Source organism: Reichenbachiella sp., assembly GCF_039941815.1.
Lineage (GTDB): Bacteria > Bacteroidota > Bacteroidia > Cytophagales > Cyclobacteriaceae > Reichenbachiella.
The window spans coordinates 346,029-461,371 of record NZ_JBDVDW010000065.1 but is presented as its reverse complement, the minus strand read 5'-3'; the positions used below and the strand labels follow the sequence as shown (position 1 = coordinate 461,371).

The 115,343-nt window shown below is 40.5% G+C and carries 80 protein-coding genes and 1 tRNA gene (2 of these 81 cut by a window edge); 41 read left to right on the top strand and 40 right to left on the bottom strand.

The window, feature by feature from the left end; translation table 11 throughout:
* The 4 genes from ABJF11_RS19040 to ABJF11_RS19025 form a co-directional block, all read right to left on the bottom strand.
* Positions 1–75, bottom strand: the 5' portion of a protein-coding gene (locus ABJF11_RS19040; RefSeq protein ID WP_348121782.1) for an RES family NAD+ phosphorylase. It extends 381 nt beyond the left edge of the window; 75 of the gene's 456 nt are visible here — the first part of the coding sequence; the start codon lies at positions 73–75; the stop codon falls past the left edge of the window.
* Positions 72–500, bottom strand: a complete 429-nt coding sequence (locus ABJF11_RS19035; RefSeq protein WP_348121780.1) for an antitoxin Xre/MbcA/ParS toxin-binding domain-containing protein — start codon at positions 498–500, stop codon at positions 72–74. Before ABJF11_RS19035 ends, ABJF11_RS19040 begins: the two co-directional genes overlap by 4 nt.
* A gap of 56 nt (positions 501–556) precedes the next feature.
* Complete coding sequence (locus ABJF11_RS19030; RefSeq protein WP_348121779.1) at positions 557–1,453, bottom strand: DUF6089 family protein; 897 nt, start codon at positions 1,451–1,453, stop codon at positions 557–559.
* Positions 1,454–1,542: 89 nt separating this feature from the next.
* Entirely contained in the window at positions 1,543–2,154 is a 612-nt protein-coding gene (locus ABJF11_RS19025) for a methyltransferase domain-containing protein (protein WP_348121778.1), read from the bottom strand.
* Positions 2,155–2,208: 54 nt separating this feature from the next.
* On the opposite strand from ABJF11_RS19025, the gene ABJF11_RS19020 reads away from it, so the two are divergent.
* On the top strand, positions 2,209–4,827 hold the full coding sequence (locus ABJF11_RS19020) for a WG repeat-containing protein (RefSeq protein WP_348121776.1): 2,619 nt from the start codon (positions 2,209–2,211) through the stop codon (positions 4,825–4,827).
* On the opposite strand, the gene ABJF11_RS19015 is transcribed toward ABJF11_RS19020, so the two are convergent.
* The gene (locus ABJF11_RS19015; RefSeq protein ID WP_348121775.1) at positions 4,824–6,167 is read right to left on the bottom strand and encodes a serine hydrolase; all 1,344 of its coding nucleotides are present in this window, start codon (positions 6,165–6,167) and stop codon (positions 4,824–4,826) included. The two genes, ABJF11_RS19020 and ABJF11_RS19015, sit on opposite strands and share 4 nt — an antisense overlap.
* 150 nt (positions 6,168–6,317) lie before the next feature.
* Here ABJF11_RS19015 and ABJF11_RS19010 point away from each other — a divergent pair, with 150 nt between their 5' ends.
* Both ABJF11_RS19010 and ABJF11_RS19005 read left to right on the top strand, forming a co-directional pair.
* Positions 6,318–7,031, top strand: a complete 714-nt coding sequence (locus tag ABJF11_RS19010; protein ID WP_348121774.1) for a sulfotransferase domain-containing protein — start codon at positions 6,318–6,320, stop codon at positions 7,029–7,031.
* A 44-nt stretch (positions 7,032–7,075) separates the two neighbouring features.
* Positions 7,076–7,966 carry an MBL fold metallo-hydrolase gene (locus tag ABJF11_RS19005; protein WP_348121773.1) on the top strand — a complete coding sequence of 297 codons (891 nt, stop codon included), beginning with the start codon at positions 7,076–7,078 and terminating at the stop codon, positions 7,964–7,966.
* Between the two features lie 12 nt (positions 7,967–7,978).
* Here ABJF11_RS19005 and ABJF11_RS19000 read toward each other — a convergent pair whose 3' ends face one another.
* The 3 genes from ABJF11_RS19000 to ABJF11_RS18990 all read right to left on the bottom strand — a co-directional run bounded on the left by ABJF11_RS19000 (position 7,979) and on the right by ABJF11_RS18990 (position 9,575).
* Positions 7,979–8,596, bottom strand: a complete 618-nt coding sequence (locus ABJF11_RS19000; RefSeq protein ID WP_348121771.1) for an ATP-binding cassette domain-containing protein — start codon at positions 8,594–8,596, stop codon at positions 7,979–7,981.
* A complete protein-coding gene (modB, locus tag ABJF11_RS18995; protein ID WP_348121769.1) occupies positions 8,590–9,267 on the bottom strand; it encodes a molybdate ABC transporter permease subunit in 678 nt (225 codons plus the stop codon). The genes ABJF11_RS19000 and modB overlap by 7 nt, the downstream gene beginning before the upstream one ends.
* 71 nt (positions 9,268–9,338) lie before the next feature.
* The gene (locus tag ABJF11_RS18990) at positions 9,339–9,575 is read right to left on the bottom strand and encodes a hypothetical protein (RefSeq protein WP_348121768.1); all 237 of its coding nucleotides are present in this window, start codon (positions 9,573–9,575) and stop codon (positions 9,339–9,341) included.
* A gap of 112 nt (positions 9,576–9,687) precedes the next feature.
* Here ABJF11_RS18990 and ABJF11_RS18985 point away from each other — a divergent pair, with 112 nt between their 5' ends.
* A complete protein-coding gene (locus ABJF11_RS18985) occupies positions 9,688–10,275 on the top strand; it encodes a beta-phosphoglucomutase family hydrolase (RefSeq protein ID WP_348121767.1) in 588 nt (195 codons plus the stop codon).
* Between the two features lie 15 nt (positions 10,276–10,290).
* On the opposite strand, the gene ABJF11_RS18980 is transcribed toward ABJF11_RS18985, so the two are convergent.
* Positions 10,291–10,530, bottom strand: a complete 240-nt coding sequence (locus ABJF11_RS18980; protein ID WP_348121766.1) for a hypothetical protein — start codon at positions 10,528–10,530, stop codon at positions 10,291–10,293.
* Positions 10,531–10,789: 259 nt separating this feature from the next.
* Between ABJF11_RS18980 and ABJF11_RS18975 the strand changes: the two genes are divergently transcribed.
* Entirely contained in the window at positions 10,790–12,439 is a 1,650-nt protein-coding gene (locus ABJF11_RS18975; RefSeq protein ID WP_348121765.1) for a Zn-dependent hydrolase, read from the top strand.
* 101 nt (positions 12,440–12,540) lie between these two features.
* Positions 12,541–13,425, top strand: coding sequence for an alpha/beta hydrolase (locus ABJF11_RS18970; RefSeq protein ID WP_348121764.1), 885 nt, complete (start codon positions 12,541–12,543; stop codon positions 13,423–13,425).
* A 20-nt stretch (positions 13,426–13,445) separates the two neighbouring features.
* Here the strand turns inward: ABJF11_RS18970 and ABJF11_RS18965 are convergent, their stop codons facing one another.
* The 3 genes from ABJF11_RS18965 to ABJF11_RS18955 are packed head-to-tail and all read right to left on the bottom strand — an operon-like array spanning position 13,446 to position 17,028.
* Positions 13,446–14,729, bottom strand: coding sequence for an MFS transporter (locus ABJF11_RS18965; RefSeq protein ID WP_348121763.1), 1,284 nt, complete (start codon positions 14,727–14,729; stop codon positions 13,446–13,448).
* A gap of 53 nt (positions 14,730–14,782) precedes the next feature.
* Positions 14,783–16,276, bottom strand: coding sequence for an XRE family transcriptional regulator (locus ABJF11_RS18960; protein ID WP_348121762.1), 1,494 nt, complete (start codon positions 16,274–16,276; stop codon positions 14,783–14,785).
* A 38-nt stretch (positions 16,277–16,314) separates the two neighbouring features.
* Positions 16,315–17,028 carry a hypothetical protein gene (locus tag ABJF11_RS18955; RefSeq protein WP_348121761.1) on the bottom strand — a complete coding sequence of 238 codons (714 nt, stop codon included), beginning with the start codon at positions 17,026–17,028 and terminating at the stop codon, positions 16,315–16,317.
* 92 nt (positions 17,029–17,120) lie between these two features.
* Between ABJF11_RS18955 and ABJF11_RS18950 the strand changes: the two genes are divergently transcribed.
* From ABJF11_RS18950 to ABJF11_RS18920, 7 genes are all read left to right on the top strand, one after another.
* The gene (locus ABJF11_RS18950) at positions 17,121–17,777 is read left to right on the top strand and encodes a CoA pyrophosphatase (protein ID WP_348121760.1); all 657 of its coding nucleotides are present in this window, start codon (positions 17,121–17,123) and stop codon (positions 17,775–17,777) included.
* Positions 17,774–19,024: a DUF819 family protein gene (locus ABJF11_RS18945; protein ID WP_348121759.1), complete on the top strand. Its 1,251-nt coding sequence runs from the start codon at positions 17,774–17,776 to the stop codon at positions 19,022–19,024. The genes ABJF11_RS18950 and ABJF11_RS18945 overlap by 4 nt, the downstream gene beginning before the upstream one ends.
* Positions 19,025–19,118: 94 nt before the next feature.
* The gene (locus ABJF11_RS18940) at positions 19,119–19,892 is read left to right on the top strand and encodes a hypothetical protein (RefSeq protein WP_348121758.1); all 774 of its coding nucleotides are present in this window, start codon (positions 19,119–19,121) and stop codon (positions 19,890–19,892) included.
* Complete coding sequence (locus ABJF11_RS18935) at positions 19,893–20,435, top strand: YceI family protein (protein ID WP_348121757.1); 543 nt, start codon at positions 19,893–19,895, stop codon at positions 20,433–20,435.
* A 5-nt stretch (positions 20,436–20,440) separates the two neighbouring features.
* Entirely contained in the window at positions 20,441–21,316 is an 876-nt protein-coding gene (locus tag ABJF11_RS18930) for a DUF5777 family beta-barrel protein (protein ID WP_348121756.1), read from the top strand.
* A 110-nt stretch (positions 21,317–21,426) separates the two neighbouring features.
* Positions 21,427–22,449: a zinc-binding dehydrogenase gene (locus ABJF11_RS18925; protein WP_348121755.1), complete on the top strand. Its 1,023-nt coding sequence runs from the start codon at positions 21,427–21,429 to the stop codon at positions 22,447–22,449.
* Positions 22,446–23,207: a type III pantothenate kinase gene (locus tag ABJF11_RS18920; RefSeq protein WP_348121754.1), complete on the top strand. Its 762-nt coding sequence runs from the start codon at positions 22,446–22,448 to the stop codon at positions 23,205–23,207. Before ABJF11_RS18925 ends, ABJF11_RS18920 begins: the two co-directional genes overlap by 4 nt.
* Here the strand turns inward: ABJF11_RS18920 and ABJF11_RS18915 are convergent.
* A complete protein-coding gene (locus tag ABJF11_RS18915) occupies positions 23,199–24,263 on the bottom strand; it encodes an AMP-binding protein (RefSeq protein WP_348121753.1) in 1,065 nt (354 codons plus the stop codon). The genes ABJF11_RS18920 and ABJF11_RS18915 overlap by 9 nt on opposite strands.
* Positions 24,264–24,412: 149 nt before the next feature.
* On the opposite strand from ABJF11_RS18915, the gene ABJF11_RS18910 reads away from it, so the two are divergent.
* The 4 genes from ABJF11_RS18910 to ABJF11_RS18895 all read left to right on the top strand — a co-directional run bounded on the left by ABJF11_RS18910 (position 24,413) and on the right by ABJF11_RS18895 (position 29,061).
* Positions 24,413–24,961 (top strand): RNA polymerase sigma-70 factor, encoded by a 549-nt coding sequence (locus tag ABJF11_RS18910; protein ID WP_348121752.1) that lies wholly within the window; start codon positions 24,413–24,415, stop codon positions 24,959–24,961.
* A gap of 18 nt (positions 24,962–24,979) precedes the next feature.
* Complete coding sequence (locus ABJF11_RS18905) at positions 24,980–26,410, top strand: carboxypeptidase-like regulatory domain-containing protein (RefSeq protein WP_348121750.1); 1,431 nt, start codon at positions 24,980–24,982, stop codon at positions 26,408–26,410.
* 75 nt (positions 26,411–26,485) lie between these two features.
* Positions 26,486–27,472, top strand: coding sequence for a FecR domain-containing protein (locus tag ABJF11_RS18900; RefSeq protein ID WP_348121749.1), 987 nt, complete (start codon positions 26,486–26,488; stop codon positions 27,470–27,472).
* A gap of 77 nt (positions 27,473–27,549) precedes the next feature.
* Entirely contained in the window at positions 27,550–29,061 is a 1,512-nt protein-coding gene (locus tag ABJF11_RS18895; RefSeq protein WP_348121747.1) for a nucleoside transporter C-terminal domain-containing protein, read from the top strand.
* 183 nt (positions 29,062–29,244) lie between these two features.
* On the opposite strand, the gene pckA is transcribed toward ABJF11_RS18895, so the two are convergent.
* Positions 29,245–30,864, bottom strand: a complete 1,620-nt coding sequence (pckA, locus tag ABJF11_RS18890; protein WP_348121745.1) for a phosphoenolpyruvate carboxykinase (ATP) — start codon at positions 30,862–30,864, stop codon at positions 29,245–29,247.
* Positions 30,865–31,283: 419 nt separating this feature from the next.
* On the opposite strand from pckA, the gene ABJF11_RS18885 reads away from it, so the two are divergent.
* From ABJF11_RS18885 to ABJF11_RS18860, 6 genes are all read left to right on the top strand, one after another.
* A complete protein-coding gene (locus ABJF11_RS18885; protein WP_348121744.1) occupies positions 31,284–34,535 on the top strand; it encodes a HEAT repeat domain-containing protein in 3,252 nt (1,083 codons plus the stop codon).
* A 25-nt stretch (positions 34,536–34,560) separates the two neighbouring features.
* The gene (locus ABJF11_RS18880) at positions 34,561–36,057 is read left to right on the top strand and encodes a hypothetical protein (RefSeq protein ID WP_348121742.1); all 1,497 of its coding nucleotides are present in this window, start codon (positions 34,561–34,563) and stop codon (positions 36,055–36,057) included.
* Positions 36,057–39,239: a High-affnity carbon uptake protein Hat/HatR gene (locus tag ABJF11_RS18875; protein ID WP_348121741.1), complete on the top strand. Its 3,183-nt coding sequence runs from the start codon at positions 36,057–36,059 to the stop codon at positions 39,237–39,239. Before ABJF11_RS18880 ends, ABJF11_RS18875 begins: the two co-directional genes overlap by 1 nt.
* Positions 39,240–39,346: 107 nt before the next feature.
* On the top strand, positions 39,347–40,384 hold the full coding sequence (locus ABJF11_RS18870; protein WP_348121740.1) for a porin family protein: 1,038 nt from the start codon (positions 39,347–39,349) through the stop codon (positions 40,382–40,384).
* Positions 40,377–41,720, top strand: a complete 1,344-nt coding sequence (locus ABJF11_RS18865) for a hypothetical protein (RefSeq protein WP_348121739.1) — start codon at positions 40,377–40,379, stop codon at positions 41,718–41,720. Before ABJF11_RS18870 ends, ABJF11_RS18865 begins: the two co-directional genes overlap by 8 nt.
* Positions 41,721–41,953: 233 nt before the next feature.
* The gene (locus tag ABJF11_RS18860) at positions 41,954–64,939 is read left to right on the top strand and encodes a LamG-like jellyroll fold domain-containing protein (protein ID WP_348121737.1); all 22,986 of its coding nucleotides are present in this window, start codon (positions 41,954–41,956) and stop codon (positions 64,937–64,939) included.
* 87 nt (positions 64,940–65,026) lie between these two features.
* Here the strand turns inward: ABJF11_RS18860 and ABJF11_RS18855 are convergent, their stop codons facing one another.
* Both ABJF11_RS18855 and ABJF11_RS18850 read right to left on the bottom strand, forming a co-directional pair.
* Positions 65,027–65,728 (bottom strand): LytTR family DNA-binding domain-containing protein, encoded by a 702-nt coding sequence (locus ABJF11_RS18855; RefSeq protein WP_348121735.1) that lies wholly within the window; start codon positions 65,726–65,728, stop codon positions 65,027–65,029.
* Between the two features lie 35 nt (positions 65,729–65,763).
* The gene (locus tag ABJF11_RS18850; RefSeq protein ID WP_348121734.1) at positions 65,764–66,351 is read right to left on the bottom strand and encodes a riboflavin synthase; all 588 of its coding nucleotides are present in this window, start codon (positions 66,349–66,351) and stop codon (positions 65,764–65,766) included.
* 134 nt (positions 66,352–66,485) lie between these two features.
* Here ABJF11_RS18850 and ABJF11_RS18845 point away from each other — a divergent pair, with 134 nt between their 5' ends.
* Genes ABJF11_RS18845 through ABJF11_RS18835 form a run of 3 tightly spaced genes read left to right on the top strand, consistent with a single transcriptional unit; the run spans position 66,486 to position 68,149 of the window.
* A complete protein-coding gene (locus ABJF11_RS18845) occupies positions 66,486–67,109 on the top strand; it encodes a protein-L-isoaspartate(D-aspartate) O-methyltransferase (RefSeq protein WP_348121732.1) in 624 nt (207 codons plus the stop codon).
* Positions 67,110–67,113: 4 nt separating this feature from the next.
* A complete protein-coding gene (locus ABJF11_RS18840) occupies positions 67,114–67,638 on the top strand; it encodes an acyl-CoA thioesterase (RefSeq protein ID WP_348121731.1) in 525 nt (174 codons plus the stop codon).
* Entirely contained in the window at positions 67,631–68,149 is a 519-nt protein-coding gene (locus tag ABJF11_RS18835) for a hypothetical protein (protein WP_348121730.1), read from the top strand. Before ABJF11_RS18840 ends, ABJF11_RS18835 begins: the two co-directional genes overlap by 8 nt.
* On the opposite strand, the gene ABJF11_RS18830 is transcribed toward ABJF11_RS18835, so the two are convergent.
* From ABJF11_RS18830 to alaS, 4 genes are all read right to left on the bottom strand, one after another.
* Positions 68,139–69,896 (bottom strand): tetratricopeptide repeat-containing sensor histidine kinase, encoded by a 1,758-nt coding sequence (locus ABJF11_RS18830; RefSeq protein WP_348121728.1) that lies wholly within the window; start codon positions 69,894–69,896, stop codon positions 68,139–68,141. The two genes, ABJF11_RS18835 and ABJF11_RS18830, sit on opposite strands and share 11 nt — an antisense overlap.
* 194 nt (positions 69,897–70,090) lie before the next feature.
* Entirely contained in the window at positions 70,091–71,194 is a 1,104-nt protein-coding gene (locus tag ABJF11_RS18825) for a TlpA disulfide reductase family protein (protein ID WP_348121727.1), read from the bottom strand.
* A 52-nt stretch (positions 71,195–71,246) separates the two neighbouring features.
* On the bottom strand, positions 71,247–72,698 hold the full coding sequence (gene gatB / locus ABJF11_RS18820) for an Asp-tRNA(Asn)/Glu-tRNA(Gln) amidotransferase subunit GatB (protein ID WP_348121725.1): 1,452 nt from the start codon (positions 72,696–72,698) through the stop codon (positions 71,247–71,249).
* Positions 72,699–72,704: 6 nt separating this feature from the next.
* Positions 72,705–75,341 (bottom strand): alanine--tRNA ligase, encoded by a 2,637-nt coding sequence (alaS, locus tag ABJF11_RS18815; protein WP_348121723.1) that lies wholly within the window; start codon positions 75,339–75,341, stop codon positions 72,705–72,707.
* 158 nt (positions 75,342–75,499) lie between these two features.
* Between alaS and ABJF11_RS18810 the strand changes: the two genes are divergently transcribed.
* The 4 genes from ABJF11_RS18810 to dprA all read left to right on the top strand — a co-directional run bounded on the left by ABJF11_RS18810 (position 75,500) and on the right by dprA (position 79,293).
* On the top strand, positions 75,500–76,483 hold the full coding sequence (locus tag ABJF11_RS18810) for a M23 family metallopeptidase (protein WP_348121722.1): 984 nt from the start codon (positions 75,500–75,502) through the stop codon (positions 76,481–76,483).
* Between the two features lie 130 nt (positions 76,484–76,613).
* Positions 76,614–77,801: a CapA family protein gene (locus ABJF11_RS18805; protein WP_348121721.1), complete on the top strand. Its 1,188-nt coding sequence runs from the start codon at positions 76,614–76,616 to the stop codon at positions 77,799–77,801.
* Positions 77,802–77,805: 4 nt separating this feature from the next.
* On the top strand, positions 77,806–78,150 hold the full coding sequence (locus ABJF11_RS18800; RefSeq protein WP_348121719.1) for a MerR family transcriptional regulator: 345 nt from the start codon (positions 77,806–77,808) through the stop codon (positions 78,148–78,150).
* Positions 78,151–78,186: 36 nt separating this feature from the next.
* On the top strand, positions 78,187–79,293 hold the full coding sequence (gene dprA / locus ABJF11_RS18795; RefSeq protein ID WP_348121718.1) for a DNA-processing protein DprA: 1,107 nt from the start codon (positions 78,187–78,189) through the stop codon (positions 79,291–79,293).
* A gap of 37 nt (positions 79,294–79,330) precedes the next feature.
* Here dprA and ABJF11_RS18790 read toward each other — a convergent pair whose 3' ends face one another.
* Complete coding sequence (locus ABJF11_RS18790) at positions 79,331–80,182, bottom strand: hydroxymethylglutaryl-CoA lyase (protein ID WP_348121717.1); 852 nt, start codon at positions 80,180–80,182, stop codon at positions 79,331–79,333.
* 261 nt (positions 80,183–80,443) lie between these two features.
* On the opposite strand from ABJF11_RS18790, the gene rpsA reads away from it, so the two are divergent.
* From rpsA to ABJF11_RS18770, 4 genes are all read left to right on the top strand, one after another.
* The gene (gene rpsA, locus ABJF11_RS18785) at positions 80,444–82,591 is read left to right on the top strand and encodes a 30S ribosomal protein S1 (RefSeq protein WP_348121716.1); all 2,148 of its coding nucleotides are present in this window, start codon (positions 80,444–80,446) and stop codon (positions 82,589–82,591) included.
* Between the two features lie 146 nt (positions 82,592–82,737).
* Positions 82,738–82,808: transfer RNA gene (locus ABJF11_RS18780), tRNA-Cys, on the top strand.
* A 498-nt stretch (positions 82,809–83,306) separates the two neighbouring features.
* A complete protein-coding gene (locus tag ABJF11_RS18775) occupies positions 83,307–84,059 on the top strand; it encodes a hypothetical protein (RefSeq protein WP_348121715.1) in 753 nt (250 codons plus the stop codon).
* Between the two features lie 25 nt (positions 84,060–84,084).
* On the top strand, positions 84,085–85,863 hold the full coding sequence (locus ABJF11_RS18770) for a CHASE domain-containing protein (RefSeq protein WP_348121714.1): 1,779 nt from the start codon (positions 84,085–84,087) through the stop codon (positions 85,861–85,863).
* Between the two features lie 12 nt (positions 85,864–85,875).
* On the opposite strand, the gene ABJF11_RS18765 is transcribed toward ABJF11_RS18770, so the two are convergent.
* From ABJF11_RS18765 to ABJF11_RS18715, 11 genes are all read right to left on the bottom strand, one after another.
* Positions 85,876–86,436: a hypothetical protein gene (locus ABJF11_RS18765; RefSeq protein WP_348121713.1), complete on the bottom strand. Its 561-nt coding sequence runs from the start codon at positions 86,434–86,436 to the stop codon at positions 85,876–85,878.
* 7 nt (positions 86,437–86,443) lie between these two features.
* Positions 86,444–86,881 (bottom strand): hypothetical protein, encoded by a 438-nt coding sequence (locus tag ABJF11_RS18760; protein ID WP_348121712.1) that lies wholly within the window; start codon positions 86,879–86,881, stop codon positions 86,444–86,446.
* Between the two features lie 157 nt (positions 86,882–87,038).
* Entirely contained in the window at positions 87,039–88,232 is a 1,194-nt protein-coding gene (locus ABJF11_RS18755) for a hypothetical protein (RefSeq protein WP_348121711.1), read from the bottom strand.
* Positions 88,233–88,352: 120 nt separating this feature from the next.
* Positions 88,353–89,552, bottom strand: coding sequence for a YaiO family outer membrane beta-barrel protein (locus ABJF11_RS18750; RefSeq protein ID WP_348121710.1), 1,200 nt, complete (start codon positions 89,550–89,552; stop codon positions 88,353–88,355).
* Positions 89,549–90,970, bottom strand: coding sequence for a glycosyltransferase (locus ABJF11_RS18745; protein WP_348121709.1), 1,422 nt, complete (start codon positions 90,968–90,970; stop codon positions 89,549–89,551). The genes ABJF11_RS18750 and ABJF11_RS18745 overlap by 4 nt, the downstream gene beginning before the upstream one ends.
* A 4-nt stretch (positions 90,971–90,974) precedes the next feature.
* Positions 90,975–92,081 (bottom strand): hypothetical protein, encoded by a 1,107-nt coding sequence (locus ABJF11_RS18740; RefSeq protein WP_348121708.1) that lies wholly within the window; start codon positions 92,079–92,081, stop codon positions 90,975–90,977.
* Positions 92,081–92,446: a response regulator transcription factor gene (locus ABJF11_RS18735; RefSeq protein WP_348121707.1), complete on the bottom strand. Its 366-nt coding sequence runs from the start codon at positions 92,444–92,446 to the stop codon at positions 92,081–92,083. The genes ABJF11_RS18740 and ABJF11_RS18735 overlap by 1 nt, the downstream gene beginning before the upstream one ends.
* Positions 92,443–93,168, bottom strand: a complete 726-nt coding sequence (locus ABJF11_RS18730) for a response regulator (RefSeq protein WP_348121706.1) — start codon at positions 93,166–93,168, stop codon at positions 92,443–92,445. The genes ABJF11_RS18735 and ABJF11_RS18730 overlap by 4 nt, the downstream gene beginning before the upstream one ends.
* 394 nt (positions 93,169–93,562) lie before the next feature.
* Positions 93,563–94,222, bottom strand: coding sequence for a response regulator transcription factor (locus ABJF11_RS18725; RefSeq protein ID WP_348121705.1), 660 nt, complete (start codon positions 94,220–94,222; stop codon positions 93,563–93,565).
* A complete protein-coding gene (locus ABJF11_RS18720; RefSeq protein ID WP_348121704.1) occupies positions 94,219–96,786 on the bottom strand; it encodes a PAS domain S-box protein in 2,568 nt (855 codons plus the stop codon). The genes ABJF11_RS18725 and ABJF11_RS18720 overlap by 4 nt, the downstream gene beginning before the upstream one ends.
* 56 nt (positions 96,787–96,842) lie before the next feature.
* On the bottom strand, positions 96,843–98,033 hold the full coding sequence (locus tag ABJF11_RS18715) for an ATP-binding protein (protein WP_348121703.1): 1,191 nt from the start codon (positions 98,031–98,033) through the stop codon (positions 96,843–96,845).
* A 707-nt stretch (positions 98,034–98,740) separates the two neighbouring features.
* Here ABJF11_RS18715 and ABJF11_RS18710 point away from each other — a divergent pair.
* The 5 genes from ABJF11_RS18710 (at position 98,741) to ABJF11_RS18690 (ending at position 104,011) form a co-directional block, all read left to right on the top strand.
* Complete coding sequence (locus tag ABJF11_RS18710; RefSeq protein WP_348121702.1) at positions 98,741–100,378, top strand: PAS domain S-box protein; 1,638 nt, start codon at positions 98,741–98,743, stop codon at positions 100,376–100,378.
* Between the two features lie 22 nt (positions 100,379–100,400).
* Entirely contained in the window at positions 100,401–100,817 is a 417-nt protein-coding gene (locus ABJF11_RS18705) for a response regulator (protein WP_348121701.1), read from the top strand.
* A gap of 38 nt (positions 100,818–100,855) precedes the next feature.
* A complete protein-coding gene (locus ABJF11_RS18700; protein ID WP_348121700.1) occupies positions 100,856–102,802 on the top strand; it encodes a response regulator in 1,947 nt (648 codons plus the stop codon).
* Between the two features lie 30 nt (positions 102,803–102,832).
* Complete coding sequence (locus tag ABJF11_RS18695; RefSeq protein WP_348121698.1) at positions 102,833–103,165, top strand: hypothetical protein; 333 nt, start codon at positions 102,833–102,835, stop codon at positions 103,163–103,165.
* A 300-nt stretch (positions 103,166–103,465) separates the two neighbouring features.
* Positions 103,466–104,011: a hypothetical protein gene (locus ABJF11_RS18690; protein ID WP_348121697.1), complete on the top strand. Its 546-nt coding sequence runs from the start codon at positions 103,466–103,468 to the stop codon at positions 104,009–104,011.
* Positions 104,012–104,104: 93 nt separating this feature from the next.
* Here ABJF11_RS18690 and ABJF11_RS18685 read toward each other — a convergent pair whose 3' ends face one another.
* The 7 genes from ABJF11_RS18685 to arfB form a co-directional block, all read right to left on the bottom strand.
* Entirely contained in the window at positions 104,105–104,518 is a 414-nt protein-coding gene (locus tag ABJF11_RS18685) for a response regulator (protein WP_348121695.1), read from the bottom strand.
* A 5-nt stretch (positions 104,519–104,523) separates the two neighbouring features.
* Complete coding sequence (locus ABJF11_RS18680; RefSeq protein WP_348121694.1) at positions 104,524–106,860, bottom strand: PAS domain-containing protein; 2,337 nt, start codon at positions 106,858–106,860, stop codon at positions 104,524–104,526.
* A 330-nt stretch (positions 106,861–107,190) separates the two neighbouring features.
* Positions 107,191–107,529 (bottom strand): hypothetical protein, encoded by a 339-nt coding sequence (locus ABJF11_RS18675; protein ID WP_348121692.1) that lies wholly within the window; start codon positions 107,527–107,529, stop codon positions 107,191–107,193.
* A gap of 310 nt (positions 107,530–107,839) precedes the next feature.
* Positions 107,840–108,304: a hypothetical protein gene (locus ABJF11_RS18670; protein ID WP_348121691.1), complete on the bottom strand. Its 465-nt coding sequence runs from the start codon at positions 108,302–108,304 to the stop codon at positions 107,840–107,842.
* Positions 108,305–108,369: 65 nt separating this feature from the next.
* Positions 108,370–109,995 (bottom strand): hypothetical protein, encoded by a 1,626-nt coding sequence (locus tag ABJF11_RS18665; RefSeq protein ID WP_348121690.1) that lies wholly within the window; start codon positions 109,993–109,995, stop codon positions 108,370–108,372.
* 145 nt (positions 109,996–110,140) lie between these two features.
* Positions 110,141–112,777 carry an ATP-binding protein gene (locus ABJF11_RS18660; RefSeq protein ID WP_348121689.1) on the bottom strand — a complete coding sequence of 879 codons (2,637 nt, stop codon included), beginning with the start codon at positions 112,775–112,777 and terminating at the stop codon, positions 110,141–110,143.
* A gap of 98 nt (positions 112,778–112,875) precedes the next feature.
* Positions 112,876–113,283, bottom strand: a complete 408-nt coding sequence (gene arfB, locus ABJF11_RS18655; RefSeq protein WP_348121688.1) for an alternative ribosome rescue aminoacyl-tRNA hydrolase ArfB — start codon at positions 113,281–113,283, stop codon at positions 112,876–112,878.
* A 287-nt stretch (positions 113,284–113,570) separates the two neighbouring features.
* On the opposite strand from arfB, the gene ABJF11_RS18650 reads away from it, so the two are divergent.
* Positions 113,571–114,119, top strand: a complete 549-nt coding sequence (locus ABJF11_RS18650; protein WP_348121687.1) for a hypothetical protein — start codon at positions 113,571–113,573, stop codon at positions 114,117–114,119.
* A gap of 125 nt (positions 114,120–114,244) precedes the next feature.
* Here ABJF11_RS18650 and ABJF11_RS18645 read toward each other — a convergent pair whose 3' ends face one another.
* The gene (locus ABJF11_RS18645) at positions 114,245–114,700 is read right to left on the bottom strand and encodes a hypothetical protein (protein ID WP_348121686.1); all 456 of its coding nucleotides are present in this window, start codon (positions 114,698–114,700) and stop codon (positions 114,245–114,247) included.
* Between the two features lie 349 nt (positions 114,701–115,049).
* On the opposite strand from ABJF11_RS18645, the gene ABJF11_RS18640 reads away from it, so the two are divergent.
* Positions 115,050–115,343: the 5' end (the start) of a hypothetical protein gene (locus ABJF11_RS18640; protein WP_348121685.1), read on the top strand. 2,166 nt of this gene lie beyond the right edge of the window; 294 of the gene's 2,460 nt are visible here — the first part of the coding sequence; its start codon is at positions 115,050–115,052; the stop codon falls past the right edge of the window.

Sequence of the window (115,343 nt, the reverse complement as noted above, 5' to 3'; positions counted from 1 at the left end):
ATTCCATCGATTGGGACGACCAGAGGAAGCCAGTTGCCCTGAAAATTCTTCTTTTGTGATTCTGTATACGATCATACATTGTCGCCATATTCTATGGCGCTGAGTCGGTAGTCTACGTGGAGAATACCACTAATAGTATTGAGAAAATTGATGGGTGCATCATTGTCAAAGTAGTAATTTACTTTGACAAGCCATTGATTGAAGGTCTCATTCGAACCAAACACTTTTATGCCGTGCTTATAGAGAGACAATAATGCAAATACATGCTCCTGTACATAGGGTTTGATCGGTGACGTAATCGACTTGTATGATCTAAGGGTCTTAGGGGTTATGTTCAGTGAAGATGATAGAATTTCATCTTTGAGTCCGGAAAGGGACTTGAGTAAGGAAATGTGATCCGAATTGATGTCTATTTGTCGGATTGCATAAAGTATATCCGGCTCGGACACGAAGGAGGGAATATCCTCAACCGTTTCGTACATTTTGATTTTCTTTCCCATACCCAAATGTACTTCTTTTCGGTATATTTACCTAATAATAAAGGTATTTTTACCTATCAATCGTAGGCCGATGGCTTGCCAAGAATCTTTTCTTTGCGTCGCTTGCCATTTTTGCCTCTAAAGAGGTCCTGTGGGAGATAAAGTTCAAGATTGAGATTGACCAGAAAGTATCCATCATTCTTTCCGTTTCCTCGCTGAGCGCCTGGAACAAATGCGTCATAGGCGGCTTCATTGATTTCGGGGACTTCGTTTTTTCTGTTACTGAGTGAGGCCTCAATCGATCCGTCTTCAAAAGGTCCAGCATATCGACCATGTACGTCGTCGAGATAGCCTGTGAAGGTGAATCGATAACCTACATCAAGAGAAAGGTTCAGAAATTCGTTTAGTGCAGCTTTTACTCCAAGGTTGACAGGAATAATCCAGGTGGATTTTCCATAGGATTCTGTTTCTGTACCGATAGATCTCAAATCATAAGTATCTGTTACATCATTGATATCTGTATACTCCGTTTTAGGGCTAAAGTAGGCTTTCCCAAACCCAGCTGCGATATAAGGTTCATATGTGCGTCGTTTATGGTACTTGCCTCGATATTTGAGAAAGTAATACACACCCTGCACTTGCCATTCATAGTTGGTAGAGTGAAAAGAAAGATTTCTTTGCCTATTAAACGAACTATCAGCAGCATTTTGATCCGAACCTTCCAGCTTAAAACGAGAAAATTGTATTCTTGCTGCAATCCGCGTATAGAGTCGTGCTTCTATACCTAAGTTGATATGTGACAAGCCATCCGAAAAAGGGCTGCCATTGGTGAGGTCTCCAACGTATCCGGTCCATCCAGTGCCCCCATATATCGAGAAGTATCTGTCATGCAGTTGCCAACCCAAAAAACTCTGAGCATGAACCAGACGGGTCCCAATCATAATAAGGAAAATTATAAATATTTTCTTACTCATACACCTATGTAATGACGTAAATTTAATGCAATCACTGAAAACATAACGGTCTCATTTCGTCATTATGCTAGGAATGTTGATTTTCAAGCTTATTTCTTTTTCAGTACAAGCGTAGTCATACTCCTTTGACCTTCTACAAGGACGGTTTTAACGGGTTCTATCCTTGAGTAACCAAACTCGTCAATGATACGCTGAATGGCTTCAGTGGTGAGCAAGAATCTTATGCTACCATCAGGAAGTCGCCATAGCTCTTTATCATGACGAACATGCCCTTTCAGGCCGATATCTGATGTCATTCTTACGAAGAGTGAACCACCAGGACTAAGCACTCGGTCAAGCGCTTCGAACATTTGCCAGAAGTGGGATGTAGACGAGGCAAAGTGCAATACTGCGGAGCAAATTATGTATCCGAAAGAATGATCTGGATATGGTAGTTGGGAGATTTCACCCTCTGTGAACGACGCTTTTGGGTAGTCGGAGTACCCAGATCCTATTATGAAATGCAGCATGCGTATGGCATCAGGGTTTTGATCAATCCCACTCACATCATAACCATTATTTAGAAAGTAAATTAGATTTCTGCCTTCACCACAACCAGCATCCAGAATTTTGATGTCTTTGGAAATGCGATTTTTCAGTATCTGATCGAGAAGGTAAAGATCTATATTTCCTAATTTCTTATTGAGTTGCTCGGGAGTCATCTAAGATTTTTGCTTATCATGTTAATCGTAGCGAATTTATTAATTTAGCCACATATGAAAAAGACACTTTTTTGTCTGGCAGTACTTTATTGGTTTGGTTCTCCATGGGTGACCTATGCTGAGAAAACCAAACAAGCCTTGCGTGCATTAGAGAAAGGTGACTATGAAAAAGTAGAGGAAATTTTGACCAAGTCAATGGAAAAAGACTCTATTAATCCAGCCACCGAATATGTATGGGCTCTTCTGTATTCTTATGAAGACTATCCTGGATATCACCTGGATACAGCACATTTGTTTATCCAAAATTCTTGTGAGCATTTAAAACTTCAAGACGAGGATCATCTGGATGAATTGGACGATGCGGATCTCTATGAATATGATATAAAAAATAAGAAAATGGCCATTGACAGCATGGCCTTTGCTCGCGCAACGAATTTGAACGAAATACTGGCCTACGAACATTTCATCAATAACTACACTGATGCCGCAGACTACGAACAGGCTGTTGTTTTACGAAATCAACTCGTCTTTTCTGATGTAGAAACGATTAACACCTGGGAGGCATATGCTGACTTCATTGCCAGCTACCCGCTGGCAACGCAAGTCGAAAAAGCTAAGATTCAGTACGACAAGCTTATATATGAGGAGAAGACGAGATCTGGAGAATTATCAGATTTTGAAAATTTCCTGCTTGAAGAACCAGGTACTCCGTACCGCCACTCCATTGAGAAAAAAATATTTGAGGCCTATGTAGGCGAATTGAAGTCTGATAAAATCATTAATTTTCTCCAAGTCTACAAAAATCCGGTACTTGCCAATAGAGCACTGAATATCCTGTACCATTTGGAAAAATTTGACTTTATCAATTTCTCTAAGGAGTATGAACTACCTCGAAATTTCAAAGATTCAGTCGTTCTTTTTGAAAAGCTAAATGCCGAACCACTGGCAATTTGCAAAAAAGATTCGAGCTATCAGTTCCTTGATTTAGAGGGACAAATATTTCTTAATCAATCTTTTGACGAAATCAACGAGGGATATCGATGTGGTAATGTGCTCAGCGACTTGCTGGAAGTGAGTGATGATGAAAACACAAAGCTTATCAATCGTAAAGGCGACATCATATTTGATGGGTATTCGGGAGAGGCCATTGACCTTGGAAATGGCCTTGTTGGGATAAAGGAAAACGGAAAATACGGTATAGTACACAAGTCGGGATTTAGACTGCTGTCCTCGGAGTATGATGAACTACAACTGCTTGATAATGCCTTGCTTGTATTCAAGAAAAATGATCGTTATGGAGTGATGCAAGTGACAGGTGAAATTTTGATTGAGCCTAATTATGATCAAATCGAACTTAGAGGGAAATTTTGGATTTTTGAAATGAATGAAAATATAGGAGTAACGAACCTGGAGTCTATCACTCAAAGTAAAAGTACAGCGTTTGAAATGGAACTGCCTTATGAAGAAGTAGAGCTTGTCAATGATCGCTACATCATAGGATTCAAAGGAGATACAGAGGAGCTAATAAGTCACAAACTGCAGGTCATAAGCCCGACTTCCACCAAAAGGATAAATACTCGCCATGAAACCTGGGTGCTTGAATTGGAAGAAGGTTATACTACGTTTGATCCAGACTTAGGCCAGCTGTCATCGAACGTATATCAGAGCGTCCTGCAAAACACGCAATGGCTGGGGCTCACGCGAAATGGTAAGTGGTTTGTATATAACAAAAATATCTACGATGAACCCATAATCGGGGTGGATTCGCTCAAATTGTTAGGAGAGGATCTGGCCATCGTTTTTAGAGGATCATCTGGAATGGCCATATTCCCAAATAAGAAGGTGGTGGAGATCGTAGAAGATCAATATTTAAAGTCTATTGGTCCTAAGATTCAAACAGAAACCCACTTTTTGGTCATTAAGAAGGACGGTGAAAATATTCTCTACAAGGATGGTGTAGAGCAATTTAGAATAGTATGTGATGAAATAGGTTATATATCGGATAGCGCATTTTATATTAAAAAGAACGGCTACTATGGTGCCGTGGGCTTGGGTGGCCAATTGATCATGAGAATTAGATATAACGCCATAAGTCAGGCTGAATCAGGAGTGGCACCGGTGCTATATCGAGGTAAATTTGGAGCTTATAATTTTCGAGATAAAGTGCTTTTAAGAATCGATTATCAAGAAAAACTCAAACACTACAATTCAGACCTTTTCATTGTCAACGAAAATGGAAACTACGGTATTCTTGATCGTTTCAATGAGTTGCGGGTTGAACCCATGTTTGAGCAAATTGAATATTGGTCCGATTCCGCCTTTTTGGGCCTTAGAAATGGTCTATGGGACATCGTAAATATCAATCAAGGTACAAGTTCCCTGCAAGGAGTTGAGTATTATGAATACATCAAAAATGAGGAAAAGGAGAAAATTCTCTTGGTAAGAAAGGATGAAGGATACGGCGTGTATCATAACAGTAAAGGCATGATAGTACCAGCTGTGTTTCATGATGTAATGAATCTGGGTAACAGTGAAAAGCAGCTTTATTTCACCGAGACCGCCGTACCTGAAGCGGATATCTATGTAGTTGTTTACTATGATTCAGCAGGTAAAAAGCTTTTTTCTGAAGCCTATCGCGAAGAAGACTATGAGGAGCTGGTCTGCGAAAACTAATTGCTCTCAATAGCCTTTATTATCTGAGCATACCACCCGTTGAAGTCGAAATCCCCACGTTTGTAGGTAATGCCAATTCGAACGATGACGAGCTCTTTTGAAGGTATGATCGTAATTCGCTGACCCTGAAATCCATTCAGACTGTAGGCATCTAAAGGCACATCTGGTAGATTCCCACTTTTGTTGATCCAGAAATGGCCTCCGTAAATCTGCTCAGATCCGGCTGCCGCCTCCTGTATAAATGAAATCCAGTCTTCAGAAAGGATTCTCTGCTCATTCCATAGACCATTTTGAAGGCAGAGTTGACCAATCTTAGACCAATCACGAGCTGTAGCCCAGGCGTAGGACGAACCCACAAATTCGCCGGATGCATCAGTTTCCATAAGCATGCTGTACATACCTATACGACCATAAAGGCTATCATATGGAAACCTCAGATACTCTTCCTTCGATTCGAAAAACCTACTCATCTGGCTTGAAATAATGTTGCTTGTACCAGAAGAATAGTACCAAACTTCTCCAGGAATAAATTCTGCCGGGACACCAGTTGCATATCTACCGATGGCATCACTGTCGAACAGCATAGTAACGGCATCGCTCAAATCGGCATAATCTTCTTTCCATCTGAGTCCACTATTCATCTGCAGCAGATTTCGCCAGGTGATTCTGGCCCTCTCGTCATTTTGCCATGCAGGTATATTAGTCATAGAATCTATGTTTACCTTATTTTGATCCACAAGCATCCCGAAAAGCAAGGAGGTGAGACTTTTGGTCATGGACCAACCCAGTAGAGGAGAATCCTTATTAATCTCAGGCGCGTATTGTTCACCCACAAGCATGCCTTTATGTAACACCACTACAGCTCGGGTGTTTATATTAGGAGATTCAGGATTTTCTTCAAGAAATGCATTGCTTATCACTGTAGCTAGAGCGGGAGGAGTAGGACTTCTTCTTGTTTCAAACCAGTTTTTCAGACTATCGTGTTTGATTTCATGCAATTTGAAATCGGCCCGATAGGCGTTTTCAGCTTCCAACTCCGAAAGTAACGCACAACCAAGTCCTTCGCGGAATACTGCAGTTTTTGGATAAAGACCAAATAGAGAAGCGGTGGCTGTTTTATTTTCGCGGTCAATCTTGAATTTAACCAGTTTGAGAGGGTTGAAATTTAGTTCCTTGCCGTAAATAATTTCTTCGTCAAGACCACCAATAAATGTACACGAACAGGCCATTTTAGCTGAATACCCTGACATTATCACCAACTTAGGATAGTAGGTGAGTACAGCAGCAGCGATCCCACAAAACACCGATGCCAACAAAATCCATCGAATATTTTTCATCATAATAATTAATTCTTAATTCTGATCGACCTAAAATTGTCAATGTCATTTCATGCTAACTTAGTACGAGTTGATGATATAATAAAACTGTAAGAAAGAATCATAGACAAAGGGTCAAATATCATTAGCAAGGCTTAAATTGATTTGAAACCAATGAATATTCTTAAGTACTGCAAAACACAATGGATTCTCAAGAAAAAATGGATATTGAGTCTTTGGCCAGTCAATCAATCCGATAATTTTCTGCGGTATGTCATTTTATGCCACCCCAGAACAGGGTCAACCTGGCTACATACGCTGCTAAACTCTAATGTGCATATACAATCCTATGGTGAGTTGCTGACCGAAAGAAGTGATACCCAACACCTCGAGAAAGAAATATGGACCAGTCATCATGAATCAATTCAAGCTGTCGGGTGCAAAATATTTTATGAGCAGCTGATACACCCAGACTTTGGAATGCTATTGAACGAGATAGCCTCAGATTCATCAGTACGTATTATTGACCTCACCCGAGAAAATTTCGTGGATAGAATGATTTCTTTAAAAACCGCTGAAGCTACTGGTCGATGGAGTTCGAACAAAACGACTTCACCTCGACCCAGTAATCTTACTATCGACAAGGAAGAGATCGACCTGACGGTTGATAAAAGTATTAATGATAGGAGGGCCGTTTTGAGTAGACTGAAAGATCATTCTATATTTCCGGTGACTTATGAGCAGATATGCTCAGAAACTGATTCTAGGCTCACCCAAATCCAAGAGTTTCTGCAAGTGCCACCTAAAAGGCTATTCTCATTGCTAAAAAAGCAGAGTGTCAATACTCAAATTGATGTTCAAGTAAAGGAGATGTCACACAAAAAATAAATTCGTAACTTATTCCATCATTTATCATAGTTATTTAATTCAGCATGTTAAGATCACTCATTTACTTGTCAGGCCTGTTTTCTGTTCTTAGTTCGACCTCATGCAATAAAACTGAAGCACCTGTCCAGTCCGTAGATACAACAGAAGACTGGTACACAATTTTCGAACTTGATGATCAAACATGGATTTTCGAAGAAGAAGCTAGTTCTCAGGCCAATGTAAGTTATTTGATTGCTGGCACAGAAAGAGCCGTAATGTTTGATAGCGGGACGGGTGAGAATAGAGGACAAGATGGTAGTAAAATTCGTTATAAGATCGAGGAAATCACGGATCTTGAAGTGACGCTTTTGCTCTCACACTTTCATTTTGATCACAATCAAAATGTAGCAGAATTCGATCAGGTTGCTTTTCCCGAATTAGATTTTTTAGTGAATGCTGTTGATGAGCAAAATATCTATCATTTTAAGGAGAAAGACTTATTTCTGGGCGCTATTCCCAATCAAGTAGAGGTGACCGAATGGCTGCCTCTGGAGACTGATATTGATCTTGGAGATAGAACTATTCAACTAATCAACCTGCCTGGACATACGGATGAATCTGTAGTCGTCCTGGATGCCGAAAACAGGCTGGTCTTCCTTGGTGATTTCCTCTATAATGGTGCGATTTTTATATTTGATGAGAGTGATATTGAGGTATATATCGAAAGCTTTGACAAACTCATTTCAATGATTGACGAAGACTATATTCTTTTTGGAGGTCATTCTACTCCGGGTGTTTCCTACAATCATTTGTTAAATTCGAGAGCACTACTAGACTGCATTCAAAATAGCGATTGCTATCAGGAGTCCTCCACAGTGGTTTTCGGTATGAGTGCTACCGTTTACCAATCACTTGATGAGTCTGCCACCGTATTACTAATCCCAACTGATGGCTAAGAATCCTAGAAGTTATTCAGCGTCTGAGAGAGTTACAATTCGCTGGCTGAAATACTCAAGGTCTTTCTTGTCATGACTTGCTATGATGGCTATTTTGTCAGTGTCCTGAATGTATTGTTTCAAAAATGACTTGATCACTCCTTTTATTTCGTCATCTAACGCAGCAAATGGCTCATCCATGAGAATTACCTTTGGATTGTATGCAATAGATCTACCTATTGCCACTCGCTGCTTTTGTCCACCAGATATGGTTTCGGGTTTTTTCTTAAGGATATCTTGAATTCCTAGCATTTCTATCAAGTGTGTCAGCTCTGAAGCCGGAATTTGTTGGGCATATTCGAGATTTTCGAGAACGGTAAGATTAGGAAACAGTGCAAAATCCTGAAAAACCATTCCCACAGACCTATGTTGAGGCAGTAAGAAGATGTGCTGTTCAGTATTGTTCCAATAGACATCATCCATGCATATATTAGCGTCCGCAGGCTTGTGCAATCCAGAAATCACTTTGAGCAGAGTAGACTTACCGATACCGGATTTGCCGTATAGGCCGATAGCCTCCCGCTCATTGATATCGAGCCTAACGGAAAGCTGGTAGCTCGTAAAATCAAGTTTGAGATCTAGTGCTAGCATATGATGGGCCGAGTTGGGTTTTTCTGAATCAACTGAACCAAGAGCAACACAAAAAACGAGAAGCCCAGCAGTACGGCAGCATATTGGTTGGCCATTTCATAATTCATACTTTCTAGTTCGTGAAAAATGGCGATAGAGGCCACTCGAGTTTCTCCGGGGATATTGCCACCGATCATTAAAATGACGCCGAACTCCCCAATCGTGTGAGCGAAGGTTAAAATGGCTGCAGAGATGATAGAAGGTCGGATATTGGGCAATAGCACTTTGACGAAAGTCTGCCATTTAGTTTTGCCAAGCGAATACGAGGCCTCTGACAGACTGGTGGGAAGGTTTTCTATGGCGGAGAGGATTGGATTGACCATAAAAGGAAAACTAAAAATCACGGATGCGATGAGAATGCCTTCAAAGCTAAATGCCAATCTGGTATCGAATAAAGTACTCCAAAATATGCCTAGAGTGCTGTTTGGCTGAAAAGCCAGGAGTAAATAAAAACCAAGAACTGAGGGTGGTAAAATTAAGGGAAGCGCGATAATTGCCTTTAAAATGCTCTTACCCAGAAACACCTTCATTGATAATCCGTAAACGATTGGAATAGCCAACCCAAAGAGTAAAAGGGTGGTGATTGATGCTAGTTTACTACTGAGCCACAGGGGAGTCCAGAATTCTTCCATACCAGACAGTGAAATTATTCAAACCAATATCAAGAGGAAACAAAAAGGGCACTTTTATTAACCCATAATGCTCAGACCTCCTGCCACTTATCGCACCTGCAATCATACCAATCATCCATAAAGGTCCTATACTCCTTTAAAAAGTCCTCGATTTCCCTGGTACCGACCATTTTTTTGCCGCCCTCATGAAGTTCTGGAACTTGCAAAGATTCATTCTGAATTACCTCATGTGCTACGCACCATTCTTTCAGTTGGTCTATCCAAAGAGTCTCCGCCGATAAGCGTGAAGTTATATGTAGACTAATCATATCTTTTAGTTTTATTCGGTAATGTTACTTTCCAATAACATGCATGAGTTGGTTATTGTTCAGGTAGAATCTAGGTTTGCCAAAAATAAATAGAAATCATAAACTGACATAAATGATCAAAATACCTATTCCCGTTGAGGCAAAAGGTTTGATATTTGATTTGGATGGAACCCTTATTGATTCAATGCCTATACATCACGCTGCGTACAACTATGTGCTAGAGTCCTATGGTATTCAGTATCCTAAAGAAACCTTTTATAGTCGGGGAGGAATACCTACACGCGATACTTTGATGATGATTGCCAAAGAAAATGGCATTGAAGGATTTAATCTGGAGCAGGCCTTAGAGGATAAGCGCACCTATGTGGAACGACATATGGATCAGGTAAAGCTGATTAGACCAGTATTTGATGTGGTTGAAAAATACCATGGAGTCCTACCTATGGCAATAGGCACTGGGAGCAACAGAAAAGTCGTAGAAGACGTTTTTGAGCGATTTGGACTTGATGACTATTTTACACATAGTGTATCTGCCACCGAAGTCCATCAGTACAAACCCCATCCAGAGACATTTTTGAAATGCGCCTCATTATTAGGTATTCAACCAAATGATTGTGTAGTGTTTGAAGATGGGAAACCTGGCATGCAAGCCGCAGTTGCGGCTGGAATGATGGTCATTGATGTTACTGAATATTTCTAATGCTAAATCGGGAATCTAATTAGACGTCTTCTTGCCTTTGTTTTTCCCGTCTATCCATTTGCCATTTTTGACCTGGCCTAGATAATTTACAATTTTACTTTTTTCGTATTGTCTGGTGGCGAATTCTATTTCTGCCATGCTATTTCTACGTAATTTGATCGCAGAACTCGAACCTTTAGTTCTTAATTCGATGTAATACCCTTCCTTTAGCGCTACCGGTTTGGTGGCCGGTCTTCCTTTTTGCTTTTGCTCCATCGCTTATTATTTCTAGTTTACACAACTAATCAACGTCAATTGTTGATTTTTAGTTTCTTTTGGAATATAACCCGATTTTTTTAAAAACCAGTGTTTTTCCAATCGATTTCCTTTTCCTAGCAATAAACGTACCTCAATGGTCATTCCTGTTGATTAATAATTAATTAAATTTCCAAATTAAATCACTTGTAAACACTGTAGTCTTCGGTACACTAAAGTGGGATGCAAAATTTCATTCTCTATTTAAACAAACCCCAAAATGAAAAAATTATTTACCTATTTAATTGCAAGCGCGATGATATGGTCGTGCACACCAAAAGAAACACAGTCGGAAGTAGAATCCGGACCTTCCCCTATGACAAACCGCGTAAATGAATACGCTGAATACATGCTTACCGCAGATTTGAGTCATCTATCTGACAATCAACGTCAGATGATTCCGCTACTAATTGAAGTTTCTAATATTATGGATGATCTTTTTTGGAAAGAAGCATATGGTGACAAAGAGGCGTTATTTAGCAGTCTTAGCGATGAGGCTACTAAAGAATTTGCACGAATCAATTATGGTCCATGGGACAGGTTGAAAGGGAATGAACCTTTTGTTGACGGCGTAGGAGAAAAGCCATTAGGAGCACAGTACTATCCAACCGATATGACCAAAGAAGAATTTGAAGCCTTTGATGACCCGGATAAATCTAGTCTGTATACACTAATCAAAAGAAATGAAGACGGAGAGTTGTTCTCCGAGCCATTCTACAGTGCTTTTGCTGAAGAGGTCCAGCGAGCAGCAGAATTGCTCAATCAAGCTTCAGAATTGGCAGACGACGAAGATTTTAGTATCTATTTGAGTTTGAGAGCAGATGCATTGTTGTCAGATAGCTATTTGGCCAGTGACTTGGCATGGATGGATATGAAATCAAATATGATCGACTTTGTGGTTGGACCTATCGAAAATTATGAGGACAAACTTTACAATGCCAAAGCGGCACATGAAGCTTATGTGCTGATCAAGGATATGGAATGGAGCAGTCGCCTTACAAAATTTGTCTCTTTTCTACCGGAGCTGCAGTCTAATCTTCCCGTGGATGAAAAGTACAAAAAGGAAACACCAGGTACTGATTCAGATCTCAATGCCTACGATGTAGTATATTATGCAGGAGATTGTAACGCGGGCAGCAAGACTATTGCCATAAATTTGCCTAACGACGAACGGGTTCAGCTTGAGAAAGGAACGCGAAGATTACAGCTAAAAAATGCCATGCGGGCCAAGTTTGATAAAATCATGCTGCCTATCAACAATCTTCTCATCGATGAATCTCAGCGCAAGCATGTAACCTTCGATGCGTTTTTTGCCAATACCATGTTTCATGAAGTGGCTCATGGATTGGGAATTAAAAATACGATTAATGGAAAAGGAACTGTCCGCGAAGCGCTAAGAGAACATGGATCAGCTCTCGAAGAAGGAAAAGCAGATATTTTAGGTCTTTTTATGATTACTCAACTTCAGCAGAAAGGAGAAATTGAAGGTGAGTTGATGGATTATTACACGACATTCCTTGCCGGAATATTTAGATCAGTCAGATTTGGGGCTAGTAGCGCACATGGCAAGGCCAATATGGTGCGATTCAATTATTTCAAGGAGAGAAATGCCTTTACCTACAATGATGTAAATGGCACCTATAAGGTCAATTTTGAAGAGTTTCAACAAGCCATGAACGGCCTGTCCGAGCTGATACTGACGCTCCAGGGAGATGGTGATTATGAGGGAGTGAATGCGCTACTCAATGAAATGGGCGTGGTAGGAGAAGAACTACAAAATGATCTCGACCGTGTTGGCAATGCCGGAATACCGCGTGACATTGTTTTCAAACAAGGGGTTAAAGAATTGGACTTACAGGCAGCCAACTAATAGGCAACCACAGTTTCATCTATTACATTAGATAGAGGTGAGCAGAGAACTATTATTACTACTTCTCTACTCGCCTTTTTTAGTCTAAACCATAGCTTATCATGAAATCAATACTCATCCTAGCACTTACTTTTGCCATTATCACTGGCTGTCAACCGAATGAGAAATACGCAGCAGAAAGAATAGCAGGGGAATTGAGCACTCAGCACTCCCTGATCAGCTACACCTCATGTGGACAAGGTGATTTGGTCGTACTACTGGTACATGGCTGGAATATTGATCAATCTTACTGGTCTGCACAACAAAGTGAATTTTGCAATCAATACAGGGTGATTACAATGGACTTACCTGGGTTTGGCAGCTCCCAAAATAAACCAGGTCAATTCTCAATTTCGTCATATGCCAGGGATGTAAATGATTTGATTGCTCACCTCGACTTAGAGAGGGTTGTATTAGTAGGACATTCCATGGGCGGCAGAGTCATACTTGAAGCCGCTCAAAATAATGATAAAGTGGTCGCATTAATTGGTGTGGACAATTACAAGGAGATAAGGCAAGAATTGACACCGGAGTTGAAAATAGAAATTGACGGATTTATGGAAATGTTAGAGGTAGATTTCGAAGGTACGTCATCTGCTTATGCAGATCAATATCTTATTTATCCTGAGGCCGATAGTACCGTTCGCGAAAGGATTGTAAGTGACTATAGAAACGCTGATCCTAAATCTTCAATGGCCGCTATTGAGGCTTATCTCAACTATACTCATGTGGAGGCAGACAGGCTGTCGCAACTCGACCTGCCGCTATACTTGATCTCAAGTAATATGTTTCCAATGGATATTGAAGGATTGGTGCAGACAGGTTTGAATTTCAAAATATATAACATGGATAGTACCGGGCACTTTCCGATGGTAGAGCAGTCCGAAAATTTCAATACACATCTAAGAGTAGCGCTAGGAGAGATAGCAGAAATCAAATCTGACTGAGGCCATCCGGATTCGTAAATCTATGCATCGGTTTGAACCAAAGGCTTAGTTCTTCGATAGAGATAATTGGCCAACCACCCAATCAGTCCAAAGCCTGCAAGAACTAAAAAAACATACTGATGCCCCAGTGCGCCAGGATTTTCATCCAGTAGATAGCCCATCAAGGGTCCCATAAAAATGTCTGGCGTAAATCCAATGACTGATATAAGTCCGACGGTTGTACCTGTGATGCTTGAAGAGATATTAGCTTCTTGTATCAAAGTGAAATATAGCCCGCGTACACTATATACTCCAAGACAAGTAACAAGGATGGTGACTATATAAAAAACTGCGGAACTTCCTATGAGTAATCCAGAACCTATTCCCAATCCACAAAGCACCATCAGTAAAAATCCCCAGGAAATTACTTTAGAAGCAGCTCCTATTTTGTCTGCTACGACTCCTGCAATGATTGCTGTAACCACACGCATCCAAAGGGCCAGTGTCCCTACCTGTGCAGATGCCACATCTGAGAAGTCGAGCACCTCCTTGGCTAACAGCGAGAAGTCATCTGTCACTTTGTAGCCCACATATGCGCAAACTACAATTATGGCTTGGAACCAAATATTCGGAGTATTTGCTATTTCACGTATTTGTCCCAGGGAGACTGGTTTATTTTTATATGCTGTATTGGTACCGGATTTATTCATAAAAAAGAATATCAACAGGCCTACAATTGCCACCCAGCCGGAAAAAAAGAAAATTACATTGCGAAAAGCCATCTGCTGGTCGTATAAAGTAGGAGAGTCTTGACCGTCAGGGAGGTAGTAGGCAAAAACACCGACAGCAAGCGTACTTACAAATGCCGCAATAAACCCACGTCCACCTTCTAAAAATCCAAAAGCCCTTGATTGAAACCTGTGTCCACCAATACTGCGCGTCGCTTTGATTAGAGCAGCCCAAAAGAGTAAAATTGTGGTCAATCCCCAGAATCCATATAAGTAAGACAAATAACTGATGCTATCGGCAAAGGCCATGATGAAACCTCCGACTGCCGTGCTCACAAGTGCTATAGCCAGTAATATTCTCGGGGAAATCCTGTCTGCAAGTGGTCCACCAAAAAAATAGGAGACCATGGCGATGATTCCATAAATGGAATACAATGATCCCAGCTCCAGATTGGTGATTTCGAATACACTTAAGAATGTGGGTCTAAACACACGTGCAATGACAAAGGGCAAGAAAAAAATCGATTCTCCAGCTAGGATGAGCAGAGAGAGCTCAAGGATTTTTGAAGTAGTTATTTTAGAACTGGATGGGTTCATTTACTTTGGATTCTATCTAGTCATTGCTCATTGGTACGAGCCTTTTAATCGAATTATTTAGGATTGAAATTCTTGAGTACCTCTTTTCGTTCTTGCTCTTTTTTTAGCCTTTCATAGACATATGGTGGAGAAGCGCGCACCTTACAATTTTCAGCCATGCACCTTTCGCATGTGTCGTTTACCAGTTGGGTTTTTATAGCCGTATCCCCTAAAAATTTAATCGTACTTCGCACCTTATCATCTAGTTTAATTCCAAGAGCCAGGCTGTTATTTATTCCTTTCGTCGGCGTGAAGGGTTTGGCTAGCGACAGCAGAAGAAATTCCTCTCCGGTATCTATATATCTGGCGATCTGGGCTCCACCAATGATTTCGCCTGGTTTGGTCTTGTGAATTTCCTCCAATTCATTGAGCATAGTAATAAACTTCCATCTCCTGCAGAAATGCTCCTGCAGCGTAGTACCACGTGGCTGATTCAATCGAGAAAGGTGCATTTCCTTACTGAGATGATAGTCTTGAGTGCCTGGTTTGTGGTTAAACTTAAAGAAAAACAATTCATGAAATCCGAAGTACTCTGGCAATAGATTGGTCATTCGCTGTAGCACCATCTCAGGAGTCGTATTGTAGTGCCGCATAGTGTCAATCAATATATTCTGATTCCACTTTGGACTGGCAAAAAACTCGTGTAGGTCTTGTAAAAAATTCTTACGGTTGATCAATATTGCCGATGCGAAATAGGAAGCTTTAAAATCGTTAAGTACCTGATCGAAATTGTCGATTTTCACCCATGGAGTTGCCGTATTTCGCTCTTTGAATTTGAGGTAATTGAATCCTACTTCCTTCGCTAGGTAAAAAGCACGTTGACGTTGACTCAACTCGCTATTCAGTACTAATTTTTTTCTACGCTTCTCCTGTATCATCAAGCTTCTCAGATCGCTTAATGAAGAATGCTCTGTGAAGTCGTTATTTACTAGTTTGTAGTTGTATTTCTCTGTCAAATAGTTCTCAAATTCGGACTCGGGAATATATTTTCCTGCGAGTAACCTTACCTCTTTAGTGAATACTTCTGCAGCGTCCTCAATTTCGGGAAAGTAGTTTTCATGAATTTCCTGATAGGAGCGAAGAACCGAAAAGTAGAAAGTCTCCACTCTCACATCATAGTTTCGGCTCACTTCCAGTAGCGTACCGATGAAGGCGTTTAGCTTGGAAGGAGCATTAGATAGTAAATCTAGCAGACGAGAAAGCTCCAATCCAAAAAGCTCTAACGGCAACTCTGATAATATACCTGAATGAAGTAGTCGTGAGACTGGAGCTAATTTTTTGTTGAGAATCTCGGATTTCAACTCGGTTGGTTTCACCTTCAATGCATTCGCCAAGGCGATTAATTTCTCCGTTTTAGGATACTTTTTTCCTTTTTCAATTTCATTCAGATAGGAAACTGAAATACTCGATTGATTTGAGAGCTGCTGTAGCGAGAGCCCATGATTTTGTCTGAGTTGACGGAGTTTTATTCCGAATATTAATTTTATGTATTCCTTGTTCAATGCCATTTGAGGGCATCAAATTAATCAGATATATTCAATAAGAACTAAACCAATTCACCGTCTTTGTCAAAAAGTTTGATCAAACTGACAAGATGCGAGAAAAGCACTGCCGGTACGACGAAGCCAGGAAGCAACACAAATGGAAAGTGGAATACCGCAATATTTGGTGTGTCAAATGCGAATAGCTGAAACGGAGTGGGGGTGGAGAGTATGGCATGACCGACCACATTGACCAATAGTCCGAGCGCTATGATGTTCCAAAGGATGGCACCAATTCGACTTTTGCTCCGCAGACCAACCATGAAAATGGCAACGAATGGCGCCGAGATGCCTGATAAGATGTCGTAATTTATGCCTTCGAATGTGAGCAGATATGGTAGTAGTTGGCTGCCAGCCAGCCACCAAAGGACTATTTCTACAGGCACTCTCACTATATGTAGGTAGGTGAGGGTAGTAATAGGGATATTCATCAAATAGACCCTTGACTGTTTTTTGCTCACTGCAATTATAATTGCCGCTAGCGGAGGCAGTATCACATAAAGTAATGGAGGAGGCATGGCTTCAAAATCGAGAAACATACCATATAATGCCAAAATACTCAAGATGAAAATCCAAACCATCATGAAAGTGGATACTATGATGGCGCTTTGATCTGATTTATTAGGTTGGGCCAGTTTAATGGAGTAGTATAAAAATCCAAAGGTTACAGCGACGATGGCTAGAAAAACTCCGCTGACATAAGATGGAAGTTCACTCATAAGGTTTTTAATGATGTAGAACTAAGTTAACGATTATCTTGATATGTTTGTCAGTCTGCAAATTATTTTTGAATTGGATAAATACCTGGAAATTGAGCGATAACAGTCACTGGCAGTCATTTACAACATCATTAAGAAAAGCGCTTGAAGCTACATCCTCGGGAAAAGAGGCACAAATCGAAATGGCGCCTCTACCGGATATTCAACAGCGATTTGATAGAGAGAGCGCAAAAAATGCCAGACAAAGTGCGGTCATGATTCTTCTCTACAAAGAAGAAGAAATGATCAACTTTCCATTGATTGTTCGGCCTCAATACCCAGGAGTACATAGTGGACAAATAGCCTTGCCAGGAGGGAAATATGAAGACACAGATCAAGATTTGATTTATACAGCGCTACGTGAAACAGAGGAGGAAATAGGAGTTGGATTGGATCAGGTTGAAGTGTTGGGACAGCTTTCAGAATTATACGTGCCTCCGAGCAATTTCAATATTCTCCCGGTGGTAGGCATGATTTCAGATCGACCAAATTTTGTCCTCCAGGAAACGGAAGTAGATGAGCTGATTATTGCCAATCTTCCTCTGCTAAATGATAAAGAAAGGAGAAAAGAAAAAGAAATGACATTTTACAATGGGACTAAGGTGCGAGTGCCCTATTTTGATGTACAAGGAAAGGTAGTCTGGGGGGCTACCGCCATGATATTAAGTGAATTTGCAACAATTATTAATCAAATAAACAGCCAAAAATGAATGAATCTTCAGCTTTGATCACCAATGATGCGGTGGTCTTTGGACTACTAATGGTCCTTTTAGGATTTGTGTTTAAAACCAATGCCTCTTCCAATCCATTCTGGAAGAAATTTTATGCCATCTTTCCATCTGTACTGATCTGCTATTTCCTGCCTTCAGTGTTCAATTCTCTGGGTATCATTGATGGCAACAACTCAAACCTGTATTTCGTGGCTTCTCGATACATGCTACCGGCAGCTCTGGTGCTTTTGACATTAAGTACAGATTTCAAAGAGATTCGAAAGTTGGGCTCAAAAGCTATCATCATGTTTTTAACTGGTACATTAGGTATTGTTATCGGTGGGCCGATAGCCTTATTATTTATTGGCTGGGTGGCACCCGATGCAATAGGAGCAACAGCCGATGATGTTTGGCGAGGTATGACCACCGTGGCAGGCAGCTGGATTGGTGGTAGCGCCAATCAAGCAGCCATGAAAGAGGTGTTTGAGGTCGACGACATCATCTTTTCAAAAATGGTAACAGTGGACATATTAGTGGCCAATGTCTGGATGGCAGTGCTATTGATTGGCGCAGGTCAATCTAAAAGAGTTGATAAAATGTTTAAAGCAGATTCTTCCGCTATAGATGATGTGAAAAAAAGAATAGAGCAATACAGTGCAAGTATAGCAAAGATGCCTACGCTGACAGACTTTATGGTCATATTGGCTATAGGTGCTGGCGCTACGGGAGTTGCTCACATGCTTAGCGATATCATCGCGCCTTATCTGGCGACCAATTACCCATGGTTATCGACTTACAGTTTGACTAGTGGGTTTTTCTGGATTGTAGTTATAGCTACAGCGATAGGACTAAGTCTCTCGTTTACCAAATATCGTGACCTGGAAGGTGTAGGGTCTACCAGAGTAGGAAGTGCATTCATCTATATTATTATCGCTACTATCGGTATGCATATGGATGTAATGGCCATTTTTGAATCCCCGGGACTGTTTTTAGTTGGACTTATTTGGATGCTGGTACATGTTGTACTTCTGCTCGGAGTAGCAAAGCTGATTAAAGCTCCCTTCTTCTTTGTGGCCGTCGGAAGTCAGGCCAATGTCGGCGGAGCAGCGTCTGCCCCTGTGGTGGCCGCAGCCTTTCATCCATCATTGGCTCCTGTGGGTGTACTACTCGCTGTATTGGGATATACGCTTGGCACCTATGCAGCGTATCTCTGTGGTCTTTTGATGCAAGCTGCTGCAATGAACTAGTCAATAAAGTTGTGGAATTGACATTCAGTCAAGTTTTTGATACATTTTCTTCTTAATTTGTGTAGGTACATACATTTTTTATTTAAATTTTAATATGAGAATTGGATTTTTGATTTTGGCAGGACTATTTATTGGAGCCTGCAGCAGCAATGAGGAAGTCAACTGTGAAGTGTCAGATTTGAAACTAACAGTATCGGGCAATGTAAATGCTGATTGCAACGAAGGGGCCAGTATTGAACTCGACGCCACAGGTGGAGAAGGACCCTATTTGTACAGTTTCGATGGATCTCCAGAGCAAGACCTGACCACTTTTAACGGAATGCCACTTGGTGGGCCTTTTTTAGCGAAAGTACAGGATGTCAATGGATGTGAAGCCACATTGGATGTTGAAATAACGGGAGATGAAAATACGGTGACCTTCGAAGCACAATCAACAGATGCTGGATGTGGATCATCACAAGGTACAATCACTGTAGAAGCGAGTGGTGGAGAAGGAGCGTACAGCTACAAAATCGAGGATGAGACCTTCGGAGATGTCAGTTCGTTTAATCAATTGGAAGCTGGGACATATCGAGTAAGTGTAAAAGATGGAACTGGGTGTATCAATGTTCAGGGAATTCAAGTTTTGTCAGGGATCAGCTACGAATCGGAAGTAAAATCTATAGTAATTGGAAGCTGCGCGACAACTGATTGTCATGTAAGTGGGACAGGTCGAGTGGATTTGTCTATTTTTAGTAACGTGCAGGCCAATGCGGCTTCTATTCGTACTAGAGTCTCAAACAAGAGTATGCCCAAAGATGACGAATTGACGAATGAAGAAATAGAAACAATTTTGTGCTGGATAGATGATGGAGCCTTGAACAACTAAATGATGAAAAAGACTATTCTATTTGTAATATTATTATCAGCTTGCCTTTCCGTATCGGCACAGAAATATGTTAGTGAAAACAGTCATATACGATTCTACTCCAGTGCACCAGTAGAAGATATCGAGGCAGTGAATACTGGTTCGAAGAGTGTGATAGACAAGGAAAATGGAGCCTTTGCTTTTTCCATACCCAATAATCAGTTTGAGTTCAAGAAAAAACTGATGCAAGAGCACTTCAACGAAAACTATATGGAATCAGAGAAGTACCCCAAATCTACTTTTACCGGTAAGGTTGAAAACTGGGACGCCACCGCCGGCGATAAGACGGTGGTCGCATCTGGCCAACTCACCATACATGGAGTGACCACGCAGGTCAGTACCACTGCTCAGCTTTCTATTCAGGGTGAGCGTATGATCGTAGATAGCACTTTCCCAGTAGCACTTGCAGAATACAAGATCAAAATACCCAAAGCTCTTTTTTATAATATTGCTGACACAGTAGAAGTTACTGTGCATTTTGAATACGTTCCACTACCTAAATAATTATCATGAAACTCCTTGTCCCTGTATTTCTTTTCTTCTCTATTCCGGTATTTGCTCAAGATGACTTACTGTCGCTAATAGATGAAAATGAAGAATCTCAACCCGTAGAGGCTACTTTCAAAAGTACGAGACTGATCAGTGGTCAGACTACCGAAATGAGGTCAGCTGGAGTATTAGATTTTATCATATCACATAGATTTGGAAGAGTAAATACTGGGATCGAACAATTCTTCGGATTGGATGATTCACAAGTCAGATTGGGATTAGATTATGGGATTACCGATAAGCTAAACATTGGTATTGGTCGCTCCTCCTTTCAAAAAATAGTAGATGGTATGGTGAAGTATAAAATACTGACCCAGAAGACAGGAGATAAAGCCATGCCTATTTCGCTCGTTGCATTTGCAAGTATAGCGATCAAAACAGGACCTGGAGCCTTCTTAGATCCAAACAGAGATAATCCTTTTTCCGATCGGTTGTATTTCACCTATCAATTTTTGATTTCGAAGAAAGTCAATTCTAACCTTTCTCTCCAGTTTACACCTACCTATATGCATAGAAATCTGGTGCCTACTAGTAATCATCCAAATGATGTCATTGCGTTGGGAATTGGCGGCCGATACAAGGTCACTAAACGCCTCGCACTAAATGCAGAATATTTTCCCCAAGTCACCAACAAGGCATTTGGAATATATGATGCCCTTGCATTTGGTGTAGATATAGAGACTGGAGGACACGTTTTTCAGATTCATGTGACTAATTCGAGATCAATGATCGAGCAAGGATTTGTGTCAGAGACCACTGGCAATTGGGGAGATGGAGATATTCATCTTGGCTTCAACATTTCTCGAGTCTTTGATTTGTCTCCAAATAAGAACTGATTGACACTATTAGCTACTCCTCTGGGAGTCCTTTATAAATATTAGCATTACACCACACCCACCTCAGATAATTTCTTAATCTTTGGAGCTGAAGAATTTATATCATCTCCATGGAAAGACAAGCATATCGATTAAGCAAAGTAGGATCTACTGCCAACTTAAAACTGGTGACAGAAAATCTGGATGAACCACAATCCAACGAAGTCCAGATAGAGGTCCATGCTATCGGTCTCAATTTCGCAGACATTTTCGCAATACATGGTTTGTACAGCGCTGCTCCTGAGGGCAGTTTTGTCCCAGGTTTGGAATTTTCCGGTAAGGTCACAAAGATTGGATCTAAGGTGACTGGATATAAGGTGGGAGATCGAATTATGGGCGTTACACGCTTTGGAGGATACGCCAGCCATCTCAATATTGATGATCGGCATATTGTACCGCTTCCAGAGGACTGGAGTTATGAAGAAGGTGCCGCCTATTTGGTGCAGGGTATGACCGCCTACTACGCTTTGGTTACGCTAGGCGGACTGCAGAAGCACCATACCGTATTGATCCATAGCGGTGCAGGAGGTGTGGGCATCATGGCAAACCGCATTGCCAAATCCTTTAGTGCCTATACCATCGGTACCATAGGGAGTGATAAGAAAATGAATGTTTTGACCGAAGAGGGATTTGATGGCAAAATAGTTCGAAGTAAAAAATTTGGTAAAGACCTAAAGCAAGCACTTGATGGTAGAGAGCTCAATGTCATAGTCGAAACTATAGGTGGCGAGATTTTTAAAGCTGGATACAACCTCCTTGCTCCTCAAGGCAGAATGGTAGTGGTCGGTGCTTCTCAATTTGCCTCTCCCGGCAATAAACCCAATTACATAAAGCTGCTTTGGAAGTTTTTAACACGACCCAAAATTGACCCGCAGCAGATGATACAAGAGAATCGTTCAGTTATGGGGTTTAATTTGATATGGCTGTATGAGAAGGTCGATATCATGGACGATATTCTGGCAGAAATGAGTAAGCTTGATTTGGGAAGGCCCAAGGTTGGACAGTCCTTTAGCTTTGAAAACCTCCAAGACGCCATTAAGCTATTTCAAAGTGGCCACTCTACCGGCAAAGTAGTCGTAACACTGTCCCCATGATTTTAGCAGTAGATATAGGCAATACGGACATTGTTGTAGGATTCTATGACACTCAGTGGAATCATGTTCTTAGAGTACCCAGTCATATAAAAATGGATGTTTCCGGCTATGAGATGAAAATTCGTGAATTTCTGTTGGAGGATAATATAGACCTTACCACTTTGGATGGAGCTGTGATTAGCAGCGTGGTGCCAGACCTTACAGCCCCGATAAGGGCAGCCATCCAGTTGATTTATACCGGCCAGATCATATTGGTAGATGGTGCATGCCTACAAAATTTATCCTTAGGAAAAATAGATCCCTATGAGCTGGGTTCTGATTTGGCAGCCAATGCTGTCGGTGCTTTTGATAGGTACGGCCAGAGCGCAATTGTTGTAGACTTTGGTACTGCACTGACTTTTACTAGTATAAATGATAAAGGCGAAATACTAGGCGTGGCAATAGCCCCTGGAGTACGCACTGCTATGAAGTCTCTGTCTTCTAATACGGCCAGACTGCCAGAAATACCTTTGGAGATTCCGAAAAATGCCATAGGAAACAATACGGTAGCTGCACTGCAGTCAGGGATAATGCAAGGATATGTTGGGCTCGTTAGTCATATGGTAAATCAGATCAAAATAGAAATGGATACGAACCCTAAGATCATAGCTACAGGAGGCCTTTCTTTTATTTTTGAGCCACTCCATGATCTGTTTGACGACATGGATACCAACCTCACGCTCAATGGGCTGAGAACCATTTTTCATAAGTTAACCTAGCTCGTGGTGAAGAAGTCTGGTTTCTTCTCTTTTAATCTTTCCAGAATCTGTACGAGCAAATTGTGCCAGGCTATAAACAGCTTTTGGCACATGGTATTTTGAAAATTTATCCAGAATTGTTTTTTGGACGTTTTTGAAACCCTCTTCGGATAATGTGTCATTTTCGATAAGAAGAACACAGGCCATACCCACACGCTCATTTTTCTCCCAAGAGATTATATATTCAAGCTGCTGGCCAAGTACGTTTTCCAATTCTTTTTCAAGTTGCTCGGGGTGAATCTTTATGCCACCCGAATTTATTGTATGATCATACCGACCTAACCACAGAAATTCATTTTCGTTGATCCGCTCGATTATGTCGTTGGTCTGAATCCATCGGTCGCAGGTGACCGCCCCTTTTGCACGCAAGCAGCAATTTAAATCCTGTTCAATCAGAACTTCATCCAGTATATGAAACGTGGCAGAAGCGAAATTACCCTTCACAGGCATTAGTGCAATATGACTCACCGTCTCCGTCATGCCATAAGTCTGATAGATGTCCGTATCTATCTTGGATAGAGCGTCAAAGGCCAAGCCAGAGAGAGGAGCCCCTCCAATAATCACCCGATTGATCATGGATAGTTTGCTCAAAGTGCCTTCTTCCATCATCTTATATATCTGTATGGGCACAAAGGCAGCAAAGTCTATAGATTCAGTGATATCCTTCATAGGGTTGGCTGTAGGCCGCTGAATAATCAGATCCATATCAACAATCAGGCATCTGGCTACCATCATCACAGAGGCTATAAAGTCGGGATTAAGACATAAAAGCACACTAAATTTTTTCTGCAGAGATAAATATTTGGCAGTAGCTTCTACACTTGCAACTATTTGCTGGCGACTGATCTCTATAGGTTTTGGAGTACCTGTAGATCCCGAGGTATAAAACCTAAAGCTTGTTTCTCCACTCTGCCAGTCAGAAATAAACTGTATTAGTTTGTCGGCCTCAGGATAGTTTTCCAAAAGGTCTTTAAGTTGGTCGAGAGTATACAAAGAGCTTTCGAAAACTATTTTCATCTATTGGAAGTATTATTACTTGGATTATATTCGTCAAATATCAAAAAAAAACCATTACCAAACTTGATAATTTTATATCAGTTAAGAATGTATTATGTTTGAAATTGCAAGAGGAGCCAATGGCTTATTGAGATTGGGAAAAATATAGAATGTTAGATAATCAGGTCAATTTACTCGTTCAGAGGATTATAAATAAAGAAAAGGCGGCCTTCGAGATTGTCTTCAATGAATATTATAAAGCGCTGTGCAACTACGCTTTTAGATTCTTGGACGAGTACGAAGAGGCTGAGGAAATAGTACAAGATGTATTTGTGAAGTTTTGGGAGAAATGCGACACCATAGCCGAAGATTCCTCACTGAAGTCTTATCTCTATAGATCTGTGCACAATACTTGCTTGAATCATCTCAAGCACCTCAAAGTTCGAGACTCCTACAGACAGCACATCATCGACCAAATGGATCATTGGGAAGAAATCAAGTATGATGAAGACGAAGATCGAAACGTACAGGCAGAAATCTATAAAGCAATAGATGAATTGCCTCCACAGTGTAAAAAAATATTTAAACTAAGTAGATTTGAGGGATTAAAATATCAGGAGATTGCAGATCACATGGAACTTTCCATTAAAACTATAGAGGTTCAGATGGGAAAGGCCCTGCGAGTGCTTAGAGAGAGCCTGAAGGAATTTAGACGATAGAAATACCCCAAAAATAAAATGATCAAACGCCTGGCATACATGTTGAGCTGTGCGCTGCCTTTGGTAGTTGGTTTGATTATTTTGTCGAATACCTGTGTTGCTCAGAAAAGAGTCCTGGGCAAAAAACTTCAAATCGACCTTAGGGAGGTGACTATAGATAGCGCACTGAACTATATTAGCTATAAGACTAATGTATTCTTTTCGTATAGTTCAGACATCATTGATGAAAGGCAACGATTCACACTCTACTATGAAAATTCCAACCTGGAGACCGTGCTTCATCGGCTGCTTTTAGGTACAGGAGTAGAGTACACAATCATCAACGGCCAGATCATTCTGTTCAAGAGTAAATCCTCTTCAAAAACGCAATATTTCTTCGAGACAGTCAATATCAGAGGAAATGTTCGTGATGTTGAAACCAATGAACCCATACCCGGAATCAATGTTTATGTTGCAGGTACCCTAAAGGGGAGTTCCACCGATGTGAATGGAAACTTTGAGCTAAAGGGACTTACGCCCGGTCGGTATGAAATTGTTTTTTCGCATATTGTTTACAATCTGGCGCATAGCTTGGTGACCGTCGAAGGGGATCAACAATTCGTGCATATACCAGTAAAATTGGAGCCTAAAATCACCCAATTGGCAGACGTAGAGGTAGTTGCCAACAGTGAGGAACAAAAAAATTGGCAGCGCGGATATAGAGTTTTTAAAGAAGAGTTTTTGGGAAACTCTCAGAATGCAGGTAAATGTAATATTCTAAATTCTGAAGTTTTAAATATTGAATATGACCGAGTGAGTGGAGAGTTGAAAGCCACCGCAGACGAGCCATTGATTATTGAAAACCTTGCACTTGGCTATAGAATCAATTATATCCTTGAGTTGTTTGAACATACACCCACGGTCACACGCCTACTCGGGATTTCTAATTTCGAGGAGCTACCTGTCAATAGTAATGTAGAAAGAAAGAGAATTATACGAAACCGTCAAAAAAGTTATCAAGGGTCGATGACCCATTTTTTGAGAGCCTTGACCAATGGTAAACTGAAAAGGGAAGGTTTCGTGATTGACGAAGTAGATGAGCTGCCAAATACTATCAACAACTCATACTTTGAGCTGCCAGCTAAACTCCACGCTGACAGAGAAAAATTTGCCTTCGACAACACACTGAAATTCACTAAATACTTGTTGGTGATATACACCAGAGAATATGAGAGTACCGCCTACGTTTTCGATCAGTTGCAGATGGCTAATAAAGACGCCACTACAATCAACAATTCGTTGGTTGGAATCAATAGAAATGTCGGCCAGGTGTCATTTATTAAATTAAATTTACCAGTGGTTACAATCAACTCAAAGGGCTTTTTTAACGAACCTTTGGCCGTTACCACCTATGGATATTGGTCTTGGGAGCGTGTGGCAGAATATATGCCTTTTGAATATGCGCCTTGATGTATAAATTTGTCATTGGTTGTTATAAGGGTAGTATTTATATGACTTGTTAACACACCGATATAAACCGTAATTATGGAAGAGCAGTTAGTAAAATATTTTTCTGGAAATCTCACCCCCAGCGAGATTAGAAAAATTGAGGATTGGAGAAGCGAATGCGACGACAATGCATCGGTGTTTTTGGAATGTCACCAGGCCTGGAAGTTTAGTAGAAACGCAGAAGTAAATTCTGGTGCTGCTTTGAGTGCTGTGATGAGCAGAATCGAGGCGATAGAAGGAAATGGGGAAACAATAAGCAAATCATTTGGGTTTAAAGCCTATTATAAATATGCTGCAATTGCCGTCTTGGCTATAAGTCTGGTGTTCTTAGGAAAGAGTTTTACAGGAGTAGCAGATCAAGTGGAAGTGGCTGCAGGAGATAATATCGAAATTATTGCACTGCCAGATGGCTCTATCGTTACCCTCAGCGGTCACTCGAGCCTTACCTATAATGCTGACTTTAGTGGAACAATCAGAAACGTGAGTTTGAATGGAAAAGCATTTTTCGATATCCAAAGAGATGAATCAAAGCCATTTGTAGTAAATACAGAGCTTTCAAAAATAGAAGTCTTAGGGACCTCCTTTCTTGTGAATACGGCTGCCGCTAATGCGAGTACTGAAGTAGTAGTAAAATCAGGAAGAGTCGCCGTGAGTAAAAAAGAGACAAGTGAAGTCAAAAAAGTGGAGCTTGTAGCAGGAGAAGTCGGAAGACTTGTACCGGATGCAAAAGTGTTTATGAAGTCTTCAATTGCAAACTATAATTATCTGGCATGGAAAACTAAACTCATCGAATTTGAGGATGAAAATCTAAGGTCTGTATTAGATGTATTGAGCGAGGTGTATGGGGTCAAAATCGAAGTATCCAATGAAGACATCTATAACTGCCAGATGTCGGCTAAGTTTGATAATCAACCTATGGATTCTATTTTCGAAATATTAAGCAGAACCTTCAATCTGGAGCTGACAAAGTCAGGAAAGAATGAATTTTACCTATCGGGAGCAGGCTGCGTCCTGGTTCAATAGATATTATATTCTGCAAGACATAGAAATTATTATATTGCAATTCCAGTCCATTGGCTGGAATTTTTTTATGCCCTATTATGAGTAAAACTATTGGATTAATACACCTGCTGTTCATTTTAAGCTTTGGGCTACAGGCCCAGCCATCGAATTCGACAGACAAAGCGTCTTTGTCTCTCGATTCTGCAGGACAGACCGTGGATATCGAGTTGGATACCACTTCAACTATGGCATTGCAGGAAACTCCTACCGTCGAGTCGCAACCAAATCTGTTGTCGATTGATCAAAAGGGCGATGAGGAATATAGTTTATGGGCGGTGGCCAGAGGAATATTGGGCATGGCAGTACTGATATTCATTGCATGGATTTTTAGTACAGATAGAAATGCTATTTCGTGGAAGGTGGTAGGTATAGGGCTTGCAATACAGCTGGGACTAGCGCTCTCAATTTTACATATTCCTATGGTCAGAGGCCTATTTGAGGTAGTTGGCCGCATCTTCACCAAGATACTGGACTTCACCAAAATAGGGAGTGAGTTTCTATTTAGAGGATTTATGGATATCGAATCTTACGGATTTGTATTCGCATTACAAATACTACCAACAGTCATATTCTTCTCAGCCATTACCAGTGTATTGTTCTATCTGGGAATCATACAGAAGGTCGTCTATGGATTGGCATGGCTGATGACCAAAGCCATGAAATTGAGTGGCGCCGAAAGTCTTAGCGTCGCAGGAAATATATTTCTGGGCCAAACAGAAGCTCCGCTCATGATCAAAGCCTACCTGGACAAGATGAACAAATCAGAAATGCTGTTGGTGATGACAGGAGGCATGGCCACTGTGGCTGGGGGAGTACTTGCCGCGTATATTGGTTTTCTTGGTGGAAGTGATCCGGTTCAACGACTCATTTTTGCAAAGCATCTGCTCGCAGCATCCATTATGGCAGCGCCAGGTGCAGTTGTTATATCTAAGGTGCTCATCCCTCAGACCGAAAACATCAATCAAAATGTTGAAGTTAGTAGTTTGAATGTAGGCAGCAATCTACTTGATGCCATGTCCAATGGCACCACTGAAGGGTTGAAACTGGCATTGAATATCGGTGCTATGCTATTGGTGTTTTTTGCCTTTTTGGCAATGATTAATTTTGGGTTAGGAGAAGTAGGCGCTTTATTAGGGCTCAACGATCTTATTGCAACCATGACTAACGGCAATTATTCAGGGCTGAGCTTTGAATTTATTCTAGGCTACACCTTTGCACCCATCATGTGGCTTATTGGAGTAGCTCAGGAGGATATTACACTTGTTGGACGATTATTAGGAGAAAAACTCATCGCTAGTGAGTTCGTTGGCTACGAGAGCCTGGCACGCCTCAAAAGTGATGGAGCCTTTACCAGCACCAGGTCAATCATCATGTCCACCTATATGCTTTGTGGCTTTGCGAATTTTGCCTCTATTGGCATCCAGATCGGTGGAATAGGGGGGCTTGCCCCATCTCAACGAGTTTTGCTATCACAGCTAGGTTTACGGGCGCTTTTAGGAGGTACATTGGCCTCATTGCTATCAGCTACCATCGTAGGTATGCTGGTTTAAAATCTACAAGATCCTTTATTTTTAGCGATTTAGTCTAGTTGCTGTGCTTCTTATATAGCACCAAGATCTTATTTCATGCAATTCAGAAGTAATTCCATTCACTAGCATTACATCAAAGTAAACGGTATGGACAAAAAAAGCCCTTCTGGAAAGAAGGGCTCTAAATTTCTAATCTTGATCCAGTTAATCGTATTTTGGATTAGGAACCGGCTCACCTGACATGATTTCATCATTCGCAAAGTCACTGTATTTTTTGAAATTCTCGACGAATTGTCTCGCCAGATCATTAGCCTTTTTGTAATACCCGGGATCATTCTTCCAAGTCTCTCTTGGACTTAACACTTCTGAAGGTACTTCTGGACACGTCAACGGAATTTGAACTCCAAAAATTGAATGTGTTCTAAACCCAACATTATCTAATGTGCCATTTAAGGCAGCTGTGATCATAGCTCTAGTATATCGAAGTTTCATTCTAGAACCTACTCCATATGGACCTCCAGTCCAACCGGTATTAATCAACCAGACGTTAACTTCGTATTTTTCCATTTTTTCCCCTAACATCTCAGCATATTTAGTAGGATGAAGAGGAAGAAATGGTGCTCCAAAACATGCACTAAAAGCGGTCTGAGGTTCGGTAATACCAGCTTCGGTACCAGCCACCTTTGCAGTGTAGCCAGATATGAAATGGTACATCGCCTGACCCTTAGTCATTTTCGAAATAGGAGGTATTACACCAAAAGCATCACACGTCAAAAAGAATATATTCTTTGGAATGCCGCCAATAGAAGGCACTACAGCATTCGATATGTGGTTAATCGGGTATGCGGTTCTGGTGTTCTCGGTGACAGAGACATTTGCGTAGTCAACCGTACTAGTATCCTTATGAAATCTTGTGTTTTCAACAATGGCACCAAACTTAATGGCATCAAATATTTCTGGCTCTTTCTCTCTTGTGAGATCAATTACTTTTGCATAACATCCACCTTCGAAATTAAATACGTTGTCCTCAGTCCAGCCATGTTCGTCATCACCTATCAAACCTCGATTTGGATCAGCCGATAGGGTGGTTTTACCTGTACCAGAGAGACCGAAAAAGATTGCAGTATCATGATCTTTTTGACCAATATTAGCAGAGCAGTGCATGGAAAGCACTCCTCGCTCTTGTGGCAATAGGTAGTTCAGGACAGAGAAAATGCCTTTTTTCATTTCACCGGCATAAGCAGTACCACCAATAAGAATGATTCGCTTTGTCAGGTTGATAATAGCGAAATTACTTTGGCGAGTGCCATCTGTTTCTGGATCGGCTTCAAACTCTGGCGCACAAATAATGGTGAAGTTGGGATCGAAGTCCTTAAGCTTATACTGCTCCGGCCTCAAAAACATATTGTTGCAGAATAGATTCTGCCATGCAAGGGTGTTGATGACTCTTAGGTTCAGTCTGTAGGTTTTATCCGCACCTGCATATGCATCACGTACATAGAGTTTCTTATCCTCAAGGAAAGAAATCATTTTGTTGTGCAAACTGTCAAATTGATCTTCAGAGATTGGAATATTGACGTTTCCCCACCATACTGTATCTCTGGTTTTGTCATCTTCCACAATAAACCGATCCTTGGGAGAACGGCCAGTAAATTTTCCAGTGTCGCACATAAGGGCACCTGTATCAGTGATTCGCCCTTCATTGTTTTTAATGGCCTCTTCTACTAATTCAGCAGGAGTAAGGTTCCAGTGTATACTTTGCGCCTTTTTGATGCCTGAAGTTTCGATACCATTTTTAGTCGGTATCAATCCATATTGATGCATGTTTAATTGGTTTTGGGTTCTACTTCTAAGCACGAAATTAACAGATTTACGGGTGCTAAAAAATGATTTGCGAAAGATATTTGATCGAAGGAAAGTCCAAATTTAAAATAGGACTATATGAGGGAAAAATTGAACGTATCTCAGTGTAAGTATAAATACCTAATGAATAGGTGATTTCTTTTACTTCTTCTAGTAAAATTGTGTTGCATTGTACGGTTTATTTTATTTATGTTTGGTTTTTAATTTAGTAGCTCAGGATCAAGGTTGAGTTTTTCATGGATGATTAGTGCATTCAATTAAAACTTTAAAAAGTTATATTTTAGGCCGTGTAATTCTTGGAAAAGTCTAATTTTCCTTGGAATAGGATAGAATAAAATTTATATTAAAAGATTATAGAATACTTAAACTAACTCGGAACTTTGCTACAGTCATTTCTAGCGTTTCTTGGAGGAGAACCCGGTGAAGAAAAACCCATGCTTTTATTGCTTGGTCAAGGCTTTTTCATGGGTGTACTCATCGCAACCTATACTGTAGGAGCGGAAACTCTGTTCGTATCCACAGTTGGAGAGCATTATCTTGCTAGAGCGATCTTCTTGTCCGGTTTGATGGGTATTATTAGTGCTGGACTTTATGTTCAGTTTCAGAAGAATATCAATTTTTCCACACTTCTCCTTACCATCACCTTTCTCGTATTCGTGTTTATTGCCGGCATTAGAGGTGCCTTCTGGTATACTGATTATAGAACAGACCATCTTGGATTTCACTACCTTCCATTTATACTTTTTGTAATGATGGGTCCCGTGATCTCTATTACGATACTCTCTTTTTGGGGGGTGTTTGGTAGAATTTGGGACTTAAAACAGGCAAAGAGAATTATTGGGGGAATTGATACTGGCCAGCTAGTGGCTACAATGATTGCCTTCTTTTCTATTCCGCTTTTATCTGCTATAGGTGCCATAGACGAAACACACGATTTGTTGCTACTGTCAACTATAGCCGCTTTTGGTATATTGATATTTGCGGTACTCATAGTCAAAGATTTTAATCTCGATTCTGCTACTAAAATTCGACCTTCTGATGCCAAGGTTAGAAAAATAACATATTTGGACCTTTTCAAGGACAAATACCTTAGGATGTTATGTGTTTTCATGATATTCTCAATGGCCTCTGCTGTATTTGCCAATTTTGTATATTTATCGGCCACGGAAATAATGTACCCTGATGAAAAAGAGTTGAGAACCTTCTTATCATTTACAAATGGTACAGTGATGGTGCTCAGTTTCATTATTCAGAGTTTTATCAATGATATTATCATAGGTAAGTATGGTTTAAAAGTATCCTTGATGGTGATGCCGCTTATTCTAGCACTCTTTACGTTGGGAGCGATCTTCTCAGGGCACTTGTTTGTTTATGATATTAAAACAGAAGATTTCCTATTCTTCTTTATCTTCCTTGTAGTAGGAAAAGTATTTACATCCTCACTAAAAGACGCTTTAGAAAACCCAGCTTTTAAACTGTTTTTCCTCCCGTTCGATGTTAAAATTCGATTCGATATCCAATCAAGAATTGAGGGTGTGGTCAACGAAATCGCGGTATTGACAGCTGGCGCGTTCCAAATCGCCTTGGGTACACTGACATTCTTTAAGTTGATACATTACGCATACTTCATTATGGTGCTTGCGGCACTGATTATTTTTTATGCAGGGAAACTCTTTAGTGAGTATAAAATTGAGCTGAAAAAGACACTTGAAGATCAAAAATCAAAACTGAAAGGTTCTGGTACACGCAATGATCACAACACTGTAAACGTCCTGAAATCCGAGTTACGCAAAAGAAACCCTGAGCGCATATTAAATGCACTCAAACTGCTCGAACGAATGGAACCGATCATGCTTGACTTCTCATTATTGGACTTCATTCGGTCTGAATACAAACACATTAGAATATACGCCTATACTCGACTGGGTAATCTCAGAAGCTTCAATACACTCGAAATTCTGGCCAGAGAAATAAGGAAAGAAGACGATGAGGAAGTGAAACAAGTAGGCATAGAGACCATTAAAAAGCTTAAAGAAATGGTCGACTATGAGCTGACTGAGACTGGAATTAAGAAATTAGTGCGTTCCACCGATTTGAATGATAGAATCTATGCAGCACGTGTACTTGCCAAATTGGATGATGACAAGTTTGTACCGTTCCTGGTCGAATTACTGCGTGATATTAATCCAACAGTTAGACGAGCTGCCATGGTAAGTGCAGGGAAATTAAAAAGACCAGAATTTTGGTCTATTCTCATAGAAAACCTGCACATACCAACCTATAGCAATGTCGCTGACTCCTCACTGATTTCTGCAGGTGAGACCATGTTTCATGCTATTGATTCTGCTTTTTATAAGACAGGACAGGAGTTAGATACAATGATACGTATCATGCAAATATTTGGTAAGGTTGGAGGAAAACAGGCTACCGAAATGCTTTGGAGAAAAATTGATTTCCCCGATAAAAATATCATTTCAGAATTGCTCTTATCACTTAGCTATATTGGATTTGAAGCCAAAGATTTTCAAGCAGCCAGAATAAAACTTGCAATTGAAAGCACAATTAGTGATTTAACATGGAACATCAAAGCCCTGCTTGAAATCCCTCGGGATGACTTTTTTGACAAACTTATCGTAGGAGCACTAGAAGAGGAAAATAAGAAAAACTATGAGCATCTGTTTATGCTACTTGCCATGATCTATGATTCTCAAAGTATTAAGCTGGTCAGAGACAACATAGAAGTAGGTACTACAGATAGTGTGTCATTTGGTATTGAGATGTTAGGAATTTTTGTTGATGAGATACTTCGGCCCAAATTGACAGCAGTCCTTGATGACGATCCACCAGCTGAAAAACTGGGTAAGCTACATGACTTTTATCCACCTGAGAGTTTTGAAGATTATGCTGATTTGTTGTTGCAGATTGTAAATCGTGATTACAACAACATCAACAAGTGGACCAAATGCCTTGCTATGTATAAGCTAACTCTTATACGTGGTCAGAAGGTCACTGATGATTTGGTAGCTAACCTCTTCAATCCAGATTCTACCATGGTTCAAACCGCAGCAGCCGTAATCTACAAATTAGATTCAGATCTGTATCAATACCATTCAAAGAGACTAAAGAGCTCTGTTAAGAAAAAATTAGACAAAGCCATCGTTCCTCCGGTCTTCAAGTCTAATGAAGAGAAATTTCATCAGAAACTATTGATCGTTGAAAGAGCAGTTTTGCTAAAGCAAATCCCATCATTTATGGATATTCCTGGAGTGATTCTGCTGGATTTAGCCAAAAGATTCGAAGAGGTTATGGTGGAGCCTAATGTGAATATCATGGAAGTAGGCGACACTGGAGACGCACCTGTGTATATCGTGATCAAAGGAAAGCTTACGCTGACCCTTGAGACTGGTGAAACCAGGAAATTGTCTCAAAAAGATATTGTGGGTCACAAGCTGATTTTAGCCTCTGACATATGTCCCTATACTTTAACAACAGAAACAGAATGTTTGCTTCTGACAATAGATAAAGGAGAATTGTATGACGCTGTATCGCGAAACATCGAGATGGTAGATGGAATTCTCACGATTGTGAATGAATCTGAAATTGAAGAGGAAATTGAATCGATATTTCACTAAACCAGCTACTTAAATAATTGAGCGAATGAATATTGAACAGGAAATATTGCTTGCCTACCACACCGCGGATGATCAGCCTATCGGCGGTGGTTCGAGCAAAGGTTGGGTAACTAACTTCTACAAATTTCTGTCCACTCTATTGGAGCAGGTATCGGGCGTAAAACCCCAGATAAAAATGGTTTCTGAGAATGATAGTCATGCCGATCTTTATGCGTCGAGCGGAGTCTTGGTAGCTATTCTTTCTAAAGATTTCTTGAACAATCCAACCCTAACAAACGGAGTGAATCTTTTTGCCAGCACTTCAAAAGAGAGCAGTACTCTTTCCATGGGAGGGCTGTCAAGATTATTCAAAGTCATTAAATTCCCGATTGATGTAGATGAGTTCTTACCGGAATATTCAGACATTCTTTCATATGATTTCTTCCATATTGATCCACTCACCGGAGAACCACAAGAATTTAAAAGATTCTTCGGCAATGAGGCTGAAAGAAGTTATTGGATGAAAATGGTAGATATGTCATATGACATCTATCAAATTCAGACCAAACTGGTCGAATTAGGAACTAAGAAGAAGGAAATCAAGGAAGTAGGTAAGGATAAAACCATTTATTTGGCCAATTCAGGAGTGGATATGATTATCCAGAGAGATACGGTAAAACGCGAACTCATTCGCCATGGATACCGTGTATTGCCAGATCAGTCACTCCCGAAGGATGTTCACGCACTTGAACCATTGATCAAACAGGATTTAGACAGATGTTGTTTATCCATCCACCTTATAGGTGAAGACTATGGATACAAGCCTGCCGGGTCAGAACTTTCAGTAGTGGATATACAAAACAATATCGCCTCCAAGCATACCCATGATGTGCATGACTACAATGTTAAACATGGAGGTAAAGAGAAATTTAGCCGTTTGATTTGGCTTTCGCCAGATTTAAAAAATGTCAGTGAACGTCAAAAAATATTTATTGAAGACCTGAAGAGTGATGCCGCATCACTTGATGAGGCTGAGGTACTCCAAATCCCATTACAAGAACTAAAATCTATTATCCGAGAAGAATTGGTAACTGGAGGCAGGTTCAAGGCAAAAGAGATTGAGGTTGATGAGCAGCTTATCGAAGATGGAAACTTGATATATCTGATCTGCGATCAGCAGGATCAAGATGCAGTAAAGCCGGTGATGGATTGCTTAAAGGATAAAGGCTTTAGCGTGGTAACTTCAATGTTTGAAGGTGATTTGATGGATTTGCGCTACCTTCATCAGGAAAACTTAAGAAGATGTGATGCCTCTCTCATATATTATGGTAAGTCATCACCAGAATGGATTCGAACAAAAATGCAAGATTTACTGAAGGCTCCAGGTTTTGGAAGAACCAAACCTATGAAAGCAACAGCAATCTTCACAGAAGATAATAGTAAGGTGGACAATCTTGTTAATCACTCCGGCACTATGGTGTTGGGTGATGGAACATTTGCCCCTCAAAAAATCGAACCTTTTTTAGCTAAACTACAAGACTAATGAGCGAAAAAGAATTACAAATCGGACAAGAACAACAGGCTGATATCACACAGTTTGTTGATCCATTTCCTGGGCTTAGGCCTTTTGGAATTGAAGAAAGTCACCTCTTCTTCGGCCGAGAAGGTCAGAGTGATGAGGTATTGATGAAACTATCTGAAAACAAGTTTGTAGGAATTCTAGGAGCTTCTGGTAGTGGAAAATCGTCATTAATGTATTGTGGTTTGATTCCAACACTTTATGGAGGGTTTATGACACAAGCCGGATCCAACTGGCGAATCGTAGTTACTCGACCTGGAGGTGGTCCTATTGATAATTTAGCCGAAGCGCTGCTGAATAAGGACCAGATCTATAATGACCTGGACGATGAAGAACAACTGATCAGGAAGACTATTACATCCACCGTCCTTCGAAGTAGTTCATTGGGTCTAATTGAAGCTGTCAAACAACTGAAAAGCTCTGAACAGGAAAATGTTCTCATACTGGTGGATCAGTTCGAGGAACTATTTAGATACAAAAAACTAGAAACATTATCATCCGATCTGGATGAATCTTCCGCATTTGTCAACTTATTGCTGGAAGCAGTGCATCAGTATGACGCACCTATATATGTAGCTCTTACCATGCGTTCTGACTTTATTGGTGATTGTGCGACCTTCCCTGATTTGACGCAAATGATCAATGATAGTCACTACCTGATTCCTCAAATGACTCGCGATCAAAAGCGTTTGGCTATTGAAGGTCCAGTAGCCGTAGGAGGAGGTAAAATTGCTCCTCGATTGACGCAGCAACTACTAAATGACGTAGGAGACAACCCGGATCAGTTGCCTATTCTTCAACATGCATTGATGCGTACCTGGCAGTTTTGGAAAGAATACAGGAAAGAAGGAGAACCGATGGATCTAAAGCACTACAATGCGATAGGCACGCTACGTGAGGCTCTTTCCCAACATGCAAATGAAGCTTTTGACTCTTTGTCAAAGAGAGAGCAGCAAATTTGTGAGTCAATGTTTAAGGCCCTGACAGAACGAGGCACAGAGACATCTGGTATCAGACGCCCTACTAAGCTAGCCACTATTGCAGCCATATCCGGGGTCAATGAAGAGGAAGTCACCCGCGTGGTTGATAAATTCCGCGAGCCAGGAAGGACACTGCTTATGCCCCCGCATGGGATTAGATTAGATTCCGATACGGTAATTGATATTTCTCACGAAAGTTTGATGAGAATCTGGACCAGGTTGAAATCATGGTTGGATGAAGAGTCGCGATCAGCGGAAATGTATCTGAAACTCGCTGAGTCTGCAGAAAGATTTCAACTAGGTAGAGCTGGACTTTGGAAAATGCCAGATTTACAGCTGGCCTTAAACTGGCAGGAAGAAAATAAACCTACGCTGGTATGGGGACAGCGGTATGATCCAGCTTTTGAGAGAACCATGGTTTTTCTTGAAACTAGTAAGAAGGCATACGAAACAGAACAACGAAATAAGGAACTCCTTCAGAAAAGAGCATTACAAAGGTCCAGAATCGTGGCCATGGTACTTGGATTTGCAATGTTGATTTGTATATTCTTTGTGGTCTACGCCAACATTAAAGCGAACGAAGCAGAGAAGCAGACCATACAAGCTAAATTGAACTTGGAGCTTGCAAAAGAGAATGAGGCCAAAGCGAAAGAAGAAGAACAGAAGGCGGTAGAGGCTGCTGCCAAAGCGAGAATTGCAGAGCGTAAGGCGGTTGAAGAGCAGAAACGAGCGCAAGTTGAGGCCGACAATGCAAGAAAAGCGGAAGCGGAAGCGAGAGCTCAGCAGAAACTTGCACTTGAAGCGCAGGCACTTGCACAGGAGAACCAGAAAAAGGCTGAGGCAAATGCCGAACAGGCTCGGATTGCTGAAGCCCAGGCACAGGAGAATGCCGAACGTGCCGAACGTCAGCGATTGGCTGCGCTAGCCCTACGTTATCAAGCGATTGCCAATTCTATGGCGATCAAATCTAAGGGTATTGATGATGATGTGGAGCAGAAAGCCTTAATCGCCCGACAAGCCTGGAAGTTTGATAAAGAATATGGTGTGAAGGAATACAATGCGGATGTGTATTCCGGGGTATACTATGCTTACAAAAAACTTCTCTTTACAGATAGTACTGATATTTTCAATCACTATAAAGGTCACACTGCAGGAAATGCTGTAAGGTCAGTTCGATATTCACAAGATGGTAAAAGAATGTTTTCAGCAGGTAGTGATGGCAAACTATTGCAATGGGATATGACTAGCGATCGTCGCAAGAGTAAAGTACTTGTTGATAATAACTTTGTGAACCGAGTGGTAGATTTGAGTCCTCAGGAGAAATGGGTGGCTGTTGGTACAGACGATGACAGAATATTGCTCTATGACTTGAAGAAGAAAGGAAGCGATCCTAAGGAACTGACAGGACATTCAGGAGTAGTTTTTGATTTGGTTTTTCTGAATGAAAATGAAGGATTCATTTCTTCGTCAGGAGACAAAGTCATTCGAAAAAACGATTTCAATAGTAACATAGAAATAGCAAGAGTCGCCTCGAGAGTTCATGCCCTGGCATTGAGCCCAGATGGTAGATACCTTGCCGGTGGCAGCCAGTCTGGAAATGTCTATCTATGGGACTTGGATAACGAAAACGAAGAAAAGTCTATTTATATTAAAGGAGGTAGCGCCGTACATGCTATTTCATTTAATCATGACGGCTCTATAATTGCCATAGGTGACCAGGAAGGAGATGTGATATTGTGGGATCTTAATGAAAGCAAAAAATTGAGAACACTTACTGGCCACGCCACAAAAATAACAGACCTGGAATTTAGCAATGACAATAGTTTGCTAGCTTCTACTAGTTTTGATGGCACTGCAAGAATTTGGGTCATGAAGCATCTAAACGATCTTCCAATTGTTCTTGATGATCATGGCACAGGTAGCGGAAGTAAGAGATGGGTCTGGTCGGCAGCTTTTTCGCCTGATGGCAGTACGCTTATGACAGGAGCTGGTGACGGAATCATTAGATATTGGCCTACACATCCTGATGAAATGGCAGAAAATATTTGTGGCGATGTGCAACTTGCACATAACATGAGCCAAAATTCTTGGAACGCCTATGTTGGGGATGACATCGACTATGAAGAAACATGTGAAGGCAAACCTAAACGTGAGGACAATCAATAATGATGAAGAGATTTATATCGGCAGTTTTCTTTTTTGGGGTTTTGATTTTGGGGGTAAATAGTCATATTCAAGCCCAGCAGCGTCAAACCTTAAATTGTACTCAAAAATTGAATAGAGCAGAGGATATGTTCGACGCAGGGGATTTGAGCAAAATTTCTGATTTACTCAATGGCCAAAACAGTAAATGCTTTGATAAAGGAGGCTTCTCCAAAGAAGAAAAAATCCGCGCTTATCGCCTACTTGCCTTGGTGCATTTGTTCAACGACAATGGGCCTGACGCAGAAGAAGCGGTCATCGATCTGTTAAGCGCTGATCCTGAACATCCACTAAGTCCAGATGACCCGATCGAACTCAAATACTTGTTTGATAAATATAGATCTGAGCCTATTTTTAGAATTGGTGCTAAAGTTGGTGTTAATCAGACTTATGTAAAATCGATTGGTGAATTTGGTTCATATTCTAATGAAGGAGAAGTGTCAAAAGATTTTAAAGCCGGAATTGGCTTTCAAGCCGAAATCACCTTTGAATATACAATACTTGATAATCTAGAAGTCATTAGTGGCTTCGGTTGGGCACTTAGCAAGTATGACATAGGATATAACAACATTACTTCGCTAGGTGATGACTACCCTGAGTCAATAGACTTTGTAGTGTCACTGACAGAATCCCAGAGTCAGCTGAAGGTACCCTTGATCCTTCGATATGGATATCCCATGGGAAACACAATTCCATATGTGACAACAGGAGTATCATTTGATTATTTATTGAACAGCACAATAAGCGGTAGCCGATCGGGTACGGCTACCAGACAGTTGCCAAGCCTGTCTCTTCTAGATGACGAAATGAGAAAAAAGATCAATTGGTCTTATTTCATTGGATTAGGGGCAAAATTCAAAAGCAAAACGGACTACTTCCTTGTAGAAGCACGATATAATATGGCTGGTGCCAATACGGTTAGAACTCGCTACAGATACAACAATGAAAAGTTGCTGCTTGATATGGCACACGTTGATGATGATAAGATTTTGAATAACCTTAGCTTGTCCATCGGTTATATCAAGTCGATTTACAAACCTAAAAAGTACTCCAGTAAGAAACTGGAAAAACTGTCAGGTAAAAAGAAGAAAAGTAAAGTAGATGAATAGAATACTCAACATACTTATTCTCTGTGCGTTGTCAGGATTTTGGCTCTGTGGATGTATGAGTGAAGACTCCAACAGCCTCGAGACCTCTGACATTTTTATAAAATACTACGGTTCGGAGTCCGCAGAAGAAACGATCGATTTGATAGAATTGAGTGATGGATATCTGCTGTTGGGATCCAGGACTGATGTAGATAATACAGACATCTATCTGGTCAGGACTGATTCAGCAGGCAATCGAATGTGGGAGAACGTAATAGATAACGATATTACAGGAAATACAGAGGCTACAAGTACTATAGACATTCCATCTAAAATGTACTATGACGAGGCCAGAGACGTCTTGCACATTGTAGGTACCTCATCATTCGACAGAGAAGATGACGATCTGGAAAAGGTACAGGTAGATCACTTATTTCTTGCGAATCTTACCATTGACAATACGGGTTTTACTGTCACAGATACACTCATTTATAGGTATTATGATGAACGAAGCTCGGTTAATGCTTCCTATGTTCCATCTTTTAAAGCAGTAAGTGGTGCTGATGTTTTGCCCATTGGAAACAATGAACTACTAGTTCTAGGTACTGTTGAAGCGGGCTCTAACGATCCATCATTTAGTGACAATAGTGTACTACTCATGCGCATCTCAAACGATTTTCAAACCGTCAATTGGGAGAGAGTGAAAGGATTTGGTAGTGATGATTTTGGGCGTAGTCTGCTAGTGGCAGGCAATAACTACTATTATATGGGAGCTCTGACTACCACCTCGGGTGTAGGTAATGGAGGAATTGACGTATTGGTAGAGGAATTTAACCCTATCAGTGGAAATGAAAACAATCAAATTGAGTACGGTACAGCCGACAATGATGAAGGCTACAATATGATTTATACCAATCCGGGAATAGCAATTGTTGGCACTACCGGTACTGGAAGCGTTCAGTATGCTTTTATGTTAAAGATTTCGTCGAATTTGGGCGCAGCGCAAATCAAGACTTTGACGTATCCTGAAGATGAAAATCAAGATTGGAATACTCAAGGAGCAGACTTGGCACAGACCGCCAGTGGAGACTTTTTTGTGGTGGGGACGGTTAATTCATTTACTGATGGTGCAGATCCTAGAGAAGATGAAATAGTATTACTTCCTACTAATAGTGTGGGAGAAGTATATGAAGGAGATGTTCAGGAATATGGCAGTGTGCAAAGCGACGCTGGCAACGCCATTATAAGAAAATCAGATGGCACCATGGTCATAGGCGCTACGGTACATTTTGGTGGGAGTGCTACCATGATGTCTTTGATGAAAACGAACAAGAACGGAGAGTTTCTTAGAAACTAAAATATAAATATTCAAAGAATTATTTTTATTATTTGAATAGTACGTGTTAAGTAACTATATTAATATTGAATTAGGGTATAATGGGTAGGAATTATTTCATTAATACTATTGCAAATTGGGAAAGTGCAATAAAAAAAAGGTGTTATTCGAAAAGTTCAACCCCTCATAAAAAAAATTACACCCGTAATTTACTGATTGGAAATTGGATTTTTGTAATGTTAACGCCTCAAGCTATGCTTAAGAATTTACCTTCACGCAGACTGCGCACGCTCTTCTTATGTCTTATTCTTTTTGTATTTGGATCCGGCCGAGCCTTAGCTGATGTAATAACAGTTAATAACCTTGGTGGAGCAGATTATACAACCATACAGGATGCCATCAATGCAGCTACACCTGGAGATGTCATCGTCATCGAGACTGGAAGCGGGACGTACTCCCCAACAGCAGATTTAGATCTCAGTCTCATGAATGGTGCAACCCCTGGAGACTTGTCGATAACCGGTCAAGGCGTGGTTACTATTGATGATGCAGGGGGAGCAAATCAAATCTATAATAGCGGTTCGTTTAATGCTAATTTGACAATCGATGGCATAGTATTCGACGGCGTGTCCATCAATCTTACAGATGTCAATGATTTTTATTTAACGAATTGTGCGATCCAAAATGTTACTGCTGGTACAACTCATGCGGTGCTTTACGATCGAATTGCTGGCGGAGGAGTATCATATAGTATAGGTGTAGTTGGTACAGCTTTCAATACTAACAGTTTTCCAGGCCTCGGAATCATCAACCAAACTGACAATGTTTATAATGTGGTTGTTGATAATAATGAATTTTCAGTCAATGTGGGTGGATTATATACGAGAAACGTCTCGAGTGGTGAGATATTGGCAACTATAATCGATAATGTTGTTGTAAGTGACGGTACTGGCCGATGCATAGATCTAGTCAACAATGGTTCTGGAAATACGGAATTTTATGTCTCTGGAAATAACGTTTCTGCCTCAGCATATGGCATTAGTGCCAACTTTAATGCTGGAACAGGGATTGTTCGAATTAATGACAACAACGATGGAGCAGGAGGCGCATTTATTGATGATTATACTGTCGCCGGTATTCAGGTCTCTGTCCAGGATGACGCTTTAATAGATGTAGAAATTGATGGTAACATCCTTGGCGCTTCTGGTTCAAATCAGGTGGGTATTGATTATCAAATATCATCAAACACCAATTCTCATAATGTAGCAAAAATTTCCAACAACGAAGTCAATTTAACCAATGGCGCCGCTGGTATTCAATTGAATTTGGATGATGCCAGTAATGGTGGTACTGTGGATATCACCCTCGACGGAAACTTCGTTCCTGGTTCGGCCGGTGCTTCAGACGGTATCCTGTTGAGTACCTTCAATTCGTTTGTAGCCGATATTTATGTGGCGAATAATGATGTGGATGGTGGTAATTCTTACAACTTCGACGCTACTGGAGGTGGTGTTATTGTATTCGAAAGTACTGCTGTGGATTTAGCCACAGTTCTCGACAATGAGTCCAACCTAAATACCGGTGGAGCAATAGAAAGTGGATCAGTTGATTATGTTTCAGGTACTACGGTTGATTTTTTAGCCACAGTCACCCCTCCTTCAGCTACGGATTTGACAGATGCTACAATTACTGGCAATGCACCAGGCTTCGGATCTGTGAGCGGAGAGGAGCTTGTATCAGCGCAGACAGTGGCTGTGCCGCTTGGGTCAAAAGTTGGAATTTATGGTGCAGGTATAAATGGCGAAGGGCAGGTAGAGCCGCTGTTCAATTCTCCAATAGGCACGGATGTAGCTTATTATATCCAAAAAGATGGAAATAATCTATTGTCCATTGCGTCATTAAGCTTTACTATTCAAGACCCGGATGAAAATGCGCTACAATTCAATGCAAGTAATGGAGATTTGGTTGACTTACCACTGACAGGAGTGGCACCGACTGCCAATGCTTCCAGAACCTTCGAAATGTGGGTTAAAAGAGATAACCTGGCAACTTCGGAAACACTTTTTGCTTATGGAGCTGTCTCTACAGATAATTATTTTTCATTGAGATTTGATGCAGGGGACGAAGTTGTATTTTCATCAGACGGAACAACACCACTCACCTCTAATTTATTCGTAGCTGACAATGACTGGCATCATGTGGCAGTCACTTTTGATGGTACAACAGTGACCATGTATCTGGATGGAGTTGCGGGTTCGACCACACATAACATACCCGGACTGAATACCACCGATACAAATGTTGAAATTGGTCAGGATTTCGGAGGAGGCAATAATTTTGATGGAGCCATCGATGAGTTTGCCATCTGGGACGTCGCTCGAACACCTGCTCAGATTACTACTGACGCCACCACTGGCATCACTTTGCCCAATGCTAATGTGATTGCATACTATAAATCTAATCAGGGTGATGCTGGAAATGACAATACCTTAATCACCGAACTAATCGATGAGAATTTAGACCATGGAGGTAGCTTTTATAATGGAGCACTGGTCAATTTCACATTGGCAGATTCTGACTACGAATCAAATTTCGTAGAATCATTAGTACCGACAGTATTTGCACAGGACATCTACCTGTCTGATCAGTTTGGCATTGAAATACCAGATGGCAGTACGGCTTCGACGGCTTATGATACTGACTGGGAAACTCAGTCCACAGGATATACACAAAGTAAATTCTATGAAATCCAAAATGTTGGGCTTTCAGATTTGACCATTTCTGCTGTTGGAAATATTTCAATTACTGGCGATGCGGAGTTTACGCTCAATCTTAATGCTGGAGATTTCCCGCTTGTTATGTCACCTGGCAGTAGTTACTTTATTGATGTGGAATTTACTCCAGTTGGATCAGTCACATACAATGCAACGGTATCCATTGGGAGTGATGATCCTGATGAAAATCCCTACACTTTTGACGTAACAGGGGTTGGCGCAGCGCAAGCTGAAATAGACTTAACAGGCAACGGAAATCCGATCAATTCCGATGACAGCCCAAGTGGTAGTACAGATTCATGGTTTCAGCTGGGTATCAATAGTATCATTACTAAAACTTTCACTATAGAAAACAACGGAAGCGCTATACTTTCAAGCATTAATGTTACGTCTGATGAATCAGACTTTGTTGTGACAGGATGGTCAGGTATTGGTGATATTTCTGCAGGAACGGCTTCGATTACAGCTGCCTCTTCAGAGACTTTTGATGTAGTATATCAGGCAAACAACGAATATTTTTATGGTGAGCACCGTGCCATAATTACGATTACCAGCGCTGGTGATCCCAATGAGACCACTTATTTGCTCAACATGGAAGCTAATTCGATGGATAATTCACTTCATTTCGAAGGATCAGTGGATGGAGCAGATGACCGTCTAAATATTACTCCGACTTCTTTTAATCCTGCTGATGCCAATGATGAATTAACTGTAGAGGCTTGGATTCAACTGGACTCTTATGGAGGTACCAATAGTTACATTGTTGGCCGATACGATGAATCAGGATCTACCAATGATGGAGAATTTTATCTGGCAGTTACTCCTGCAGGTAATCTTGAAGCTGCAATTATTGCTGGAGGGGTTCCACAGCTATTGAATTCTTCCAGTACTATTGGAACTGGTACATGGACACATGTAGCCATGACTTACGACAATGCTGAGCTAACAATTTTCGTCAATGGTATAGAAGAAGACAACACCGACATTACTGGTACAGCCTCAAGCGGGTCATTAAGAGAGACGTATTTGGGTTATTCATTCAACGCTGCAAACAACTATGACGGGCAAATCGATGAAGTCAGAATTTGGGATATCGCCAGGACTCCGTTTGAACTAAGACAACATGCCATGGTACAATTGACTGGATCAGAATCCGGTTTGGTAGCCTATTTCAACATGGACGATGGAGTAACAGAAGGTACATCACTAGAAAACACAACCCTTTCTCCTACGGATCTTTCGACTTCAGGTCTTACTACGGCTTTTGTCAATTTTGATTTTGAAGGAGGGACTTTAGCCGATGAGAGTAACTATGTAGAATCTAATGCCTTTTCGACCACAGGTTTACAGGACATAATTGTTACTAACAACTTCTTTAATGGACTGGATCAAGAGATCGGAGACGGTAATTCAACTCCAACTTTGGATCTAGCTACATTCATGGGAAGGGCCGATAATGGTTCTTCCATTGCTCAAACCTATACCATCACAAATGACGGACTGAATGACCTAACCATAAACAGTATCAGTACGATTACTGGTGACTTTAGCTATGATCAGTTCCCTCCGGCTTCCACGGTCTTGGGGCCAGGCGAAAGCTTTGATGTAATTGCAAGATTTACCGGTGCTAATAATGGCACGACCGGGGATAATATCAACATCAATACCGACGACCCTACAGTTGGTGAAGATGATTATGATTTCAATATTGCAGCCTACTCTCTGGACGACAATGCTTTGGATTTTGACGGGGTTGATGATGTGGTCAATATCGCAAGTGGGGAAGATATTTTTAATAATATATCTACCGCCGACAGTTGGACATTCCTGACTTGGCTCAAAATGGACGATGCCACGGGTATCAATGGACTGCTTTCAGAGCAAGGTGGAGGTGGCTCCAATTCTATAGTTATTAATAACGGTACTATTGAAGTATATGATGGAGTAGGCTCATTAGAAGCACAATCCGCGGCCGGTATTGTACAAGAGGGTGTCTGGACTCATATTGCGATAGCCAGCCAAAGTGGAGGAAATACTTTCTTCTATATTAATGGCGTACTTGATGGAGCACCACAAGTAAATAATTCTGTATCACTGGCAATCGCCGGATCAGGTCTGAGTATTGGTGATGATGGAAACGCAAGCAGCGGGTATTTCGATGGAGCAATCGATGAATTGATTTTCTGGGATTCTGGATTTGATCAGGATCTGGTACAATTTGTAATGGCTAATACTATTAGCGGAAATGAAGGCGGATTAATGGTCTACTACCGATTCGATGAAGGTGTTGCCGGAGCCATTAACGGTGGGGTGACTACTTTAGTTAATAGTGATGATTTGGGAGCTACTTATGATGGAACACTGGCTACTGGTCCCGGATTTGATCTGGGAGCTGCCGATGTCAATAATTCCAACTGGGTAAAGTCGTACGTGCGTGCTGCAGATATGGTAGTTCGAGGCAATTCGGCCCAAATCGATATTGCAAATGGAGAGACAGGATTTGGTCTAAGTGATGATAGGGATTTTGGAGCAGTGGCTCTTGATGGAGCCGGAGGCGCAGTCGCCACGGTAACATTTGATATTGCAAGCATTGGAGGTACAGATTTGGATCTGCTTTCTACAACTTCAGTTTCCTTTGGATCAGCTACTCCTGATTTTAGCATTACTGCGCAGCCTTCACAAATTGTCTCAAGCGGAGCAGTGAATACATTCACCATTGAATTCGATCCACAATCAGCAGGTACTAAAACTGTGACTGTGCAAGTCGCAAATGATGGAGACAATAACCCATACACATTTGATATACAGGGATTTGGTGGATCCAATCCCGAGATAGACATAGAAAGTGCCGGTGGATCTGTGATTACCGACGGAGAAGCAGCCAGCGTTTCTGATGATACAGACATGGGAGATATAGGCATACACTCTGCCGTCGCAAGAGTTATTACCATTAACAATACAGGAGGAGCAATTTTAAATATTAGCTCGATTGTGTCTAACAATACGGATTTTGTTGTATCCGGGGCACCTACCACTGTTGCAGCTCTTGGTTCTGAGACCTTCACAGTCACTTATCAGGCTAACAATGACTTTACCTACACTGATGATAAGGCAGCAACTATTACCATAAATAGTGATGATGCTGATGAGGGAACCTTTGAAATCAACTTCTTGGTAGACGCAGTAGACAATACCCTTGAGTTTGATGGAGCTGATGACTACATAAACATTGCCGATAACACATCAATTGATTTCGATTCTAATGATCCTTTCACCTTTGAAGCCTGGGTTTATGCCACGGCCGATGGAACAATTCTGAATAAAATTCAGACAGGACCTCCTATTCGAGGATATAGGTTCAGTATCGTTTCGCAAAGACCATTTTTAGCCCTAACGTCTGATGGTGGCGTTAATAATGAGATATCACTTACAACGGTTGAAACTATTCCTTTAAATCAGTGGATACACTTAGCTGTTTCATATGATGGGGGAGGTGTTGCCGCCGGAGTAAATTTCTATAACAGCGGAGAATTATTGACAAATTCAGTAGGTATCGATGCTCTAGCTGGGTCGACACAGGCAGCAGCTGATCTTAGAATTGGAATAAGGCAAGACGATACAAGTCCATTTGATGGAGTGATTGATGAAGTACGTATCTGGAACGTTGAGCGAACCCCCTCTGAAATTAGAGCGAATGCTGCAACCCGAATAGTGACTCCAACTGGGGAAGCTAATTTGATGGCCTATTATGATTTCAATTACGGGAATCCCGTAGGAGACAACAGTGCAACAGGCTTAAATATTACTTCTATTGCAGATTTTGCCTCTGGTGGCGGGCAAGGAGGAGACAACGCTGGTACACTTACAGGAACAGGCTTTCCGGCTGTTTCCGGGTCTGTGTCAAATTTTGATGTTTCTACTGCATTTGCGTCCACAGCTGCAACTACACCCAACATTGGCATTTATGGATCGATTAACGGTAACCTTATCGCTGACGGCGAAACCGCAATCAACACAACTCTCGAGACGGATTTTGAGACCAGAGATCTGACTTCAACTACCACCATTACTTACGATATTGTAAATGAAGGATTTGCAAGTTTGACCATCACGGCTGCAGGAGACATCACAGTTTCTACGGTTGACCCCGATGGAGCGGCATTTACAGAGGATTTGACAGCTATTACAGGTGGGCCAGGTTTCCCGCTCACACTAGCTCCCGGAGTCACACAAAGTTTTAATATTGATTTTACTCCGGCTACTGCAAATACATTTAGTGAAACTGTAACCATCAATAGTGATGATCCGGATGCTGAAGGTGTCTATGTATTCAATGTAGAAGGTGTTGGAGCCAACATTGGAGTCATTAGCGATCTAGATGCTTCAGATAATTTTACTTTTAATGAAGATCAGGGAGCCACAATTATTGATGGGGGGACTCCAGCGGTTATTTCAGATGCAGATGCACCTGCCAACTTGTTGGGAGCTTCACTTACCGTATCATTCACTAATAATGTAGAGGTAACCGAAGATGAATTGGGTATTGTGGACGAGGGGACAGGAGCTGGTCAAATTGATCTTACCACTACTCCAGGCAATATATTAATTACAGGAACGGATATGGGAACTGTTGCTGGAGGTGCCTCAGGTACCGATTTGGTGATAACGTTTACTGCTAATGCTACACTAGCAGATGCAACTAATATTCTTCAAAATATTACTTATAACAATATCAATTCTGCCGTGCCGGTAGCTAGTGTCAGAACGGTTACGTTCATTTACAATGATGGAAGTGCAGATAGTAATCCGGCAAATGTTGATATAACTGTAGTTGCTGTCAATGATCTTGGTCAAATAGCCAATCTTGATGCAACAGATGATTTCACATTTACTGAAGGCAGCTCTGCAACTATAATTGATAGCGCGACGCCGGCAACCTTGACAGACGGTGATAATCCGGCCACCATTACCGGATCAACACTCACAGTATCTATATCCAACAATCGTGTGGATGCCGAAGACGTATTGAGTGTAGATACTGGAGGTACTATCACATTAGATGATCCCACAACTGGGGACATTAGCATTTCAGGAACTCACATAGGCACTTTTGCCGGAGGTACTGGTGCTAGCGATTTGGTTATTACCTTCAATGCTACAGCAGATATGTCTAACACAGAAACTGTGCTACGAAATATCACCTACCGCAATAGCAACAATAATGATCCAACAGGAAATGTAAGAACAGTAAGTTTTGTATTCAACGATGGTATTGGAGATGGAAACCAGGCAGACGTAGATATTACAGTCAACCCTCAGAATGACTTGCCATCTATTTCCATAGCAGCGACTGCAGATAATCCTTACTTGGAGGGTGGAAGTGCTGTAATCATAGAGGATGGTGCTACCTATGCAGATGCCGATCTGCTCACATCCAATGATTTCGATGGCTCTTCAATTACTATTATGAGAAGCGGTGGAGCGAATGCCTTTGATGTATTTACCTACAATGATGACGCCACCTATATCTTGAACGGGGCCAATATCGAGAGAAGCGGTACCCCAATTGCCGCATTTACAAATGCGTCCGGTACGCTGACCATTGATTTTAATACGATCAATGATGCAACACTCACCGATGTTAATACCATTCTAAGAAATGTAACTTATTCGAATGCTAACCCAACGCCATTGGCCTCAGTGACTTTGGACTTGATTCCGAATGACGGAATAGGTGCAGGTTCAACAGCGAATACTACTATTAATATCTATAACAACGATTCTGATATCATTGACAACAGTACGTTGTCAGCCACATTGGATTATGCCAGTCACACCGGAGCTACGGTAACTTCAGCTAATGGATTGAAGGTAGGTGAATTGAGTTTAAGAGACGGTGGAGGAACCGATACAGATGGTGTGTCAACTACGCTGGACGCCATCACACTACAATTTACCAATCCAACACTAATTCAGGAAGTAGCCTTGTTTAATCAGGCCTATACAGGAGCCGCATTATCATCGGAAGTTTCTCTGACAGGAGTAGGTTCTGACGAAGCAGTATTTACTGGCCTCAGTGGCTTTACAGCTACTGATAATGGAACTTTTGAATTTAGTGTGGTAGTTACTTTCAACGCCATCTCTGGAATAGTTGACAATGCAAACCAAATTGACTTTACAGTGATCTCTGCATCAGCCAATGCTGCTGGCTCTCAGTTTAATGCTTCAGATGCTGGCGGAGCTACTCCGACATTAGGAGTAAACAACTTGGTTGTTGTGAATGCCACACAAATGGTTTTGACAAACTTTGCTGGAAGTACTGACGCCGGTACTACTGGCCTTGAAGACATTTCAGTTAGTTTATCGACTGCGTTTAGTGCAACTATAGAAGCACAGGATGCGAATGGTAATCTTGATCTTGATTATGACAATACTACACCTACTGACTATGATGCCACAAGTAGTGCATTAACCCCAGGTAATTTTGTAGGCACTTTTACTCAGAATTGGATTGGTGGTGTTGCCTCTTGGTCTGATTTGATATATACGAATGCTGAAACGAATGAGACGGTTACGTTTACAGATAATCATACACCACCGTTGTCTCCTGTGACTACCGTTTTATTTGATGTCTCATTAGCCACATCTGATATTATTGAAGACCCATCATTTAACTACCCAGAAAATATTGACTATTCACTCTACGACGCAGGCACCATAGATGATACCGGAGATGATGAGTTATTAATTGCAAGGTTTATCCTAAGAGATGGTGGAGCTTTGCCAGATACTGATGGTCAGGAAACCGAGTTAACCGCTCTTACCTTTAATGTTGCCGGATGGCAGAACATTGATGAAATGGCAATCATAGGAAATGGAGTCAATGAAATAGAAGTCTCACCTTCCAGTAGTACCGTCGTTATGGATTGGGGCAATAGTAACAATACAGATGCAGCAGATGGAGCTACTGAAATCATTGAAGTTTGGGCCACATTCAAGCAGGGAATTGGAGAAATCACAGACAACGAGCAGATTGTTTTGACCATTACAGCTGCAGAAGATAGAGGAGGCAGAACTCAGTTCATCGATGCTGCTGCTGGAGGTGCCAGTACCGCTAACTTTGTGCATACTGGTGACAATCAGCTAGAGGTCAAAGCTACAGGATTCGTTCGCACGGCTGGAGACCTGACTTCTAATCTAGGCGATCCATTTGTAATCGAGAGAGATCCCGGATTCTCACTGGATGTAGAAGCCAGGGATGCCAATGATAATATTGATTTGGATGTAGTTGGAGCTACTTCGTTGACATTCACAGCAGGTAGTGTCATTAGTACAGTTCCTGCCAATTTCACCGCTGGTACTTTGAGCCTTTCCAATGTAGTGATTGACAACGTTTTCAGTAATGGGACTTTTACCTTGGATAACATACCGACATTGGTGGATATCAATACCAACGGGGTACCTGATCATGTCGATGTAGCCTATTCAGCTACCACCGGAGGTAGCGGAGTAGATGGTGATGGTGATTTTATCGATGATAGTTTTGATGAATCTGTGATCGCTACTGGCAACGACGAAGACGGAGATGATATACCTGATTTCTACGACCTCGATGTAGCAGATATGGTTTACACAGATATAACCATTCAAGATACGACGGTACCGACCGTGGAGGCTTTCACTCCTGCAAACGACGATCTTAATGTAGTGTCCACTACTACTTTGACCATCGAATTCTCGGAAGATGTGCAAATCGGCACTGGTTTGATTGATATTCTTAATGTGACTGACTTTAGTACTATTGAAAACATTGATGTCACCAATGGAAGCAAGGTTGTTCTGTCAAGCAAAGATTTTACTACAGATTTAGTAACGATTACACTTGACAATCTCTTACCAAAGAATAAAACTGTAGCCATAAGAATTGCTTCTACGGCGTTTGTAGATTTTGGTACTAACAATTATGCGGGTATAACAAATACAACTGACTGGGACTTTTTCTTACCTGATAATGGACCAATTATTACTAGCACTGATCCGGTGGACCTGGAGCCAAGTGCTTCTACTTTTACTACCATCATAATCAACTTTGATGATGTAGTAAACGAGCCTGATTTAAATGATGCCACAACCACTCTTGATAGAATAAATATCACAGGAGATGGAGCAACAGGATCAATCGATTATAATACTAATGGCCAGACTTCAGCAGAAGTCACTGGATACGGAACCAGCACAATTACGATTACTCCAGCTTCGGCTTTTGCTACTGCCGAGAATATCACGGTAACTATTCCAGAATCTGTATTTGAAAATGGAAATGGAACTTCCATCGACAACGGTGGAGGAGATTACGTATTTAGCTTTACAACAAACAGTGATGTCACTGCTCCTTCACTCAACGGCACTTCTGTACCAACGAATGGTGCAACAATTGTTGATTCAAATCTAGATACCGGGCCTATTGACGCTTCTCCAGATCCATTGACTATCGAATTTGACGAAGATATTCAGTTTGATGATGGTGTGCTGCGATTGTATGCAAATACAAGCACTTCAGGAGATCCGAATGATGATTTACTTATTGTAGAATTTGATGAAACAGATCCTGAACTGTCAATAAGTAATAATCTTGGAGTAGGTACTTTATCAGTTGACATGTCTTCATACTTGCCACTATCGGGTGGAGTGGAGTACTTCATTGTGATTGGGAGTAATCTTATTGAAGACCTAAATGGAAACAACTTTGCTGGTATATTAGATGAAATTACATGGGCCTTTACTATCGACCCTAGTGATGATGTGACAGCACCATCAGGTGTGGCACTCTCTCCAGCAACCACCTCGTCAGGAGTAGTGGTTAGCACGAATATGGTTATTACCTATGATGAACCTGTTACACTAGGTACTGGTGATATAGAGATAAAGCTTACAACGACTACTACTCCGATTTATACATTTGACGTATCAGAGGACATAGCACCGGCAAATGGAACACCTGATGTAATTGACAATGGATATGTTACGCTAGATGGTGATCAGTTGATCATCGATCCAGCTAACGATCTTTCTGGGCTTAATACGTATTATGTCTTGATAGACAACGGCGCTGTGACTGATTATGCGGGGAATGCACATGTCGGAATTTCTTCACCGAGTAGTTGGAATTTCACGACGGCTATTGAGGGCTCAACACCTTCATTGGTTTCGATCGACTTACCTGTAGATGATGCCAGCGGTATAAGCTTGTACCCTACATTCGAACTAACAATGGATGAACCAGTCAACGGGGTATCAGGAAGGTATGTTCGAATAAGAGAAACAGCTGCTCCGGGAGTTGATGTACTTGTAGCTGAGGCAAACGACATCTTACTGGTTTCCACACAAGGGCCAAAAATCACCATTGGACCTTTCACGGATGCCTTAGAAGATAATACAGAATACTTTGTCCAAATCGAGGACGGCGGATTAGCTGATTTGAGCGGAAACCCAACCGTAGGAGCGATAGGCGGAGACCCTGCATGGACATTCACGACAGTAATGGATGATACGGCCCCAATAGTTAGCAATCTGAATGCCGCTGTTGACGCAAATATTACCACTCAGTCAGGTCGCACTTTTGTAATGGAATTCGACGAAGATGTTACATGGGGTACTGGAGAAATAAATCTATATTATACCAGTGCAGATGCTATTGCTGTCGCCACTCTGGACGTGGTCGCTGATCTGGGAGCTGGTGTTAACACAGCCAATGAAGTGCCAGAAGATTTCGATTTTGGGTCACCAAACTATGTCACCGGGACTTACTCATTCACCAATGCAGCTGCATCAGGTAACTTATTAGCTGATGGAGGAGTTGGTGATGCCGTTTCTATTGGATTTGGATTGGGTGATAATTTGACTACTCCACTTATTACCAATATTTCAGGAGTAAGCTTTGATTACCGATCCGCAGCAAATACTATAGCAACAGATTTTGAAATCTGGTATTCCTCGGATGGAGTCTCTCTTGATTCGCAATTGGGAAGTACAATAAACTATTCTAGCTCAACTTATACGAGCTTCACGCAGTCAATTACAAATGCTGTAGATGGATACATCATAATTCGGAGTACCGGAGCTGGGGCTGCTAATGTTGTAGTAGATAACCTGACCTACGTTTCTGATACAAGGCTAAGCTTTGAATTTGATCTTCCTTCAGGTGGAACAAACTATTACATCACTGTTGACAATGGTGCAATTACAGATGTGATCAACGAAGCACCAGCCAACTACAATGATTTTGCCGGGTATGCCGCCAATGAGTGGAGATTTGTGACTTCAGACGATGGAGTAGATCCAATCGTAAACAATTTTGCTCCAACTGGTAGTATTAATGTTACGAGTCAGGATCAGATCGTGTTGACTTTCAATGAACTTGTAAACCCTCAAGCAGGAAACATTGAAATCAGATATAGTGGTGACAGTAAATTGGCTCACACCATTCCAGTGGCTAATGCATCTGCAGTGGTTGACAATGCAACTAGTGAAGTGACATTCACCTACGACATTTCTGATGAAGTAGGACAGGAGCTTTCTGGAAACACATCATACTATATTGAGATTGCCGATTTGGAATATCTGGATAATGATGGTGCCTCTGGATCGACTGGTATTATCGGTGGCTCAGGCACCTGGGATATCACAACGACTAATGATGCTACGGCTCCCGCAGTAATAGCAATTACACCTAGCGACGATGCGGTAAGTGTAGGCACTGCTACCAGTACTATCGAAATTGATTTTGCAGAAAGAGTAACAGCATCCACAGGTAGTCTAAGAATTCAACTCGTATCGAACGACTATGAAATCATGACGATTCCTGCCACAGAAGCAACTATCGAAGATGATACAGACATTACTGGAATTACAGGATCAAGAGTAACCTTCCCAATAGAAGTAGTAGGAAACACGCAATACTATGTGGTATTGGATGCAAATTCATTTGTGGATGCGACCGGTTTAGCCAATGCAGGTATCAACGTACAAAACTCTAACGACGGATCATGGAATTTTAGAACAGCTACTTCAGGTCCTACCCCTGCAGCTTCTTGGTTCCCTGAGGACAACATTACTAAGGCTGTGCCTTACACTGGGCTTTCAGGTAGGTTCAACCTAACTCCCGATGTTGATGGAGCACCTAGTGGAGGCTCAGGAGATGTGCTTTACAACGATGAGGTTAATAATATTCTATATATAGGTACAGAGACCTCAGGTGGTATTCAGACAGGTGATGTCATCACAGCATCTTCAGGTACTGCTGCAAGTGCAACGGCCGGGACAGTTTCTACACCATCAATAGATATTGATGACAATTTAATTTTGAAATTTGAAGGACCGGTGTTCACTGAATCGGGAAATTTCATAACACTTACCGGAGGTCCAAGCCCAATAGCCATTGCCGTTACGGATATTACTCAGGTTTCAGGAAGCGGTACAAACATTATTACAATTGATCCTACGGATCCACTACATGTTGCTACTACCTATACAATTACTGTAGATGCAGGTGCTTTCACAGACAACGATTCACAGCCAAGTCCACTGATTAACTCTTGGACAATCACTACCAACACAGGTGCGGTTGTGGATAACGATGCTGTAGGTGTGGCCGTCCCATACACAGCGTCATCGATGACTACCTGTCTATTTGGTGATGTAATCAATCTACAAGAGGATATTGTCATTGGAGAGTTGAACGTAGATGATTTTAGAGATATAAGTGCCAATGATGTCGATCTTATATTGAGTATTGGTTCTGATTTTGAATTTGAACCTGGCGTTGGTTCTGTATCAAATGATAATGTGATTGGAGATGTCTCTGACTTACAAATAACTGTAACTGCAACCACAATTACCATTACCTATGATACCGATGTTACAGCTGATCAACTTGATGTCATAAGAATCAATGGATTGCAAATCAAACAAATCTCTGATAATGTATCTTCGACCGGAGAGGTCATCAGAGATACTGCCACCCCTGGTGCAGCAGATATTTATGGACTTGATGCCAGCAGCGTCATTACTATGATGAATCTGGATGTTGAATCTGTTACAGCTCCAACCCAGAATACCTATACTAATATTGCTTTCTGTCAGGATATTGATCCTGATGATGTAGATGGTTTGGGAGGAGTAGACGAGGTAGGAGATTTTGACTTCACTCTGAATGCTGCAACCAATGTGGTTTGGTATCCTGAAGATGGAGGTAGTCCTGGTAACCCTGATTATACAAGCCCGATAGCAGGAATTGGAGATCCACTTGATCCAACCTTTGCTGAATTGTTAGGCGTATCATACACGACAGCCGGAACCTATAATGTGTATGCCACCCAAACAAATAGTAATGGTTGTGAAAGTGATACATTTTTAGAAGTATCCGTATTGATCCGAGCTCTGCCTGATGCAGAAGCAGCTGCAGGATCAGATTTATCTGGGGTATGTAGTCATGAAGATATTCAAATTGGCGATGCTGGAAACAGTGCGCTAGATGCTTCTGGTTATACTTTCTTGTGGGCTGGTGACAATATGGGCACTTCCACAGCAGATTTCAATCCATCATTTACAGCACCTAACAATACGAGCGGTACTCCATTTGTAAGTACTGATCCGCATACTTATACTTTGACACTGACGGACAACAACGGTTGTGTGAGTGACCCCGGCATAACTGCCGAAATGATAGTCACGCTGGATCCTAAAGTGGAAGTTATCGTTGAGTCTTCCAATGGAGGGTCTTTCTCCGAAACTTTGTCTGATCCACAACCATTACTAGGCGACAGAGCAACATTTAATGCAGGAGACGGTAACCTAAGCGGTTATACGGGGTTCTTCGTTGGTATCCCTGGGTTGGGTAATACCTCTACCTCAAGCATTGATCAACACACGGCCTCTTTCACACCAAGTGATGCGGGGAGCGGTGTTCATAGTATAGAGTATGTACTTCAGAATAATTCAACTTCATGTGCGGATACTGCGCTGGTTGTTATCTCAGTGGCCACAAATATTACGGACCTTTTTGATGTTGATCCTGTTGCTGATATTTGTGAACTAGATGTCCTGGCAACATTGGACAACGAAGCGACCACTCTGGGTACAAATACCTTTGTTCGGTTCTCTCACCCTGTTGGTGGTGTGATGTCTGGGACAGATAATGTTGCAACCGGTTGGACATTTAACCCTGCCCTTGCGTATGCCCAGTCCGATGACGGTATAGACGTAATAGCAGTAGACGACACCAAACTCATTCGTATCAGCAGAGTAGTCAATGATGGTTTTACAGACTTTGTTGATGGTACATTTACATTTATCATACATCCTCAACCGACTGTAGCTATTACGAGCGTGGGTGTATCTGACGTGAGCGATAATTTCTGTTCAGATGACACAGACGTAACAATAACGGGTACTGTCTCCAATGATGGAGGATCACAAGCCCTTACGATTACTTCTTATGAAATCAGACAAGTTTCACCTTCGTCTACTAGCTTTGAATCTATTTCTGCGACTAATATCGACTTCGATGAATTGCTGAACCACACCGGTATATATGCTGGTATTTCTGCGAGTACAGCTGGTGAAGGACTATATGAAATTCGGGTGTCATCGGACGCTGCAGATGATGCATATGGTGACCCTCCGGGATGTACGAATACCACGACAACTCAATTCAACTTATACGCCAAGCCGAATACACCTACAATTGCTTTAGTAGGTGGTATTGATCCAGTGGCTCAAGTGGCTTTTGAGTTCTGTGAAGATGAAATTCCAACAGATTTTGACTTGGATCTGCAGGGTATCACAGGTGAAATATTTGAATGGGACGATGATATTGGGTTTGGTTCTCCCTTCTCTCTGGCCGGAGATGGTTCCAATGCTGAATTGGCTGATTTGGGTATTGGTGCTCCAGCAGGAGAACAAGAAACAACAACCATATACGTACGAAGAAGAGGCTTTGAAAGCTCGCCATTTGTAGGATGCCTGAGTGATGTTCTAACGATTACAGTTACTATCTATGACACACAACCGACTCCTGAGCTAGTGACCTATACCTCTGTAGATGATGTATCGCCAAGTGCCCAAGCTCAGTCTGACGGATCTATTTTACTAGAATTCTGTGACTCGGATGCGTTGATTCCATTGACAGCAGACAATAGTAGTTATGCTACTACTAGTTTAGCTGGTGATTCATACTTCACTTGGTATTATGACAATGTTGGAGCTGATGGGATTCCTGAAACAGTTATTCCTGATTTGGATGCTGATCTTGAATCTTTGACAGTAGCCGAACTTGCAAATGTGGGCATTGTAGCTGGTACACCAGGAGTATACAGCATTGGGTTTACCCAAACTGATTTTGATACTGGTGCTGGATCGGGAAGTTTCATCTACAACGGATGTGAGTCTGCCATGCGAACGATCGACATCGATATCAACGCAACCCCTACTGATATTGTAACGGCGGATGGCTTCGAAGTAGAATATTTTACTTGTGAAGGCTCAGCTATCGCAGATATTACCACTATCAATGAGGCAGGAATTGTTTATACCTGGTATGGAGATGATGGCGATGGAGTATTTGAGCCAGGAGGTGACGATGGCACAGCTATCAAAGAAGGCTCATCCATTGATGATTCTGAATTGACGGGCTCAGCAATTAATGCATACAGCAATTTAACTCCAGGTACTTATTATTTCTGGGTGACTCGAAAGGCTGATCGAAATGCATCTACAACTTTTGATGGTTGTGAAAGTGCAGAAATTCTTATAGCCGCTACAGTTTTTGAAAACAATAACGACGAAGCTGATCAACCGGATTTTGAAAGTAACGGTGCTGGTGTAGGAGAGGTTGGTACGCCAATCGTACTCAACTTCTGTAATGATGATTTGAGTGCCAGCGATACGTTTAGTGCAATTAGTACATATACTGATGGGACTTTTAGCACTTTGGCTGACGGAACTTCTTATTCTGCGTTGAAAAAATTCAATTGGTACACTTCAGACATTTCTGGAAACAAAAATGCACTGCTATCTAATGCTGCTGCTGATGATGGTAGCACGGGAGAAGGGTCGGTAATCACAGCTCAAGAATTGTTCTTGGTTGGAAAACCATCTGATGATGTCAACTACTTCCTGATCACTCAGACCACGGATATTATTGATGTCAACGGTGCAATATATACTGGCTGTGAAGGCCCGGGAGTTTTGATCCAGGTAAACACATATGATATTCCATCTGCACCTATTGAAGATAAGGACGATGCGGCTGGTACGTTAGAAGACTTCTATTACTGTGAAGGCTCTACTATCGCAACCCTTGAGGTTGAAGGTGAAGATGAGGATGTTGTACCACAAGCAGTGACTTTCTATTGGTATCAAACCGAAGCTGATGCATTGGCAGGCACAAATAGAATAACTACGACGAATGACCCTACAGGAAAAACAATTCTGAATTCTGAATTGACACCTGACGAATTGGATTTTGATGGTGGGGCTGTTGCCAATTTGGGAGGAACACCGAACTCAGGTGATTATAGCTTTTGGTTTACTCAAACATCTGATATTGGATCTTTCGCTGGTTGTGAAAGTTTACCTACAGAAGTAACCATTCATGTGTTAGAAACACCACAGGCACCAACGGTGAATACGATAGCAGCATCTTGCGATGATATCGCTGCACCTGTAGCTATTATTAGTAACGCCAATCCGGGTGACTTGCTAAGATGGTACAACGTATCAGGAGAAGACCCTCTGGTAGATACAGAAATTTATGAAAGCACTTTTGGTGACCCTACATTTGATACAGATGGCTTTATCACGGGTACCACTCCTTTGTGGACTACTTCATTCTATCTATACAGAGTAGAAAACAACAATATTGATGGATTAGGTTTTGCTGGATGTGCTAATACGTCAGAAGTTCAGGTGGATGTAGTCATCTATCCAGAACCAGACAGACCTTCCACCGATGGTGTAGAGTCTGCAGATCCTGATATTGATGAGTATGAAATATGTGAAGCTACGGATGTATCATTAACAACTTTTGATGTTGACGCATTCGAAGTGGGAGCAACCATCAATTGGTATACCAGTGGAACACAAACTAATCCTTCTGGATTGTTTGCGTCGAATACGACAAGTGTGACATTTGCTCAGGTTGCAGCCGTTACTGGATTGGATATCAACACACCAGGGACAACTACCATTTTTGTTACTCAGTTTACTGATGGTACCTGTGAAAGTTTTGGACAGCAAATAGACATTATCATCCATCCTTTGGCAACTTTGGATATCCTATACGATGACAATGTCGGAGCTCATTCTGATGGAGATGCAGTCGATGGTACTGCACTATGCCATGATGCAGGGACATTTACCATTGAAGGTACGAGTGATAAGACTACTGGTCCAGGTACTTGGTCAATTGATACTGGCGGGTTGTCAGATAATGCTGATAATACAGCTGAATTCGATCCGGCGGCTGCAGCAATTGCAGCAGGAAACTCAATTGAAGGTGAGCCGACCACGCATAATATTACTTTTACTTTTCTGGATGATGATGCATGTACAACCTCAATCACAAGTACGATTACGGTTGACCCATTACCATCTTTACAGCTAACTTACCAGTCCGTAACTGGGGGTAACAGCAATGGCGATCAAATCGACGGCACATTTATATGCTACGATGAGGCGACATTTAATATACAAGGAAGACAAGAATCTGGATCAGCTAACGTATTCTCAAATGCACTCTCAGGTACATTCGACATATTTACATCACTTGCGGATGCAAATGGCAATGTTAATGCCTTGTCGACCACCGGATTTACGGATGGAGGAACTGGTACTGCGCAATTTAACCCAGCTCAAATAGCGGCTGACGCAGGTATGACCAGAATAGGTGTAGCAAATACATTTTATATTAGATTCGACTATACAGACGGAGGAAGTAGTTGTGATAATTTCACGGTGGAGTCTATAATTATTCAGCCTCAGCCAGAATTGAATATTGTGTATGCCTCAGATGACACGGACGTTGACGCGTCAGCGGTTTGCTACGATGATGCCACATTTACCATCAAAGGTATTCAGGAAGGTCTAGATGCAACTGATGGAACCTTCTCTGCTCAGTTTGGCGGATTGACCGACAACGATGATGGTACGGCTACATTCAACCCAACGCTAGCAGCGCAAGGGGCAGGAGTCACTGATGGAACCGATCCGAGCACCATGCATGACATTACATTTACCTACAGCGATGGCTTAACCAATTGTGAAAATTCAATTACTGTTACCATTGAAGTCACCAAGTTGCCTACCTTAAATATTGTAGTAGAGACAGGAGACGATTTGGCCAACGGTTTCTGTGTAGACACAGGAACAGCTGGACTGCAAGGGCAGGAAGATGCAGCTGACGTGAATGGAGGTTCGTTTTCTTTGAGCACCGGTGTCAGCGGAATTACAGACAATGGAGATGGAACAGCGGATGTATTGCCTACCACTGCCCATGCCAATGCAGGAGGCGTTACAGAAGGAGGTACACAAACAAGTCATACGGTGACATTTACATACACCAACTCGACAGAGGCTGCGGCATGTACTAACTCGGTTACAACAGATGTGGTTGTAAACACCCTGCCAGGATTGGATATTTCCAGTTTGACCGCCGGTCTCAACGCCACAGCTTTGAATGGCACTTATGAGATTTGTGAAAGTGAACCGGACATAGCCTTGACAGGTATAGCTGATAGAGATGGCGCAGGACAATTTTTTGTTGATGGAAATACCTTGTCCACTAATGCTAATCTTGAAGCAGTATTTTCTCCGGTGAATGAATTTGGAGATCAAATTACCGTAGGTGATGTGAATTCTGATTTCGTGGTTAGTTTTAGTTATGATGACGATAATGGCTGTTCAAATAACGTTCAAAAGACCATTCGACTTTACGATTTGCCTGTCATTACTTTTGATATTGAAGGTGGATGTCAGTCTCCAGATGTCGTGTTTGATGCTGAGTTAGCAGATGAAGTTAATTCTCCCTACTCGCTTGGAGATTTAAGTTACACTTGGTATTACGAAACTGAACAAGGAGTCGGATATGATACATCATATGTACAAAGTCCTGCTGTTACTTTCATCATTCCTGATGCTACTGATCTGGAAGAAATATTTGAAGCCAGACTTGTGGTGGAAACAGCATTTGGTTGTATCAATAATGACGACAACGACGGCCTACCATTAAAAGACGATGACGATGATGCTTCTAATCCACAGCGTCCTTCTGATGACAACATCAGATCTGTTCCGGTCCTAATCAGTCCAAGTCCGGCCTTTGTTTGGGATACAGTAATTGTGAATCAAGTCACATCTTTCTTTGCAAATGAAGTGAAACTTGAAAGCAGTAGAATAGTAACAATCGATACAGATTTTGGCGATGGAAGTTCAATCACTACGCCTACCCCTGCAACACCTGGGTCGGATGATGATTTCCCTACTATAGAGCACACCTATTCTTCTACAGGGCTATATACGGTTTCCATGACTATGACTACTGGCAATAATTGTCAGACTACTATTGCCAGAGATGTCAATATCATTTCGGATATCGAAGTCACTCCAGATAACCCATATGTCCAATCATTTAATACTGCGACATTTGACCCGGATGAAGAAGGTTGGTATGCAGAAACCATGAAGGATGATGCCATCGATATCTTTGATGAAGATGAAGGGGCAACAGGTACAGCTCACTTGCGTGAATTTAGCTGGACATGGAGTCAGGTAGATTTTGATGGTGACGGAATTATTTCAAATGACCCTGAGAAACCGGTATCCTCTGACAACTGGATATGGTCTACCTTGGATGACACTGGAGATAATCATTATATCACCTTAGAAGATTCTTGGTTATATACCCCTTCTTTTGATATTTCTCAGTTGACCAAACCCATGGTTCAGTTCAATATGATTTATGATTTTGAGAACGATAAGGATGGAGCGGTAATTCAGTATTCTACTGACAGAGGGCAGAGTTGGACGACTTTGGGCACTTTTGCTGACAATGCAACCACCGGTCTGGAATGGTACAATTTTGATAATGTTGGCGCGGATCCAGGACAACAGCAGACAACAGCCAACGGTGGTGCAGTTACCTCAGTAGGTTGGTCTGGAAAAGTAAGTGAACCGATTTGGACTAGTGCACGACATAAATTGGATGAGATACCGGATGCAGACAGAGGAGCGGTACAATTCAGGTTTGCTATTGCCTCTACAGATGCAAGCAAAGATGGATTCTTAGGATTTGCTATTGATGATTTTATCATACAGGATAGAACCAAAAATGTAATGATTGAGCAATTTGTAAGTGCGACAAATGATGATTCAGAAGAAGGTATAGCGATGAATGAAGCAACCATTTCTTTAAAATCTGACATTAATGATCTTCTGCCTTCAGCCACAACCACAGCGCGTGATGAAGTGACACTAGCCTATCATGCAGATTTTGGTTTTGAAGACCCATTCAACGAGATCAATCCTGCAGGTCCGAGTGCAAGAGCTATTTATTATAATGTTGATCAGGTGACCTCTATACTTGATGGACAGTTTGGTGGCACGGATGCTTCAGCTAAATCTGGCGACTTGACTTGGGATGAGACAGACCTTAGTTTGAACTCACTCAAAGACCCTGGATTTGAAATAATACTGACTCCTGATCCTTCGGCGACAGATTCTCAAATAAAGGGAACCGTAGAATTTATAGCGAATCAAGATTATGCGACGGGCACAGAGTTTAGAGCATACGTGGCAGTACTGGAAGATACTGTAGAAGTTTCAGTTGGAGTCTCCACAGGGACAATTGACGGATTTGGATATGTAATGAGAAAACTCTTGCCAGCTGGCTCAGGAGAGTATGTCAAACTGGCTTCTGAACTGACTGCCGGAGATCCACTCATGTTTGATGATTCAGATGGTGAACCGACGTTGGACGAATTGTCAGTTTCTTGGAATCTTGCGAATATCAGAGATGATGCTAATTTGTCAGCCATTGTTTTTATACAAAACAGTAGGACGAAAGAAATCTATCAATCTGTTAGAATAGAAAACGCTAATGATTTTGTAGCAAACAAAAATACTGCGACTGTTACGGACATAGGAGATGATCTGTTGGAAGCTAAAGATTTCAACATGTTCCCTAATCCGACCGATCATGAGGTTTTCATACTATTTGACCATTTGATACATGAGGATATGAACTGGCAAGTTTACGATCAAACGGGTAGAGTGTTTGAAGTAGGTACAATTCAAAGAGGTAGTGAAGGATTTAGCCTTAACATTGATCATTTCCCTAGCGGACTATACTATATGTCAATCCGTGGAGAGAAGACCAAATTCGAGTTTAAGAAACTAATGGTCACGCACTAAAAGGGTGCTAATGACTGAAACTAAAAAGCCCTTACTGAATATTCAGTAAGGGCTTTTATTTTTGATTTTTTTTGAGATCGAAAAGGTCTACAACATATTGAGTCGATCAAATACCTTTTCCCGATAGGAAACTCCTACTGGAATGTATTTTTCATTGATGACTACATTCATATCTTCAAAGTAGTCAATCTTGTCATAGTTGATGATATAGGAGCGATGCACACGACCAAAAGTACTGGCAGGTAGTTTCTTTTCGATGCCTTTCATAGTATGATGCACTATGTGCTTGCCTTTGATTGTATTGAAGATGACATAATCTGCCATGGCCTCGATAAATAGAATATTATCCAAAATAATTTTATAGATACGAGAATCTGATTTCACATAAAGCTCATGGAAGCTCTCGGCCTTCTTGCGAATGTTCTCCAATGTTTCATTCGCTTTTACTGCTGCCTTTAGAAATCGACCATAGCTGAAAGGTTTCACCAGATAGTCAGTGACATTTTTCTCGAAAGCTCTTACCGCATATTTCTCTGCGGAGGTAATCATAATTACCTGATAGTCTGCGGTCAAAGATTCCATCAATTCTATCCCTGACATTTCAGGCATTTCTATATCTAGAAATATGATATCTACATCAGGGTTATCTTTCTGCAGTAGAATGTTGGAAGCTTCGATGCCATTAGACATCTCATGAGTCATTTCCAGAAAATCTGTTTTCTCAACATATTTTCTGATCATGAGCCTGGCGAGCTCGTCATCATCTACTACCATGCAATTCAATGCCATAGCCTAAGTCCGTTAGTTTTATTCAATCTGTTAATTTAGTTTTTATTTAAAAGTTTAGAAACATATTTCCCAATAATATCGAATTCTAAATTTACGGTATGTCCAATTTGCAGTGTTCCAAAGTTGGTATGATCCATAGTGAAGGGAATGATTGTCACTGAAAAACTGCTATCGGTAGAGTTGAAGCAGGTCAGACTGATCCCATTGATACAAATAGATCCTTTTTCTACGGTAACATTTCCGGGGCCTGAATCATATTCAAAATCAAAAATCCAGCTTCCGTCCTTTTCGATTCTATTGGTGCACTTAGCAGTTTGATCCACGTGTCCTTGCACGATATGACCATCAAAACGGCCATTAGCGATCATACATCGCTCCAGGTTAGCCGTGTCAGCTATTTTTAGCTCACCCAAATTTGTTTTGATTAATGTCTCTTCTACAGCAGTGACTTTGTGCCAGCCCTCTCCAAGCTCTACTACAGTTAGGCATACACCATTGTGAGCTACACTTTGATCGATCTTTAGTTCGTCACTGATCGGACTTTCAATAGTGAAGTCTAAGTTGGTCCCACTTTTATCAATGGATCTAACTATTCCAACGGATTCGATTATGCCTGTGAACATGCTTAATAAGTTTGTAAAATATGATAATAATGTAAGATTAGTCAAAATATACCTGTCGTGAAATGATCAATAATTAATTTATCTTCTAATTTTGACAGCTCATGGAAATGAAGGATAGTTATAAACACAAAGGCATGAGACGGGCCCTCGTACGCAAATTGCGTGAAAAGGGAATATCAAATGAATCTGTCCTGGATGCCATTGGGAAAATCCCACGTCACTGGTTTTTTGATGATATTTTTGTTGATCATGCCTATCAGGATAAGGCCTTTCCAATCGCAGAAGGACAAACAATTTCACAACCTTATACTGTTGCTTTTCAAACCGATCTGTTAGAGGTGAAATCTGGAAGTAAGATTCTTGAAATAGGAACTGGTTCAGGCTATCAGGCTTGCGTATTGGTTGAAATTGGAGCAGAGCTTGTGACTATTGAATACAAAAAAAACCTCTCGCTTGTCGCTCAGAAAATGCTTAAGTATATGGGATACACGCCAAAATTTGTAATTGGTGATGGTTCCTTGGGGTGTGAAAAATTTGCTCCCTATGATGGTATAATAGTTACTGCTGGAGCACCCACGGTACCACAAGCATTGATTGATCAACTCAAAGTAGGCGGTCATTTAGTCATACCTGTAGGTGATATGAAGCTACAAAAGATGCTTCGATTGACTAAGCAAGCGGATCAGAGTATAACAAAAGAAGAATATAGCAACTTTAGCTTTGTGCCTTTGCTAGGCGACGATGGCTGGAAAAAATAGATATATGAGTAGAAAAAAGAAAAAAACACCTTCGGAATCCTTGGCCATTATGACGGAATTGGTACTGCCCAATGATACCAATACGCTCAACAACCTCATGGGAGGCAAACTTCTGCATTGGATGGATGTTGCATCAGCCATCGCCGCACAACGTCATTCGAATAGAATAGTAGTGACAGCCTCGGTAGACAATGTATCATTCTCCGCACCTATAGCTTTGGGTAACGTGGTGACTTTGACAGCGAAGGTGACTCGATCTTTCAACTCATCAATGGAGGTATTTATAGATGTATCCGCTGAAGATATACCCGGAGGTAAAAAAATCAGCAGTAATCAGGCATTTTACACTTTTGTGGCGGTTGATCAAGGAGGAAGCCCAATTGATGTACCCGAAGTGATTCCAGAAACGGATGATGAAAAAGAAATGTACGCCGGGGCACTTCGACGTCGTCAACTTCGTCTGGTTTTAGCGAAAAAGATGAATCCCAAAGATGCGACGGAGTTAAAATCAATATTTGAAAATGACTGATTCGAACGATTTTCTAAAATTTTTGATCAATGAGAATATTTACTTGATCGACGAAAAAGGAGAAGCCGAGGCTCAAGCGGTTGACCCTAAGGATACTACAAGTTATTCAGATGATAGTCAGGAGGCTCAGGCCAATGAGCCCGAACCAGTACTGGAGAAACCTATTCCGAGCAATGACATCCTAATTATCTTTGATAACCCATCGGAGCCAGAACTTGCTGTTGGCGATAAGGAGTATCTTGATAAAATTCTGGGAGCCATTGGTAAGTCGATAGCAATAGTGGATTTCCTAAATGTAGCAGTGACCAACCCCGAAATAAATGGATATAAACAGGTAATAGCATTCACACCTAACCATAAGCTACCCATAGCAGTAAGTACTATGCAATACGCAGCTACTACCATGGATGGAATAGAGATTATCGTTGCGGATTCATTGATTAATATTTCCGGCTCTACGGATTTGAGAAAGAAACTTTGGGGAGTATTGCAGCAGGTATTTAAGAGCTGACGAATGGCAATAATACTTGCAACGTTGAACCCTGATTGACTTTGCTTTTGACCGTAATCTTACCAGAAAGCTTTTCAACAGCAGATTTTACAATATACAGACCCAGCCCTGTGCCGTTAATATCTGTATGCGATCGGTAAAACATATCAAATATTTTCTTCTGATCTTCTTTTTGAATTCCAAGGCCATTGTCTGTCACCTTTATTGAAATGGACTCCTCAACTTCGTGAATGTGAATTTTGACGAAAGGAGCACCATCAAGATTGGCATACTTGATTGAGTTCTCCAAAAGATTTTGAAGGATCGAAATGATCGTACTTTTGTCTGATCGGAAAGCTGCAGTTTCCTTGATCCGAACTTCAAAATTAATCTTATGAAAATTTTGATGGTATTCAAAGGAATTCAGGCAGTCCTCAATCAATGCTTCGAAGTCTATTTCCTCGATCTGTATCTCCTTTTCTTTGATTTGGATAAGGTTTAAAAAATCCATCAAGATACCATTTAGCCTAACGATCTGTTTGTTGTAGATTTCAAAATAACCTAAAGCCTTTGGATCTTTGACTTCATAACTCACCAAATCAAACAATCCCATAAGCGAGGAAATTGGCCCTCTGAGGTCATGAGAGACCTTATATACAAAGGAGTCCAGCTCTTTGTTTTTCCTTTCTATTTTATTGTTCACCTCTTTTTGCCATCTGGTCTCTTTTTCAAGCAGCTCGAGGCGAGACATAGATTGTATGCTATTGATTACGTTCTTGGTTTCTTTGTTTATTACCTTTTCCTTATGTGCCAGGTGCAATTCCAAATATTCAAGAGCTTTTTGATGGTCTTCTTCCTTCTTGTGGATTTCATAAAGTATTTTGTAAGATTTATGGGTGATTAGAAAATGTTTGGATTTTTCACCCTTCAGAATGCAATCAGTAAGAAGCCTTTTGGCCAGATCAAAATTTCCAGTTGAGAAGTGCATTTGGCCCTGCTTGTTCAGAGTCATCATGGAGCCTACTATCTCGTTCATGGCAGAGTGAATATCATAACTCATGGATAGATACTGTCCGGCGAGATCGTATTTTTTCTGTGCCAAATACACTTTGCCTAAGCCATAATATGCAAAACCAAGACCTCGTTGATCGTTGGTTGATTTTTTTAATCGAATGCTTCGTTTAATAATTTTTAGTGCCTCATCCACAAGACCTTTCCTAATCAGTATTCCTGACAGAGGATTCAATGCATTAGATACACCGTTCAAATCATCAATTTCGCTGCTGAGTTCGATACATTTACCGTAGGTTTCCTCAGCCTTGTCGTACTCTTCGAAAAATTCATATACTGACCCTATGGCTTTCAAAGCTCTCGACTGTCCGAGTTTGTCACCCGCTGCCTGATACATTTGATAGCTATCTGATAGATGTTTGAGCGCTAGGTGATAGTTGTCAGTTTTATATTGGATACTTCCAAGGGTGAAATAGGTAAGCGCGAGGCCTTTTCGATCATCTCTCTTTTCGAAAATATCCATGGCGATATTTGCCTGAGTTTCTGATGCGGTATGATCACTAATGATCATATTAAAATAGGCCAGGTAGGCATTGGACCATGCGATCAATTGAGCATTATTGATTTCCTTACTTTTATTGAGTGCTTCGCTGGCAAGAGATATTGAATAATCAATATTATTAACCCTTTCTCTGAAGGCGGTCTCTAATTGAATTTGAATCTCAACTGGGTCTATAATGGTCTTTTTTGCAATCATCGGGTTGCTTTTTGATAAGCATCATGATGCACGATCGAACGTATACAGCAGACGCTCAAATGAGAAAGCTCTCACTCGGTTCAACATATTCAACCTTTTACTAATTACGAGGCGGGTAGGTGGGTTTTATAGAATGGCCGTCAAATTAAAAGAATTTGTTGAAAAAAACCCTATTTCATTAGTCTAATGTGTGATTATCCAAAGATCTCCCTGAGTTTAGCTTCCAGTTCAGGTCCACGAAGATTTTTAGCTATGATGATTCCCTCCGGATCTATCAGGTAAGTTGCAGGGATCGCATTTATTTGATAGGTTTTAGCTGCTTCAGAATCAAAATACTTAAGATCCGAAACTTGAGCCCAAGTGAGCTGATCGTCTCCTATTGCTTTTATCCATGATTCCTTGGTTTTGTCCAGCGACACACCAAAAATTTCAAATCCTTTCTCATTGTACTTTTCATACATTCGAACCACATTTGGGTTTTCCATTCTGCATGGTCTACACCAGGCAGCCCAAAAATCAATCATTACGTATTTGCCTTTGAACGAGCTCAAAGAGATTACTTCTCCCTCAGGATTAGGTAGAGCGATATCCGGAGCCATAGAGCCTATGGCTAGCCTTCGATAGGACTCTACTTTTTCGACCAGTTCTTTAGTATAACTCGAATTAGGCAGTTCGTTTTGATATTTGTCGGATAGGCTGTCGAGAAAATCGAATTCATTTTCTTCGTCAAGAAAAGAAGTGCCTAGAATTCCCGCTATGGAATAATCCATTCCCATAATGGCAGCTTTAATATTATTCTCATTGTCCGCTTTCATCTGCATAAATCTATTGCGGATGTCTTCGAGTGTTGTTACGTCACCACTGTTTCTTGCCTTGATAAATTCTCCGTTGAGTTGTTGCGACTGCTGCTCGAAATCTTGACGCAATTGAGCTAGTTGATAGATATAATCCATATCCTTAGAACCTGCCACTTTATAGCCTCCTCGTGGATCATCTAAATTTTTGATCAACTCTACATCTGAGTCATTAAGTATGACATTGGTGAGGTGTCGATTATAAAAATTCACTCGGTAGAAACCTGCCTCAGGAATTGATATCGTACGATCGTAGGCCCCAGAGGGGTCTAGGTAGAATGAATCTACCACTGCCAGCTCATTATTTTTTACCAGCTCGATTTTCACCATTTGATCCTCAAGAGGAGTTTCATAGTTTCCAGAGATGCTTACTTTTTTTGTGTCAGAGCATGAGATAGCTATTAAAGCGATAAGCAGGACGGGTATTAATGTATTTTTAATCATAATTCTTTATCATTTCCGACAGGATTTTTCAACGAGAAAAAGCCAATCAGGTTTAGTTATCTAATATTTCAGCAATTAATTGGCTTGCCACTTTCGGATTAGCCTTTCCTCCACTTTTTTTCATGACTTCACCCATAAATAGCCCCAGGAGACCCTTTTTTCCATTTCTATAAGCCTCTGCCTTATCAGGCATATCGTCTATTACCTGTAGAATGATCTCCTTCAACTCATCCTGATCATCACTCTGTAGTAGTTGCAACTGTTGCGCAGTGGCTAACACAGACTGGTTTGGGTCGCTAATCAAAGCAGGCAGTAGACGAGTGGAAGCGGTAGAGAAACTTAACTTGTCTTCATGGACCAGCTCAATTATTTCTGATAGAATATCTGGGGTAATCACGAAGGCTTTTATAGAAATATTCGAATCATTAAGATAGCTCTTGATCGGACCTATGATCCAGTTGGCTATTCTTTTGTAATGAGAAGACAATTTGCTGGTTTCATAGAAATAGTCAGACAGCCCTTTGGACTCCGCTATGATTTCGGCGTCGTAGAGATTCAAACCATAATTTTCTTGAAGATCAGCCAGTACTTCGTGCGGAAGTTGGGGTAAAGTCGCACGAATTTCGGCTATCCAATCTTTAGAGATATTTATGGGTAATAGATCCGGGCATGGGAAATAACGATAATCGTTGGCCTCCTCCTTGGTTCTTTGGCCTATCGTGGCACCAGTCTCATCATTGAATCCTCGAGTCTCCTGCAATACAGATTTACCGGCATCTAGCAAGGCAGACTGCCTTATCATTTCATGCTTGATCGCACGCTGTACATTGCGAATAGAGTTCATGTTTTTTATTTCCACTCTTCGGCCTAAGGTCGAACTTCCTTTTGGCTTTAGCGATATATTGGCGTCGCATCTAAGCGAGCCATGCTCCATATTACCATCACCCACATCGATGTACCTTACTATTTTCCTAATCTCAGTGAGGAGATTAGCAGCCTCTTCGGCCGAGCTGATTTCCGGTTCCGTTACCATTTCAATAAGCGGAGTGCCCGCTCTATTGTAGTCTAGCAGAGACCCGTCATGCTGTGCATCATGAGATGATTTGCCGGCATCCTCTTCTATATGAATCCTGTTGAAACGAATGCGTTTTGTCTGCTCGCCGCTTTTTACGTCCAGATATCCGCCTACACAGATGGGATACTGGTCCTGGGTAGTCTGATATCCTTTTGGGAGATCTGGGTAGAAGTAGTTTTTACGATCAAAAGTGGTATGTGGCGCTATTTCGCAATTGCAAGCCAGCCCCATTTTGATTGCATGACTCACAGCCGATAGATTTGGCCTGGGCAAAGTACCTGGATGTGCCAGTGTGATAGGGCTCAAGTTCGTATTTGGCGTATCACCAAAGCTATTCTTGTCGGAGGCGAAAAGCTTACTTTTTGTATTGAGTTGCACATGAATCTCCAGCCCGATTACCAGGTCGTATTTCTCTAATATGTCTTTCAAAACCTTTTAATAATTTGTGATTTCATTTATTATGGTTTTGGCTTTGTCTACCACTCTTGGCAATCCACTGAGGTCCTGACCACCAGCGGTTGCATAGAATGGCTGTCCTCCGCCGCCACCTTTGATTTCCTGAGCCAGTTCTTTTATTAGCTGGCCTGCATGAAGGTTTAGTTTTTTTACCAACTCTTCAGAAATCATTATCGAAATTTGGGGTTTGCCGGCAATGTTTGCCGCCACTATCATTATAAGGTTGTCTAATTCGTTCTTAAATTCAAAAGAAAGCTTCTTCAATCCCTCGGCATCAGGCAATTGAGCTTCAGATATCAAAATGTTGTATCCATTGACCGATTGAAGGGATTTCTGGAGCACCTCTTTTTGTGCACCAGCTTCCTTTTGGTTTATTGTTTCTATCGTTTTGGTCAGATCCTGCTTTTCTTTCACAAGAGATGCTATGGCCTTTACCAGATCCTTGGGGTGATTTAGCAATTCGTTGACCTGATGTACCAGCTCATCTTGTTTTTGGTAGTACTCTTCAGCCTTATCAGCTGTAATCGCCTCGATCCTTCTTACACCAGCAGCTACAGAGCCCTCAGATATTATTTTCAACATACCAATGGTGCCGGTAGCAGGTACATGGGTGCCTCCACACAATTCTACTGAATAGTCCTTGTCAAAGGTGATGACCCTTACAAAGTCACCGTACTTCTCACCAAACAGAGCCATCGCGCCCATCTCTTTGGCTTTCTCAATTGGAACATTTCGCTGCTCGCTGAGAGTTATGTTTTCACGAATTTTCTGATTCACAATTTTCTCAACTTCAGCTATTTCCTCCTCGGTCATTTTTGAAAAATGTGAAAAGTCAAATCGAAGTACTTTCTCATTGACTAAAGATCCTTTTTGCTGTACATGTTCGCCTAGTACCTGCCGTAGAGCAGCATGGAGTAGGTGAGTCCCACTATGGTTGTTTTCTGTCAGCTTTCGTTTTTTCTTGTTGACAACAGCCTCAAATTCAGCATCAAGCTGTTTGGGTAATTCATTAGCAAAATGAATGATGAGATTGTTTTCCTTTTTAGTATTGATGATACTCACTTTTTGATCTCCTGCTGAGATATATCCAGTATCACCTACCTGCCCACCGCTTTCCGCATAGAATGGAGTCTTGTCTAGTACGATCTGAAAAAGTTTTTTACCCTTTTCTTCAATTTCTCTATACTTCACTATGCTCGAAGTGGCCGTTAGCGATTCATATCCAAGAAACTGTACTTCCTCAATTGGCTTCAACTCAATCCAATCACCGGCCGAAGTTTCAGCCGCTTTTTTAGAACGATTCTTTTGAACCTCCATTTCCTTATTGAAACCTTCTTCATCTATGCTTAGACCATTTTCTCTTGCAATAAGGGAAGTAAGATCAAACGGGAAACCATAGGTGTCATATAATTCGAAAGTAGTAGCGCCATCTATTATTTTGCTACCATTTTTTACGTTTTCGATGATCACGTCCAGCTTAGATAGGCCTTTATCTAGCGTGCGCAAAAAGGATAATTCTTCTTCTCGGATTACTTTTTCGATAAAATCCTTCTGTGCAATCAATTCAGGGAAGATACCATCAAACTGATCAGCTAATATGGGAACCATAGTGTTGAGAAATGGCTCTTTGAGATTTAGAAACGTATAGCCATATCTTACAGCCCGTCTCAAAATTCTTCTGATCACGTACCCAGCCTTGTTATTGGAGGGCAACTGACCATCGGCTATTGCAAATGCAATGGCACGGATATGATCGGAGATGACTCTTAGCGCAATATCTACTTTTTCGTCCTCACCATATTTTACCCCAGCTTTATCAGCCATAAAATTGATGAGCGGAGTAAAGACATCTGTATCATAGTTCGACTTTTTCCCTTGGATAGCCATGGCCAACCGTTCGAAGCCCATTCCGGTATCTACGTGCTGCGCCGGTAGATTTTGAAGCGAGCCATTAGCGAGCCTGTTGTACTGCATAAAAACCAGGTTCCAGACCTCGACCACTTGTGGATGGTCCATATTTACCAAATCTTTTCCGGGCGTAGCTGCTACTTCCTCATCTGTACGTAAATCAATATGGATTTCTGAACACGGTCCGCAAGGGCCCGTCTCACCCATTTCCCAAAAGTTGTCTTTTTTAGATCCATTGATAATACGGTCCTCTGGAATTATTTCTTTCCAGTAATCATAGGCTTCCTGATCCATAGCCAGGCCTTCAGCATCATCTCCGCCAAATACAGAGGCATACATTCTGTCTGCAGGTAGATTAAATTCTTTAGTGAGCAGCTCCCACGCCCATGCAATAGCCTCTTTTTTGAAGTAATCACCAAAAGACCAGTTGCCGAGCATTTCGAACATGGTATGGTGATAGGTGTCCATGCCCACCTCTTCAAGGTCATTGTGTTTTCCAGAGACTCTGAGGCATTTTTGAGTATCTGTGATTCTATTAGATGTAGGTTCGGAATGGCCTAAGAAGTAATCCTTAAACTGATTCATTCCAGCATTAGTAAACATGAGGGTAGGGTCATTTTGAATGACCATAGGTGCTGATGGTACTATTTCGTGCTGTTTTTGCTCAAAAAAGCGTAAAAACCGTTTTCTAATTTCTTTTGATTCCATCTAATATATTGATATTCAATCGCTTGCGAATGAATTTATTTGTTATTTAAAAAATTGTATTAAATTGCGGTCATAATTGTAATATTTAAAGCCGTTAAGTAGAAATATTAACAACCACCCGAAAAACGAAGCACAAAGTTAGGATATTCTGATTTAATATGGCTAGAATAAAATACTATTACGATACCGAATCTTGTCGGTACGAACGCGTCAAAGTTTCCTCATGGGATATCGTCCTCAACTCGATGGGCTTTCTGTCCTTTTCTTTGATACTTGCAGTAGGTATATTCTATACCTATAATCTTTATTTTCAATCACCTGTTGAGGCTCGATTAGAAAAAGAGAACGAAGAACTCAAATATTATTACGAATTACTACAAAAAGAACTGGTAGAAGCCTCAGATATGTTGGCCTCGTTGCAGGAAAGAGATGATAATGTATATCGAGTAATCTTCGAAGCAGAGCCTATTCCAAAATCTATCCGTGATGCAGGAGTCGGTGGAGTCAATCGTTATAGAAACTTGACAAGTAAGGGTTTAGAGAGAACCGAACTGATTGTGAATGTTCATCAGAGGTTGGATAATCTTAAAAAGCAGATGTATATCCAGACCAAGTCCTATGATGAGCTACTGGATATGGCGGCAAATAAGGACAAGTTTTTCGCAGCTATTCCTGCCATTCAACCTGTATCCAACAAGGAGTTGAAGAGATTGTCTTCTGGATTTGGAATGAGAGTCCATCCTATTTTAAAAGTAAGAAAACTACATCCGGGCATCGATTTCTCGGCACCTAAGGGAACACCGATCTATGCAACCGGAGATGGTGTCGTCAAGCGTGTTCATTCCAGTTTGGGAGGTTACGGACGACAGGTTGAGATTGATCATGGCTTTGGATATGTGACAAAGTATGCTCACATGGAAATGTTTAATGTAAAGAAAGGGCAGAAGGTCAAGCGAGGAGAATGCATAGGATATGTAGGAAACTCAGGCCGATCTACAGCGCCACACTTGCATTATGAAGTGCATAAGGACAGCAAACGTATCAACCCTGTTCACTATTTCCATCAAGACCTGAATCCTACAGAATATGCTGAAATCCTTAGACTGGCCTCTATAGAAAATCAAGCCTTAGGATCCTTCTAAAATATTAGAAGGCAAAGAAATCTAAAACCTGATCGAAAGATCAGGTTTTTTTTATGCTTGTTAGTCTATTGTGGAAAACTTCTGGAGCTTAGGTAAGGAAGATTTACTCGATCAATTCTAATTTTGGATCATGTTCAAGCGACTGCTCCATTTTATACTCATTTCTCTTTTTGTTGTAGCCTGTAAGCCACAGCAAATAGTATCTACTCTTCCTGTGGAAGATGGGGCAGAAGATATAGATACTGTGCATGTAGAGCCTGAATACTGGATTACCACCAATCAGGATACACTGTATTCCCTGTCGGAAGAGGTGGACCTTTCCCTTTCAAGACTGATAAAAGATACGCTTACGTTGATTGGTGTTGGTGATATCATGATGGGGACAAATTTTCCAGCCGCTCACTATCTACCAGGAAATGATGGTAAGGGGCTTTGGGCTGAAGTATCGGACACGCTCAGGCAGGCTGATGTCACCTTCGGAAATCTGGAAGGAGTGATCCTAAATGAGGGTGGGGATCAAAAAACTTGTAGAAATCCAAAACTGTGTTATTTGTTCAGAACTCCAGAGTCGTACCTGATCAATCTGCAAGAGGCCGGGTTCGATGTTGTGAGTCTCGCTAATAATCATGCCGGTGACTTTGGAGAGCCGGGTAGAAAGAATACCACGAGGGCACTGGACTCCCTCCAGATAAACTATGCAGGATTATTGAGCAAACCCTGGACTATATTTATGATCGACGGAATGAAATATGGAATGGTGGCTTTTTCTCCGAACATCGGAACGGTCAGTATTCACAATCAAACCCGGGCGATGGAAGTAGTATCTCATTTGGACTCATTGACAGACGTGGTGATTGTATCATTTCATGCAGGAGCGGAAGGGTCGAAATATCAGCATGTCACTCGAAAAACTGAGAACTTTTATGGTGAAAACAGAGGGAATGTATATCAGTTTGCTCATGACGTAATTGATCACGGAGCAGATGTAGTTTTTGGTCATGGACCGCATGTTTCAAGAGCGATAGAAGTATACCAGAATCGCTTCATTACTTATAGCATGGGAAATTTCTGTACCTATGGTAGATTCAATTTGCGCGGGGTCAACGGAATCGCTCCAATTGTGAAAATTAGTACAGACGGTGAGGGTAAATTTCTGCACGGCCGATTGATTCCTATCTACCAACCAGGCGCTGGCGGTCCAAAAATTGACCCTAAAAAGCGAGCAATTTCAGTGATCCGTGAGCTGACAAAAAAAGATTTTCCTGAATCTAAATTATTGATTGACGATTCAGGTTTTATTACCTATCTTAACGATTAGAATTGTGCCGTACAAAGAAAAGGAAATAACGAAAAGATATTATACCATTGGCGAAGTTGCCGATGATCTGGGTGTTGCTACTTCACTTATTCGTTTTTGGGAAACAGAATTTGATATTATTAGTCCTAAAAAAAATCGAAAAGGTAATAGGCAATTTACACCTGATGATATCAAGAAAATCAAGATGATATATCATCTGGTAAAAGAGAAGGGATATACCCTTCATGGGGCTAGGGACTTTATTAAGAACGATGCCAACGCTGCCATGGAGAAGATTGACATGATCCAGTCCTTAAAGGGAATAAAGAGTTTCCTTGTAGAACTTCGAGACGGTATTATAGGAAATTAATTAGATTTTATTTAAACATTTACTCCTGCTTATTCTATGAATGAAGAAGAAGCACGCTATGTGCATGCACTGAAGCTTGCACCTGGTATTGGAGATATATTGGCCAAGCAACTGATCAGTTATTGTGGCTCGGCCGCTGCTATATTTAAGGAGAAAAAAGGGGCTCTGCTGAAAATTCCTAACATCGGAAACAAGACGATAGAGGCGCTCAATTCAATGGATCTCTTAGACAAGGCCGAGCAATGTATGAGACAGTGCGCTGATTATAAAATTCAGATCCTTCCTTATTACCACAAAGACTATCCGTCACTATTAAAATTAGTCAATGATTCGCCTTTGCTGATCTACGCTAAAGGCTCGACTCGCTTTGAAAATCAAAAAATGATTGCCATTGTAGGCACTCGAAACGCTACCGAATACGGCCGGCAAACTACTCAGAAGATTGTGGAAGATCTCGCCGGATATGACGCGGTGATAGTGAGTGGCATGGCTTACGGAATTGATATAACCGCTCATCGCGCTGCGTTGAAAAATAATCTTCCTACGGTAGCTGTTCTTGCGGGTGGTCTGGATAGAATATATCCGGCAGCGCATCGACAGGTAGCAGAAGAGATGCTTGCTGATGGAGCGTGGATGAGTGAGTATTTGCCCGGAGTGAAACCAGATCCTCACCATTTCCCAATGCGAAATCGGATCATCGCCGGTATGTCGGAGGCACTTGTCGTAGTGGAGGCTGCCAATAAAGGTGGCGCGTTGATCACAGCCAATATTGCCCACTCTTATGATAGAGAGGTGTTCGCTGTGCCTGGAACCTTGCAAAACAAATACTCAGAAGGATGTAATGGATTGATCAGATCACAAAAGGCGAATATTTATACCAGTGTTGCCGATCTAAATTACCTGTTGGGGTGGGAAAAAGGCGAAGTGAAACCTGCTAAAACTAAGATTGACATAAGTGAGTTGAAGGCTGCGGAGCAAAAAATCATGCGAATCCTGATAGATTCTAAATCTGGACTACAGCTGGATGAGTTAAGTTGGAAAACTCAAATGAGTATCAACGAAACAGTGAGCAGTTTGCTAAGTCTGGAGTTTGAGGGAGCGGTAAAATCACTTCCGGGCAAAGTGTATGTCGCGCTCTATTGAGTAGAGACTACTAATTATGTAGACTGATAATATAGAATTATCTACCTAAGAATACTTCAGGAGCGATATTCAAAGCCGATTGAAATACCTTCTCGTCATACGTCACCGGAATGTTGTGCTGCTTGAAGTAGCTTAGGATTGTTTCAGTGGCCAAATTGCCTACCAGCTTGTCTTCGGCCATAGGGCAGCCACCGAAGCCGTTAATAGCCCCATCAAATCGACGACATCCAGCCTTGTAGGCAGCATCTATCTTCTCTACAGCAGTGTCCAAATCTGAATGGAGGTGCACGCCAAATTCTATTCCGTCAAATTCTGCGGAGATACTTTTGAACAACTGAGTGATATTATCAGGATTGGAAACACCTATTGTATCCGCCAATGAAACTATTTGCACATCGAGTGCTTTCAGCTTACTTATAAACTCTGCCACATAAGGCATTTCATACGGGTCGCCATACGGATTGCCAAAGCCCATAGATAAGTAGGTGACCAATGTTTTGTTGTGATCATGGCAGAGATCCTGCATGATATTGACGTCTTCGAATGCTTCGGCTACGCTCTTGTTAGTGTTGCGACGTTGGAAGGTTTCCGAAAGGGAGAGCGGAAAGCCCAGATAGTCGATGGCTTCATGTTCGCAGGCGTCGTGAGCCCCACGCGCATTGGCCACGATGGCCAGTAGCTTGGAATTGGTATCATCCAGTTCTAGTTTGGACAATACCTCGGCAGTATCCTTGAGCTGGGGAATGGCTTTTGGAGAAACGAAGCTGCCAAAATCTATGGTATCAAACCCTACTTTGAGCAGCTCATTAATATAGCGGACTTTTAAGTCTGTGGGGACGAACTCATGCAATCCTTGCATAGCATCTCTTGGGCACTCAATTATTTTCATTTGATCAATAGTGTCTTTCAGGGGCAAATTAATTAAAAATGTTTCTTATGTGTCTGGTGTCATGAATCTATCTTAGCTAAAACAATGAGAGGGCACTAAAAACAGCAGTTTTTTTACCTTTCAATACCTCTATTAAATAAGAAAATTTCTATCTTTGCGCTCCATTCGAGTGGATGGGTTCTGCCTGGCAGAATAACTACAAACAAAATGGCGCATCTCCCGAACCTGGAATGTAGCTGTAAATCATGGGTTCATTTTATAATGGAAAACAAAGAAGAACTAGAAAACCAGGCTGCTGAAGCGGCTACCAACGACGTGGCAAAGACGGAGGAAAAAGCAACTGAAGCTGCTGCTCCTGCCAAAGAGGTAAAAGAAGAAGCACCTGTAGAAGAAGCTCCAGTGGAAGAGGTGAAAGCTGAAACTCCTGTAGAAGAAGCTAAAGAGGAAACTCCGGTAGCAGAAAAGAAAGCTCCTAAGAAGGCGGCTAAACCTGCTGCAGTAGTAGAAGATGATGAGGATTTTGACTGGGACAACGTACAGCCTAAAGGCTTCGGTGACGGTTACAAAAAATCAGAAAAAGAAGATCTTGAAGCGCTATACGAAGGTACGCTCAATACTATCGAAGAAAAGCAGGTAGTAGAAGGTACAGTAGTGAGCATGACTGCCAGAGATGTAATCCTTAACATTGGATTCAAATCTGACGGTTTGGTATCAGCTTCAGAATTCAGAGATACTCCTGATCTAAAGCCTGGCGATACTGTTGAGGTTTATATCGAGGAGCAGGAAGACAACAACGGTCAGTTGGTGCTTTCAAGAAGAAAGGCAAAAATCGTAGGTGCGTGGGAGAAAATCCAAAAATCTGCGGACGAAGATTTGGTAATCGATGGTATGGTGAAGAGAAGAACCAAAGGTGGTTTGATCGTAGATATCTTCGGTGTTGAAGCCTTCTTGCCTGGATCACAAATTGACGTGAAGCCTATCAGAGACTTCGACGTATTTGTAGATAAGAAAATGGAAGTGAAAGTTGTGAAAATCAACTACACTAATGATAACGTAGTCGTTTCTCACAAAATCTTGATTGAGAAAGACCTCGAAAAACAAAAAGCTCAAATCCTAGAGAACCTTGAAAAAGGTCAGGTACTGGAAGGAGTGATCAAAAACATGACCAACTTCGGTGTATTCATCGACTTGGGTGGTGTAGATGGTCTGCTTCACATTACTGATATCTCATGGGGTAGAGTCAATCATCCAGAAGAGGTATTGAACCTGGATGAAAAAGTAAATGTGGTAGTTCTTGACTTCGACGACGATAAGAAGAGAATTTCACTGGGTATGAAGCAATTGTCTGAGCACCCATGGGATTCACTAGACAAATCTGTTGAGATCGGCTCTAAGATCAAAGGTAAGATTGTGAATGTGGCTGATTATGGTGCATTCCTTGAAATCCAGCCTGGAGTAGAAGGATTGATCCACGTATCAGAGATGTCATGGTCTCAGCACTTGAGAAATCCACAGGACTTCATCAATATTGGAGATCAGCTGGAAGCAGTCGTATTGACTATCGATAGAGATGATAGAAAAATGTCTCTTGGCATCAAGCAATTGACCGAGGATCCTTGGACTAAGCAAGATGTATTGACTAAGTACGCGGTAGGTACAGATCACAAAGGTATCGTAAGAAACTTGACTAACTTCGGTTTGTTCATCGAACTGGAAGAAGGAATTGACGGTTTGGTACACGTGTCTGACCTCTCTTGGACTAAAAAGGTGAAACACCCTTCTGAATTTGTAAACGTAAATGAAGAGCTGGAAGTCAGAGTACTTGAGCTTGACGTGGACAACAGAAGATTGGCGTTGGGTCACAAGCAATTGGAAGAGAACCCATGGGATACATTCGAAACTGTATTTGCCAGAGGTACTACTCACAAATGTTCTGTAAACAACATCCTTGAGAAAGGTGCTATTTTGGAATTGCCTTATGGTTTGGAAGGATTCGTTTCTACCAAAAACATGAAGAAAGAGGACGGTTCTAAAACTGTAGTAGGTGATAGCCTGGACTTCGTAGTGATTGACTTCTCTAAGGATGATAAGAAAATCACTTTGTCTCACGTAGCGACGTATTCTGATGAGGTAGTAGAGGCTGTAGCTCCTGCTCCTAAGAAGAAAGCAGGCGGTGCGAAGAGCAAAGGGGTAGAAAAGGTAAATGCTGATTCTGAAAAATCAACATTGGGTGATATCGCAGCACTTTCAGCATTGAAAGAGCAAATGGAAGATAGCGCCAAGCCTGCAGCTAAGAAAGCAGCTCCTAAAAAAGAGGCTGCACCAAAAGCTGAAAAGGCACCTGCTAAGAAAGCGGCTGACAAAAAAGCAGACGATAAAGAAGAAGCTTCTGAAGAGGCTAAATCTTAATTATAAATATATGAATGAAAGGTACACTTCGGTGTACCTTTTTTTTATGCTGTGCGTTACAGCAAAAGGCAGTGATTCAGCTAATTGAATTCTGAAATAGTTTGCAGGGGAGGGAATAAATTCTATTTTTGTACCCCGAAAAAAAAGGTCCTGTGGCCGAGTGGCTAGGCAGAGCTCTGCAAAAGCTCGTACAGCGGTTCGAATCCGCTCGGGACCTCAAGTTTTAAACCCTAATTAATTGTTTATCAATTAATTAGGGTTTTTTAACGTCTAAACAGACCCCACATTTTACCCCACAATTTGATTATGCTCTATTGTTTATAGTGTAAGTTAGTGGTTGGGTATGGTTTACGTTATGTGGTGGTGATCTTCTCTATATTAAGCTGTATCTATACCAAATTTTAATGGATAGATAGCCAGTGTAGCACAATAAATTTATTGAAGCGACACAACTACAAAAAAACCTTGATATAGACTGATTTTGTAGTACTAATTCTTGTAAGGATTAAAATATCTGTTCAATCAATTCATGAGCATTCTTTTTTCTGATATAAGAAGCCTTATTGGTACGGTCAATATATTTATAGAAAAATGATAACAAACATATAATGTATTCATCTAAATATTCATATGAATAATATTTTAAAAAAATAACGCAATTAGTTAGTGTCCGCAATGCTTTTTGTTATATTGATTTATAGTACTGAATTCTTAAATGATGTGCCTAACCTATGATTTTAGACCCAGATCGAGCTGTATTATTGTGCTTGTACTTGGATTAAGCTATTCAGTTATTGGACAACATGTAACTGAAAAAAATGAAAACAGTAAGGCCTCTGGCTTTGTTGATTTTAACGCTTATCGTGATACACGTGCGTTTAGCGAACTTACAATCAATGCGTTGGCTAATGTAACGGATAGAATACAGTATTTTTCGCTTACCAATAATTCAGGCGCGCCCAATACTTCTGATGTTCAAAGTTTTTTTTCAGAACAGAATATCAGGTGGAAAGTAGCTAAAAATAGTCCTGTCGACTTTACATCTCAATGGACACTTCGTACGGGAGAGGATAACGACAACTGGAGGTTGGGGTTTAGGGTTAGGTTGAACAATCTGACGCCATTGGAAAGTCTGTTCAGTAAAATTAATCTCACCTATAGCCTTAATTTCCATTTACTTCAATTTGACTTTGATAAACCAGTCAAGTATTTCACCCAGATGGAGCATGTTTATAGATTGTTGTTGTTTCCTGAGTTACTCAATCGCCGTGTTTATATCAGTGGATTCGCAGATCAAAATTTCAGATCAGGTGGTGAGGAGAACAAGACCAAGTGGGTCACAGAGCATCAACTGGGAATAAGAATCATAAATGAGTTTTATATAGTTGCCGAGTACAGGGTTAACGATTTTTTTTCGTCAGATCATTATGGATTGGGCTATGGCCTGGAGTATAAGATAATTTTTTGAAAACCACCTAATCACCATTTAGTCAATGAACAAGACACAAAAACTTTACAGAGTAGTCAATATTTTCCATAATAAATATACGGCTTGGATTGTGCTGGCCATTTCAATTTTCATCACAATTTCAGCATCTTGGCTTTCCTATTACTATTCATCAAAAATGGCTGAGGAACGATTCACACTCAAGGCTTTGGAAATTACTGATGCTATTCAGTTTAGAATGAAATATTATGAGCAGGCCTTGTGGGGAGGCGTAGGCCTTTTCAATAGTAAAAAAGAGATCAGCCGTGTAGATTTTGAAAAGTATGTAGCAAGCCTCGCCTTAGCAGATCGTTTGCCAGGACTTCAAGGGATTGGTTTTAGCGTGATCCTGCAAAGTGAAAAAAAGAAGGAGCACATTGACCAAATAAGGTCAGAAGGGTTTCCCGAATATGATATTAAACCCTTGGGTGATAGAGATACCTATTCTGCTATTATTTATTTGGAGCCCTTTGATTGGAGAAATAAAAGGGCTTTTGGGTATGATATGTGGTCAAATGATATGAGACGAGCTGCAATGTCCAGAGCAAGAAGTACCGGGCTGGCTGCGACTTCTGGTATCATTACATTGGTGCAAGAAACAGATAAGGATCTTCAGAGAGGTTTTTTGATGTATTTGCCGGTCTATCAATCAGAAGATTCCTTAGCAACTAAAAATGAACGTACGGAAGCTTTGGTAGGATGGGTATATAGTCCGTTTAGGGCAGGTAATCTGATGAAGGGTATTTTGAGTGAAGAAGAAATGGAGTATGAGATAGAACTCTACGATAATGAATTGTCAGAAGAGTCGTTGTTGTTCGATTCTAATGAAATATGCCATCTAAAAGAGATCAGACACGATCCGCAAAGGGCAGAGGTGATCAACTTGGAGGTACAAGGAAGGCGATGGAAACTATATTTGCATACCAAGCCGAGTGTACTGGCTCGATATGAGGAAGACCTTCCAGTATATATCGGAGTGTTTGGACTAGTGGTGGATTTAGTGCTTTTTGTTGTAATCTTCTCACTTTACAAGCTTCAGATCAGAACGAAGAGGCTCAGCGAGGATTTGGAGGTTCAAAAAAATAATTTAGAAGTGGCCAATGAGGATTTGGGAAGATTTGCTTACCTGGCGTCACATGATTTGCAAGAACCGCTTCGTACTGTGTCAAGTTATTCAGCACTGATTAGAGAAGAGTATTATGATAAACTGGATGATGAAGGCCAGTTTTTTCTTGAGGTGATAGATAAGGCTACTAGGAGAATGAAGCAGTTGATCAATGATATCCTTGACTACTCTAGATTGGGTACGCAAAATAGTAAGTTAGAGCATGTGAAGTGCAACCTCGCATTGAGAGGCATAGTGGATGATTTAGGCTCACTAATAAGTGAAAACCAGGCGGAAATTAGATTTGATATTCTGCCTGAAGTTTACGCTAATAAAACAATGATCAAGCAGCTGTTTTTGAATCTAATTTCCAATGCTATAAAATATAGAAGTGATAAAGCACCTATCATTGAGGTCAAAGGATATTCGGATGAATCACACTTTTTTTTTGAAATATCAGACAATGGTATGGGAATAGAAGAAAAGTATCAGGAGAAAATATTTGAGGTTTTTAAGCGTCTGCATAGCAAAACCAATTACAGTGGCACTGGCATAGGTTTATCACTTTGCAAGAGAATTGTAGAGCTGCACGGCGGAAATATTGGTGTGGAATCCAAAAAAGGAGATGGAAGCACTTTTACATTCACTATATCAAGGGAGCTGACAGCTGTTCTGATATAGCTCCATAAGAATTTAATATATCGTACGGATCTGAATACTTATATCATGAGGAGCAGTTTCGTCGCCACCAAAATAAGGATATAGCATATAGTATACTCCGATGTTACAAACATCTCCACGTGTGATAATGACGGGAGCTTCGTTACCTATCTGAAAACTGTATTGTGAGTCTGACACATTTAGCAAGTAGTCCACCTTTTCATTGATTTCTGCGGTTCCAATGTAAGCAGTGACTCGTTCGCCATTTACGTAGCAGTATGCATGTATTTCAAGTCGATCTTTGAACCATCTCCAACCGAATCTGGCACTATTGTCGTGATGCATTGAATTGCAGTCTGAGAATCCCATTAGTTTGTTAATATCCTGCTGATTTTCTTCAGTTATATTTTGATATATGGCTGATTCGTCAAAAATCGCATTAAACATCAGCGTTTCCGATTGCATGGAGGATACTTTAGGGATTAGAGGTGTATGTGTTCCCTGGCTGATTTTATAGACCTTGTAGGGTTCTTCCCACTCAGGTTCGCAACTGATTAGAACAAATGATATGAATATTAATGTAAAGAGTTTCATAATTGAATTATAAGCTTAGAATTAGTTTGGCATTTATTGCAGCTTCTGATGCTCGAATACTCATACCTACGCTAACAGAGAGCATTTTCGTTAACTTGAGCTCAGTATCTATCCCTGGAGTCACAATTACAAATCGACGATTGCTCAAGCCCCCACGAAGTATGCCACTGATCATTATATTTTCGCATCTAGCAATTGGATGACTGATTGATGCCCCAGCATATTCGTAAACGTCATTGTTAATCTCATTGACTCCACGAAAATTACGTTGATAAAAGCCTCCAAATGTAAAATTATTTTTTAGACGATAGCTTACTTGTGTGCCTACTTGCACGCCCATGATAGTTTTTTCAGCGGTAGTACTTATTCTCATCTGCTGACCAAAACTCAAATGTGTGATAAGCAGAAGAATAGAAAGTAGGAAATATATAATGATGCGTTTCATGGTGTAACTATTTTGTTATAATCAAATTTCTATGATTGCGTGGTCTGTAGCAAGCCGTGAATTCCGTAAATATCTTTATAGGTAAATCCACTAATAGGAGCCTAAAGGGCAAAAAAAAGACGGCCAATTGGCCGTCTCTCTGCTGCTTAGCTCCAATTTACTTATTAATAAGCTTGATTACTTTTACTCCTCCCAAACCAGAGGCTATCACGAGTCGATTACTTCTGTAGCGCACATGATTGATAGACTGATGATCTCCTAAATCTAGTGTACCAATTATTTCAGGACTTGGATTGGATGTATTCTTGTTATCAAATTCTGCCACGATCACAGATTCTCCATTTGAGATGAATATTTTGTCACCTTCTACTGATACCGAATTGGAGACTACGTCCGATGAACTACCTTCAGGAATGGCAATTTCACCTACTGTAGTGCCCGTCTTTCTATTGACGATTTGAACGCCATCATACCCAGATGCAAGGAATATCAAATCTCCACTTATGTCAAAAGTAGACTTAGATTCAGGGGTATTAAGTCCAGCAAATCCAAATTTCTGAACCTGGTTGTCTTCCATTCCGATGACAGATAGGTTACCTGGAGTGCCTTGCTGCACATAGACCTTTTTATCTTTAATATCTACCCATCTTGCGTCATGCAGTGGTTTGTAGGACAAAAAACTCAAGTCATTCTCACTTCTTACATGCAGACCACCACCTGTACTTTCGTTGTCACCAGTAGTAACATAAATTTGCTTGTCTTCGTGAACTAGGCCGGTGGCAGTATTGCCCCCGAGCCAATTGAATATTGCACTGCTGATCTCCATCTGGTTTTTCTTAACAGAAAGTTGATACACATATGCCGTTGAATCAGTATCTGTACTTGAAGCTGCTCCTGCGAAATACAGTTTGGAACCGTCAAAATAGACTGCGTTGACATCTGCGTTAGCTGATATTACTTGTGAATTTAGCATAAGGTTATCGCCATTGAGACTCATTAGATCTACTGCTCCACTATGGGCATCTCCCCTTAATCCATAAGACACAGCGACCAAATTGTCCCTCATGTCCAATGAATTGGCCATCAATGTTTCCCCGTTCACTTCTGGACAGGCAATCTCAGATGTCATCACTAATGTGAAATCCTTTTTCTTTTTACCATTCGGGTCATTCGACACGACATCAACAGTATCGGCTACTGTTAGAATGCGTCGGCTCAGATTATCCGAGTCATTGTTGACCACAAGATTTCCATTTCGATTACTTGCCACCGGATCTTCTTGTTCTGAGCAGCTTATCAAAACAAACCCAAGAACTAAGTAGACCAGTTTGTAATTTTTTACTTTTTTCATTTTCATTAAATTTTTAGTTTTATACTTAACTACCTAGGATTAAAAATAGAGGTTGAATGAAACTAAAAAACTAGGTTAATTCAGGATAAATAATATTCGGTGAATTACGTAGAATGCATACTATTGCAATTTTATTTTAAGGCCTATTTGGAGATCCACTCTGGTTCTGAATGAATGAAGGCGGTACTCTTCCGATCGTACCCCAGCACCAATTTGCAATAAGCCATTTTCACTAAGATCAACTGAGTATTTCAATCCTATGCTCTTGTTCTCTAAGATGCTTGTAGCACCTTCTGGACTGAAGTACTCCTGTACATTGGTGCCCGATACCATCTCCCCTTCGATTGAATGCCATGATCCAAGACGAACCCTTGTTCGTACAATATGGGTGTAAGTGCTTTTGTTGAGTGCGCGAGAAAGTAAGAGTTTATAGGTAGCGAAGTGCTCCTTTTTGTAGTATCCAAGACTTGCCCTGTGTATAAAGAATTTATCTCTATCGAATTCGAATCTTTTGCTTCCAATGCTTACCTCAAAATCATGGAAGTTTTGAAATACTTCTATACCAGCTGAATAGTTGGCCATAAAGCTATTTGGAGAGTAGGAGGCTTCCACAAAGGCATACGAATTGCGAGACAGTCGCGGATAAGCCTCCATTTCGAGACTAAAACCTTTAGTACTAAATCTATCTACGGTTAGTAGGTGGACATTCCAAGGTAATTTTTTGTTTACTCCATACCCCACTCTTATTTGTTTCCATGGATCTAAAGTTGAGCTGAAGCGAGCATAAGTCACTTCTGTTTCTAAAAAGCTGTAATGCTTAGATTTGACATGTTTAAGCAATCGGATTGCCGGTAGATATTCTGTAGTTTTCAATAGTTGCTTGAGCAGATATGTGCTTTTATCGTCCATTCCCAGCTTATGGTAGGCGTAGGCCTCGTAATATTTAAAGACAATTTCGTTTGGGTACAGCGCCAAGTATTCTTGTGATTGAGTAAGTAAATTCTCATATTTATTAGACCAGTAGGAGAGGGAAACCTTGATCTCAAAAACTTCAAGAGCCTCAGAGGATCGAAGAAGGATCTGATCTGCGATTGAGTCTGCTTTTGCCAAATTGCCTTGCCAAGCACTTATTCTCGCCTTTAAGCAAAGAAGGTCGTGGTTATCTACAAAGCTCTCAAGTGCTAAATCAACTAACGAGTCTGCTGAATTATACTTTTCAGATACAGCCAGTGATTTGGCTTCTGACATATATTGTTCGTAACTCTGAGCCTGAATTGTCAGATGAAACAATAGTAAAATAGATGTAGTTAGATATTTCATGATTGGGTCTTTTTAAATCCTGTTCTTACCATTTTGCCCCAGCTTTTTTTGCCCATTAATAGATCATAATTACCTTTTAATGACCAATAGACTGTTTTTGGGTGGTACAATATAGGTTCGAGCATGGCTGTGATAAACATTTTCCATAAGTCCGATTTTTTTTCATACTTGGCGAATGATAGTTCTTCAGCCAGTAGTGCACATAGGGAAAAGAAAATGGAAAGCGTATATGCTACTAAGATGAGCGTAAGAGCACTCGACCAAAACACTTGTCCTGCAACTACAAGTATTAGAAAATAGATTACTCCTAGTGCTTCTATGATAGGAGCCAACCATTCAAAAAGAAACCAAAAAGGGTAGGAAATGAGCCCCATTACACCGTATTTTCTATTTAAAAACATAGCCTTATGAAGTTTGAGAACCTCAATAGTTCCACGTGTCCATCTGTTTCTTTGATTACCTAAGACCTGGTGAGTCTCTGGTACTTCAGTCCAGCATAGTGGATCTGGAATGTAGGCTACTTTGTAATTTTTTTTTTGAGAGGTCATATATGATCGCATGCGAACAACCAATTCCATATCTTCACCGACTGTTTGCGTATTGTATCCTCCTGCTGCTACTGCAATTTTTCTATCAAACATGCCAAGTGCACCAGAAATGAGGATAAGGCCGTTTATCTTGGCCCAAGCCATTCTGCCAAGCAAGAAAGCTCTCAAATATTCTAATACCTGAAATCTGGCCAGCGATGATTTTGGAAATCTGACACCCAGTAATCGACCGTCCTGAACCGCGCAATCGTTGGCTACTCTAATCACCCCTCCACAGGCGATTACCTCTTTTTTAGAATCAGCTACGAAAGGCATGACTAAATGAAGTAGTGCCTCGGGTTCGATGATACAATCTACATCTATGCAGGTGACTAGATCTTTGCTGGATACGTTTAGTCCTGCATTAAGAGCATCAGCCTTTCCTCCATTTTCTTTGTCAATCACCAGCAATCTGTGTAGTGCTTTGTTTGTGGATTTGTAGATGGCTTTTATTTTCTGCGTTTTAATTTTTTCATCCACAAAAAATGGGACTTTTTCAAGAGAAAAATTGGCTTTCATTTTTTCGATAGAATCATCTGTGCTACCATCGTTCACAATGATTACCTCGTAAGCATTATACTGAATTGAAAGCAATGAGCGAATGTTTTCAACTATTGAAAGCCCTTCGTTGTAGGCTGGGGCTATGAGTGAGATCGTTGGAGCAAACGGTGATGAGAGTAGCTCCTTATAGTTGATAAATTTTTTTGTGTCTCTATAATTTAAAACTTCAATTAATGAAATGATAGTAAGTACAAAATAAATGGATGTAATGCTTATCGCATAAATTATGAAAAAATGATTGAGTATTAATATGAAGTATTCAATAAACATAATCTTAGTGGATTAGAGAGTTTGAGAAATGTGATACCATCAATTTGCTTTTTCCTTTGAATCTGGTTTCTGACAATTTTTTAGCCCCACTTTTGTCCCAGTTGACAAACACTTTGGATAAAGTTTTGGTAACCGCAGAGTTTTTGTTTTTATCAATAGCTTTTCTGAACAATGGAGCCAGTTTCTTGGTATCGCCAATTTGAGCTAGGCACTCTATGCATTCTACTCTAACTTTTATTGATTTGGTTTTTTGAAGCAAAAGCAAAATGAAGTTAGCCGCTTGATCCGCTTCCAACATTTTCAAAGCATTAACTGCCTGCCAGCTAATTGCATCATTTTTGTGAAAAATAAGTCGCGTCATTAGATCGATGGCGTCATATTGAAGAAATCGAGCAGCCATATTTATGCAATAGCATATTACTGTTGGATTAGTATGATCAAAATATGCTTTAAATGCAGGAACTTGCTCTGGAGAAAGCTTACGTAATTTGTTGTAAATTAGAATTTCTTCCCACTTGGTTAGAGGATCCTTCATTGATTTCAAGCATATTAAAGGATCTTCAGGAATGAGGCTTATCAGTGCTACTCTAGTTTCTAATCTGACTAGCTCATGATAGTAATCCAGGAATCCCACAATCGATTCGATGTCTTCGTGTCTTCTCATTTCAGCAAGTTCTTGAATGCCCTTTATTACCGTGGCATAATTGCCATTCATTAGTTTTTGTTTGGAGACGCGGTATAGATGAAGATCATCATAAACTTTTTTAAGTACCCGAGCGGAAATCCCTGAAAGGTTTTTGTGTAATTCAATCAGGCGATCAATAACAAACTGTGCCAGACCTGGAGATCTTTGTGTGACTTGCTGAAGATGTTGTTGAGCTTCTTGTATTTCGGTTGCGTATTCTTCAATGTCTGGAGCCAGCGCAGCTATTGTATTAAGACTATTTTTTATTAAGTTATGTGGTCTCAATAGCTTGCTGCGCTTCCATCTTGATACCTGTCTATTTAGTGTAATACCTAAAATAATTAGGCCACTCGAACCGGCAAAAAATAGTGCACACAATTCGTAATAGGAAGTGCTCTCTCTCCATATGGTGCTCAGTGTTTCCATTAGGCGCTTAGAAGTCTTTTGACTCTCATGGATAACTCATTTGGGCTGAAAGGCTTACTTATGAAATCGTCTGCGCCTAGTTGAAAAGCTTCTGTTACTGTATTTTCGATACCTTCAACAGAAAGGACTATGATAGGAGTTTTGTCTCCAAGCTTTTCTCTAACAAATGTGACCAATTCCAATCCTGAGAAATAGGGCATGTGTATATCAGTGATTATCATATCAAAATCGTGATAGATCAGTTCGTGCATGGCTTCTCTGCCATCTGCTACTTTTACTACTTCTCCGTAGTTTTCTTTGCTTAGTTTAAATCGAATCATGCTGATCAACGCTTCGTCATCGTCGCATACTAGAATTTTTTTCATGATTTTATATTTTGTTTTACACTATCAAGTTTTATGATAATCGAGTCACATTTTAGTTCAAGCTGGTTAATAATATTTCTATCAATTTCACTTGTTGGTTTATGTATTAAGCATTTTATTTTTTCGGTCACTTCTTCTAGCGAGTTGATAGAAAATATTCTGTTGCTCGTTTCGATTTTATGAATGGCTTCCTTTAGGCTCTTAGGATCTTTTTTGGTAAGCGCCAAAGCCACCTGCTCTTTATATCCTTCATAATTTTCTATAAAGCAATCGACGAGCTCAAAGGCAAACTCGGCACTGTTGTCCGCATATTTGAAGAGGGACTTTTTGAATTCTTCCTGGGACTCTTTTTCCCTAACATTTGAGTTGTAAGGAGTATGTTTTTCAATCATCTCAAATAGTTCTCTCATTTCATAAGGCTTATTTAGAATGCCATCGATACGTAGGCTACTGGATAAGTTGTAGGCTTTGAAATCAGAAGGTTCAGTGAAGGCTATTAGAGGTGTCTGGTTCAATTTAGTCATCAGGTTTTGTTGAATGCTTTCTTCGTTATTTAAAAGCATATTCAAGTCTATCAGAATTAGCAGATAGTTGTTTTCATTCAAAAGATTAATTAACTCGGTAGCGTCATTACCGAAATCTGACTGTATCTCACGCTGAGAAAGTATGTGTTGTGTAATTTTTTGATTCACAGTGTTACTATCGGCTATTAATATTTTCATTATTGTCCTAATTAAATGATGGATGCCCTTATTGAAACAATAGTGTAATCAGAAAAATTAGAGAAACCAGATGCAGATAGGGATCGTAATACTGACTCTCAAGAATGGGTTTTTTAATTCTTAAGACTGTAATTCTTTTCTTTGGTATGATATATTTCATGGTCTTTGTATTTTGACGATGAATCAAAGGTGCCATCAAATTGACTTGTATAGAATACTAGATTCTCGCAAAAAAATCTTTAGGTGATTTGACTAAAATGTGGTGGTAACTATATTATGGAAGCACGTTTACGGCATGCAAACCGTGTGGTGCATTAGCGGGTAATTTTTCTAGGGGAACAAAAAAAAAGGTGACTTGACTAAGCCACCTTTTTAAACTGACAAACAGTTATTGCTACAAATCTATAAATCCGTTCTTAATCGCAAATTTGATTAAGTCTACAGTATTCTTTAGCCCGAGCTTTTCCATAATATGACTTTTATGTGAGTCTACCGTTCGTACACTTATAAATAGTTTGTCTGAAATTTCCTTGTTGCCTAAACCCTGACATACTAAAATCAAAATCTCCTCTTCACGCTTGCTTATTTTTCCTGACCCCTTTCTGACTTCCGATGGAGTTTTTGTTTTTTTCTTGTAATAATTTTTGAATATGGCTTCAGAGACCTTTGGATCAAAAAACTCTTCTCCTGCGTATACTTTTTCAATAGCAGATATAAGCGTTCCTTTTCTTACATCTTTGGGAAGGTATCCGGATACGCCGTATTCGAGTGCCTCGGATATAAATTCTTCAGATATTTCCATAGACATGAGGATTATTTTTGAATCAGGGGAGCTTTTCTTGATTTTTTTCATAGCCTCAATACCATTCATTTCGGGCATCATAATGTCCATTAGCACAATGTCGGGTGCATTGCGTTCGACTTGAATTGTGGCATCAAGACCATTTTCGGCTTCAGCCACTATATCTATACCATCTTCATATTTCAGCATGGCTTTTATACCATCACGAATAAGACCATGATCATCTGCTACTACTACATTTATTTTTCTCATAAGTTTGGGTTGTTTTCAAATGGAATTTTTACTTGGATGACAGTGCCTTTTCCAGGACTTGACTGAATATCTAAGTATCCATGAAGGCTTTTTGCTCTTTGATCTAAGTTTGACAGTCCATTTCCTTTTCGGTGCTTAGGATCGGCTATATCAAAGCCTTTTCCGTCATCTGCGATTGCAAGATGAAGGTGATTTTCTTTCTTTACTAGTTCAATTGAGGCATTTTTTGCTTCTGAGTATTTCACCATATTGTTTACAGACTCCTGAAGAATTCGATATATAGTAGTCTTCATTTTTTCACTTATATCTTCTTCATTCGCTTCAATTTTAATATCAAAAGAAATGGCTTTCAACTCCGATGCCTCTGTACATAATTCTTGTGCAGCTCTTTCAAACCCAAGCTCCTCCAAAACCTTGGTGGAAAGATTTCGGGTGATTCTCCGAGCTTCGTCAATTGTCATTTCGAGGGTATTATGTATTTTGTCAATATGCTTTTCTTTCACCTCTTCTGGCATTCCATCTAAAGCGGATAAATTGAATTTGGTGGCAGCAAGTAACTGACCTATTCCATCGTGTACTTCTCTGGCAATTCTTGCCCTTTCAATTTCTTGCCCTTCTAATAATGCAGTTTCTGCTTTCTTTTTGTCTGACACATCTTGAATGGTTCCAAACAGGCTCTCAGGCTGACCCTGGTTGTCAGTTTTGAATTTACCAATAGCTCGCACAGTTTTAACAGACTTGTCAGGAAGAAGTATTCTATGTTCGACATCATATGTTGTGGCAGTTGACAGCGCGTCATATATTTTTTTTCTAGTTAGTTCACGGTCTAAGGGGTGGATTCTTTCCAGATAATTTTCGAAAGTCAGCCAAATATCATTATGCCCGATTTGAAGAATTTGAGTAAATACTTCTGAAGATCGCAGTATGTTTTGAGTAATGTCCCAGTCAAAACTGCCTACGTTGGCAATAGATTGAGCTTCTTTTAGAAGCATCTTGCTTTTTTCAAGTTTTTCCTGGTTTCTTTTTTGTTCAGTAACATCTTGGACAGTGCCAACTATTTTATCGATATTTCCACTCTGGTTTTGATAGGGTTTGCCTTTGGTCTGAAACCAAAGAATGGAGCCATCACCTTGTATGATTCTGTGGTCTACCATAAATGATTCACCGTCCAAAATAGCACGCTTGAAGCCAGAGATTACTGCTGGTCTATCCAAGCTATGGCAAAATTTAAGAAATGACTTGTATTTCAAAGTTCGATCAGATAGCTGTACATTTAGCATCTGAGCAGCTCCGATTGAGCAAATTATGTTTTCGTCGGTTATGCGAAATTCCCAACTGCCCATGTTAGCTACATTTTCTGCTTCTAGAAGCATGGATTCGCTTTGCTTCATTTTTTCTTGTGCCTTAATACTGGCTGTGACATTTCGACTCACACCCACTATGCCTATCACTTGCTTTTTACCATCTAGGATCGGGTTTTTATGCGTGTCGAAGAATAAGGTCTCATTATTGTCATTGCGATGGCTGTGCATTGTTGTTACTAATTCTCCAGAACTTATGACTTCTTCGTCGGCTTTCTTGTACTTGTTAGCCATTTCTATTTCAATAAAATCTTCATCTTTTTTATTTAGCACCTCATTTAGTTTTTTCCCTGTGGCCTTTAAAAATGACTTATTGACCATTAGATATTTTAACTTCTTGTCTTTGAGAAAGACACTATCAGGAATTGCCTCCAAAAGTCCTTCCATGAGTGTGTTTTTATCTCTCAATTCTTGCTCCATTTTTGATCGATTGGTGATGTCCTGACTTACTCCTATGAGTCTTTTTGAACCAGTCACCATATCAATGTGAGGAATGAGTGTGAGGTCTATCAATTTTTGACGACTACGTGAATGAAAGGCCCCGTTAAATGCCGTGCCATTTATTTTGCTTTTTAACCATGTATTAAGTTGATCAGAATCGTATTCATCCAATAATTCTGACAGTTTCGTATTGTTTTTTTTAAAGCCAAATATATTAGATGCCTGTTTGTTGATGGATGTAATATGTCCTTTCAGGTCTAGTTCACAAATACCGACGGGCACGTTTTCTATCAACTGTTGATACCTGGATTCTGCAGTGAGAAAGGCTTTTTGGGCAAGAATTTTTTCCTTATGACTTTCGGCCTCAGTGAGGGCTCGACGGATGGTCATCGGTAATCGAATTAAATTTCCTTTTAGCACAAAGTCAGAAGCACCTTGCTTTAGTGTTTCTACCGCATTCTCTTCCCCTAATGACCCGGTTACGAATATGAATGGAATGTCGGGTCTTTTTTCAGATGCCCATTTCAAAGCTTGCATGCCAGAATAATCCGGAAGGTTATAATCGGCAATGATGATATGTGGGTCAAACTCTTTGAGCTCCTTAACAAAACCCTTTCTTGAATCAACTGCACGATAGGTAAATTGAATTTTATCCTTTTCTATACTCCTAAGCGTAAGTTTAAGGTCATCCTTTTCATCCTCTAGTATTAAAAAACGAGATATTACTTCCTCTTCTTTCTCCTTTTCCTTTCTGTCTCTCATAACTTCTTGGTTAGTTCATGTAGTGTTTAAGTTATATTTAGCTGGTGTATATATTATTATCTTATTACTCTGTTTTTGTTGCTCCTTGTGGAAGGGATTGATGCATAAAAGGACGAACCCTTTCCTAATTCACTTTCTGCCCATAGTTTTCCATTGTGTCTTTCTATAACTTTTTTAGCTAGTGTTAGTCCCATTCCCGACCCTTCAAACTCATTGGGTTTGTGCAGTTTTTTGAAAATTTTGAAAATTTTTTCGTAATTTTTCATATTAAAGCCTATTCCATTATCACGTATATAGAATACTGTTTCATTTGAGGAAGAGCTTGAGTACCCAATTTGAATTAAGGGTTTTTCAGCGTTGCGGCTAAACTTAACAGCATTATCAAGAAGACTAGAAAATGCCAATACTGCCATGGCTTTATCTGCATACAATTTTGGTAGATTCTCCTTAAGAACAATATCACAATTAATGGGCTTCGCATGAATTAATTCATTGAATAAGGCGTTCATGTCAATTTCCTGCCTGTTGATTTCTTTAAATCCAAAAGAAGAAAAATCATGAATATTCTCAATGAGTCCATTGGCTTTTAAAACATTGGCTTGTATCGTTTCTAAATATTCCACCCCCTTTTTATCCAACGCTTGGTAATAGTCGTCCCTAATCATAGAAGAAAAACCATCAATTATCCGCAATGGTGCTCGAAGGTCATGTGAAATAGCGTAAGAAAAATCCTTGAGCTCAGAGAAGGCAAGATTCAGAGAGTTTTGAAGGTTTTGACTTTTTTGGTCAAACTTTTCCTGAAGAGTTGACAAGTTGTCTTCAAGTCTTTTTGCTCTCAATTCTGCAACCCGTCTTCTTTTTGTTTCTATAAATAGTTGTCTCTCAGAATAGGCAAGAGCGAGCTGATAATGATCTGATTCGGACAATAGTTCGGGATGCTTTACAGTTTTGTCCTTAATAATTTGAGACTTTGATTCGAGCGTGTTTCGTTTTGAAATAATTTGGGCAAGAAAAATTATGAACGGAACCATTCCAAAGGTGGATAATTGGATGATATTTAGCCAATTTTCATCGCCTAAAGAGCCATAGGCCAAAATCTTTGAAAGAAGTAATCCCACAATGATGTACGGAATGATCCACAGTGTAGAATGGGTAATTACTTGAGATACCTTATTAATGGTAAAACCTGCAGAGCCAAGTCCAAAAAAAGCAGGAGTGGGGTTACTATTGATTTTAATTTTTTTCAAATAATAATGCAATATCATTATTGCAAAGCACATTGTGACTGCGAGTACAAAATTCCAAGAAGTAATCATAGTAGATAAGCGTGTTTAGAAATAATAAGCATTACAAACTAACCGAACCACCACCAGTAGGCTGCCCTCAGAGAAATGTACGCCTCTTTTGTACATGCCTCTTTTATGAGTGTTAGACATAGTCATACTCAATTATTTACCATGAAAAATTAGCTGCCACAGCTGATGGGTTACGAAGATAGGGATGAGGTTGTTCGTTAAATATTAGCCGCAAAGCGGCTTAATTTATTTTGAACAAGACATAGACTCCTCATAGATAGTTTTCGAAACTCAAAGCTTCGCAGTTTTTAAATTGCTTGCTTATTATTCTACTCCCTAAATGCTGCTGAAATTAATGTAGTCTATAACTTAAAAAAATCAAAGTTAATTATGATTTAATATGGAGTATCGAATGAAATGATTTATATTTTCTTGAAATAATTATATTTTTATAATACGTATAGTTTTGTTTTACGTAATTCTCGGATAATTCAATATACGGTTATCACCTATTCCGAGGCCTATATAAGCTCCATACTTTTGGATAAATCAATTCAAAAAAAATGGAAACTTACTTCTCATATTCAAATATTCTAGCGGTTTCAAGTTTTGTTCTCTTGACCATCTCGATATTTCTTATGCTGCGAATCTACAAGAGTATGAATGGGAAACTTTACGGCCTGATTTGGTGGTTGTCTTTTATCCTTCTTGCAGGGTTTAGTATATCAGACCTTTATATGGTGTATTTCTTGGTTTCGGATAAACTGGCAGAACACAAAGTTGCTATGGGAATAGCGATGTGCTGTTCTGGGTTGTTTACGTTGGTTGTAGTGTACGCAGGATATAGAACAACTATTGACCTTAAAGTCTCCAATATCTCTAAGCACTATTTGAATCAGATCATGCAATCTATGAGCTCCTACTTGGTGGTGACAGATTCTAATTATAAGATTAAAAAAGCAAATAAAGCTATATGTCAACAGCTAGGAATAGGTCAAAAAAAATTGATTGACAAACATATCAAGTCTGTATTTCTAAGGTCAGATTTAACCAAAGTAGTTGAAAACTACAGCGAACAATGGGAAACCTTTATAGAGGACAAAAGTGGTGAGTTGAAATCAGTATTGCTTTCGGGTGAACCCATTTATAAAGCGAATGGTGCCGTTCATGGTTATGTTTTCCAAGCGTTTGACAACCATCAAAAAGAGATTCAATATTTAAACTCTTTCTTTCGATCTATTCTTAATAACTCAGAGTTTGCGATAGTAGCAACAGATACCTTAGGAATTATAACTGGAATGAATCCAGCGGCAGAAAAGTATTTTGAATATTCTGAAAAAGATATTCTTGGTCAAGTTTCACCAAGCATCTTTCATTGCAAAAATTGTTTGGAAGGCTTTGTGGAGGAGAAAGGCATTGAGAGTCCAGAACTTGGCTTTTCACTCTTCACGGATCTTATAGATGAAGGAGAACCTGTAAGTAGAGAAATGCAAATGGTCAGAAGAGACGGTAGTTCGTTTTATGGATGGGTTACTGTAAACGCAATAAAAAATGAAGGAGAGACCATCGGCTATTTTGAAATAATTGCTGATATATCAGAAAAGAAAAATGCAGAAGAAGAGCTTAGAAAGGCAAATGCAGATCTTAAGGACTTCGCGCATATTGTATCTCATGATTTGAAGGCTCCCCTCAGAGCAATAGGAACTTTGGCTTCCTGGTTGCATACTGATTATGCTTCCTCATTAGATGAAGAAGGTTGCGAACAACTCAATTTATTAAGAGGTAGGGTTACCCGTATGGAGGGGCTTATTAATGGAATTCTAGAGTATTCTAGAGTTGGAAGGGTGACGCAAGAACAAAATACAGAAGACATGAATGTGATAATTGAGGATGTCTACGATGCGGTAGTTCCTCGAGAAAGGTTCAAATTTATTATGGATGAACCATTGCCTAAAGTGAAAATAGACAGAACTCGTGCACACCAGATTTTTCAAAACATCATAAGTAATTCTGTAAAGTACATGGACAAAGAACAAGGTGAGATTAGGATAGCCTGCGAGGCAAAAGACAACTTTTGGAAATTTAGTGTGGCTGACAATGGTCCTGGGATTGAAGATCAATATTTTGACAAAATCTTCCAGATTTTTCAAACATTAAAGCCACGTGATGAATATGAAAGTACTGGTGTAGGACTGGCCATTGTAAAGAAAAGTGTAGAACTATATGGAGGTGAGGTATGGCTTGAATCAGAGCTAGATAAAGGAACTACTTTCTTTTTCACACTTCCACAAAATTAATACTAACCAAAAACATAAAAACATGAAAAATTCACTACCAATATTACTAGTAGAAGACGATAAAGTAGATCAAATGACTGTAAAAAGAGTCTTGAAGCATTTGAACTCAGAAAATCCTCTGGTAATCCGGCAAAATGGTTTAGAAGCCTTAGAGTATTTACAAGATGTTGACAACCAATTGCCTGGGCTTATTTTGCTGGATCTCAACATGCCAAAAATGAATGGCATTGAGTTTTTGAAAGAAATCAAGCACAATGATACTTTGAAGTTAATTCCCATCGTGGTGATGACAACCTCGAAGCAAGAGCAGGATAGGCTGGATAGTTTTGGACAAAATGTCGCTGGCTATATGGTTAAACCTGTTGATTACGCTCAATTTTTAAATGTAATGGAAACCATTTACAACTACTGGTTATTAAGCGAATCAGCTGTGGTTTAAAAAAGGCAATCAATTTTTAACACTTGAACAAAAATATCATGGAAACGAAAATACTATTAATAGAAGATGACAAAATAGATCAGAAGGCATTTGAAAGATTTGTAAGTAGAGATATGCCCGATTTTAATTACCACATTGCAGGTTCTGTAGCAAGCGCAAAAGAAGCGCTTGAAAACAATGACTACGATGTGGTTATAACAGATTACTTCCTAGGAGATGGAGATGCATTTGATGTCCTAGCTCAGATTGAAGGTACGCCTGTAATTTTCACAAGCGGTGCTGGGGATGAGGAGGTTGCGATAGAGGCTATGAGAAGGGGCGCATGCGATTTTTTAATTAAGGACTCATCGAGAAATTACCTAAAGGTACTTCCGCTAACAATTGAAAAAATTCTAACTCAGAAGCGAGCGGAACAAAAGCTACTGACTGCCGAATTACAAGTGAAAAAATTATCCCTGGTTTCTCAGCAGACAGTGAATCCTGTCATCATATTTGATGAAAATAAAAAGATTGAATGGGTCAATGATGCTTTTGTGAATTTGACAGGCTATGATAACGATGAGATTGATAGGATTGCTGCAGATCAATTGGAGAGGGGGGAGGACCCTTTTGAAAATCCTGAGGTTATCAAGAAAGTAGTAAAGGAACGAGTTTCCTATGAGTATGACATGCTCTGTTTTACTAAAGACGAAGAAAAATATTGGTCTCATAATTCTATGTCGCCGATTTTGGATGAATCAGGAAAGATTAAAAATTATGTGATAGTTCAGACCGATATCACAGAGAAAAAAAGATTAGAAATAGCTTTGATTAAAGCGAAGGAAGCTGCCATGGAATCCGAAAAAGCCAAAGAGCAATTTTTAGCTAATATGAGCCATGAAATTAGAACCCCATTGAATAGTATAATAGGATTCACAGATCTAATGCTTCATGAATCACTGGATAGCAAGCAGTTGGAATATTTGAAAGCAATCAAATGGTCTTCAAGCAACCTACTTGGAATAATCAATGACATATTAGATTTCAGTAAAATTGAATCGGGTAAGATTGAGTTTGAGGAAACAGATGTTGACCTAAGGGATTTGACCGACTCTTGTGCCAAATCTTTTGCATTGTCTAGAAACAGTAATGAAGTGGAACTCATCGTGCAGGTCGATCCCTCTGTTCCAGATTATATGATGGGAGATCCAGTTAGGATCAACCAGATTCTAACCAATTTGATTAGTAACGGCCTGAAATTTACAGAGCGCGGAGAAGTTAGACTAGAAGTAAAAGAAAAGTCAGTTGAAGATGGACTGCATGAAATAATGTTTATCGTTTCAGATACCGGGGTAGGGATTCCAGCCAATAGATTGGATACTATTTTTGAAACTTTTGCTCAAGCATCTGCAGATACAACAAGAAAATATGGAGGAACAGGTCTAGGACTTCCGATTGTTAAAAAATTGGTAGAACTATATGGTGGCGAAATTACAGTAAATAGCAAAGAAGGAGTGGGTTCAAGGTTCGAATTCACGCTGCATCTGACCAAATCTGATTCTGCCAGCACTGCTCAACAAGAAGAGCTACGAATAGAAAAAATTAATGACGTAAAGCTCTTGGTAGTTGAAGATCATCCATTGAATCAATTGCTAATCAAAGCCACTCTGAATGGACAGAATGTCAAATTTGACCTGGCTAACCATGGGAAAGAGGCTATTGATATGCTCAAAGATAATTGTTACGATCTGATCCTGATGGATATTCATATGCCTGAAATGGGGGGGGTAAAAGCAACTCAGATCATTCGTAACATACTTCCCGAACCACAACGCAGTATACCAATTATTGCAATGACTGCCAGTGCTATTCGAAGCGATTTAGAAGCATGTCTTAACAATGGAATGAATGACTATATACCTAAACCATTCAAAGCTGAAGAATTGTTTTCCAAAATTCAAAAGTGGACTAGCAGCGATGTACTAATTGAACAAGAAGTAGCTTAATAAAATTGATAACAACTAAAAAACGCACCTATGATAAGCTTTAATTATTTAAGAAAAGCCTTTCCAAATGACCCCGGTCTTATTGAACAAGTAGTAGATATTTATATATCTGAATATCCAGAGTTTATTTCGAAATTCACATATAGCGTAAGGAATAGAGATATGGAAGAAGTCAAGAAACTTGTTCATAAATGGCAATATACGGCAAAAATCCTTGGTCTAATCGGATTGCAATCAGACTTGATGAAGTTGGAAGAATACTCCTCCTTGACATCTTTGGAGATTGATGAACTCACCATTGCAGTACTTGATTCGGTAGAAAAGAACTTTGATGAACTTAAGGCCTACAAGATAGCGTCTTAGTTCTTTTACTTTGATGCATAATAAAAAAGAGGGTCAGTAATGACCCTCTTTTTTATTATGCACCCTATTGATAGCCGAAATAAGAGACTCGGCTCTCTAATTCAGCAATTGTTTTGATTGATTTTCAGATGCTTATAGTATATAAATTGTCTACTTGTTGTCTACTTGATTGATAATCAATCGAGTAGAGAGTATTGCGAGATTTACGTAATAAACAAAATACGAATATCACGAATAATAAATGCTCGCGTATTACATGACTTTTACTTTATAATTTATTCATAACATAAACTAAAGATCATGAAAACGCTAAACAAAATAATTATCATTTCAAGCATATTATTAATGCCTAAGATCACTTTTTCTCAAACGATCAAAGCTTCACTTTATTCTGCAGAACCTTCTTCTCATGGGGGAGCCAGCATTGGAGCATCTCTTCCTGGTTACATTGGTGACATAGGGTTTGGTGCTTTTTATGAGGTAACTCCTGCATTATCAAATAATACAGAGTCAAACAGTCATTCGATACAATATTCAAACAAAAAAGGAATGTATGCTTCATTCTCCTTTGTGTCTGTTGAAAAGTGGGACTTATATGTAATAGCTAGGGTAGCTGTTGTGGATGGTGCTTTTGGAGTCAGTAACTTTTTGGGGGCAGAGCATTACATCAACCAGTTCGTAAGTGCTGGGGTAGAAGTCAAAGCGAATATTATGAAGCCAATGATACAGGGCAAATTAAGCTTTTGTGTATTTGGTGCACAAAACAGAGTAGCCAGACAATATAAATATTCTAAAAGAAGAGCATACTATAAAAATTTAAGAAAAAGATATACTTCTAGGAGATAATGTTTCAGACTAGCTGAACAAAAAAATATAAATATGATTCTGTTAGTTTAGCCTTTGTCCGATTGGACAAAGGCAATTTTTTTTTTAAAAAGGTTATAGATGTTCAGGAAAATGTTTTTTGAAAAGATCCATGACCTTGGATTCAGTCAATAACTTATTATGAAAGTCACTGAGTACAGAGAACTTTTTGGCACGCTCATGGTCGTCTGGATTTAAAGAGGTAGTCAGCATGACCAAGACTACCTGAGCCTTTTGGTTGGGTTTTAGCTTTTCGTACTCCTCAAGAAATTCCCAACCATCCATAACTGGCATATTGATATCTAGAAATATTATTTGAGGTTGAGGGTGTTTATTGTTCTTTATTGATAAGAGGAAATCAAGTGCTTCTTGTCCATCTGTAGCTACTTCAACGTGGTTTGCGCATTCCATTTCCTTTAACAATTTTTTATGGAAATAATTACAATCGTCGTCATCATCAACTAGAAGTATGCAGTCTAATTTTTTCATAGTTATTAAGTAATAATAGTAAAATAAAAGGAGCTTCCAAAGCCTGGATTCGGCTCCACTCTAATCTGCCCATTATGCAATTCAACAATTTTTTTGGCGTGGGCAAGTCCAAGTCCGCTCCCTTCGTATTCTTTTTTCTTATTTAGTCTTCGAAAAATGGCGAATATTTTTTCTTTGTTTTTTTCTTCAATCCCAATTCCATTATCCTCGAATTTAAACTCCCAACCATTATCTAGTTGATTAGCGCTCACTTGGACGTATGGTTCGCAGTCTTTTCTTTTAAATTTTATCGCATTTTGGATTAAGTTTTGAACAAGAAGTTTCATTTCTAGTGGGAAGACCATAATTGAGGGGAGGTCAGCAGTCTTAATTGTTGCTTGATTAAGCTTGATTAGCCCATCTAGATCGTGGACCACGGACCGAACCAGTTGGTTAAGATCTGTGTCTATCAATTGCTTGCTAGAACTCCCAAGTCTAGAATAGTCAAGTAGACCGTTGATCAATTCTTCCATGCGACCCGTTGCTCGTATTGCTGATGAAGTATAGTATGAGGCCTGCACGTTCAGATCCTTTCCATGCTCTTCAGTAAGTAGTTTTAGATAATTTTTGATGGTGAGAAGAGGCTCTTTGAGATCGTGAGAGGCAATGTATGCAAATTGCTCCATTTCCTGATTTTTTGATTTTAGTGCAGCCATCTTTTGACCAATTTTTTCCACTTTTTTTTGTTTTGTAATGTCCCAGTTGGTGCCAATCATTTTAATTGGATCACCATTGTGACCTCGCTGTACCAATGCCAAGGCTCTTATGTGATGAACAGATTGATCTGGCCAAATCACGCTAAATTCTGTGTCAAATTCTTTTTCTCCGGTTAATGCCAGGTTTATTTCCTGATCCCATCTTTCAACATCATTGGGGTGTAGTCCATTTCTCCAGGCTTCGTAGACACCGCTAAAAGAGTTCTTATTTATACCATAAAGTGAATACATGATGTCATCCCAATCCAGGAAATTTTGTTGTACGTCATATTCCCATATACCAATTTTAGCTGCCCGAGTGGCAAGAGTCAGTCTATCCGATGTTTTTTTAAGTGCCTCCTCTGCCAGTTTTTTTTGGGTTACGTTTTCGATTTGAGACACAAAATGAATGGGTTGATTTGATGCATCTCTTACCAGTGAAACACTGATTAGTACCCAAATGATCTGTCCGTTTTTATGGAGGTATCTTTTTTCCATTTGATAACTATCAATATCACCATCCAAAAGTTGGTCTAGATGTTCAAGGTCAGTTTCTAGATCATCGGGATGTGTGATGTCTTGAAAAGAGATTTTGAGTAACTCATTTTTAGAATATCCAATTATTTTGCTTAGTTGATTGTTGACTTTAAGCCATTCTCCACTAATAGATACTATAACCATACCAATAGCTGAAAATTCAAATGCATTTTGAAATTGCTCTTGACTTAACTTTAGCTTTTCTTGAACAATGTCATTATTATTTAGCGATTGTATGAGGTACGAGGTTGCAATGAGAAATGCGATAATTATACCAGTAATCAAGACGGAAATAGCTAGTTCGGAACTTATAATGGTTTTAGAATTAGCATGAATAAAATACCCAAGAAGAACAGGAACGATGAGGATAAATGGGATAATGATTCGCGCTATTTTGCTACCTGAATATGGTCCCGTCAAGGTGCTCATAAAACCGCTTTTACTGTTGATGAATAGAATGCCGATTGATACTAAGGCAAAGCAAATGGCCGTATATAGTGACATTGGAAAATAGGCGAGTATGCCATAAAACTCAGTCACCTCATAAGCATAGCCTATAATAGATAAGAAACCTACGACAAATACAAAGCTGACCAATACATTAGCAGATGCTCTTGTTCTGTCTTGTGTAGATAAGGATAACAAACTAGAAATTCCAAACAAAAGAAATCCTAAAGCTGTATTTGGAGCCATGCTGTTAGATATATTGCCCATCTTGTCTATTGATAATTTTTTTGAAAAAAGCAGCTGATCAATGGCCAAAGATTCAGTGAATATGTGTACGAATTTTACCGTGCCGATGATTATTACTAATGCAGAAAGAGTGATTGGTATATAAAAAAAGGACTCGTTTTTGACAACCCACTGCAATGAGATGATACTAAGGCCAGATAAAATAAATGAAAACGCAGTCATAGGGTTCATGGCTACTAGTCCTTCTATGGGACGCTTGAGAATTGCTATATCGTACTCCCAACCCACCAGTATTAAAAGACCACCAAAAACGGACATTAAACCGATAAAAAGAGGTGGGTCAGGCTGCTTTAATATATCAGAAAGGTTAATCCTCATCTAATTCTGTTGAAATGTTCGAATTATGACCTATGCTTTGGTCAGGGCGGGCTTAATATTTGTTTGACTCAGATAAATGAATAAGCACAAAGGTTTTTTCATACGACTTATTGGTAAGTAAACAATTTTCCAAAAAAAAATTGGATTTAGATCCTGTATAAAGATATCAGTCTGTGCTTGGCGCGATGAGAATTTCATAGGTTGGAATTATTATTTATTGCAAACAATATCATCAATATATGTATTTGTAACTTTAAAAAAAAATCGCAAATTAGCAATAACGTATAGAACCAGATTAACAATAATGTGGAATCTGAAAGCGGATTATTTTTAAAGATCAGTGTTAATTGTATTGATAATTTCCATTAGACGATCCTTGAGCTCTGGGTAATTGTTAAATACTAATTTTATGTTGCTTCCAAAGAGTTGAGAATTGTAGTGAATATCAACTGTAGCCAATGCATGATGAAGTGCTTTATCAAAACTTCCTTTACTTGGAATCTTTTTCCATAGATATGCTAAGGCCTGCTTTATGTTAATCCCTTTAATGCTTCCAATTAATCCTGCTGCTAGGGTTGATTCTACTTTAGAATCAAAAAAAAGCAATGGTAAGAAGCAGATAAATAATGAGACTGCGTTACGCTGCACACTTTGAAAAAACTCTAACACTATTTAATTCGACGTGTGACATATATGGACTTGCTACATTTGGTGAGACAATAGGTTAAGCTCTTAGGAGTTAAATTTACGGACAATGAAAAAAGACAGAAGACTACTATTGGGTAATTGGGCAGGGTGAACTTTATGATGTAGAAAATTCTCCAAATGATTTGACCGTTGGCTCTCTTCATGAAAATTTGAAAGACATCAAGAGTATTGATCAAAACAATGCATTGCCAGTATTGATGAATAAATTGGTTTCTCTTCTAACTTACTTGGCTAATAAGTAATAGCCTCCCAAAACAAATCAAATCTAAACTTACTTTTTCTCCCAGGCTTGGCTGATCAGATGGCTCACGACTTTCCAGGTACCATCTTTTTTCTGGAATACCCTAAGGTGATGATTGTGTCTATCCTTCATGACCCGGCCATCACTCCATTCCTGACCCTTTACCACAGTTTTGGATCGAACCAGTGCTATGTCGGGGCTTAAGAAATTGATGTCATTGTATGCGGATATTGACTTGCCTTTCATGACGAAATCAAAAGAGTATATTTCCTTAAGCAGAAGCTCAAGTTCGGATTTGCTCTTCATCCTGTCGCCAAAGGCATTGGTCCAATCAACATTTTCATCTACGTCTTTTACACTCAGTGCCAGGTCTTTAGTAGCCCAGCCTACACGCTGATTTTCTATGATTTGAAGTATGGCATCTTCATCCGCTTGCACTTGGCTATAGCATGAGATGGAGAGCAATAGAAGGATGAATGGCAGTAGATTTTTCATTAGTTCTGTGTTTTATAGTTGTTAGATTATTGTGTGTTGACGGAGTCTTGGAACGAAGAGCGCTATCACTCTTCTACCTGGTAAACTTTGACGCGACCACTGGAACCATTATCGACGGGTGAGCCAGCCGCTACGATCTTGCCATCAGCACTTATGCTGGTCGACAACCCAAAGTATTCGTATTCACTTTTCCCATCTATACTTTCACCCACCTGCGTCCAGCTACCTGATTCATTTATGAAAACACGAACCTGGCCAGTGGTGTTTTCATAACCATAAGCTCCAATGACTACTGAGGTGCCATCACCGTTGAGGCATAGGGCATATCCGGACTGGCTGCCTTGGGTTTCTCCGTCTATGTCGTTTCCTATCTGAATCCAGGAGCTTGAGACGTTTTCAAACACTCGAACATGGCCTTCATGAACAGAAGAGGAGTTGAGAGGCGCTCCAATGGCAATGATGGAGCCATCATCGCTTAAACTAACAGCATGACCGGATTGATTCTTTGAGGCTTCGCCGTCTATATCATCGCCAATTTGAACCCACGAGCCAGTCGCGTCACTAAATACTCTCACGTGACCAGCATCTTGTCCATTCCCATCGTTTTTGATAGCCCCTACAGCCACTACGGATCCATCGTGATTGAGACCGACCGACCAGCCAGACTCGTCAAAGTCGGATTCACCGTCTATATCAGCTCCGATCTGATTCCACGTGCCTGATCCGTACTCAAAGACTCTTGCATGGCCTCTTTTAATTCCGATATCCTTGTTGTAATGACCGCCAATAGCCACTCTGGAGCCATCTCCGCTCAAGCAGACGGATTGCCCGCTCAGATCATTGTCTGACTCAGCGTCAATATCACTTCCCATCTGCATCCATTGATCTCCGACGTTCTCGTAGACCCGTACATGACCGGCATATATTCCAGTACCGCCATTCAATTTTGCGGCCACCGCCAATACAGTGCCGTCATCACTTAGGCTCACGGCCCAACCAGCGAGGTCTCCAGCGGCTTCGCCATCAATGTCATTGCCGATCTGTGACCAGATACCACCATTGTTTCTATACACACGTGCATGCCCCGAATTTGATCCATTCCCATCGTTGTTTTTTGCGCCTACAGCTAGTATTGATCCATCGGCACTCAAGCTTGTAGAATAGCCAAACTGATCTCCGTCGGCTTCTCCTTCAATATCTTCTCCTACTTGTTCCCAAATATTTTCAGGGCTGGACGGCTCTTCTGTTTCGTCAACATCCGTTAAGGTGATGGTCACATCGGCAGATGCCGAAATTTCACCACTGGTCGCAGAGATGGTGGCAGTTAGACTTGGGTTCACCTCGAAATCGAAATGGGCTGAGTCCAATACTACGAGCTCACCAGACGTAGCATCTATGGACATGGCTCCCGCAGGGTCTTCAGAAGAGATAGCAAATACGATCGCTTCATCGCTGGTGGTAGTAGCACTCATGGTAGCCAGCACAGCACCGTTGTCGGGATTTTCAGAAATGGTGACCTCGGCATCTTCTATGGTCACGGTATCCACTGTTTCATCAGGCACTTCGTCGGGCGTCTCATCGGGAGGAGTGGCCGCAGGCTCGTCCTCCGAGCAACGGATTGATAAGCATAACAAAAGGATTAGATAAAATGATGAGAGATGAATTCGAGGCTTGTTGATTTTGATGGCCATACGCGTAGTTGAGATTGTGGGTAATACATCCGCATGCAAGATTCACCTGATGGCTCAATCCAGTTTTAAAATATGTAACTATTCCAACCTCATATGTAACATTATAAAGAGAGGTAAGCAGTAGAATGATATTTGGATGATAGTATTAGGATTGGGCAAGGAGATGTTCGGAAGGAGGAACCCCATACTGTGCTTTGAACAGTTTTGTGAAATACGAAAGGCTGTTGAATCCCACCGCATAGGCTGCCTGCGACACGTTTTGCCCGGATTCGAGCAACTTTACCGCTTTTTGCAATCTTAGTTGTCTGATGAATGCTGAGGTCGATTGTCCGGTAAGTGCAGTAAGTTTTCGATGCATTTGCATTCGGCTGATTCCCATTTCATAGCACAACTCTTCAACATTGAAATCTTCTCTACCCATGTTGGTTTCTACGGTGGAGATCAGTTTTTTGATAAAGACTTCTTGTACACTGGTGATCACAATATCATTGGGCCGGAGTGTAATCACCTGACTAAACTTCTTGCTTAGTTTTTTTCGCTGATCTAGCAGATTGTTCATTCGAGCTTTTAGCTCATCAGCATGGAATGGTTTTACCAGATAGTCATCCGCACCCATCTGCAGTCCTTCAAGTTTGCTCTCCTGATCCGCCAGGGCAGTTAGAATAATGACCGGAATATGGTCAGTCAGTGTATCTTCCTTTAGTAGCTGGCAGAGTTCTAGACCATCTATTTTGGGCATCATTACGTCACTGATGATCAGGTCAGGAAGTTTTATCTTCGCTTCTTCCAGGCCGGCAGCGCCATCATATTGTTGGATAATTTGAAATTCAGAAAAGAGCTCATTTTTGATGAACGTAGACAATTCTTCGTTGTCCTCTATGAGCAATACCAATGGTTTATGCTCTTCAGGTTTATCAGTGAAGGTTTTATCGTCGGGTGCAAATGGCGGATAATTATCCAATTCCGATGATCTATCGTCTGGTACTTCGGCCACTTCTAAGGGTAGGGACACGATAAATGATGTGCCCCGCCCAAGTTCGCTTTCCACTGTGATGGTTCCCTTGTGCAACTCTACCAGCTCCTTGGTGAGTGCCAGCCCAATGCCAGTTCCGGAGCTATGGTTTTTTCCGATTTGATAGAACCGATCAAAAATTTTGTCAATTTCATCTTTAGGGATTCCATCGCCTTCATCTGACACTTTGATAACCAACGCCTTTTCATAATTCACGGACAACTCAACCACAGAGTCTTCAGAGGTGAATTTGACGGCGTTGGAGAGCAGGTTAAATATGATTTTCTCTAAGGCATCCTGATCAAACATTAGCCACAAGGGCTCCTCTGGGATGCTTTTTTTCAATTCAATAGAGCGGGAATAGGTCACCGAGGAAAAAAGCGACAATGTATTTTTTAGAAATGCCGTGATATCGGCTGGCTCATTATTCAATTTGAAATGACCGGATTCGGCCTTGGTAAGATCCAGCAGCTGATTGATCAATCGGAGTAGCCGATCAGTATGCGTTTTCAGCGTACGCCAGTCGTTGTTCTCGTTGTCACTCAAATGTTTGTCAATGGTGCCCATCACCAGAGTGAGCGGCGTGCGCAATTCATGGGAGATGTTGGCGAAAAATTTTGATTTCAACTCATCGAATGTCTTGATTTTCTCGGCCTCCATTCTTGCTTTCAAGGCACGGCTTCGTTCGGTATCAGCGTGTGCCCGCGCCACCTTGTTTGCGCAGAGCGAAGATATTGTTTTGAGGACATTGAGATGACGCTCGGTGAAAAAGTGTTTTTCAGGATGTTCGGAATCGATTACCCCAATCACTCTTTTATTGTAAACGAGCGGCACGGCCATTTCAGACATCCTTAGCTGATCATCCTTGAGATATCTTTCGTCCTTGGAGGTATCGTTGACTATCACCGGTACGCTATGCTTGGCTACAAAACCCACGATACCTTTTCCGACAGGAATATCAATAGGTCGATGGATCACAAAGTCGTATGGGTTTTTCTCACCAAAGGCAGCCTTCTGTCTCAAAACGCCTTGCTCCTCGTCCAACAGATAAATGACACAATCTACAAATCCCAGCCTGCCAATGCAGTTTTTTGCTACGTCCCAAAGGATTTCATCCACGGTATTTTTGCCGAATAGGGAAGTGGAAAAGTAATTGATGGTTTGTTCGATTTCCTGACCTGTCTTGATCATGGCCTGATTTTCTTCTAGCTGTTTTCCGTAGAGGAAAAAATAGAAAACACCAATCACGGCAGCACCTAAAACTGCTACGGTTAAGCTACCATAGTAGAAATAAAGCTGCTCTTCGGTAGATACTGTAATCGAAAACAAAGAAAAATCACTGAGCTCGAGTGCTAGAAAGGAGGCTAAAACTAAGCCTATGAAAAGGAAGAGTTTAGCCTTTTCCTGAAATTCGAAAACGAGCACTCCACTCAACAATACCGGGATCAACATCAGCTGATGGCCAGCTGCACGCCCCAGCGCAGAGGCAACAATAAACAAATAGGCACAGGAAAAAATGTAGAGCACTACTCTTGCGGTACGGTAGTACTGATATTGGTTTAGAAACCAACAAGAGCAGAAGCTAAAAAAGAAGGCCAGGGCTACAGGACCCAAAAACAGGCCTTTGGCAAAGAAAATAAAGAGGTACGGAACGGTGGTGCCGGAAGCCAGTAGGGCTGACACGTTGACCAATCTGATACGCCTGGATTGATCAAAGGGCATCTCGGAAGAAATGCCCGCATCTATTACGTTGAGTCTCGACAAATCCATGGCTAAAGATACCTTTTTTTAACGATGATATTCTAACTCGTAACCGTCACGAACTATTGTGTTTCATGAGGTTCTTTCTCCCTATTGCAGCGCTTTAGTTATGGTTTTTGTCTCCATTTTTTCTTCTCACCATGCTTTTTTTTGGTTTTGATACGCTTGTTTATGGATGATTTGGAAGGTTTGGTCTTTTTTCTTTTTTTGGGTACAAAAAAGGCTTTGGCCAACAGACGATCTAATTTTTTGAAGGTGATCTCTTTGTTTTTAAGCTGAGATTTTTGACTTTCAGCCGTGATGATAATTGCACCGTCTTTGGTGAGCTGACTCCCCAGATTTTCGCGAATCTTCTCTTTTTCATCCGTAGTCAGAGCCATTGATTCCGCCACATTGAATCGCAGTACAACTTTCGTTTCTACCTTATTCACATGCTGACCGCCGGGACCACCGCTACGTGCAGTGGTCAACTTTATTTCTGATTTTATACGCGAGATGGCGATGCGATGACTCATTGTCTTATTTGATCCGAAGAAGATTTATATGGGTTTCTTTATTCAATCCTTAAATATGAAACATTCAAGTAATTGACAAAAGTCCAACCATGCAAAGGTACTGGAGCTTAGGCATAGCGGAGGTCTTTTTTGTTGAAGACTAAGAAGTCTCCTGATTGGATATCACTTAGCATGGACCTCTTGCGGCTAAAACAGTTATCATTTATTTCCGCTTAGGCAATTCACATTCATCGAAAGATATCTGTATTGACTAGTTTAGCCGATCGAAAAAATCACTCTCAATTGCCATGAAAACTATTAACTTCAAACTCACCCTCCTTTTTGTATTCCTAAACATATGTGTTTCTAAAGGTCAGTTTAATGAGGCACTTGCAAAAGAGATTGCCTCGCTCGATGAAAGATTTAATCTAAATGGGATCGAAAAGATTGATGCTTTAAATACACTGGAGGAAATTTCATCAGATATTCCTGAATCAACCATTGAGATTATGCTTCCTGGCAAAACCTGGAAGTACTCTCATTCGGTGAACAATAAGGGTCGACAATACAGGGTGAGCAATGCCATTAAACGGTTGGATTTCTCTTCAAACGGAAATTCGTTTTTCACAAAAGGCAAAAAGGAAGCCCCTGTGACCTCATACTGTAAGTGGGAATACTCAGTTGATTTCCAGCTAAGGCTGGATTTATATGAAAATGAGGAAAGAACCAGTGTCACCGGAACCTACTACTTTGGTGTTCACTCTGCAACGGTAGACAGGCTTGTGATTACAAAAATCATCCAGAGTAAAGAAAGCCCAGGTAAGAGTGCCATACTCTTCCAGGTTTATTTTAGATAACCGACCAGCTCAAAATCACTCTATTGGGTTTTGATTTGTTCCGCATTAGGAAACCGAAAATGTGTAGCATGAGAGAAAGGTTGAATTGCCTTTGTATGCTAAGAATCTCAAATACAAGATTGAATCTACTTCCTTTTAGCCACCGCAAATACCAAAAAGAGAAGCGATAACGCTTCAAGAATAATTCTTCCCCAATGCCAGTTTCCCCAGGCTATCAATTCATTTTTCAATTCAATTGGGCTAAATGCGGATTGATAAAAGAGCTGGTTTGTGCCTTTGAAGTATATGTAAAAGCAAGACACAAAGGAAATAGCGAACAACGCTGATATGATCGCATAGGGCAGGCTGGCAGCTTTAGTCCGAAAGTAGAACAGTGATAAGCCAAATGGAATTATGGCAGCCACGATTGTTAGAATGGTATAGAATCGCCCAATAGATGGGCCAAAATCCTGATAGTAGCTATAAAAATCAGCAGCAGAAAGAGATTTCCAATAAGGCACCAAAATGATAGCCTCTGTAATTTGAGAGCCTAAGAAAACTGAAAATATTGCGATCAGATAATAGTCAAGTTGGTTTTTCATATTCGTAATGTGGGATGCATAGAAAAAAAGCGAATTAGATAGACTGCTCTAAAGATATATAGACTATTGAAATTAAACCCTTAACTAAACGGCATTAAATCCAGGTTAAAATAATGCCTGCCGACCTAACACTCGCTAGAAGCCGATTCAGATATTTTTCACTAAAAAAGCCATTTTCGACGCTAACCGAAAACGGCCATTTGTCAATTCAAAAAATGGCGATTTCAACTCCTCTCTCGCCGCCCGTTTTTTGTCAGATATACTTTTTAATATCGTAAGGTTTTAGGGCTAAAAATGGCCTTCTACCTGCTCAGGAAGAACCTTAAATTTTATCTCTTAAAAGATCAATATGAACATCAAAATTCACAACAACAACCATTTTCTTGTACTCCCATTACTCTTGATTATCATTCTGACAATTGCATCACTCACTGCAAATGCTCAGAATAGATCACTTGACAATTTAAATGTATCAGCGGAGCATCCACGTCTTTTTTTCAACGACGAAACTCTGGCGAAGGCCAAAGAATGGTTTGAAGACCATCCATTCGAACCACGAGCTGGAGAATATGGCATTTTCAATTCGAGATATGCTGTGGATGCTGCTTTGTTTAATCTTTTGGCCAAGGGCGTACGCACCGAC

What these genes read in the sequence shown, in the direction of transcription:
- ABJF11_RS18670 (WP_348121691.1), bottom strand. Translation starts at nt 108,304, where the DNA reads ATGAAAAATCTACTGCCATTCATCCTTCTATTGCTCTCCATCTCATGC.
- ABJF11_RS19020 (WP_348121776.1), top strand. Translation starts at nt 2,209, where the DNA reads ATGAAAAAGACACTTTTTTGTCTGGCAGTACTTTATTGGTTTGGTTCT.
- ABJF11_RS19005 (WP_348121773.1), top strand. Translation starts at nt 7,076, where the DNA reads ATGTTAAGATCACTCATTTACTTGTCAGGCCTGTTTTCTGTTCTTAGT.
- ABJF11_RS18835 (WP_348121730.1), top strand. Translation starts at nt 67,631, where the DNA reads ATGACTGATTCGAACGATTTTCTAAAATTTTTGATCAATGAGAATATT.
- ABJF11_RS18720 (WP_348121704.1), bottom strand. Translation starts at nt 96,786, where the DNA reads ATGAGAGACAGAAAGGAAAAGGAGAAAGAAGAGGAAGTAATATCTCGT.
- ABJF11_RS18745 (WP_348121709.1), bottom strand. Translation starts at nt 90,970, where the DNA reads ATGTTTATTGAATACTTCATATTAATACTCAATCATTTTTTCATAATT.
- modB (WP_348121769.1), bottom strand. Translation starts at nt 9,267, where the DNA reads ATGGAAGAATTCTGGACTCCCCTGTGGCTCAGTAGTAAACTAGCATCA.
- ABJF11_RS18775 (WP_348121715.1), top strand. Translation starts at nt 83,307, where the DNA reads ATGATGTGCCTAACCTATGATTTTAGACCCAGATCGAGCTGTATTATT.
- ABJF11_RS19035 (WP_348121780.1), bottom strand. Translation starts at nt 500, where the DNA reads ATGGGAAAGAAAATCAAAATGTACGAAACGGTTGAGGATATTCCCTCC.
- pckA (WP_348121745.1), bottom strand. Translation starts at nt 30,864, where the DNA reads ATGCATCAATATGGATTGATACCGACTAAAAATGGTATCGAAACTTCA.
- ABJF11_RS18865 (WP_348121739.1), top strand. Translation starts at nt 40,377, where the DNA reads ATGAATAGAATACTCAACATACTTATTCTCTGTGCGTTGTCAGGATTT.
- ABJF11_RS18915 (WP_348121753.1), bottom strand. Translation starts at nt 24,263, where the DNA reads ATGAAAATAGTTTTCGAAAGCTCTTTGTATACTCTCGACCAACTTAAA.
- alaS (WP_348121723.1), bottom strand. Translation starts at nt 75,341, where the DNA reads ATGGAATCAAAAGAAATTAGAAAACGGTTTTTACGCTTTTTTGAGCAA.
- ABJF11_RS18830 (WP_348121728.1), bottom strand. Translation starts at nt 69,896, where the DNA reads ATGATTGCAAAAAAGACCATTATAGACCCAGTTGAGATTCAAATTCAA.
- ABJF11_RS18925 (WP_348121755.1), top strand. Translation starts at nt 21,427, where the DNA reads ATGGAAAGACAAGCATATCGATTAAGCAAAGTAGGATCTACTGCCAAC.
- ABJF11_RS18985 (WP_348121767.1), top strand. Translation starts at nt 9,688, where the DNA reads ATGATCAAAATACCTATTCCCGTTGAGGCAAAAGGTTTGATATTTGAT.
- ABJF11_RS18920 (WP_348121754.1), top strand. Translation starts at nt 22,446, where the DNA reads ATGATTTTAGCAGTAGATATAGGCAATACGGACATTGTTGTAGGATTC.
- ABJF11_RS18665 (WP_348121690.1), bottom strand. Translation starts at nt 109,995, where the DNA reads ATGGCCATCAAAATCAACAAGCCTCGAATTCATCTCTCATCATTTTAT.
- ABJF11_RS18710 (WP_348121702.1), top strand. Translation starts at nt 98,741, where the DNA reads ATGAATGGGAAACTTTACGGCCTGATTTGGTGGTTGTCTTTTATCCTT.
- ABJF11_RS18740 (WP_348121708.1), bottom strand. Translation starts at nt 92,081, where the DNA reads ATGGAAACACTGAGCACCATATGGAGAGAGAGCACTTCCTATTACGAA.
- ABJF11_RS18900 (WP_348121749.1), top strand. Translation starts at nt 26,486, where the DNA reads ATGGAAGAGCAGTTAGTAAAATATTTTTCTGGAAATCTCACCCCCAGC.
- ABJF11_RS18650 (WP_348121687.1), top strand. Translation starts at nt 113,571, where the DNA reads ATGAAAACTATTAACTTCAAACTCACCCTCCTTTTTGTATTCCTAAAC.
- ABJF11_RS18910 (WP_348121752.1), top strand. Translation starts at nt 24,413, where the DNA reads ATGTTAGATAATCAGGTCAATTTACTCGTTCAGAGGATTATAAATAAA.
- ABJF11_RS18875 (WP_348121741.1), top strand. Translation starts at nt 36,057, where the DNA reads ATGAGCGAAAAAGAATTACAAATCGGACAAGAACAACAGGCTGATATC.
- ABJF11_RS18905 (WP_348121750.1), top strand. Translation starts at nt 24,980, where the DNA reads ATGATCAAACGCCTGGCATACATGTTGAGCTGTGCGCTGCCTTTGGTA.
- ABJF11_RS18840 (WP_348121731.1), top strand. Translation starts at nt 67,114, where the DNA reads ATGAGTAGAAAAAAGAAAAAAACACCTTCGGAATCCTTGGCCATTATG.
- ABJF11_RS18725 (WP_348121705.1), bottom strand. Translation starts at nt 94,222, where the DNA reads ATGAGAAAAATAAATGTAGTAGTAGCAGATGATCATGGTCTTATTCGT.
- ABJF11_RS18945 (WP_348121759.1), top strand. Translation starts at nt 17,774, where the DNA reads ATGAATGAATCTTCAGCTTTGATCACCAATGATGCGGTGGTCTTTGGA.
- ABJF11_RS18755 (WP_348121711.1), bottom strand. Translation starts at nt 88,232, where the DNA reads ATGAAAAAAGTAAAAAATTACAAACTGGTCTACTTAGTTCTTGGGTTT.
- ABJF11_RS18805 (WP_348121721.1), top strand. Translation starts at nt 76,614, where the DNA reads ATGTTCAAGCGACTGCTCCATTTTATACTCATTTCTCTTTTTGTTGTA.
- ABJF11_RS18685 (WP_348121695.1), bottom strand. Translation starts at nt 104,518, where the DNA reads ATGAAAAAATTAGACTGCATACTTCTAGTTGATGATGACGACGATTGT.
- ABJF11_RS18935 (WP_348121757.1), top strand. Translation starts at nt 19,893, where the DNA reads ATGATGAAAAAGACTATTCTATTTGTAATATTATTATCAGCTTGCCTT.
- ABJF11_RS19000 (WP_348121771.1), bottom strand. Translation starts at nt 8,596, where the DNA reads ATGCTAGCACTAGATCTCAAACTTGATTTTACGAGCTACCAGCTTTCC.
- ABJF11_RS18975 (WP_348121765.1), top strand. Translation starts at nt 10,790, where the DNA reads ATGAAAAAATTATTTACCTATTTAATTGCAAGCGCGATGATATGGTCG.
- ABJF11_RS18965 (WP_348121763.1), bottom strand. Translation starts at nt 14,729, where the DNA reads ATGAACCCATCCAGTTCTAAAATAACTACTTCAAAAATCCTTGAGCTC.
- ABJF11_RS18825 (WP_348121727.1), bottom strand. Translation starts at nt 71,194, where the DNA reads ATGATTAAAAATACATTAATACCCGTCCTGCTTATCGCTTTAATAGCT.
- ABJF11_RS18850 (WP_348121734.1), bottom strand. Translation starts at nt 66,351, where the DNA reads ATGTTCACAGGCATAATCGAATCCGTTGGAATAGTTAGATCCATTGAT.
- ABJF11_RS18940 (WP_348121758.1), top strand. Translation starts at nt 19,119, where the DNA reads ATGAGAATTGGATTTTTGATTTTGGCAGGACTATTTATTGGAGCCTGC.
- ABJF11_RS18680 (WP_348121694.1), bottom strand. Translation starts at nt 106,860, where the DNA reads ATGAGGATTAACCTTTCTGATATATTAAAGCAGCCTGACCCACCTCTT.
- ABJF11_RS18700 (WP_348121700.1), top strand. Translation starts at nt 100,856, where the DNA reads ATGGAAACGAAAATACTATTAATAGAAGATGACAAAATAGATCAGAAG.
- ABJF11_RS18810 (WP_348121722.1), top strand. Translation starts at nt 75,500, where the DNA reads ATGGCTAGAATAAAATACTATTACGATACCGAATCTTGTCGGTACGAA.
- ABJF11_RS19010 (WP_348121774.1), top strand. Translation starts at nt 6,318, where the DNA reads ATGAATATTCTTAAGTACTGCAAAACACAATGGATTCTCAAGAAAAAA.
- ABJF11_RS18955 (WP_348121761.1), bottom strand. Translation starts at nt 17,028, where the DNA reads ATGAGTGAACTTCCATCTTATGTCAGCGGAGTTTTTCTAGCCATCGTC.
- ABJF11_RS18730 (WP_348121706.1), bottom strand. Translation starts at nt 93,168, where the DNA reads ATGAAAATATTAATAGCCGATAGTAACACTGTGAATCAAAAAATTACA.
- ABJF11_RS18970 (WP_348121764.1), top strand. Translation starts at nt 12,541, where the DNA reads ATGAAATCAATACTCATCCTAGCACTTACTTTTGCCATTATCACTGGC.
- ABJF11_RS18790 (WP_348121717.1), bottom strand. Translation starts at nt 80,182, where the DNA reads ATGAAAATAATTGAGTGCCCAAGAGATGCTATGCAAGGATTGCATGAG.
- ABJF11_RS18860 (WP_348121737.1), top strand. Translation starts at nt 41,954, where the DNA reads ATGCTTAAGAATTTACCTTCACGCAGACTGCGCACGCTCTTCTTATGT.
- ABJF11_RS18645 (WP_348121686.1), bottom strand. Translation starts at nt 114,700, where the DNA reads ATGAAAAACCAACTTGACTATTATCTGATCGCAATATTTTCAGTTTTC.
- ABJF11_RS18930 (WP_348121756.1), top strand. Translation starts at nt 20,441, where the DNA reads ATGAAACTCCTTGTCCCTGTATTTCTTTTCTTCTCTATTCCGGTATTT.
- ABJF11_RS18980 (WP_348121766.1), bottom strand. Translation starts at nt 10,530, where the DNA reads ATGGAGCAAAAGCAAAAAGGAAGACCGGCCACCAAACCGGTAGCGCTA.
- ABJF11_RS18960 (WP_348121762.1), bottom strand. Translation starts at nt 16,276, where the DNA reads ATGGCATTGAACAAGGAATACATAAAATTAATATTCGGAATAAAACTC.
- ABJF11_RS18770 (WP_348121714.1), top strand. Translation starts at nt 84,085, where the DNA reads ATGAACAAGACACAAAAACTTTACAGAGTAGTCAATATTTTCCATAAT.
- ABJF11_RS18895 (WP_348121747.1), top strand. Translation starts at nt 27,550, where the DNA reads ATGAGTAAAACTATTGGATTAATACACCTGCTGTTCATTTTAAGCTTT.
- ABJF11_RS18695 (WP_348121698.1), top strand. Translation starts at nt 102,833, where the DNA reads ATGATAAGCTTTAATTATTTAAGAAAAGCCTTTCCAAATGACCCCGGT.
- ABJF11_RS18845 (WP_348121732.1), top strand. Translation starts at nt 66,486, where the DNA reads ATGAGACGGGCCCTCGTACGCAAATTGCGTGAAAAGGGAATATCAAAT.
- ABJF11_RS18705 (WP_348121701.1), top strand. Translation starts at nt 100,401, where the DNA reads ATGAAAAATTCACTACCAATATTACTAGTAGAAGACGATAAAGTAGAT.
- ABJF11_RS19030 (WP_348121779.1), bottom strand. Translation starts at nt 1,453, where the DNA reads ATGAGTAAGAAAATATTTATAATTTTCCTTATTATGATTGGGACCCGT.
- ABJF11_RS18735 (WP_348121707.1), bottom strand. Translation starts at nt 92,446, where the DNA reads ATGAAAAAAATTCTAGTATGCGACGATGACGAAGCGTTGATCAGCATG.
- rpsA (WP_348121716.1), top strand. Translation starts at nt 80,444, where the DNA reads ATGGAAAACAAAGAAGAACTAGAAAACCAGGCTGCTGAAGCGGCTACC.
- ABJF11_RS19015 (WP_348121775.1), bottom strand. Translation starts at nt 6,167, where the DNA reads ATGATGAAAAATATTCGATGGATTTTGTTGGCATCGGTGTTTTGTGGG.
- ABJF11_RS19025 (WP_348121778.1), bottom strand. Translation starts at nt 2,154, where the DNA reads ATGACTCCCGAGCAACTCAATAAGAAATTAGGAAATATAGATCTTTAC.
- ABJF11_RS18855 (WP_348121735.1), bottom strand. Translation starts at nt 65,728, where the DNA reads ATGGCATTGAATTGCATGGTAGTAGATGATGACGAGCTCGCCAGGCTC.
- arfB (WP_348121688.1), bottom strand. Translation starts at nt 113,283, where the DNA reads ATGAGTCATCGCATCGCCATCTCGCGTATAAAATCAGAAATAAAGTTG.
- ABJF11_RS18760 (WP_348121712.1), bottom strand. Translation starts at nt 86,881, where the DNA reads ATGAAACGCATCATTATATATTTCCTACTTTCTATTCTTCTGCTTATC.
- ABJF11_RS18660 (WP_348121689.1), bottom strand. Translation starts at nt 112,777, where the DNA reads ATGGATTTGTCGAGACTCAACGTAATAGATGCGGGCATTTCTTCCGAG.
- ABJF11_RS18880 (WP_348121742.1), top strand. Translation starts at nt 34,561, where the DNA reads ATGAATATTGAACAGGAAATATTGCTTGCCTACCACACCGCGGATGAT.
- ABJF11_RS18750 (WP_348121710.1), bottom strand. Translation starts at nt 89,552, where the DNA reads ATGAAATATCTAACTACATCTATTTTACTATTGTTTCATCTGACAATT.
- dprA (WP_348121718.1), top strand. Translation starts at nt 78,187, where the DNA reads ATGAATGAAGAAGAAGCACGCTATGTGCATGCACTGAAGCTTGCACCT.
- ABJF11_RS18765 (WP_348121713.1), bottom strand. Translation starts at nt 86,436, where the DNA reads ATGAAACTCTTTACATTAATATTCATATCATTTGTTCTAATCAGTTGC.
- ABJF11_RS18690 (WP_348121697.1), top strand. Translation starts at nt 103,466, where the DNA reads ATGAAAACGCTAAACAAAATAATTATCATTTCAAGCATATTATTAATG.
- ABJF11_RS18990 (WP_348121768.1), bottom strand. Translation starts at nt 9,575, where the DNA reads ATGATTAGTCTACATATAACTTCACGCTTATCGGCGGAGACTCTTTGG.